Annotated in this window: 101 protein-coding genes, 1 pseudogene and 4 riboswitches (2 of these 106 only partly in view); of the genes and pseudogenes, 62 read left to right on the top strand and 40 right to left on the bottom strand. The window is 70.1% G+C overall.

Features of this window, described 5'->3' with window-relative positions:
- Both AC5Y43_RS08260 and AC5Y43_RS08255 read right to left on the bottom strand, forming a co-directional pair.
- Window positions 1-364, bottom strand: partial view of a DUF6941 family protein gene (locus AC5Y43_RS08260; protein WP_499971273.1) — the 5' portion only. Its footprint begins 74 nt before the window's first position; the window shows 364 of its 438 coding nt (coding positions 1-364); its start codon is at window positions 362-364; its stop codon lies off the left edge, out of view.
- 216 nt (window positions 365-580) lie between these two features.
- Window positions 581-2,239 carry a DUF4407 domain-containing protein gene (locus AC5Y43_RS08255; RefSeq protein ID WP_499971271.1) on the bottom strand — a complete coding sequence of 553 codons (1,659 nt, stop codon included), beginning with the start codon at window positions 2,237-2,239 and terminating at the stop codon, window positions 581-583.
- A gap of 186 nt (window positions 2,240-2,425) precedes the next feature.
- On the opposite strand from AC5Y43_RS08255, the gene AC5Y43_RS08250 reads away from it, so the two are divergent.
- Together AC5Y43_RS08250 and AC5Y43_RS08245 are read left to right on the top strand one after the other, a co-directional pair.
- The gene (locus tag AC5Y43_RS08250; RefSeq protein ID WP_499971268.1) at window positions 2,426-2,983 is read left to right on the top strand and encodes a hypothetical protein; all 558 of its coding nucleotides are present in this window, start codon (window positions 2,426-2,428) and stop codon (window positions 2,981-2,983) included.
- A 55-nt stretch (window positions 2,984-3,038) separates the two neighbouring features.
- Window positions 3,039-3,467, top strand: coding sequence for a type II toxin-antitoxin system Rv0910 family toxin (locus tag AC5Y43_RS08245; RefSeq protein WP_499971266.1), 429 nt, complete (start codon window positions 3,039-3,041; stop codon window positions 3,465-3,467).
- 4 nt (window positions 3,468-3,471) lie between these two features.
- Here AC5Y43_RS08245 and AC5Y43_RS08240 read toward each other — a convergent pair whose 3' ends face one another.
- The 5 genes from AC5Y43_RS08240 to malQ form a co-directional block, all read right to left on the bottom strand.
- Window positions 3,472-3,708, bottom strand: coding sequence for a LapA family protein (locus tag AC5Y43_RS08240; RefSeq protein WP_499971264.1), 237 nt, complete (start codon window positions 3,706-3,708; stop codon window positions 3,472-3,474).
- Between the two features lie 104 nt (window positions 3,709-3,812).
- Window positions 3,813-5,555: a molybdopterin-dependent oxidoreductase gene (locus AC5Y43_RS08235; protein ID WP_499971552.1), complete on the bottom strand. Its 1,743-nt coding sequence runs from the start codon at window positions 5,553-5,555 to the stop codon at window positions 3,813-3,815.
- 296 nt (window positions 5,556-5,851) lie between these two features.
- Window positions 5,852-6,331 carry a nuclear transport factor 2 family protein gene (locus tag AC5Y43_RS08230; RefSeq protein ID WP_499971550.1) on the bottom strand — a complete coding sequence of 160 codons (480 nt, stop codon included), beginning with the start codon at window positions 6,329-6,331 and terminating at the stop codon, window positions 5,852-5,854.
- Window positions 6,332-6,339: 8 nt separating this feature from the next.
- Entirely contained in the window at window positions 6,340-7,233 is an 894-nt protein-coding gene (locus AC5Y43_RS08225) for an LLM class F420-dependent oxidoreductase (RefSeq protein WP_499971262.1), read from the bottom strand.
- 99 nt (window positions 7,234-7,332) lie between these two features.
- Window positions 7,333-9,492, bottom strand: coding sequence for a 4-alpha-glucanotransferase (malQ, locus tag AC5Y43_RS08220; RefSeq protein ID WP_499971260.1), 2,160 nt, complete (start codon window positions 9,490-9,492; stop codon window positions 7,333-7,335).
- A gap of 381 nt (window positions 9,493-9,873) precedes the next feature.
- Here malQ and eccB point away from each other — a divergent pair, with 381 nt between their 5' ends.
- Entirely contained in the window at window positions 9,874-11,394 is a 1,521-nt protein-coding gene (gene eccB / locus AC5Y43_RS08215) for a type VII secretion protein EccB (RefSeq protein WP_499971258.1), read from the top strand.
- Window positions 11,391-15,551 carry a type VII secretion protein EccCa gene (gene eccCa / locus AC5Y43_RS08210; RefSeq protein ID WP_499971256.1) on the top strand — a complete coding sequence of 1,387 codons (4,161 nt, stop codon included), beginning with the start codon at window positions 11,391-11,393 and terminating at the stop codon, window positions 15,549-15,551. The genes eccB and eccCa overlap by 4 nt, the downstream gene beginning before the upstream one ends.
- A gap of 23 nt (window positions 15,552-15,574) precedes the next feature.
- On the opposite strand, the gene AC5Y43_RS08205 is transcribed toward eccCa, so the two are convergent.
- The gene (locus AC5Y43_RS08205; RefSeq protein WP_499971254.1) at window positions 15,575-16,750 is read right to left on the bottom strand and encodes a cytochrome P450; all 1,176 of its coding nucleotides are present in this window, start codon (window positions 16,748-16,750) and stop codon (window positions 15,575-15,577) included.
- 554 nt (window positions 16,751-17,304) lie between these two features.
- Between AC5Y43_RS08205 and fdxE the strand changes: the two genes are divergently transcribed.
- From fdxE to AC5Y43_RS08115, 18 genes are all read left to right on the top strand, one after another.
- A complete protein-coding gene (gene fdxE, locus AC5Y43_RS08200) occupies window positions 17,305-17,499 on the top strand; it encodes a ferredoxin FdxE (RefSeq protein WP_499971252.1) in 195 nt (64 codons plus the stop codon).
- Between the two features lie 418 nt (window positions 17,500-17,917).
- Complete coding sequence (locus AC5Y43_RS08195) at window positions 17,918-19,171, top strand: PPE family protein (RefSeq protein WP_499971250.1); 1,254 nt, start codon at window positions 17,918-17,920, stop codon at window positions 19,169-19,171.
- 49 nt (window positions 19,172-19,220) lie between these two features.
- Entirely contained in the window at window positions 19,221-19,520 is a 300-nt protein-coding gene (locus AC5Y43_RS08190; RefSeq protein ID WP_499971248.1) for a type VII secretion system ESX-5 target PE18, read from the top strand.
- An 11-nt stretch (window positions 19,521-19,531) separates the two neighbouring features.
- The gene (locus AC5Y43_RS08185; protein WP_499971245.1) at window positions 19,532-20,743 is read left to right on the top strand and encodes a PPE family protein; all 1,212 of its coding nucleotides are present in this window, start codon (window positions 19,532-19,534) and stop codon (window positions 20,741-20,743) included.
- Window positions 20,744-21,185: 442 nt separating this feature from the next.
- The gene (locus AC5Y43_RS08180) at window positions 21,186-21,485 is read left to right on the top strand and encodes a PE family protein (protein WP_499971242.1); all 300 of its coding nucleotides are present in this window, start codon (window positions 21,186-21,188) and stop codon (window positions 21,483-21,485) included.
- Between the two features lie 167 nt (window positions 21,486-21,652).
- Window positions 21,653-21,949 (top strand): WXG100 family type VII secretion target, encoded by a 297-nt coding sequence (locus AC5Y43_RS08175; protein ID WP_499971240.1) that lies wholly within the window; start codon window positions 21,653-21,655, stop codon window positions 21,947-21,949.
- 38 nt (window positions 21,950-21,987) lie between these two features.
- Window positions 21,988-22,272: a WXG100 family type VII secretion target gene (locus tag AC5Y43_RS08170; RefSeq protein ID WP_046182844.1), complete on the top strand. Its 285-nt coding sequence runs from the start codon at window positions 21,988-21,990 to the stop codon at window positions 22,270-22,272.
- Between the two features lie 94 nt (window positions 22,273-22,366).
- On the top strand, window positions 22,367-23,269 hold the full coding sequence (locus AC5Y43_RS08165; protein WP_499971237.1) for an ESX secretion-associated protein EspG: 903 nt from the start codon (window positions 22,367-22,369) through the stop codon (window positions 23,267-23,269).
- A 258-nt stretch (window positions 23,270-23,527) separates the two neighbouring features.
- Window positions 23,528-25,045: a type VII secretion integral membrane protein EccD gene (gene eccD, locus AC5Y43_RS08160; RefSeq protein ID WP_499971235.1), complete on the top strand. Its 1,518-nt coding sequence runs from the start codon at window positions 23,528-23,530 to the stop codon at window positions 25,043-25,045.
- The gene (locus AC5Y43_RS08155) at window positions 25,023-26,813 is read left to right on the top strand and encodes a type VII secretion-associated serine protease mycosin (RefSeq protein WP_499971233.1); all 1,791 of its coding nucleotides are present in this window, start codon (window positions 25,023-25,025) and stop codon (window positions 26,811-26,813) included. Before eccD ends, AC5Y43_RS08155 begins: the two co-directional genes overlap by 23 nt.
- 19 nt (window positions 26,814-26,832) lie before the next feature.
- Window positions 26,833-28,035 (top strand): type VII secretion protein EccE, encoded by a 1,203-nt coding sequence (gene eccE, locus AC5Y43_RS08150; protein ID WP_499971231.1) that lies wholly within the window; start codon window positions 26,833-26,835, stop codon window positions 28,033-28,035.
- Entirely contained in the window at window positions 28,032-29,864 is a 1,833-nt protein-coding gene (gene eccA / locus AC5Y43_RS08145; protein ID WP_499971229.1) for a type VII secretion AAA-ATPase EccA, read from the top strand. The genes eccE and eccA overlap by 4 nt, the downstream gene beginning before the upstream one ends.
- 82 nt (window positions 29,865-29,946) lie before the next feature.
- Window positions 29,947-30,124, top strand: a riboswitch (M-box (ykoK) riboswitch).
- Between the two features lie 294 nt (window positions 30,125-30,418).
- Window positions 30,419-30,640 (top strand): PE domain-containing protein, encoded by a 222-nt coding sequence (locus AC5Y43_RS08140; RefSeq protein ID WP_499971227.1) that lies wholly within the window; start codon window positions 30,419-30,421, stop codon window positions 30,638-30,640.
- Window positions 30,641-30,655: 15 nt separating this feature from the next.
- The gene (locus AC5Y43_RS08135; RefSeq protein ID WP_499971225.1) at window positions 30,656-31,861 is read left to right on the top strand and encodes a PPE family protein; all 1,206 of its coding nucleotides are present in this window, start codon (window positions 30,656-30,658) and stop codon (window positions 31,859-31,861) included.
- Window positions 31,862-32,767: 906 nt separating this feature from the next.
- Window positions 32,768-34,009, top strand: coding sequence for a PPE family protein (locus AC5Y43_RS08130; RefSeq protein WP_499971223.1), 1,242 nt, complete (start codon window positions 32,768-32,770; stop codon window positions 34,007-34,009).
- A 78-nt stretch (window positions 34,010-34,087) separates the two neighbouring features.
- Window positions 34,088-35,470 (top strand): PPE family protein, encoded by a 1,383-nt coding sequence (locus AC5Y43_RS08125; protein ID WP_499971221.1) that lies wholly within the window; start codon window positions 34,088-34,090, stop codon window positions 35,468-35,470.
- A gap of 5 nt (window positions 35,471-35,475) precedes the next feature.
- Window positions 35,476-35,793 (top strand): DUF732 domain-containing protein, encoded by a 318-nt coding sequence (locus AC5Y43_RS08120; RefSeq protein ID WP_499971219.1) that lies wholly within the window; start codon window positions 35,476-35,478, stop codon window positions 35,791-35,793.
- A gap of 115 nt (window positions 35,794-35,908) precedes the next feature.
- Entirely contained in the window at window positions 35,909-36,619 is a 711-nt protein-coding gene (locus AC5Y43_RS08115; RefSeq protein ID WP_499971217.1) for an MgtC/SapB family protein, read from the top strand.
- A gap of 12 nt (window positions 36,620-36,631) precedes the next feature.
- Here AC5Y43_RS08115 and AC5Y43_RS08110 read toward each other — a convergent pair whose 3' ends face one another.
- Complete coding sequence (locus tag AC5Y43_RS08110) at window positions 36,632-37,834, bottom strand: NAD(P)/FAD-dependent oxidoreductase (protein ID WP_499971215.1); 1,203 nt, start codon at window positions 37,832-37,834, stop codon at window positions 36,632-36,634.
- A 60-nt stretch (window positions 37,835-37,894) separates the two neighbouring features.
- Here AC5Y43_RS08110 and AC5Y43_RS08105 point away from each other — a divergent pair, with 60 nt between their 5' ends.
- On the top strand, window positions 37,895-38,782 hold the full coding sequence (locus AC5Y43_RS08105; RefSeq protein WP_499971548.1) for a sterol desaturase family protein: 888 nt from the start codon (window positions 37,895-37,897) through the stop codon (window positions 38,780-38,782).
- A gap of 117 nt (window positions 38,783-38,899) precedes the next feature.
- A complete protein-coding gene (locus AC5Y43_RS08100; RefSeq protein ID WP_499971547.1) occupies window positions 38,900-39,568 on the top strand; it encodes an Rv1815 family serine proteinase in 669 nt (222 codons plus the stop codon).
- A gap of 6 nt (window positions 39,569-39,574) precedes the next feature.
- On the opposite strand, the gene AC5Y43_RS08095 is transcribed toward AC5Y43_RS08100, so the two are convergent.
- Window positions 39,575-40,018, bottom strand: a complete 444-nt coding sequence (locus AC5Y43_RS08095; RefSeq protein WP_499971213.1) for a nitroreductase family deazaflavin-dependent oxidoreductase — start codon at window positions 40,016-40,018, stop codon at window positions 39,575-39,577.
- 109 nt (window positions 40,019-40,127) lie between these two features.
- On the opposite strand from AC5Y43_RS08095, the gene AC5Y43_RS08090 reads away from it, so the two are divergent.
- The 3 genes from AC5Y43_RS08090 (at window position 40,128) to AC5Y43_RS08080 (ending at window position 42,895) form a co-directional block, all read left to right on the top strand.
- Window positions 40,128-40,811, top strand: a complete 684-nt coding sequence (locus tag AC5Y43_RS08090) for a TetR/AcrR family transcriptional regulator (protein WP_499971211.1) — start codon at window positions 40,128-40,130, stop codon at window positions 40,809-40,811.
- Window positions 40,812-40,925: 114 nt separating this feature from the next.
- The gene (locus AC5Y43_RS08085; protein ID WP_499971209.1) at window positions 40,926-41,426 is read left to right on the top strand and encodes a VOC family protein; all 501 of its coding nucleotides are present in this window, start codon (window positions 40,926-40,928) and stop codon (window positions 41,424-41,426) included.
- Window positions 41,423-42,895, top strand: coding sequence for an FAD-binding protein (locus AC5Y43_RS08080; RefSeq protein ID WP_499971207.1), 1,473 nt, complete (start codon window positions 41,423-41,425; stop codon window positions 42,893-42,895). The genes AC5Y43_RS08085 and AC5Y43_RS08080 overlap by 4 nt, the downstream gene beginning before the upstream one ends.
- A 29-nt stretch (window positions 42,896-42,924) precedes the next feature.
- Here AC5Y43_RS08080 and AC5Y43_RS08075 read toward each other — a convergent pair.
- A pseudogene (locus AC5Y43_RS08075) lies at window positions 42,925-43,872 on the bottom strand (PE family protein); the annotation flags it as partial.
- 165 nt (window positions 43,873-44,037) lie between these two features.
- Complete coding sequence (gene bacA, locus AC5Y43_RS08070; RefSeq protein WP_499971204.1) at window positions 44,038-45,957, bottom strand: vitamin B12 ABC transporter pemease/ATP-binding protein BacA; 1,920 nt, start codon at window positions 45,955-45,957, stop codon at window positions 44,038-44,040.
- A gap of 68 nt (window positions 45,958-46,025) precedes the next feature.
- Between bacA and AC5Y43_RS08065 the strand changes: the two genes are divergently transcribed.
- The 12 genes from AC5Y43_RS08065 (at window position 46,026) to gcvP (ending at window position 59,439) form a co-directional block, all read left to right on the top strand.
- Window positions 46,026-47,669 (top strand): acetolactate synthase, encoded by a 1,644-nt coding sequence (locus AC5Y43_RS08065; RefSeq protein ID WP_499971201.1) that lies wholly within the window; start codon window positions 46,026-46,028, stop codon window positions 47,667-47,669.
- A 114-nt stretch (window positions 47,670-47,783) separates the two neighbouring features.
- A complete protein-coding gene (secA2, locus tag AC5Y43_RS08060) occupies window positions 47,784-50,117 on the top strand; it encodes an accessory Sec system translocase SecA2 (RefSeq protein ID WP_499971199.1) in 2,334 nt (777 codons plus the stop codon).
- A gap of 94 nt (window positions 50,118-50,211) precedes the next feature.
- The gene (locus AC5Y43_RS08055; protein WP_499971197.1) at window positions 50,212-50,841 is read left to right on the top strand and encodes a CDP-alcohol phosphatidyltransferase family protein; all 630 of its coding nucleotides are present in this window, start codon (window positions 50,212-50,214) and stop codon (window positions 50,839-50,841) included.
- The gene (locus AC5Y43_RS08050; RefSeq protein ID WP_499971195.1) at window positions 50,834-51,757 is read left to right on the top strand and encodes a DUF881 domain-containing protein; all 924 of its coding nucleotides are present in this window, start codon (window positions 50,834-50,836) and stop codon (window positions 51,755-51,757) included. Before AC5Y43_RS08055 ends, AC5Y43_RS08050 begins: the two co-directional genes overlap by 8 nt.
- Before the next feature lie 43 nt (window positions 51,758-51,800).
- Window positions 51,801-52,133 (top strand): small basic family protein, encoded by a 333-nt coding sequence (locus tag AC5Y43_RS08045; protein ID WP_067318747.1) that lies wholly within the window; start codon window positions 51,801-51,803, stop codon window positions 52,131-52,133.
- Window positions 52,134-52,140: 7 nt separating this feature from the next.
- Window positions 52,141-52,971 carry a DUF881 domain-containing protein gene (locus tag AC5Y43_RS08040; RefSeq protein WP_499971192.1) on the top strand — a complete coding sequence of 277 codons (831 nt, stop codon included), beginning with the start codon at window positions 52,141-52,143 and terminating at the stop codon, window positions 52,969-52,971.
- A gap of 37 nt (window positions 52,972-53,008) precedes the next feature.
- Window positions 53,009-53,407 (top strand): glycine cleavage system protein GcvH, encoded by a 399-nt coding sequence (gene gcvH / locus AC5Y43_RS08035; RefSeq protein ID WP_499971190.1) that lies wholly within the window; start codon window positions 53,009-53,011, stop codon window positions 53,405-53,407.
- A 178-nt stretch (window positions 53,408-53,585) separates the two neighbouring features.
- The gene (gene garA, locus AC5Y43_RS08030; RefSeq protein WP_499971546.1) at window positions 53,586-54,059 is read left to right on the top strand and encodes a glycogen accumulation regulator GarA; all 474 of its coding nucleotides are present in this window, start codon (window positions 53,586-53,588) and stop codon (window positions 54,057-54,059) included.
- Between the two features lie 12 nt (window positions 54,060-54,071).
- Complete coding sequence (gene ftsR, locus AC5Y43_RS08025; protein ID WP_499971188.1) at window positions 54,072-54,830, top strand: transcriptional regulator FtsR; 759 nt, start codon at window positions 54,072-54,074, stop codon at window positions 54,828-54,830.
- 61 nt (window positions 54,831-54,891) lie between these two features.
- Window positions 54,892-55,386 (top strand): bifunctional nuclease family protein, encoded by a 495-nt coding sequence (locus AC5Y43_RS08020; RefSeq protein WP_499971186.1) that lies wholly within the window; start codon window positions 54,892-54,894, stop codon window positions 55,384-55,386.
- A 229-nt stretch (window positions 55,387-55,615) separates the two neighbouring features.
- Entirely contained in the window at window positions 55,616-56,245 is a 630-nt protein-coding gene (locus AC5Y43_RS08015) for a MerR family transcriptional regulator (RefSeq protein WP_499971184.1), read from the top strand.
- A gap of 113 nt (window positions 56,246-56,358) precedes the next feature.
- Window positions 56,359-56,456, top strand: a riboswitch (glycine riboswitch).
- A riboswitch (glycine riboswitch) is annotated at window positions 56,457-56,584 on the top strand. It abuts the riboswitch before it with no gap.
- A 32-nt stretch (window positions 56,585-56,616) separates the two neighbouring features.
- Window positions 56,617-59,439 carry an aminomethyl-transferring glycine dehydrogenase gene (gcvP, locus tag AC5Y43_RS08010; RefSeq protein ID WP_499971182.1) on the top strand — a complete coding sequence of 941 codons (2,823 nt, stop codon included), beginning with the start codon at window positions 56,617-56,619 and terminating at the stop codon, window positions 59,437-59,439.
- A gap of 141 nt (window positions 59,440-59,580) precedes the next feature.
- Here gcvP and AC5Y43_RS08005 read toward each other — a convergent pair whose 3' ends face one another.
- From AC5Y43_RS08005 to AC5Y43_RS07960, 10 genes are all read right to left on the bottom strand, one after another.
- Complete coding sequence (locus AC5Y43_RS08005) at window positions 59,581-60,741, bottom strand: serine hydrolase domain-containing protein (RefSeq protein ID WP_499971180.1); 1,161 nt, start codon at window positions 60,739-60,741, stop codon at window positions 59,581-59,583.
- Window positions 60,738-62,216 (bottom strand): biotin carboxylase, encoded by a 1,479-nt coding sequence (locus AC5Y43_RS08000; protein ID WP_499971178.1) that lies wholly within the window; start codon window positions 62,214-62,216, stop codon window positions 60,738-60,740. Before AC5Y43_RS08000 ends, AC5Y43_RS08005 begins: the two co-directional genes overlap by 4 nt.
- A gap of 64 nt (window positions 62,217-62,280) precedes the next feature.
- Complete coding sequence (locus AC5Y43_RS07995) at window positions 62,281-64,254, bottom strand: substrate-binding domain-containing protein (protein ID WP_499971175.1); 1,974 nt, start codon at window positions 64,252-64,254, stop codon at window positions 62,281-62,283.
- Window positions 64,255-64,320: 66 nt separating this feature from the next.
- On the bottom strand, window positions 64,321-66,510 hold the full coding sequence (locus tag AC5Y43_RS07990) for a malate synthase G (RefSeq protein ID WP_499971173.1): 2,190 nt from the start codon (window positions 66,508-66,510) through the stop codon (window positions 64,321-64,323).
- 193 nt (window positions 66,511-66,703) lie between these two features.
- Window positions 66,704-67,753, bottom strand: a complete 1,050-nt coding sequence (locus tag AC5Y43_RS07985; RefSeq protein WP_499971172.1) for a hemolysin family protein — start codon at window positions 67,751-67,753, stop codon at window positions 66,704-66,706.
- Entirely contained in the window at window positions 67,750-69,120 is a 1,371-nt protein-coding gene (locus AC5Y43_RS07980; RefSeq protein ID WP_499971170.1) for a hemolysin family protein, read from the bottom strand. The genes AC5Y43_RS07985 and AC5Y43_RS07980 overlap by 4 nt, the downstream gene beginning before the upstream one ends.
- A 77-nt stretch (window positions 69,121-69,197) precedes the next feature.
- Window positions 69,198-70,634, bottom strand: coding sequence for a GuaB1 family IMP dehydrogenase-related protein (locus tag AC5Y43_RS07975; protein ID WP_499971168.1), 1,437 nt, complete (start codon window positions 70,632-70,634; stop codon window positions 69,198-69,200).
- A gap of 46 nt (window positions 70,635-70,680) precedes the next feature.
- Entirely contained in the window at window positions 70,681-72,135 is a 1,455-nt protein-coding gene (gene gnd, locus AC5Y43_RS07970) for an NADP-dependent phosphogluconate dehydrogenase (protein WP_499971165.1), read from the bottom strand.
- A gap of 79 nt (window positions 72,136-72,214) precedes the next feature.
- Window positions 72,215-73,165: a M56 family metallopeptidase gene (locus AC5Y43_RS07965; protein ID WP_499971163.1), complete on the bottom strand. Its 951-nt coding sequence runs from the start codon at window positions 73,163-73,165 to the stop codon at window positions 72,215-72,217.
- Between the two features lie 14 nt (window positions 73,166-73,179).
- Window positions 73,180-73,599: a BlaI/MecI/CopY family transcriptional regulator gene (locus tag AC5Y43_RS07960; protein WP_499971161.1), complete on the bottom strand. Its 420-nt coding sequence runs from the start codon at window positions 73,597-73,599 to the stop codon at window positions 73,180-73,182.
- Between the two features lie 289 nt (window positions 73,600-73,888).
- Between AC5Y43_RS07960 and AC5Y43_RS07955 the strand changes: the two genes are divergently transcribed.
- From AC5Y43_RS07955 to AC5Y43_RS07905, 11 genes are all read left to right on the top strand, one after another.
- Window positions 73,889-74,278, top strand: coding sequence for a PaaI family thioesterase (locus AC5Y43_RS07955; protein ID WP_499971544.1), 390 nt, complete (start codon window positions 73,889-73,891; stop codon window positions 74,276-74,278).
- Between the two features lie 228 nt (window positions 74,279-74,506).
- A riboswitch (guanidine-III (ykkC-III) riboswitch) is annotated at window positions 74,507-74,569 on the top strand.
- A gap of 113 nt (window positions 74,570-74,682) precedes the next feature.
- Window positions 74,683-75,846 carry an agmatinase family protein gene (locus tag AC5Y43_RS07950; protein WP_499971158.1) on the top strand — a complete coding sequence of 388 codons (1,164 nt, stop codon included), beginning with the start codon at window positions 74,683-74,685 and terminating at the stop codon, window positions 75,844-75,846.
- A gap of 662 nt (window positions 75,847-76,508) precedes the next feature.
- Complete coding sequence (locus AC5Y43_RS07945) at window positions 76,509-77,864, top strand: PPE family protein (RefSeq protein WP_499971156.1); 1,356 nt, start codon at window positions 76,509-76,511, stop codon at window positions 77,862-77,864.
- Between the two features lie 5 nt (window positions 77,865-77,869).
- Entirely contained in the window at window positions 77,870-79,258 is a 1,389-nt protein-coding gene (locus AC5Y43_RS07940) for a PPE family protein (RefSeq protein WP_499971542.1), read from the top strand.
- A gap of 70 nt (window positions 79,259-79,328) precedes the next feature.
- Window positions 79,329-80,918 (top strand): APC family permease, encoded by a 1,590-nt coding sequence (locus AC5Y43_RS07935; RefSeq protein ID WP_499971154.1) that lies wholly within the window; start codon window positions 79,329-79,331, stop codon window positions 80,916-80,918.
- 62 nt (window positions 80,919-80,980) lie between these two features.
- Window positions 80,981-81,283, top strand: a complete 303-nt coding sequence (locus AC5Y43_RS07930; protein ID WP_499971153.1) for an urease subunit gamma — start codon at window positions 80,981-80,983, stop codon at window positions 81,281-81,283.
- A complete protein-coding gene (locus tag AC5Y43_RS07925; protein WP_499971151.1) occupies window positions 81,280-81,594 on the top strand; it encodes an urease subunit beta in 315 nt (104 codons plus the stop codon). Before AC5Y43_RS07930 ends, AC5Y43_RS07925 begins: the two co-directional genes overlap by 4 nt.
- Window positions 81,591-83,312, top strand: coding sequence for an urease subunit alpha (locus AC5Y43_RS07920; RefSeq protein ID WP_499971149.1), 1,722 nt, complete (start codon window positions 81,591-81,593; stop codon window positions 83,310-83,312). The genes AC5Y43_RS07925 and AC5Y43_RS07920 overlap by 4 nt, the downstream gene beginning before the upstream one ends.
- Window positions 83,312-83,953, top strand: a complete 642-nt coding sequence (locus AC5Y43_RS07915; RefSeq protein WP_499971147.1) for an urease accessory protein UreF — start codon at window positions 83,312-83,314, stop codon at window positions 83,951-83,953. Before AC5Y43_RS07920 ends, AC5Y43_RS07915 begins: the two co-directional genes overlap by 1 nt.
- A 10-nt stretch (window positions 83,954-83,963) precedes the next feature.
- Window positions 83,964-84,635, top strand: a complete 672-nt coding sequence (ureG, locus tag AC5Y43_RS07910) for an urease accessory protein UreG (RefSeq protein ID WP_499971145.1) — start codon at window positions 83,964-83,966, stop codon at window positions 84,633-84,635.
- Entirely contained in the window at window positions 84,636-85,289 is a 654-nt protein-coding gene (locus AC5Y43_RS07905; protein ID WP_499971143.1) for an urease accessory protein UreD, read from the top strand.
- Between the two features lie 8 nt (window positions 85,290-85,297).
- Here AC5Y43_RS07905 and AC5Y43_RS07900 read toward each other — a convergent pair whose 3' ends face one another.
- The 3 genes from AC5Y43_RS07900 to AC5Y43_RS07890 form a co-directional block, all read right to left on the bottom strand.
- On the bottom strand, window positions 85,298-86,689 hold the full coding sequence (locus tag AC5Y43_RS07900) for an NAD(P)/FAD-dependent oxidoreductase (RefSeq protein WP_499971141.1): 1,392 nt from the start codon (window positions 86,687-86,689) through the stop codon (window positions 85,298-85,300).
- A 175-nt stretch (window positions 86,690-86,864) separates the two neighbouring features.
- Window positions 86,865-87,782: an LLM class F420-dependent oxidoreductase gene (locus tag AC5Y43_RS07895; RefSeq protein ID WP_499971139.1), complete on the bottom strand. Its 918-nt coding sequence runs from the start codon at window positions 87,780-87,782 to the stop codon at window positions 86,865-86,867.
- A 53-nt stretch (window positions 87,783-87,835) separates the two neighbouring features.
- Entirely contained in the window at window positions 87,836-88,513 is a 678-nt protein-coding gene (locus tag AC5Y43_RS07890) for an SDR family oxidoreductase (RefSeq protein ID WP_499971540.1), read from the bottom strand.
- A gap of 151 nt (window positions 88,514-88,664) precedes the next feature.
- Between AC5Y43_RS07890 and modA the strand changes: the two genes are divergently transcribed.
- From modA to AC5Y43_RS07860, 6 genes are all read left to right on the top strand, one after another.
- Entirely contained in the window at window positions 88,665-89,429 is a 765-nt protein-coding gene (gene modA / locus AC5Y43_RS07885; RefSeq protein WP_499971137.1) for a molybdate ABC transporter substrate-binding protein, read from the top strand.
- A 240-nt stretch (window positions 89,430-89,669) separates the two neighbouring features.
- Entirely contained in the window at window positions 89,670-90,482 is an 813-nt protein-coding gene (locus tag AC5Y43_RS07880; protein ID WP_499971136.1) for an ABC transporter permease, read from the top strand.
- Window positions 90,479-91,570 carry a sulfate/molybdate ABC transporter ATP-binding protein gene (locus AC5Y43_RS07875; protein ID WP_499971132.1) on the top strand — a complete coding sequence of 364 codons (1,092 nt, stop codon included), beginning with the start codon at window positions 90,479-90,481 and terminating at the stop codon, window positions 91,568-91,570. The genes AC5Y43_RS07880 and AC5Y43_RS07875 overlap by 4 nt, the downstream gene beginning before the upstream one ends.
- Window positions 91,571-91,678: 108 nt before the next feature.
- A complete protein-coding gene (locus tag AC5Y43_RS07870) occupies window positions 91,679-92,644 on the top strand; it encodes an alanine and proline-rich secreted protein Apa (protein WP_499971128.1) in 966 nt (321 codons plus the stop codon).
- 154 nt (window positions 92,645-92,798) lie between these two features.
- The gene (locus AC5Y43_RS07865) at window positions 92,799-93,107 is read left to right on the top strand and encodes a GlsB/YeaQ/YmgE family stress response membrane protein (RefSeq protein WP_499971124.1); all 309 of its coding nucleotides are present in this window, start codon (window positions 92,799-92,801) and stop codon (window positions 93,105-93,107) included.
- Window positions 93,108-93,143: 36 nt separating this feature from the next.
- Entirely contained in the window at window positions 93,144-94,172 is a 1,029-nt protein-coding gene (locus AC5Y43_RS07860; protein ID WP_499971538.1) for a zinc-binding alcohol dehydrogenase family protein, read from the top strand.
- Between the two features lie 3 nt (window positions 94,173-94,175).
- Here the strand turns inward: AC5Y43_RS07860 and AC5Y43_RS07855 are convergent, their stop codons facing one another.
- From AC5Y43_RS07855 to AC5Y43_RS07840, 4 genes are read right to left on the bottom strand one after another with little or no spacing between them, the layout of a single operon-like run.
- Window positions 94,176-94,913 (bottom strand): CPBP family intramembrane glutamic endopeptidase, encoded by a 738-nt coding sequence (locus tag AC5Y43_RS07855; protein WP_499971121.1) that lies wholly within the window; start codon window positions 94,911-94,913, stop codon window positions 94,176-94,178.
- A gap of 35 nt (window positions 94,914-94,948) precedes the next feature.
- Entirely contained in the window at window positions 94,949-97,324 is a 2,376-nt protein-coding gene (locus AC5Y43_RS07850; protein ID WP_499971119.1) for a phosphoketolase family protein, read from the bottom strand.
- A 30-nt stretch (window positions 97,325-97,354) separates the two neighbouring features.
- The gene (locus tag AC5Y43_RS07845) at window positions 97,355-98,200 is read right to left on the bottom strand and encodes an SDR family oxidoreductase (RefSeq protein WP_499971117.1); all 846 of its coding nucleotides are present in this window, start codon (window positions 98,198-98,200) and stop codon (window positions 97,355-97,357) included.
- A gap of 52 nt (window positions 98,201-98,252) precedes the next feature.
- On the bottom strand, window positions 98,253-99,155 hold the full coding sequence (locus tag AC5Y43_RS07840; RefSeq protein ID WP_499971113.1) for an undecaprenyl-diphosphate phosphatase: 903 nt from the start codon (window positions 99,153-99,155) through the stop codon (window positions 98,253-98,255).
- Window positions 99,156-99,328: 173 nt separating this feature from the next.
- Here AC5Y43_RS07840 and AC5Y43_RS07835 point away from each other — a divergent pair, with 173 nt between their 5' ends.
- Together AC5Y43_RS07835 and AC5Y43_RS07830 are read left to right on the top strand one after the other, a co-directional pair.
- Window positions 99,329-100,813, top strand: coding sequence for an acetyl-CoA acetyltransferase (locus AC5Y43_RS07835; RefSeq protein WP_499971110.1), 1,485 nt, complete (start codon window positions 99,329-99,331; stop codon window positions 100,811-100,813).
- Between the two features lie 109 nt (window positions 100,814-100,922).
- Entirely contained in the window at window positions 100,923-103,037 is a 2,115-nt protein-coding gene (locus tag AC5Y43_RS07830) for an NAD-dependent epimerase/dehydratase family protein (protein WP_499971108.1), read from the top strand.
- Here the strand turns inward: AC5Y43_RS07830 and AC5Y43_RS07825 are convergent.
- From AC5Y43_RS07825 to lon, 7 genes are all read right to left on the bottom strand, one after another.
- Window positions 103,026-104,270 carry an NAD(P)/FAD-dependent oxidoreductase gene (locus AC5Y43_RS07825; protein ID WP_499971106.1) on the bottom strand — a complete coding sequence of 415 codons (1,245 nt, stop codon included), beginning with the start codon at window positions 104,268-104,270 and terminating at the stop codon, window positions 103,026-103,028. The two genes, AC5Y43_RS07830 and AC5Y43_RS07825, sit on opposite strands and share 12 nt — an antisense overlap.
- A gap of 14 nt (window positions 104,271-104,284) precedes the next feature.
- Window positions 104,285-105,010 (bottom strand): DUF72 domain-containing protein, encoded by a 726-nt coding sequence (locus tag AC5Y43_RS07820; protein WP_499971104.1) that lies wholly within the window; start codon window positions 105,008-105,010, stop codon window positions 104,285-104,287.
- Between the two features lie 7 nt (window positions 105,011-105,017).
- Window positions 105,018-105,653, bottom strand: coding sequence for an endonuclease (locus AC5Y43_RS07815; RefSeq protein WP_499971102.1), 636 nt, complete (start codon window positions 105,651-105,653; stop codon window positions 105,018-105,020).
- Window positions 105,654-105,695: 42 nt separating this feature from the next.
- Entirely contained in the window at window positions 105,696-106,028 is a 333-nt protein-coding gene (locus AC5Y43_RS07810; protein WP_499971100.1) for a TfoX/Sxy family protein, read from the bottom strand.
- A 4-nt stretch (window positions 106,029-106,032) separates the two neighbouring features.
- A complete protein-coding gene (locus AC5Y43_RS07805; RefSeq protein WP_499971098.1) occupies window positions 106,033-106,422 on the bottom strand; it encodes a nitroreductase family deazaflavin-dependent oxidoreductase in 390 nt (129 codons plus the stop codon).
- A gap of 106 nt (window positions 106,423-106,528) precedes the next feature.
- On the bottom strand, window positions 106,529-106,960 hold the full coding sequence (locus tag AC5Y43_RS07800) for a hypothetical protein (protein ID WP_499971096.1): 432 nt from the start codon (window positions 106,958-106,960) through the stop codon (window positions 106,529-106,531).
- A gap of 211 nt (window positions 106,961-107,171) precedes the next feature.
- On the bottom strand, window positions 107,172-109,490 hold the full coding sequence (gene lon / locus AC5Y43_RS07795) for an endopeptidase La (protein ID WP_499971093.1): 2,319 nt from the start codon (window positions 109,488-109,490) through the stop codon (window positions 107,172-107,174).
- A 90-nt stretch (window positions 109,491-109,580) separates the two neighbouring features.
- Here lon and AC5Y43_RS07790 point away from each other — a divergent pair, with 90 nt between their 5' ends.
- From AC5Y43_RS07790 to vapC, 3 genes are read left to right on the top strand one after another with little or no spacing between them, the layout of a single operon-like run.
- Window positions 109,581-110,711, top strand: coding sequence for a phytanoyl-CoA dioxygenase family protein (locus AC5Y43_RS07790; RefSeq protein WP_499971090.1), 1,131 nt, complete (start codon window positions 109,581-109,583; stop codon window positions 110,709-110,711).
- A gap of 40 nt (window positions 110,712-110,751) precedes the next feature.
- A complete protein-coding gene (locus AC5Y43_RS07785) occupies window positions 110,752-110,979 on the top strand; it encodes a type II toxin-antitoxin system VapB family antitoxin (RefSeq protein WP_499971088.1) in 228 nt (75 codons plus the stop codon).
- Window positions 110,980-111,378, top strand: coding sequence for a type II toxin-antitoxin system VapC family toxin (gene vapC, locus AC5Y43_RS07780; RefSeq protein ID WP_499971086.1), 399 nt, complete (start codon window positions 110,980-110,982; stop codon window positions 111,376-111,378).
- Here vapC and AC5Y43_RS07775 read toward each other — a convergent pair.
- Window positions 111,355-112,614: an alpha-hydroxy acid oxidase gene (locus tag AC5Y43_RS07775; RefSeq protein ID WP_499971084.1), complete on the bottom strand. Its 1,260-nt coding sequence runs from the start codon at window positions 112,612-112,614 to the stop codon at window positions 111,355-111,357. The two genes, vapC and AC5Y43_RS07775, sit on opposite strands and share 24 nt — an antisense overlap.
- A 19-nt stretch (window positions 112,615-112,633) precedes the next feature.
- Between AC5Y43_RS07775 and AC5Y43_RS07770 the strand changes: the two genes are divergently transcribed.
- Window positions 112,634-113,062, top strand: coding sequence for a DUF1810 domain-containing protein (locus tag AC5Y43_RS07770; protein WP_499971082.1), 429 nt, complete (start codon window positions 112,634-112,636; stop codon window positions 113,060-113,062).
- Here the strand turns inward: AC5Y43_RS07770 and AC5Y43_RS07765 are convergent.
- The 3 genes in view from AC5Y43_RS07765 to AC5Y43_RS07755 are tightly spaced (at most 5 nt apart) and all read right to left on the bottom strand, a layout consistent with a single transcriptional unit that may run on beyond the window.
- Window positions 113,059-114,333, bottom strand: coding sequence for an alpha-amylase family glycosyl hydrolase (locus AC5Y43_RS07765; protein WP_499971078.1), 1,275 nt, complete (start codon window positions 114,331-114,333; stop codon window positions 113,059-113,061). The genes AC5Y43_RS07770 and AC5Y43_RS07765 overlap by 4 nt on opposite strands.
- 5 nt (window positions 114,334-114,338) lie before the next feature.
- Complete coding sequence (ahpD, locus tag AC5Y43_RS07760; protein ID WP_499971076.1) at window positions 114,339-114,875, bottom strand: alkylhydroperoxidase, AhpD family; 537 nt, start codon at window positions 114,873-114,875, stop codon at window positions 114,339-114,341.
- Window positions 114,872-114,962: the end of a peroxiredoxin gene (locus tag AC5Y43_RS07755; protein WP_499971073.1), read on the bottom strand. Its footprint extends 497 nt past the window's final position; only the last 91 of its 588 coding nucleotides appear in the window; its start codon lies beyond the right edge, outside the window — the gene reads right to left on this strand; the stop codon is at window positions 114,872-114,874. The genes ahpD and AC5Y43_RS07755 overlap by 4 nt, the downstream gene beginning before the upstream one ends.

Below are 114,962 nucleotides of genomic sequence, written 5' to 3'. Positions count from 1 at the left end.
CCCGCCACTCGTAAATCCCCGGCTCCAAAGGGATTCCGCCCGGGATATTGAGGGTCAGCGGCATGCGGACCGCGGTCCCGTGGATCGCGCCGGGCGGGCGACCCGCCTCGGCCGACGCCTCGAAGGAGATCTTCTGGGCACCCTGCGCGCCCATCACCACCACCGGCTCGCCGTCGGTGGTCAACAGCTGGCAGGTCAGCTTGTGCGGTTCGTTGGTCTCGTCCCAGTCGATGTCCAGGAAAAGCACCAAAGCGAAAGGGGGCGTGGGCGTTTGGCATTGTCGCCAGCCGAGCCCGAGCGCGTGGACCTTTCCGGACTGGGCGTCGGCCTGCGCCGCGTCCGCGAGAAACAGGCTGATTTTCATTGCCGTCGCCTCACGACATCCACCGGATCCTTCCCCCGCCTCGTGTCCGGAGGATCATACCTTCGCGCGCCGCGGCCGGCGCGGCGGCCCCGCGTGGGCCAGGTTGGGGCGACGAATAAGCATGTGCGGCAATGCCATTCGCTTCGTCTTTGACTCTGCGCCGATGGCGAGGCCCACTCGGCTTTCGCTGCGTGGGCGCAGAGTCGACGTCCGCGGTCAAGTCCCCGGCGGTAGCTGCCGCGGCCCCTCGGGCGCGCGCAGCTCGGAAGCCGCGTCGGCCCCGGGCAGCTCCGGCTCGCGGTCGCGGCCCGCCACCGCCCGCGCCGACGGGCGATGCCGGTGGCCCGTGATCGGGTGCCGGGTCGCGCGAGCGCGCCCCTCGCGCGCGGCCGTCCCCCGGCCGGCCCCGGGAGTATCGACGCCGGTGCCCTCCGACTCGACGGTCACCCGGCGGGTGCGCCTGAGCGAAAACCTGATCGCGTAGTCCTCTTCGAAGACCTCCTCGAAGACCGACCGCAGCGGCTGGGTCGTGTTGTCGATCACCCGCGCCACGAACGGCGGCACCAGCGGGCGGATCCAGCGGGCCGCCGCCATGGTGGCAGTGGGTATCGAGGGGAGCAGCGGCGTCGCGCGCTCCTCGCGCGGCTGGACCTCGCCCGCCGGCTCGACCGGTGCGGGCAGGTTCGCGGGCGGCTCGGGTTCCGCGACGCCTTCGGGCGCCGCGGCGAGGGCGCGGCTGGCCGCCTCCGCCTCCGCCGCGATCGGCAGGAAAATATCGTCGTCGTCGGCCGGCGGCCGCTGCGACGGGGTGCGCACCGGGGCCTCGAGGGCGTCGGCCACCCGTCGGCGGTGGTGTTCGCGGTCGATCTCGGTCTGCGCCTCGATGGCAAGCCGCGCCTGCGTGAGTTGGTGTTCGGCCCACATGATTTCGGCCTCGCGGCGAACCTCGGCGCGCTTGATCGCGATCGCGGTGTCGGCCTCGAGTTCGGCGCGCTCGCGGTCCGCGCGGGCCGTGGCATGGCGGTCGTGGCTGGTCTCGCCGCGCCAGCGCCGCAGGATCAGTGGCAGCAGGTAGAGCAGGGCGCACAACGCGATCGTCGCCAGCCGCAGCGCCAGCGCGCCCGCGTCGGCGAGCGTGAGGTCGTTCATCGCGACCCAGCGCGCGCCGAGGCCCCGGCCGGCGGCGTCGTCGGCGACCGCGGCCTGGCGCGCCTGGGCCACGGCGCGCTCCTGGCGCGCGACGGCGGCGTCCAACTCGGGCGCCCGGCGGTCCCGCACCGCCAGCGCGTCGTCCAGCTCGTGGCGCGCGTCGGCGAGCAGCTCGTTCGCGGTGCGCGATTCGGGACCGGCGCCGGGTACGCCGGTGATTCTGGTCTGCGGGCAGGGCGGGGTGGGGTGGTACTCGCAGCGCGCGATGACCAACGCCTGGTCCCGGTGCTCGCGGGCCACTTCGACGGCGCGGTCGAGCGCACCGCGCGCGTCCCTGGCCTGCTGCAGGGTCGCCGACGCGTGCGCGACGGCCGGCGCCGAGTCGGCGGTGCGCACGGCCCGTTCGTCGAGGCGGCGCTCGATCGGCCCGGCGAAGATGACGAGCGCGGCGAGCTCACCCACCGCGACGCCGACAGCGACCGCGACGGCCGCGCGGCCGGCGATGGCGGGCCGGCCCCGGTCGGGGTCGCTTGCGGTGCCACGCGTCACCGCGCCCACCAGCAGCCCGACGACGAGCGCCGGCCCGGCGACCGCGAGCAACGGCCACCGATAGGCCTCGTGCACGGCCAGGCCCGCGACCACGCACGCCAGCAGGGCTCCGATCACCACGACCGCCCCGGCGGCGCGGGCGCGCGGACGCGGCTCAGCAGTTTGTTGGGCGGACATCAGTCAAAAACACCTCCCCAATCGTCAAGCCTCCCAGGCCGGCGGCCGACACACCGAATCGAAACGGCCCGCGTGTGGCGTGGTTCACAACGCACTGGTGGCGCGCGCCGGGGCGCGGGGCCGAATTGCCGCGACGCGAGCGGATCAGCGATTGTTCCGGCTGGGGACGTGAGACGGTATAAGCCTATGCAAAACCACGACTACGTCAGCTACGAGGAGTTCGGCCGCCGGTTCTTCGAGGTCGCGGTGACGCCGGAGCGCGTCGCCGCCGCGCTCGCCGACATCGCGGGCAACGAGTTCGCCATGGAGCCCATCGCCCAGGGCCCGGGCGGGATCGCCAAGGTCAGCGCCAACGTCAAGATCCAGGATCCCAAGGTGACCCGGCGGCTGGGCGACGACATCACATTCGTCATCCACATCCCGCTGTCGATCGACCTGCTGCTGGACCTGCGGCTGGACAAGCAGCAATTCGTGGTCTCCGGCGACATCGCGCTGCGCGCGACCGCCCGGGCCGCCGAGCCGCTGCTGCTGATCGTCGACGTCGCCAAGCCGCGGCCGTCGGACATCACCGTCAACGTGTCGTCGAAGTCGTTCCGCGGCGAGGTGCTGCGCATCCTGGCGGGCGTCGACGGCGAGATCCGCCGCTTCATCGCGGCCTACGTCGCCGACGAGATCGACTCCCCGCAGTCGCAGGCCGCGCAGGTCATAGACGTGGCCCACCAGCTGCAGGAGGTTTGGCCCTAGCGGGCCCCACACATCCGGGTTTTACGGTTCGCCGCGGCCGGGTATGCGGTACGCCGTGGCACGAGTAGATGTTTCGATGGCGTCGGATGTGGACCCGGAAACCGCGTGGAAGCTCGCATCCGACCTGCGCCGGTTCGACGAGTGGATGACGATTTTCGGCGGCTGGCGCGGACCGGTCCCGTCGACGATCGAGAAGGGCACCTGCGTCTCGTCGTGCATCAAGGTCAAAGGCTTCCGCAACATCATCCACTGGGAAGTCACCCGCTACGACGAGCCGAAATCGATTGAGCTGCAAGGCCGCGGCCGCGGCGGAATCCGGATCGGAGTCGCGATGACCGTTTCCGGCACCGACTCCGGATCGAATCTTCACCTGACCGCCGACCTGAAGGGCGGCCTGCTCGGCGGGCCGGTCGGGGGGCTGGTCGCCCGGGTCCTGCGCTCCGACGTGCGCAAGTCGGTGAACAACCTCGCGTCGTTGCGCTAGCGAATCACCTAGCGGGCCAACGCCGTTCGGCGTCTCGGATTCGCCTGCGGTCCATCGCAAGCCACGCCAGCCCGCCGCCGAACGCCAGCAGGCCCACGATTGCCGCGGCCACGCCGCCGCCGGCCGCCCCGAGCGCGAAGTTGGCCGCGCACACCACGAACGCCACCACGGCAGCCGCCACCACGACGAGCCCCGGCGACCACGTCGACTCCCGATGGTGATGCGCGATCTGCCGTGCCATGAGCGTCTCCTCAGATCCTCAGGTGTTGCTTTCGGGGTTCGCCGCTCACTGGCGGCTACCCGAAACACCCTCGGCGGAAACGATTTAGGCGCGTTCCCGGGGCGCTACAGTGTCTGGTGCCGCCCGAAATACTTGTGGTCCTCGCTGTAGCCGCCGTAACCGCTGCCGATGTCGCGGTAGTCGGCGACGAACTCGATCCCCTTGATCCACTTCACCAGCTTGAAGCCGTGCTGCAGCTCGTTGCGCAGCCGCAGCGGCCTGCCGTGCATATAGGGCAGTTGTTGGTCGTTCATGTTGTAGGCCAGCATCGTCATGTGGTTGTGCATCTGGCCGATGTGATGGGCGTTGTAGTAAATGCCCCCCGTGGCGCCCAGACCCATCGAATAGAACACCGCCCATTTCGCCTCGGGCAGCGGTTTGACGATGTCCATGATCGTCTGCATCTGCACGCCACCCCATTTGGCGACGCCGGACCAGGCCTGGATGCAGAAATGCTGGCTGATCTGCTCGTGGTAGGGCAGCGCCATCAAATCTTCGAGCGAGAACTCCATCGGATGCTCGACGAGGCCGTAGACCTTCAGCCGCCAGTCCTTGAAGTCGTCGCGCTCGAGTTCCTTATACTCGACGGTCTCCGGCAGGCGCCCGTTGCGCCAGTGGTGCGGCGAGATGTCCTCTTCGGTGAAGGCGCCGGGCTTGGGGTTCAGCTGCTCGAGCAACCGCTGCAACGGACCCACGAGAGCGTATCCGACCCGCTGAATCACCCGCGGGTGCTTGATGGTGAACGGGGTGGCCCACACCCAGGCGATGGCCGTCAGCACCATGGCCAGCGAGAAAATGCCGAAGCCGATCCAGCTGTCGTCGTCCCGGCTGGCGAACATGTGGTTGAGATTCCGCAGCGCCTCGGTCGTGAAAACCATCGTCACGTGCACCACGATGAAGAACAGGAAGTACACGAGCACCAGGAAGTGCAACGAGCGTGCGTGCTGAATGCTCAGGCGCTTGCTCAGCCAGTGGACGCGCTGCGACAGCGCAGGCGACATCCCAAGGCCCGTGATCAGCGCGGCCGGGGCGGCGATGAAAACGGTGGCGAAGTACGCCAGCAGTTGCATCCCGTTGTAGGCGACCCAGCCGTTATCGATCGGCCAGTCCAGTGACATGTACTGGATCGCGACGGACGCGGCATTGGGGAAGACGTCCCAGCTGGTCGGCACGATGTGGCGCCACTGTCCGGTGGCGAACAGCAGGACATAGAACACCGCCCCGTTGAGCAGCCACAACGTATCGATGCCGAGATGCCACCACCGGGCCAGCCCGATGGAGTGCCGGAATCCGGGCAGGCCCAGTTGCGGCGGCAGGGCGACGGTGTCGGCGTTGGCGGTCCAGAGCTCGTCATCGGGCACCGGCGGGCCGACGCGCAGCCACTCGTCCTTACCGGGGGTGGCGTTGCGGCTGAAGTAGAGCCGGGGGTGATCGCAGAGAATCTGGATCCCCGACCTGATGATGAACATCATCATGAAAAGGTTGAAGAAGTGCGTCCAGCCAACCCAGGCCGGCAGGCCCGCGGGGACGCCGGTGCTGTCGGTGCCGGGGTAGCGCTGAATGAACGACTGCACCGCCGGCACACTGTGCAGACCCTTGCCGATCGCCACCGACGCGATCAGCGCGGCGAAGCCGATCGGGATCAACCACAGCAGGTTGAACCAGCGGTCGCGCCCGATGCGCAGCTTCGGGGCGGTCGCCCGCCTGGTGAGATCGAAGCCGCCACCGTAATGCTCGACATCGATGGTGTCGTGGGCGGTATGGATCTCGTCGCGGAACCCCGGATCGGAGGTTAGCGGCGTACCCACCGCCAACGTCGAGATTGAGCTGTTCCCCACCGGATCAACGTGCTTGCTTTCGGCATGCGTCACGGGGTTGAAACTACACGAGGACACGCGGATAAATCCAAGTTTGCTTGGGAAAACACGCTGGTGCGCGTCGTGCCGAGCGATATGGCCCTCGGAAACAATTGCCGGCGGGAAGACTGAACCTCGGCATGAATGGCAGTTTCGCCGCAACTGCCCCGCTAGTGACCGGTTTTCGCCGTAAACACGGTTTCTTGGTGGCCGCTGTGAGTTTCGTTAAAAGCGGCTGACAGCCGCGGCTAGTCCGAGCCGCGCGGCCGCAGTCTGCGGGCCCGCCGGGTCTCAAGGGCGTTGATGGTCAACGCGCGGCGGCTGATCCGCCAGCCCGCGTCGGTCCGTAGGTAGGCGTCGTCGTAGCGCAGATGCCAGACCACGTCGGTCACGTCCTCGGGGTCGCCGCCGCGGCCGCTCCAGTGGTGCGCGATGCACGTGACGCGCCCGGCCGCGGTCCCGGGATGCGGCCCCGGGCCGTAGACCTCGCCGACGATCGCGTGCTCGGTGCGGGTGACCGCGGCGACGGCGGCGACCGCCGCGGCGATGGCCACGGTGCCGCGGTGGCAATGCACGGGCTCCAGCGCGCCCGGCGGCTCGGGCACGTGCAGCTCGGCCGTGGCGATGAAAAGCGTTGCGACCGCGTCGAACTCACGATCGTCGATGCCGGCCGCGTACCGGTGCACCAGGTCGCACAGCGCCATCCGGTCTTCGGCGGAAAGGGTCATCACGGGGCTTACGGGGTCAGCGCCAGCCGTTGCGCACACGCCGACAGCATGTCCTTGGCCTCCTCGAGGTCGGCCGTCGGCGGACTCGACAGCACGATCCGGTCGGCGCCCTGCTCTGCCAGGGCGCCCGCGCGCTCCGCGTCGATCTTGGTGACGGTGTGGCCCAGGGAGACTTCCAGGGCCTCCGGGTCGCGGCCGGCCGCCGTGGCCTCCTCCCGCATCAGCGCGATCAGCGACGCGAGCCGCGGGCCGGCCACGCCCAGCGGCTGCAGGCCGTCGCCCAGCCGCCCGGCGCGGCGCGCCGCGGCCCGGCTGTGCCCGCCGATGTGAATCGGAAGCCGTTGTCCGGCAACCGGTTTGGGGTAGCACGTGACGTCGTCGAAGCCGAAGAACTCGCCGTGGTGCGATACCCCCTGCGGCCGGTCCTCCCAGAGCGCCCGCAGCACGGCCAACTGCTCGTCGGCCCGTCGGCCACGGCTCTCGAAGTCCACCCCGCAGGCCTCGAGTTCCTCCCGCAGCCAGCCCACGCCCACGCACAGCCGCAGCCGTCCGCCCGAGAGCGCGTCGACGGTCGCCGCGCGCTTGGCGAGGACCACCGGGTGGTGGTTGGGCAGCACCAGCACCCCGGTGGCCAGGCCCAGGCGGCTGGTGTGACCGGCCAGGAAGGCCAGCAGGTCCAGCGGGTCGGGAATGGGGCAGTCGGCGGGCAGGCCGACGCGCCCGGAGCTGTCGTAGGGGTAGACGCTGTCGTAGCGGGTGGCCAGGACGGTGTGCTCGACGACGACGATCGACTCGAACCCGCACCGCTCCAGGTGGCCCGCGAAGGCCGCCATGAATTCGGGATCCGCGGTGACGCCGTCGGCGACCGGGGCCAGGACCCCTATCTTCGGGGAAGCCGTCATGGGACCAGAAGCTACAGGTACGCCTGCCTGGCGGCGATCGCGAGCGCGGCGAAGGCGCTGGGGGCGCCCCCGCGGGGCTGGGGGACGGGTCGCCGCCGGCTAGGCAAGCGGCGCGATCGCCGCGCGGACGGCCTCGGCCAGGGTGGCCGCCCGGCGATCGGCGAAGACGTCCTCGAGCAGCACCGGCCGGCCGTCCGGGCCGGTCAGCGGGACCCGCCAGTTGGGGTATTCGTCGGTGGTGCCCGGCTGGTTCTGGGTCCGCCGGTCACCGACCGCGTCGGTCAGGGCCACCCCCAGCAGCCGCGACGGCGTCCGGCCCAGGTACCGGTACAGCGCCAGCACGACGGCTTCCGGGTCGGCTTCGGGATCGTCTCCGCCGTCGGCCAGCAGACCCACCCGGCGCAGCTCGGTCATCCAGGCCGCCAGCTCGGCCCGATCGGATTCGAGCTCGTCCGCCGCGGGCCGGGTCAACAACCCCAGGGACTCCCGCAGCCGCACGTGGTCGCCGGCCAGGTAGCCCGCCGTCGGCGGTAGATCGTGGGTGGTCACCGACGACAGGCAGTACTCGCGCCAGCGCTCGGCGGGCAGCGGCCCGCCGTTCCCGTCGCGGTCGGACTCGAACCAGAGGATGGAGGTGCCCAGCACCCCGCGCAGCAAGAGGTAGTCACGCACCCACGGTTCGACGGTGCCGAGGTCCTCGCCGACGACCAGCGCCCCGGCCCGGTGCGCCTCCAGCGCGACGATGCCGATCATCGCCTCGTGGTCGTAGCGCACATAGGTGCCCTCGGTGGGCGGCGCGCCCTGCGGAATCCACCACAGCCGGAACAACCCGATGATGTGGTCGATGCGGACGCCGCCGGCGTGCCGCAGCACGGCGCGGATCAGCGCGCGAAAGGGCCGGTACTCCTGCTCGTCGAGGCGGTCCGGCCGCCACGGCGGCTGCGACCAGTCCTGGCCGAGTTGGTTGAACTCGTCCGGCGGCGCGCCCGCGGTCACCCCGAGCGCCAGCACCTCCTGCAGGGCCCAGGCGTCGGCACCGTTGGGGTGCACGCCGACGGCCAGGTCCGCCATGATGCCCAACCCCATGCCGGCACGGACCGCCTGCGACTGCGCCGCGGCGAGCTGATCGTCGAGCTGCCACTGCAACCAGCGGTGGAAATCGATTGTGTCCGAATGGGTTTCGGCGAAGTCCCGTACCCCGGCGGCGTCGGGGCGCCGCAGGTCCTCCGGCCAGCGATGCCAGTCGCCGCCGTATTCCTCGGCCAGCGCGCACCAGGTGGCGAAGTCGTCGAGTGGGGTTCCCTCGCGGTCGCGGAACGCGGTATATGCCAGCTCGCGGCCCGCCGAGCGCGGCACCCGGTGCAGCAGCTCGAGCGCCGCGCGCTTGGCCGCCCACGCGCCGTCGCGGTCGATGGCGTCGAGCCGGGCGGCGCGCCGCTGGACGTCGGACCGCAGCCGCCGTACCCGGCCGCGCTTGGTCAGGTCGGCGTACTCGGGGACCGCCTCCACGCGAAGGTAGAGCGGGTTGACGAAGCGGCGCGACGTCGGCAGGTAGGGAGAGGGCTCCATCCGGCCCGTCGGCCCGGCGAACCCGGCGGCGTGCAGGGGGTTGACCAGCACGTAGTCGGCGCCGTGGCACGACGCCGACCACACCGCGAGGTCGGCCAGGTCGGTGAGGTCCCCGACGCCCCACGAGTGCCGCGACCGCACGCTGTAGAGCTGCGCTGCCAGCCCCCACCCGCGGCGCGCCCCGAGCCGCTCGGGCAAACCGAGCCAGTCCGGGGTCACGATCAGCGCGGTGCTGGCTTCGACATCGCCGGAGCGCAGGTGCACGCGGTGATAGCCCAGCGGTAGACCGGTGGGCAGCACGAAGCTGGCCTCACCGATCAACCGGCCGTTGAGGTCGAAGGGTGGGGTGAAGTTGTCCACCTGCCGGATCCCGCCGCGCACCGTGCCGTCCTCGAGCTCCACCCACACCTCGGCGGGGTGGCCGTGGGTCACGTGCACCCAGAATCGGATCTGCTCGCCGGTGCGTCCGACGATGGTCCCCGGCATCCGGCGCTCCCAATACGCCCGCCGTCGGGCGGCCAGCGCGTCGTTGCGCTCCCGTTCCGTGGCCGCGGCCACGCCCAGCGCGGCGAGCACAGCCACCAGCGTGTCGGGGCCGACGGGCACGCGCCGGCCGGTCCAGTCCTCGTAGTCGGTCGCGATGTGAAACCGGCGGGCGAGTTCGACCAGCGAGGGCGCGAGCTCAGTCATGTCGCCCATCTTGCTGGAGATCCGCGCCGTCAGTGTGAGCTGACGGCGTTGAGCGTGCGCTGGCCGCGCGATCGAGGGCGATTTCTCCGCCCCGGAGTCACACCCACCGCCGTGCACCCACATTCGATTGCGAGCGGGATCGCCCGGCGGACCGGCCAGCGGCCGGGGCCAAGTGGCCGTTCAACAGGACTAGTCGGCCGTCCGCGGCTAACATGCCCAGTGAAGACGCGACAAATCCGGCCGGGGGATCAGTGGTAACAGCGAAGGCGCCTGCGCGGCTGCCGGCACCCGATCCTCGCGGGCGGTTGTCGCCGTAATCGTCGAGACGGACAATATCCAGCAATATCCAGGCGTTCTGAGCAGACCGGATGGTGAATCAACGTGGCGGAAGAGAGTCGCGGGCAGCGGGGGTCGGGCTACGGCCTCGGGTTGTCGACCCGGACCCAGGTAACCGGTTACCAGTTCCTGGCCCGCCGCACCGCGATGGCGCTGACCCGCTGGCGCGTCCGCATGGAAATCGAGCCGGGCCGGCGCCAGACCCTGGCGGTCATCGCCTCGGTCTCCGCGTCGCTGGTGATCTGCCTGGGCGCGCTGCTGTGGTCGTTCCTGAGCCCGTCGGGCCAGATCAACGAGTCGCCGATCATCGCCGACCGCGACTCCGGCGCCCTCTACGTCCGCGTGGGGGACAAGCTGTATCCGGCGCTGAACCTGGCCTCGGCCCGGCTGATCACGGGACGCCCGGACAACCCGCACCTGGTGCGGTCCAGCCAGATCGCCAGCCTGCCCCGCGGGCCGCTGGTCGGCATCCCCGGCGCGCCGTCGCATTTCGCCCCCAAGACTCCTGCGGCGTCGTCCTGGCTGGTGTGCGACACGGTGGGCTCGACCGGCGTCGGCGCGCCGTCCGGGGTCACGGTGACGGTGATCGACGGCACCCCCGATCTCAGCGGCCACCGTCAGGTGCTCAACGGCTCGGACGCCGTGGTGCTGCGCTACGGCGACGACACGTGGGTGGTCCGGCAGGGCCGCCGCTCGAAGATCGACGCGACGAACCGCTCGGTGCTGTTGCCGCTGGGCCTGACGCCCGAGCAGGTCAGCATGGCCAAGCCGATGAGCCGCGCCCTGTACGACGCGTTGCCGGTGGGACCCGAGCTGACGGTGCCGGAGATACCGAACGCGGGTTCCCCGGCCGCGTTCGGAGGCGCACCGGGCCCGGTGGGGACGGTGATCGTCACCCCGCAAATCAGTGGGCCGCAACAGTATTCGCTGGTGTTGACCGAGGGTGTCCAGACGCTGCCGCCGCTGGTGGCCCAGATCCTGCAGAACGCCGGCGGCCCGGGTTCCAGTACCAAGCCGGTGACGGTGGAACCGTCGGCGCTGGCGAAGATGCCGGTGGTCAACAAGCTGGACCTGTCGTCGTATCCCGACAACCCGCTGAACGTGATGGATATCCGGGAGAACCCGGCGACCTGCTGGTGGTGGCAGAAGACGTCCGGCGAGAACCGGGCCCGCATCCAGGTTGTGTCCGGGTCGACCCTGCCCGTCGGGCCCAAGGAGTCGAGCAAGGTCGTCTCCCTGGTGAAGGCCGACACCACCGGCCGCGAGGCCGACCAGGTCTACTTCGCTCCCGACCACGCCAACTTCGTGGCCGTCACCGGCAACGACGCCGGCGCCAAGACGACGGAGTCGCTGTGGTGGCTGACGGACGCGGGCGCCCGGTTCGGGGTGGACGACACCCGTGAGGCCCGCGAGGCGCTGGGCCTGAAGACCACGCCGAGCCTGGCACCGTGGGTGGCGCTGCGGCTGCTGCCCCAGGGCCCCACCCTGTCGCGCGCGGACGCCCTGGTGGAGCACGACACCTTACCGATGGACATGTCCCCTGCAGAGTTGGTGGTACCCCGATGAAACGTGGATTCGCCCGGCCCACACCGGAAAAGGCGCCGGTGATCAAGCCGGAGAACATCGTCCTGCCGACCCCGCTGAGCATCCCGCCGCCCGAGGGCAAGCCCTGGTGGATCGTGGTGGTCGGCGTCGTGGTCATCGGCCTGCTGGGCGGGATGGTCGCGATGACCTTCGCCAGCGGCTCGCACGTGTTCGGCGGGATCGGCGCGATCTTCCCGATCTTCATGGTCGGCGGAATGATGATGATGATGATGCGCGGCGTCGGTGGCGGCCAGCAGCAGATGAGCCGGCCGAAGCTGGACGCGATGCGCGCCCAGTTCATGCTGATGCTGGACATGCTGCGCGAGACGGCCCACGAGTCGGCCGACAGCATGGACGCCAACTACCGCTGGTTCCACCCGGAACCGACCACGCTGACGGCCGCGGTCGGATCGCCGCGGATGTGGGAGCGCAAGCCCGACGGCAAGGACCTCAACTTCGGTGTGGTGCGGGTCGGGGTGGGCATGACGCGCCCCGAGGTGACCTGGGGCGAGCCCCAGAACATGCCGACCGACATCGAGCTCGAGCCGGTGACCGGCAAGGCGCTGCAGGAGTTCGGCCGCTACCAGAGCGTCGTCTACAACCTGCCCAAGATGATCTCGCTGCTGGTCGAGCCGTGGTACTCGCTGATCGGGGAGCGCGAGCAGGTGCTGGGACTGATGCGCGCCATCGCCTGCCAGCTGGCGTTCTCCCACGGGCCCGACCACGTGCAGATGATCGTGGTGAGTTCCGATCTGGACCAATGGGATTGGGTCAAGTGGCTGCCGCACTTCGGTGACCCGCGACGCCAGGACGCGGCGGGCAACGCGCGGATGGTCTACAGCTCGGTGCGCGAATTCGCCGCCGAGCAAGCCGAACTGTTCGCCGGCCGTGGGTCTTTCACGCCCCGGCACGCCAGCTCGTCGGCGCAGACCCCGACGCCGCACACCGTGATCATCGCCGACATCACCGACCCGCAGTGGGAGTTCGTCATCAGCGCCGAGGGCATCGACGGCGTGACGTTCTTCGACCTGACCGGCGCGTCGATGTGGTCGGCCGTGCCGGAGCGCACGCTGCGGTTCGACGACCGGGGCGTCATCGAGGCGCTGCCGCGCGACCGCGACACGTGGATGGTCATCGACGAGAAGCCGTGGTTCTTCGCGCTGACCGACCACGTCAGCGTCGCCGAGGCCGAGGAGTTCGCGCAGAAGCTGGCGCGCTGGCGGCTGGCCGAGGCGTACGAAGAGATCGGCCAGCGGGTGGCCCACATCGGCGCCCGGGACATCATGGCCTACTACGGGATCGACGACCCGGCCGACATCGACTTCGACGCGCTGTGGGGCAGCCGCACCGACTCCATGGGCCGGTCGCGGCTGCGGGCGCCGTTCGGAAACCGTTCCGACAACGGCGAGTTGCTGTTCTTGGACATGAAGTCGCTGGACGAGGGCGGCGACGGCCCGCACGGCGTCATGTCGGGCACCACGGGCTCGGGTAAGTCGACGCTGGTGCGCACGGTGATCGAGTCGCTGATGCTCGGCCACCCGCCGGAGGAGTTGCAGTTCGTCCTGGCCGACCTCAAGGGTGGTTCGGCGGTCAAGCCGTTCGCCGGGGTGCCGCACGTGTCGCGCATCATCACCGACCTGGAAGAGGACCAGGCGCTGATGGAGCGCTTCCTGGACGCGCTGTGGGGCGAGATCGCGCGCCGCAAGGCGATCTGCGACAGCGCCGGCGTCGACGACGCCAAGGAGTACAACAGCGTGCGCTCCCGGATGCGGGCCCGCGGCCAGGACATGCCGCCGCTGCCGATGCTGGTGGTCGTCATCGACGAGTTCTACGAGTGGTTCCGCATCATGCCGACGGCGGTCGACGTGCTGGACTCCATCGGGCGTCAGGGCCGGGCGTACTGGATCCACCTGATGATGGCGTCGCAGACGATCGAGAGCCGCGCCGAAAAGCTCATGGAGAACATGGGATACCGGTTGGTGCTGAAGGCCCGCACCGCCGGGGCGGCGCAGGCCGCGGGCGTCCCGAACGCGGTGAACCTGCCGGCCCAGGCCGGCCTGGGCTACTTCCGCCGCAGCCTGGAGGACATCGTCCGGTTCCAGGCGGAGTTCCTGTGGCGCGACTTCGTCTCCCGCGGGTCCTCGATCGACGGTGACGAGGCGCCTGCGCTGGTGCACAGCATCGATTACGTTCGCCCGCAACTGTTCACCAACTCGTTCACCCCGCTGGAGGTCAGCGTCGGCGGGCCGCAGCCGGAGCCGTACACCAACGGTTCCAACGGCGAGGTCCTCGAGGCGCCCGAGGCCGAGGAGGACGAAAGCGTCAGGACCCCCAAGGTCGGCACGGTGATCATCGATCAGCTGCGCAAGATCGATTTCGAGCCATACCGGCTGTGGCAGCCGCCGCTGAGCAAGCCCGTCGCCATCGACGAGCTGGTCAACCGGTTCCTCGGCCACTCCTGGCAGCAGGACTACGGCAGCGCGCAGGACCTGGTCTTCCCGATCGGGATCATCGACCGGCCGTTCAAGCACGACCAGCCGCCGTGGACGGTCGACACCTCCGGCCCCGGCGCCAACGTCCTGATCCTCGGGGCCGGCGGTTCGGGCAAGACCACGGCGCTGCAGACGCTGATCTGCTCGGCGGCGCTGACCCACACGCCCGAGCAGGTCCAGTTCTACTGCCTGGCCTACAGCGGCACCGCCCTGACCACCGTCGCCCAGCTGCCCCACGTGGGCGAGGTGGCGGGCCCGACCGACCCGTACGGTGTGCGCCGCACGGTGGCCGAGCTGCTGGCGCTGGTCCGCGAGCGCAAGCGCAGCTTCCTCGAATACGGCATCGCGTCGATGGAGGTGTTCCGGCGCCGCAAGTTCGCCGGCGAGGCCGGGCCGGTGCCCAACGACGGCTTCGGCGACGTCTACCTGGTGATCGACAACTACCGGGCGCTGGCCGAGGAGAACGAGGTCCTGATCGAGCAGGTGAACCTGATCATCAACCAGGGCCCGTCATTCGGGGTGCACGTGGTCGTCACCGCCGATCGCGAATCCGAGCTGCGGCCGCCGGTGCGCAGCGGCTTCGGGTGCCGCGTCGAGCTGCGCCTGGCCGCAGTGGAAGACGCCAAGCTGGTGCGGTCCCGGTTCGCCAAGGAGGTCCCGGTCAAGCCGGGGCGCGGCATGGTCGCGGTCAACTACGTCCGCCTGGACGCCGACCCGCAGGCCGGCCTGCACACGTTGGTGGCCCGGCCCGCGCTGGGCAGCACGCGCGACAACGTGTTCGCCTCCGACAGCATCGTCGAGGCGGTCAGCCGGCTGGCGAGCGGGCAGGCCCCGCCGATCCGGCGGCTGCCCGCGCGCTTCGGCGTGGACCAGGTGCGCGAACTGGCCGCCCGCGATACCCGCCAGGGCGTCGGTGCCGGCGGAATCACCTGGGCCATCTCGGAATTGGACCTGGCGCCGGTGTACCTCAATTTCGCCGAGAACGCGCACCTGATGGTGACGGGCCGGCGCGAATGTGGGCGTACGACGACGCTGGCGACGATCATGTCCGAGATCGGCCGGCTGTATGCGCCCGGCGCCAGCAGCGCACCGCCCCCACCGCCCGGGCGGCCGTCGGCTCAGGTGTGGCTCGTCGATCCGCGCCGTCAACTGCTGACCGTGATGGGCTCGGAGTACGTCGAGAACTTCGCCTACAACCTCGACGGGGTGCAGGCGATGATGAACGACCTGTCCGCCCTGCTGGCCAGCCGCGAGCCACCGCCCGGCCTGTCGGCGGAGGAGCTGATGTCGCACTCGTGGTGGAGCGGCCCGGAGATCTTCCTGATCGTCGACGACATCCAGCAGATGCCGGCCGGTTTCGATTCGCCGCTGCACAAGGCCGCGGCCTGGGTCACCCGGGCCTCCGACGTGGGCCTGCACGTGATCGTCACCCGCACCTTCGGCGGTTGGTCTTCGGCGGGCAGCGACCCGATGCTGCGGGCGCTGCACCAGGCCAACGCGCCGCTGCTGGTGATGGACGCCGACCCCGACGAGGGCTTCATCCGCGGCAAGATGAAGGGTGGCCCGCTGCCCCGCGGCCGCGGTCTGCTGATGGCCGAGGACACCGGCGTGTTCGTCCAGGTGGCCGCCACCGAGTTCCGCAAGTAGGGCCGGCTGGGCTCAGTCTGGGCTCAGGCCCAGCGCAAGGGTAATTCCTTGAGCGCGAAGGTCTTTGACGGAAACCTGATTTCCGGCGCGTAGCCCGCCGGCAGGTCGAAGTCGGGGATCTGCCTGAGCCATTCGTCCACGACGATGGTCAGCTCGATGCGCGCCAGGTGCGAGCCCAGGCAGCGGTGCGGGCCGCCGCCAAATCCCCAGTGCCGGTGCACCTTACCGTCCAAAAACAGCTCGTCGGTCGACGTCGCGTCGCTGCCGTCGCGGTTGACCGCGGCCATACACAGCCGCACCGGGGTGCCGGCGGGCAGCGTCATGCCGCCGATGGTGACCATCTGCGTCGTCACCCTCGGCGCCACCGGCGCGGAGGGCTCCAGCCGGACGATCTCTTCGATGAAAGGCCTGATCTGCCCCGGGTTGTCGCGCAGCGAGTCGCGCAGCTGCGGCCGGCGCGCGAGTTCGAACAGCGAGAACCCGATGGCCGCGGTCACCGTGTCCAGGCCCGCCAGGATCAACAGGTGGCTCATGCCCAGCAGCTCGAGATCGCTGAAGTCGCCCTCGCCGGTCATCACGCGGGACAGCATGTCCGGGCCCGGGCTCGCCCGGCGCTGTGCGATCGCGTCGGTGAGATACGCCAACAGCTCGCCCGCCTTCTCGAGGTCGGCCCGCGTCGAGTAGGGCCGGTCGCCGACGATGGCGTCCTTCCACTCGATGATGCGGTCCCGGTCTTCGACCGGCAGCCCGTAGAGATCGAGGAAGACCTGGAAGGGGTACAGGTTCGCGAAATCCGCCATCGCGTCGCACTCGCCCTGTGCGGCAAGCGCTGCGATCATCCCGGCGGCGTGACGCGCCAGCACGGGCCTGGACTCGCTCAGCCCCTGTGGACTGAAATACGGCTGCAGGATCTTGCGGTATCGGGTGTGCTCCGGGGGGTCGAACGCCAGCGGCACCACCGGCAGCGGGCTGCCGGGCGGTTGCAGCGCCAACCGTGACGAGAAGACCTCCGGGTTGCGCAGCGCGGCAAGGACGTCCTCGCGCCGGGTGAGGTAGTAGTGGCCGTTCATGAACACCACCGGTCCGGCGTCCCGCAACGCCTTCCACCCGACGCCCCGGTCGGCGGCCATCGGCAACTTGGAGTATTCGAGCCGCGGGAGGTGGAAGGCGCCCGGCTGGCCGGCACCGAGAGTGCTCATGGGTCTGAACTCCGCGTGTCCGTTCGGCTTTCGTGAATTGTCTATCGGTGGCACACCAATATTGCACGCGGGGCACAGGCCGACCACTCGTGTCGCCCACCCCTCGCAGGAGTCCGCGAAAACGGCGCTCAAGAGGGCTTTATCCGCGACGGGATTTTATTGCGCGCGCCGGCCGCGGGCGCCCCGGCCCTGCGCGCCGGCGGGAGCCGCGCGGCGGCGTCGCCGCGGGTCGATCGGTGGGCCGCGGGCCGGTTATCGCAGCTCACGGCCGCCGACATCGCCCTGCCACGCGCGCGCGGGCAGGCGCCGCCGCCGCACCGGCGCCCGGGCCGGGAGGCGGACGGCGCGCGCCCGCCGGCTGACCGCCGAGTTCGTCCGATTGCCGATCGGCCGCCGCGAACTAACGTGACGCACAGTCGGAGGCCGGCGAGATTCGAGGAGGCGACACATGGCGTTGGCGACCACCCAACCGGCGGCCTCGGCCGCGCTCGCGACCGTCCCCGCGTCGGTAGAGTGGACCGGCACAACCCCGAACCGTCGTCGAAGGACCGCGCGTGAAGGTTCGCCTCGAAAAGTCCAGATGTGTCGGCCACGCCCAGTGCTACGCGGTGGATCCCGACCTCTTCCCGATCGACGACTCGGGCTATTCGATCCTCGAGGAGCGCGAGGTGCGGCCGCAAGACGAGCGGCTTACCCGCGACGGCGTGGCCGCCTGTCCGGAGATGGCGCTGCTGATCGACGAGGAGTAGCGGCCGCCCCCGGGCGACTTGTTGGGCAAACTGCGCGTGAACACTGGGCGGCCGCTTGTGAACGGCGGCTGACCTGGAATGAACATTGGTTTGCCAGTTGTAAACACTTGGCGTCGTGGGTCGGCGTGTCAGCCATGACCAGCTAATGTCGCTTGCGAGCGGCAGTTCAGGCACCAAGAGCTGTCGCTCGGTTGCTGACAGCGGGGTAGACGAGGCAAATTGCGCATTTCGTTCCTGGCCAGACGTCCGAGAATCCTGGCAGCACGGGGCCTGTCCCGGCCGACCGAGCCGGGCCGCAAGGTGTTGACGCTCCCCGGAAATGGGTTTGCTGGTCCACAGAGTTGTGACCGCGCCCACCATGCTTTCGCCCCGTCCGACGCGATTGCCCACGCAATCACGGCCAACTGAGGAGGACACGGTGTTCGACTTCGGAGCGCTAGCGCCCGAAATCAATTCCGGTCGTATCTATGCGGGCCCGGGGGCCGAGTCGATCATGGTTGCCGCGACGGCCTGGGACGAGTTGGCGGCGGAGCTGGCGACCGCGGCCGGCAGCTACAACTCGGTGCTCACGGAGCTCATCAGCGCGCCCTGGGTGGGGCCCTCGGCGTCGACGATGCTGGCGGCGATCACGCCCTACGTCGGCTGGCTCGGCGCGGCGGCCGGGCTGGCCGAGGAGAGCGCCGGCCAGGCGCGCGCGGCGGCCGCCGCTTTCGAGACCGCTTTCGCGATGACCGTGCCGCCCCCGGTGATCGCGGCCAACCGGCTGCTGTTGATGACGCTGGTCGCGACCAACTTCTTCGGCCAGAACACGCCGGCGATCATGGCCACCGAGGCCCACTACATGGAGATGTGGGCCCAGGACGCCTCCGCCATGTACGGCTACGCCGCCGCGTCGGCGACGGCCGCGCAGCTGACCCCCTATCAACCGCCGCCGAACACCACCACCCCGGAGGGGATCGCCGGCCAGGGCCTCGCGGTGGCCCAGGCCGTCGCCGAACCGGCCGGCAGCTCCGGCCAGACGGCTGCCGCCGTCACCCAACTCCTCCCGGCCGCCACGGTTCCCCAAGCGCTGCAACAACTTTCGACGGGGATCTCGTCGACGTGGCCGTTTTCGATGTTGGAGAGCCAGCTCAAGGACTTCCTGACCTACGGGTTGCCGACCCCGACCAACAACTGGCTGGGGCTGGCCTCCAGCCAGTACACCCCGATCCTCAAGAACACCCTGCAGGCCTATTTCGGGGTGGGCATGGGCCAGTCCGCCGTGTCCATCAGCCAGCAGCTGACGTTCGGTACCGGTACGACGGCCGGTTCGGGCGGTGCCTGGTACCCGACGCCACAGTTCGCCGGCCTGCACCTGGGCACCGTGGGCGGCGGCGCCGCGGGCGCCCACACCAGCGCGGCGGTGTCGGCGGGCGCGGGGCAGGCCGGCAAGGTCGGGCTGCTGTCGGTCCCGGCGAATTGGACGACGCCGACGTCGGAGGCGGGCGTCACGCTGGCGGCGGCCGAGGAGGCGGCCCCCCTACAGGCCGGCGCCGGGGCCGCGCCGGGCAGCAACGCCGTGCTGCGGGGCATCCCGCCCGGCGGCGTCGCGCGCCGCACCGCGGGCTACGGCTACACCAACAAATACGGGTTCCGCTACAGCGTGCTGGCCCGGCCGCCGTCGGCCGGATGACCAGGAGGCGCGTCCGTCCAAGGGCCATGAAATTCGAGGAGGAGAGCACATGTCGTTCGTGACAACGCAACCCGAGGCGCTGGCAGCCGCGGCGGGCAGCCTGCAGGGCATCGGCTCGGCGCTGAGCGCCCAGAACGCCGCGGCGGCGGCCCCGACGACGGGAGTGGTCCCGGCGGCCGCCGACGAGGTGTCGGCGCTGACGGCGGCGCAGTTCGCCGCGCATGCCCAGATGTATCAGGCCGTCAGCGCCCAGGCTGCGGCAATCCACGAGATGTTCGTCAACACCCTGGGCATCAGTTCGGGGTCGTACGCGGCGACCGAGGCGGCCAACGCGGCCGCGGCCGGCTAGGAGATGAGGACATGACAATCGATTTGGGTGCGCTGCCTCCGGAGGTCACCTCCGCGCAGATCTATGCGGGTCCGGGCTCGACGTCGTTGGTGGCGGCGGCCTCGGCCTGGAATGGCATTGCGGCCGAACTGAATTCGGCGGCCGCAGGCTACGACAAGCTGATCACGTCGCTGTCCAGCGAGGAGTGGCTGGGGCCGGCGTCGGCGTCGATGGCCACGGCGGTGCAGCCGTACGTGACGTGGATGACCACCACCGCCGCGCAGGCCGAGGAGGCCGCCGCCCAGGCGCAGTCGGCCGCGGCGGCCTACGAGACCGTGCTCGCCTCCGTGACGCCGCCGCCGCTCATCGCGGCCAACCGCACGGAGCTCACCCAGGCCACGGCGACCAACGTGCTGGGCCAGAACAACGGCGTCATCGCGCAGTTGGAGGCCCAGTACGCCGAGTTCTGGGCGCAGAACGCGGCGGCGATGTACAGCTACGCCGGCCAGTCGGCGACGGCCGCCAAGGTGACGCCGTATCAAAGCGCCCCGACGATCACCAACCAGGCCGCCTCGGGCACCCAGAGCGCCGCGGTCGCCGCCGCGCAGGCCACCCCGGCCGGCTCGCTGCAGCAGACCCTGCAGGGCTACCTCTCCCAGATCCAAGGCCAGCTGGGCCAGTTGGCCACGCCGACCGCGGCCGCCACATCGTCGTCCAACCCGCTGCTGCAGGAGGTGTGGTTCCTGCTGAGCGGGCAGTCCACGCTGCCCACCAACCTGGGGGCGCTGGCCAACGGCTACACCCCGTTCGCGGGCCTGATCTACAACACCGAGGGCCTGCCGTACTTCAGCATCGGCATGGGCAACAACTTCGTACAGGTCGCCAAGAGCCTCGGGCTCATCAGCGCCCCCGCGGCGGGGGCCGCGGCCGCCGTCCCCAAAGGCCTGCCGGGGCTGGGCGGCCTGCTGGGCGGCGGCGCCGGCGCGGCGGCCCATCTGGGCAGCGCGGCCTCGATCGGCAAGTTGTCGGTACCGGCCGCATGGGCGGGGGCCGCGCCCGCGGTGCCGCACGCCGCCGCCATCCCGGTGAGCAGCATCAGCGCGGCGCCGGAGGCCGCCGCGGGGCCCGGAAACCTGCTGGGCGGCATGCCGCTGGCCGGCGCGGGCGGCGGCGGTTCCCACGGTGCCGGCCCCCGGTACGGGTTCCGCCCGACCGTCATGGCGCGGCCCCCCCTCGGCGGCTAGCGACGGCCCGTGACCGCACCTCGCGGGCCCGCGGGCCTTATCCGCGACCGGATTTTTACCCCGCGCCGGCACCGGGCCGGGTCGGTGCGGAACACCGCGCCGGCCACCGGCACTTGCGGGCGTGCCGATCCGCGCTGCGAGCGACCGTTCTCCTATTTGCTCCCACGCGTTTTGGCCGTGCCGGTGATACCATCCATCCGTGCAGGCCAGCAGGCTTGCCCCGGCCCCTTCCGCGGGTTCGCCCTCACGGTTTGCTGTGACGGTCCTGTGAAGGGCAGCGTCCGGGGCCGGACGCTGTTACTGTGTCGTTACCAAAAGTGAATTTGCCGTGCCATCGAGTGAACATTTGCTAACGGGTGGCCCGGACCCAGCTTGAGACGGACGTTGTCATCTACTCTCGTGCACAGTAGCGGTGCCGGAGGCGATCTAGGAGGGAAAAGTTATGTCGTTCGTGACCACACAGCCGGAGGCGCTGGCCGCGGCAGCCGGGAGCCTGCAGGGGATCGGTTCGGCGCTGAGCGCCCAGAACGCCGCCGCAGCCGCGCCTACCACCGGGGTCGTGCCCGCCGCCGCCGACGAGGTGTCGGCGCTGACCGCCGCCCAGTTCGCCGCGCACGCGCAGATGTATCAGGCCGTCAGCGCCCAGGCCGCCGCGATTCACGAGCAATTCGTGAACACCCTGGGCATCAGTTCGGGTTCCTACGCCGCGACCGAAGCCGCCAACGCGGCCGCCGCCCACTGATCGGTCGGGCGATCCCGGCCTGGGACGGACATTCACTCGGCCGCCGTCCGGCGGCAGGGGGGACCAAATCTTTGCTCATTCGGCTCGGCGCGCCAGCGCAGGGCCGAGCTCGACACAACTGAAAACAGATCACCGAGAATTACCGACAAGCAAGGAGACAAGCCAACATGGCAACTCGTTTTATGACTGACCCGCATGAGATGCGGGCGATGGCGGGTCGTTTCGAGGTCCACGCGCAGACCGTGGAGGACGAGGCCCGCAAGATGTGGGCGTCGTCGATGAACATCGCCGGTGCCGGCTGGAGTGGTACGGCGCAGGCGACGTCCTACGACACGATGGGTCAGATGAATCAGGCGTTTCGCAACATCGTGAACATGCTGCACGGGGTGCGTGATGGCCTGGTGCGCGACGCGAACAACTACGAGCAGCAAGAGCAGACTTCGCAGCAAATCCTCGGCAGCTAGCGCCGGGTCTCACTCTTTTATTTCAGGAGGACGCAAACATGACAATCAATTATCAGTTTGGCGATGTGGATGCCCACGGCGCGTTGATTCGTGCGCAGGCCGCGTCGTTGGAGGCCGAGCACCAGGCCATCGTGCGCGATGTGCTGGCTGCCGGTGACTTTTGGGGTGGCGCCGGTTCGGTGGCCTGCCAGGAGTTCATCACCCAGTTGGGTCGTAACTTCCAGGTGATCTACGAGCAGGCCAACGCCCACGGCCAGAAGGTGCAAAGCGCCGGCAGCAACATGGCCAGCACCGACAGCGCCGTCGGGTCCAGCTGGGCCTAACTCCCAACTTCAGGCGCGGCAGCACACGTCGGTGTGCTGCCGCGTCCTGCAGTTTCCGACCGACTCCGAACCACTTTCGATTACTGAGGTATTGATGGACCCGCAGAGCACCCGCACCGACATCACCGTCAACGTCGACGGCTTCTGGATGCTTCAGGCGCTGCTCGACATTCGGCACGTCGCACCGGAGTTGCGCTGCCGGCCGTTCGTCTCGACGGACTCGAACGACTGGCTCAACGAACACCCCGGGATGGCGGTGATGCGCGAGCAGGGCATCGTCGTCGGCGACGAGGTGCAGGAGCAGGTCGCCGCGCGGATGAGGGTCCTCGCCGCGCCCGACCTCGAGGTCGTGGCGCTGCTCTCCCGCGGCAAGCTGCTCTACGGCGTCGTCGAGGAGGAAAACCAGCCGCCCGGTTCGCGCGACATCCCCGAGAACGAGTTCCGGGTGGTCCTGGCCCGCCGCGGCCAGCACTGGGTGTCGGCCGTGCGCGTCGGCAGCGACATCACCGTCGACGACGTCGCCGTCGCCGACAGCGCCTCGATCGCATCCCTGGTGATCGACGGTCTGGAGTCGATTCACCACGCGGAGCCCGCCGCGATCAACGCGGTCAACGTGCCGCTGGAGGAGATGCTGGAGGCGACGAAGTCCTGGCAGGAGTCCGGTTTCAACGTATTCTCCGGCGGCGACCTGCGGCGGATGGGCATCAGCGCCTCCACCGTCGCCGCGCTCGGACAGGCCCTGTCCGACCCGGCGGCCGAGGTCGCCGTGTACGCCCGTCAGTACCGCGACGACGCCAAGGGCCCGAGCGCCTCGGTGCTGTCGCTCAAGGACGGTTCGGGCGGCCGCATCGCGCTCTACCAGCAGGCGCGCACCGCGGGTTCGGGGGAGGCGTGGCTGGCGATCTGCCCGGCGACACCGCAACTGGTGCAGGTGGGCGTCAAGACCGTGCTGGACACGCTGCCCTACGGCGAATGGAAAACGCACAGCAGGGTTTGACATACGCGTGAAACATAAACTTCACCAACGCTTTTGCAGACCGCATGCGGCCGGGATGCGAAGACGGCATACTTCTCTAGAATCATCAGCAAATATTCACAGCAGTGTCACCACAACTCCGTAGCGCAAGGCGAGGCAGATGAAAACCGAACTAGTGCTGCACCTGACGGGGGCCCGCGGCGCCCCGGCGCGTGCAGCGACCGGGACCGCCGCCCGCCTGGCAACGCGGAATAACACCAGGGCAGGGGGTGCAGGGCGATGACCGCGGTAGGTGTAGCTGACGCCCTACAGGCAGACATCGAGGGGATCTCGCAGCCCCGGGCGGTGGTGGTCGGCGTGATGGCCGGCGAGGGGGTCCAGGTCGGCGTCCTGCTGGACGCCAACGCCCCGGTTTCGGTGATGACCGAGCCCCTGTTGAAAGTGGTCAACAGCCGGCTGCGGGAACTCGGCGAGACCCCGCTGGAGGCCACCGGCCGCGGCCGGTGGGCGCTCTGCCTGGTCGACGGCACGCCGCTGCGCGCCACCCAGTCCCTGACCGAGCAGGACGTCTACGACGGCGACCGGCTGTGGATCCGGTTCCTGCCCGACACCGAGCACCGGTCCCAGGTCATCGAGCACATCTCGACCGCGGTCTCGGCAAACTTGAGCAAGCGGTTCGCCGCGATCGACCCGACCGTCGCGGTCCAGGTGGGCGCCTCGATGGTCGCGGTGGGGGTCGTCGCGGCGTCGGCGCTGCTGGCGTGGTGGCGGTGGCACCACAACTCCTGGCTGCCCACGGTCTACACCGCAATCATCGCCGCGATCGTCCTGGCGGTGGCGATCATGATGGCCATGCGGGCGAAGACGCAGTCGGAGCGCCTCGTCGCCGACACCATCCTGCTGAGCGGCCTCGCGCCGCTCACCGTGGCCGCGGCCTCGGCGCCGCCGGGCGGCGTCGGCTCCCCCCAGGCGGTGCTGGGCTTCGGCGTCCTGACCATCGCCGCGGCGCTGGCGCTGCGCTTCACCGGCCGCCGGCTGGGCATCTACACCGCGATCATCACGATCAGCGTGGTCACCGCGATCGCCAGCCTGTCGCGCATGGTCGCGATGACCAGCGCGGTCACCAACTTCACCTGTGTCGTGCTGGTCTGCGTGCTGGCCTACCACGCCGCACCGGCGCTGTCGCGCCGGCTGGCCGGCATCCGGCTGCCCGTCTTCCCGTCGGCCACCAGCCGGTGGGTGTTCGAGGCGCGACCCGACCTGCCCACCACGGTGGTGCGCCCCGACGGCGGCGCCCCCGTCCTGGAGGGACCCGCGTCGGTGCGCGACGTGGTGCTGCAGGCCGAACGGGCCCGCTCGTTCCTGACCGGCCTGCTGTTCGGACTCGGCGTGCTGGTGGTGGTCTCGCTGACCGCGCTGTCGAACCCGCACACCGGCGAGCGCTGGCTACCGCTGCTGCTGGCCGGCTTCACTGCCGGGTTCCTGATGCTGCGCGGCCGCTCCTACGTGGACCGCTGGCAGGCGATCACGCTGGCCGCGACGTCGGTGATCATCGTCGCCGCGGTGGTGGTGCGGTACGCGGTGGGGCTGCACTCGCCGCTGGCGGTGTCGATCTGCGTGGCCATCCTGGTCCTGCTGCCCGCGGCGGGCATGACGGCCGCGGCGGTCGTGCCCAACACCATCTACAGCCCGCTGTTCCGCAAATTCGTGGAATGGATCGAATACCTCTGCCTGATGCCGATCTTCCCGCTGGCGTTGTGGCTGATGAACGTCTATGCGGCGATCCGTTACCGCTAGCGGCACGGTGCGGCGTTCGCGCGCAGCCCGGGCCGCCGTCGCCGCGCTCCTGTTGACCTCGGGTGCGTTGGCCGGGCTGCCGCCGGCGTCCGCGATTTCACCCCCGCCGATTGATCCTGCCGCAGTGCCGCCCGACGGCACGCCCGCGCCGCCGGCGCCGATGAAGCAGAACTCCTACTGCACCGAGGTCGGCGTGATACCGGGCACCGACTTCCGGTTGCCGCCGAAGTACATGGACATGCTGAACCTGCAGGAGGCATGGCAGTTCGGGCGCGGCGCCGGGCAGAAGGTAGCCGTCATCGACACCGGCGTGACCCCGCACCCCAGGTTTCCGCACCTGATCCCCGGTGGCGACTACATCATGTCGGGGGACGGGCTGTCGGACTGCGACGCGCACGGGACCATCGTGGCGTCGATGATCGGCGCAGCCCCGGCCAACGGGGCGGCCGCACCGCCGGCGGCGCCGCGCAAGCCGGTCACCATCCCCACCACCGAGCCGCCCCCGAAAGCCCCGCCGCCGCAGACGGTGACGTTGTCGCCGTTGCCGCAGACGGTGACGATGGTGCCCCCGACGGAACCGCCACCGCCCGGGCCCGCCGGGCCGTTCGGGGCACCGCCCGCGGCGCCTGCGCCGCCTGCACCCCCGCCCGCGCAGGCCCCGTCGGCCAACCACGGCGGGCCGGGCACGGTGACGATCCCCAGCTACGTTGGCGGCCGCCAGATCGTGGGCATTGACAACCCCGCTCATCCGGCCGTCCCGCTCGACCCGCCCAAGCCGCCGCCGCCGCCCGACGCCTACAGCGGCATCGCCCCGGACGTCGACATCATCTCGATCCGCCAGTCCAGCCAGGCCTTCGGCCTCAAGGACGCCTACACCGGCGACGAGGACCCGCAGACCCGGGCCAAGATCGACGACGTCGAGACCATGGCGCGGGCGATCGTGCACGCCGCCAACATGGGCGCGACCGTCATCAACATCTCCGACGTGAACTGCATGAGCGCGCGCAACGTCGTCGACCAGCGCTCGCTGGGCGCCGCGGTGCGCTACGCGGCCGTCGACAAGAACGTCGTCATCGTCGCCGCGGCCGGCGACACCAGCAAGAAGGACTGCAAGCAGAACCCGGCCTACGATCCCATGCAGCCCAAGGATCCCCGCGGCTGGAGCGGTGTCACCACCGTGGTGACGCCGTCCTGGTTCAGCGACTACGTCCTGACGGTCGGCGCGGTCGACACCGAGGGTCGGCCGCTCACCCAGAACGGCGGGCAGGGCTCGTCGAGCGTGGCCGGCCCTTGGCTGGGCATCGCCGCGCCCGGCAGCGACGTCATCGGGCTGTCGCCCCGCGACGACGGCCTGATCAATGCGATCGACGGCCCGGACAACACCCTGCTGGTCCCGGCCGGCACCAGCTTCTCGACCGCGATCGTGTCCGGGGTGGCAGCCCTGGTCCGCGCCAAGTATCCGCAGCTATCGGCGTACCAGATCATCAACCGGCTGGAACGCACCGCCAGGGCGCCGGCGCGCGGGGTGGACAACCAGGTCGGCCACGGCGTCATCGACCCGGTCGCGGCCCTGACCTGGGACGTACCCGACGGGCCGGCCAAGCCTCCGCAGCAACTGTCGGCGCCGCTGAACCTCCCGAAAGCGGCCCCGCCCCGCGATATGGTGCCAGTATGGGTGGCAGCCGGAGGGTTGACCGCAGCTCTGCTGATCGGTGGCGCCGTGTTCGGTATAGCGATGTTCATCAAGCGGACACGTAAGCAGCAATGAGGTCGGAGCAGCGAAACCAATGAAGGCTCAGCGCAGTTTTGGATTGTCCTTGTCGTGGCCGCGGGTCACCGCGGTGTTCCTGATCGACGTCCTGATCATGCTGGTGGCCAGCCACTGCCCGGCGTCGTGGCAGGGCGAGCACCGCATCGCGTTCTGGGTGGGTGTCGGCCTGGCGACATTGGTGACGCTGTTGTCGCTGGTCACCCACCACGGGCTGACCGTGACCTCGGGCCTGGCCACCTGGCTGTGGGACTGGTCGGCCGACCCGGGCACCGCGCTGACGGCGGGCTGCACGCCCGCTATCGACCACCAGCGCCGCTTCGGGCGCGACACGGTCGGCGTGCGCCAGTATGAGGGTCACCTGGTGACGGTGATCGCCGTGGACGGCGGGGACGACGACGCCGGACGCCACCGGCACCGGACCAAGGCGGGCGTCCTGTCGGTCGACGCGGTCGCGGATGGCTTGCGCCAGTTCGACATTCACCTCGACGGCATCGACATCGTGTCGATGAAGGTGCGCCGCGGCGGCCCGGACGTCAGAGCCGCCGAGAAATCCAAGTTGGACGACTGGGGGCCCGAGGAGTGGGGCCTGGTCAGTGACGAACCCGCCACCTACGTGCGCCGCACCTGGCTGGTGCTGCGGATGAACCCCCAGCGCAACGTCGCGGCCGTCGCGGCCCGCGATTCGCTCGCCTCGACGCTGGCGGCGGCCACCGAGCGGCTCGCCCAGGATCTCGACGGCCACAACTGCTCGGCCAGGCCGCTGACCGCCGACGAGCTCGCCGAGGTCGACAGCGCCGTGCTGGCCGATCTGGAACCGACCTGGAGCCGCCCCGGCTGGCGGCACCTCAAGCACTTCAACGGGTTCGCCGCCAGCTTCTGGCTGACGCCCACCGACATCACCACCGAGACCCTCGAGGACCTGCTCGCACCCGACGTGGGTGCCGCGGTGATCACGATCAGGCTCGTCACCCGGGGCGGCCGGCCCCAGCTGTCCGCCTGGGTGCGCTACCACAGCGAGCGCCGGCTGCCCAGAAGCGTCTGGTCGGGACTCAACCGGCTCACCGGCCGCCAACTGGCGGCGGTTCGCGCCAGCCTGCCCGCCCCGGCGGCCCGCGTGCTGTTGACCGTGCCCAGCCGTCCGTTGCTCGGCGACGACGATCTCGTGCTGTCGGTCGGTCAGCTTCGCGAGAGCGCGGCAAGCGCGCCCGCAGCGCAATGACGCGCTCCCAATCCACCGCCGAAGACGCCCGCAACGCCATGGTCGCCGGCCTACTGGCGTCGGGCATCTCGGTGAACGGGCTGCAGCCCAGCCACAACCCGCAGGTGGCCGCGCAGATGTTCACCACGGCGACCACGCTCGATCCGGGGATGTGCGACGGCTGGCTGGCCCGGATCCTGGCCGGCGACCAAAGTATCGACGTGCTCGCCGGCGCGTGGGCGGCGGTCCGGACGTTCGGCTGGGAAACCCGCCGCCTCGGCGTCACCGATCTGCAGTTTCGGCCCGAGGTCTCCGACGGTCTGTTCCTGCGCCTGGCCGTCACCAGCGTGGAGTCGCTGGCGTGTGCGTACGCCGCGGTGCTGGCCGAGGCGAAGCGCTACGAGGAAGCGGCCCGCCTGCTCGACGGCGTGGAGCCCCGGCACCCGTTCGACGAGGAAGTGGTCAGCTACGTGCGGGGCGTGCTGTATTTCCGCACCGGGCGCTGGCCGGACGTGCTGCTCGCGTTCCCCGAGGGAAAGACCTGGCGGCATCCCGAATTGAAGGCCGCCGGCGCGGCGATGGCCACGACGGCGCTGGCGTCACTGGGGGTCTTCGAGGAGGCCTTTCGGCGCGGCGAGGCCGCCGTCGAGGGCGACCGGGTTCCCGGCGCCGCCAACATCGCGCTGTACACCCAGGGCATGTGCCTGCGCCACGTCGGCCGCGAGGAGGAGGCCGTGGAGTTGTTGCGGCGGGTGTACTCGCGGGATCCGAAGTTCGGCCCGGCCAGGGAAGCCCTGGACAACCCCAACTACCGGCTGGTGCTGACCGACCCGGAGACCATCGAGGCCCGCACCAATCCGTGGGACCCCGACAGCGCGCCCAGCCGCGCGCAGACCGAGGCCGCCCGCCACGCGCAGGAGGCCGCCAAGTACCTGGCCGAAGGGGACGCCGAGCTCAACGCGATGCTGGGCATGGAACGGGCCAAACGGGAAATCAAGCTCATCAAGTCGACCACCAAGGTGAACCTTGCCCGCGCCAAGATGGGCCTCCCGGTGCCGGTGACGTCGCGCCACACCCTGTTGCTGGGGCCGCCCGGGACCGGCAAGACGTCGGTGGCGCGGGCGTTCTCCAAGCAGCTGTGCGGGCTCACGGTGTTACGCAAGCCCGTGGTGGTGGAGACCAGCCGCACCAAGCTGCTGGGCCGGTACATGGCCGACGCCGAGAAGAACACCGAGGAGATGCTCGAGGGCGCGCTGGGTGGGGCGGTGTTCTTCGACGAGATGCACACCCTGCACGAGACGGGCTACCACCAGGGTGACCCGTACGGCAACGCGATCATCAACACGCTGCTGCTGTACATGGAGAACCATCGCGACGAGCTGGTGGTCTTCGGCGCGGGCTACGCCAAGGCCATGGACAAGATGCTCGAGGTGAATCAGGGTCTGCGACGGCGCTTTTCGACCGTTATCGAGTTCTTCAGCTACACGCCCGACGAGCTTGTCGCGCTGACCAAGCTGATGGGCCGGGAGAACGAGGACGTCATCGCCGACGACGCCGCCGAGGCGTTGCTGCCGTCGTACACCAGGTTCTACGTCGACGAGAGCTACTCCGAAGACGGGGACCTGATCCGCGGCATCGACACCCTGGGCAATGCCGGCTTCGTGCGCAACGTGGTGGAAAAGGCGCGCGATCACCGCAGTTTCCGCCTGGACGACGAGGACCTGGACGCGGTGTTGGCCAGCGATCTCAGCGATTTCAGCGAGGCCCAGCTGTTGCGGTTCAAGGAACTGACGGCCGAGGATCTCGCCGAGGGCCTCGGCGCGGCGGTGGCCGAGAAAAAGACCACCTGACCGGTCCGGCTCAGCCAAATCTGTTGCAAGCGTGTGGCAGCGAGCTTGACTGGCTTGCGCTTCGATGCCACGATGGCCTGTGCAAGCACCTCGGTAGGTGAGGCGTCTGCACGGATACAGGCCACTGACCTCGAACGTCGAAAGACGCCCAGGGTCAGGACAGCTCTTCCCGGCTTAAGGGTTGAGCCCAAGTGGCTTCCGGCTCTTCAGCGAGCGGGATACGCCGTGTGGTGCCAAAGCTCTGACGAGAGGGGTGTCGCGTCCGGGCTTTTTCCGGACCCTTCTCCCCGTGTGCACGTAGACCGGCATCCCCGTATGCCCAGGCCGCGAGGAGGTGAGAGCGAAATGAGTCTCGACGACAGTCCGTATTCCAGATCGACCATTTCGTCTCGATCCGAACCCGGCCCCTTTCTGAGCGTCTGAACGGTTTCTCCCGACAGGCATCCGTTCGCTCGTGCCCGCCTCGCGGGCTGCGCCCCTGAAGTGCGCGGAAAGTAGCCAGAACTCCCCGCGAGTCCCGGGTTCGGTCCCCCTGTTCGCGTGAGGAGAATCCGATGTCGTTTGTCACTGCGCGCCCAGCTGTGCTGGCCCGCGCTACCGGTCGCGCCGCCGAGGTATCAGCCTCGACGGCAACACAATTCAGCGCCCCCGCCGCGGTCTGTCCGGCCGCGGGCGCACCAGCGATGGCCGCTCACGAGCTGTTCACCGCGACCTTGTGCGCGGTTGCCGGCTCGTATGCGGCCACCGAAGCAGCCAACACCATCGTGGTGAGCTAGACGAGGAGGCCGACGATGACCGTCGTACTGGACTTCGCAATGCTTCCGCCCGAAGTCAACTCCGGCCGGATGTATTCGGGGGCGGGCTCGGGCCCGATGATGGCCGCCGCGTCCGCATGGCACGGGCTGGCCGCCGAATTGCGTTCCACCGCAATGTCGTACGGATCGGTGCTGTCGGCGCTGACCGGCGAAGAATGGCACGGGCCGGCGTCGGCGTCCATGTCGGCCGCGGCCGCGCCGTACGTGGCGTGGCTGGGCACGACGGCCGAGCAGGCCCAGCAGGCCGCTACGCAGGCCGAGGCCGCCGCGGCGGCCTACGACGCCGCGTTCGCCGCCACGGTGCCCCCGCCGGTGATCGCGGCCAACCGCGCTCAGCTGATGGCGCTGATCGCCACCAACATTCTGGGTCAAAACACTCCGGCCATCGCTGCAACCGAGGCGCAGTACGCCGAGATGTGGGCCCAGGACGCCGCCGCGATGTACGGCTATGCCGCCTCCTCGGCGGTCGCGACCCAACTGAGCGAGTTCACCGGTCCGCAGCAGACCACCAGCCCCTCCGGACTGGCTGGGCAGTCGGCGGCGGTCACCCAGGCGCTCGCCACCCCGGCAAGCGCCCAGCAGTCGACGCTGTCCCAGGTGATGTCCGCGATACCGACCACGCTGCAAGGGCTCTCGTCGTCGACGCAAGCCGCGTCGTCCGTTCCCGGATCGTCCGGAATTCTCGGCTCGCTTGGGTCGCAATCCATGGGCAACGACATCTGGTCCGTGTTGCAGCCCAACTCGAATTTCTGGAACACCATCTCGTCGACCGGGCTCGGCATGGCACCAGTCACCGCGCTCGCGCCCTTGATGGGGTTGAGCGGCAGTGGGGCAACAGCGGGTGTGTCCGGCGGCGCCCTCGGGCAGGCCGTAACCGGCACGCTGGCCGGCCCGCTCGGCGGCGCGGGTGGGCTCGGAGGACTCGGCGGCACCGTGTCGGCGGGTTTCGGCAAGGCAGCCTCCATCGGCACGTTGTCGGCGCCGCCGAGCTGGACCGCCGCCGCACCGCTGCACAGCCCTCTGGCTTCCGCGATGGGGGGCACGCCCATGATCGCTCCGCAAGGCGCGGCCGGCATGCCCGGGATGCCGGTGGGTGGGATCGGCGGCCAAGGGTCGGGCCGCGCCGTGCCCCAATATGGCTTCCGGCCCACCTTCGTCACGCGCCCGCCGGCCGCCGGCTAAAAGAGTTGCCTCCCAAAGGATTCGAAGTACGATCATCCATCCGGCGGCGGGGGCGCTCGATGACGGCGGGACCGACTGCCCGGTGAGGGATCGGCCTACCAGGCCGAAATCGTGCCTGCCGCAACGTCGTTGGGCTCCTGCGGCAGCATCAGCACTGGATGTGTTGCCGAACAAGGCGGCGGCGCGGAACGATCGTCTGCACCCGCAATTCTTCGCCCATGAGGTGTGCGACGAGTCATCCGCGCCGGAGCTAAATTCGAGTCTCAGACAATGTCGAATAACACAGTTGACAACGTGGTTATTAGCACATGTCAACATTTACCCGGGGCGTCGATCGCGGGATTTACCTCCGTATCGCGTTTGCCGAAAAGCCTACTAACTGGCTAAACACCGGTGTTCCAGTTCCCTGAGAAGCCGGGTTTGCCATCGGCGGGACGGCCGCGAAATGCAATTTGTTGCATTTCGGCTATTCGCCCGGGAACGCGCCACCGTATGAGTTTTCAATGTGATGCCGGCGCATTGGGACGCCATTGCCCGATACCGGCCCGAATCAGAGGTCGATCTGATGGGTTTCATATGAACCGCACACAGTTGACAGCCGGCCCCCGGGGCCGTGGATAGCATGGCGGACATCTAAGGAACCAAAGGGAATACGAGGGCCACACCATCGTAGGTTCCTAACCGCATGGACCACATGGTCTTTCAGGGAGGAAATCCATGTCTTTTGTGATCGCGCAGCCTGTCACCGGTAGCCGCTGCCGGTGCGCACAGCGCGACTGCAACCGCTTCGCCGACACGGAGCGGATCGCGTTGCCGCCTAGGCGGTTTGGTTGCTACCCGCCGCACAGCCCGAGACTGCTAACCCGCTCGCGGAGTCATAGGTAACCGGAGGCAACGGTTGTGTTTGTGGATTTCGGAGCGCTTCCGCCCGAGATCAACTCGGGGCGGATGTACGTCGGCGCGGGCTCGGGACCGATGTTGGCCGCCGCGGCGGCCTGGGACACGTTGGCAGCCGAATTGCATTCCAGCGCAGCGTCATACGGTTCGATCATCGAGGGGATGAGCGTCGGACCCTGGCAGGGTCCGGCATCGGCGGCGATGGTGGGCGCGGTCACCCCGTATGTGGCGTGGATGACAGCGACGGCGGCGCAGGCGGAGCGGGCGGCCATGCAGGCCAAACTCGCCGCGGCCGCATACGAAGCCGCGTTCGCGGCGACGGTGCCCCCGCCGGTGATCGAGGCCAACCGCAGCCTGCTGATGGCGCTGGTCGCCACAAACATTTTCGGGCAGAATGCCCCGGCGATCGCCGCCACCGAAGCGCACTACGCCGAAATGTGGGCCCAGGATGCCGTGGCGATGTATGCCTACGCCGGCTCGTCGGCGGAGGCCACGCAGCTGGCGCCGTTCGCCGAGCCGCCGCAGACCGTCGATCCGTCGGGGGTGGCCCGCCAGTCCGCGGTCGTCGCGCAAGCCGCCGCCGCGCCCGTAACGGACATCCAGACACAGCTCTCTCAGCTGATCAACCTGGTGCCCAATGTGCTGCAAGGCCTGGGCGCGACCCCCATGGCGGCGACGCCCGTGGGATCGATCATCGACGCCATCTATCCCGCCATATCGAATATCAGGCCGCTTTTCACGGTGCTCACCGGGCCCTACAGCCCCGTCGGCGGAATCATCCTCCCCGGCGGCTGGTGGCTGTTCGCGCTGCAGGGGCTGGGCCTGTCGCAAAACGCGCCGGGTGTCGCCGAACTGCTCAGCGGCGGCAAGGGCATCTCCGGCGCGTTGGCGCCGCTCCGGACGGGATACATCTCCCAGTTGACGCCGGCCCCGGGAAGCGGGGCGGCGGGGTCCATGGGTCACTCCACCCTGGTCGGGTCGCTGTCGGTTCCGCAAGGCTGGGTCACGGCCGCCCCGGTGATGAGGACACTCGCGTCGGTCCTGCCCGGCCCGAGTTCGGCTGCGGCCCCGGCGGTTTCCGCGGCGCCGGAGGGTGCTCTGTTCGGCGAAATGGCCGCGGCGAGCCTGGCCGGACGCGCCCTGGCGGGCGCCGCCGTGCGCACCGCCAGCGGTGGCGGCCGGGCCGCGGTTGGCGCGGTGGCGGACGACGTCGCGGCCACGGCCACCATCATCGTGATCCCGGCGGACTAGACGGGCGATTCGACACGTGGAACTGGGAGGCGCAATGGTCAATGACCCGCTAGGGCCGGTGAAAGGGAAGGTGCCGCAATGAGTTCCGCACTCCAGCCGCCCGAGATCATCTCGGCCGCGATATATGCCGGTCCGGGTTCGGGCCCGATGCTGACGGCAGCCGCCGCCTGGGATGCGTTGGCAGCTGAACTGCAGTCCACGGCCGCCTCCTACGGCGCGGTCGTCGAAGGCCTGGCCAACGAGGCGTGGACGGGGCCGTCGTCCGTCGCCATGGCGACCGCGGCGGCGCCGTACGTGGCGTGGATGTCGGCCACCTCGGCGCAGGCCAAGGCGGCGGCCGACCAAGCCACCGCGGCCGCGAGCGCCTACGAGACCGCTTTCGCGGCGGTGGTGCCGCCGCCGGAGATCGCGGCGAACCGCGCCCAACTCGCGATGCTGGTCACAACGAACATCTTCGGGCAGAACACCGCCGCGATCGCCGCGAACGAGGCCCAGTACGGGGAGATGTGGGCACAGGACACCACCGCGATGTTGGGCTACGGCGCCTCCTCGGCGGCCGCCTCCCGGCTGACCCCGTTCACCGAGCCGCCGCCGACCACCGATGCGGCGGGGCTCGGCGGCCAGGCGGCCAGCGGTCTGGCCGGCGGCAGCAGCGCCGCGACGAATGCCGTGCCGAGCGCCGCGGCCGCGGCCTTCCCGTCCGACATCGTCACGCAGTTGCTGGAGGCCATCGGGAACGGGTCGCGAGGCTACCTGGCATTCTGGGACCAGGTGCTCAATACCGTCACGGGTTCACCGGTGGCCGGGGCGACGTGGCAGAACACCTTCGGGATACTCGCCGACATGGGCCGGTTCAGCACGGTGGCCAACGACAGCATGAGCCCGGTCAACCTGGGCATGACCGAGTTCAAGATGTTCTGGAAGCCACCGCCGGGCGCCCTCGACCTCCCGAAGTCGTCGCTGGGGGCGGGGCTGGGCCTGCAACCGGCGGGCCTGTCCAGGGCGGTATCGGCCGGGATGGCCGACGCGAACGTGGTGGGCAAGTTGTCCGTCCCGCCCAGCTGGGCGTCGGCGACCCCGACGATCAGGATGGCCGCCAACGTGTTGGCGGAGACCAGCCTGGCCGCGGCCCCCGGCGCCGGCATCCCGGGCGCTCTGGTCGGCCAGATGGCATTGGGGGCCATGACCGGAGGTGCGCTGGGAGGCGCGTACCCCCAGGTTCTCAGCGGGAGTGGTGCCCGCGCCCGCGCCACCGGTGACAAGGCGGCCGTCGAGCCGGTCAAACTCGACCATGTCATCGCGAAGCTGCAGAAGGAACCGGATGCGGTGCAGCACTGGAACGTCGAGAAGGCCGGACTCGACGCCCTGCTCGAACGGCTTTCGAAGAAGCCCGGCATCCACGCGGTGCATGTGTCCGGCGACAAGCCGAGGGTCACAGTGCCCGGCGCGCAATCGGGTTGAGTGCCATGAAACGGCTGCTAACACTGGTCAGCGTTATCGCCGCGATCGGCCTCGCGCCACCGGCCTACGGCGAGCCGGAAGGCGACGACGGCGCCTTTCTGGCCGCGTTGGGAAACGCCGGGTTCACCTACAGCAGCCCGGGCCAAGTCATCGCGTCCGCCAGGGCCGTGTGCGGGTTCATGAGCAAGGGCGCAACGGGCCTGCAGGTGGTCCACGACGTCAAGGACCAAAATCCCGGGATGACGATGGACGCCGCGGCCCGGTTCGCCGCGATCGCATCGAGCAGCTACTGCCCCCAGCACTTGACGCCGAAGTCGGGCTAGCCGAACACTCGCAGAGGCGTCACGGCACCGCCGGTTCGTCTCGGCTCCAGGTGCGGTTAACCCGGATCTGCTTTGCTGCCGTCGCCGTCGTGCGATCGGAGGGAAGACCGGCGCCATGCACACCATGACCATCGCGGATTTCGCGCTGCGGCTGGCCGTCGGAATGGGCTGCGGCGCGCTGATCGGCCTCGAGCGGCAGTGGCGGGCACGGATGGCCGGCCTGCGCACCAACGCCCTGGTGGCCACCGGCGCCACGCTGTTCGTGCTGTACTCCGTCGTCACCGACGACAGCAGCCCCACCCGCGTCGCGTCCTACGTCGTGTCCGGGGTCGGGTTTCTCGGCGGCGGGGTGATCCTGCGCGAGGGCTTCAACGTCCGCGGCCTCAACACCGCCGCCACCCTGTGGTGCTCGGCCGCCGTCGGCGTGCTGGCCGCCTCCGGGCATCTGCTGTTCGCGCTGATCGCCACCGGCGCCGTCGTCGTCATCCATCTGTTCGGGCGCCCGCTGGGCCGGCTGATCGACCACGACAGCACCGTCGAGGAGGACGAGGGCCTGCAGCCCTACCGGGTCCAGGTGGTCTGCCGGCCCAAGTCCGCCAAATACGCCCGCGCCCAGATCGTGCAGCACACCGCCAGCAACGACATCACGCTGCGCGGCGTCCACACCGGCCAACCCGGCGACGACGGCAACATCACGCTGACCGCGCACCTGCTCATGGGCGGGCACACACCGGCCCGCCTCGAGCGGCTGGTCGCCGAGCTGTCGCTGCAGCCGGGCATCTACGCGGTGCACTGGTACGCGGGTGAGCAGGCGCAGGCGGACTAGCGGCCGGGGTCGTCAGGGCCGGGCCTGCAGCTCCGGTGCGGCCGCGGCGAGCAGGTCTTCCCGGTTCCCGGTCAGCGGGGGATAGATGCGGCGGGTGTTGATGGTCCGCTTGGTGGCCTTGGCCCGGGCGCCCGTCGCGGCCACCGCCCGCTCCCACCCCTCGGTGTAGACCGCGCCGGCCGGCCCGAGGTCGAGAACCGTGACGTACCAGGGGATCCGAAGCGCCAGCAGCGGGCGGCCGAGCAGGTCGCTGACGACGTTGTAGCCCGCGTAGCGGCCCATCGGGCGGCCGTGCTGGCACGACATCACCGACAGGTGCTCGTCGTCCATGCGGGCGGCGGCCACGTCGCCCGCGGCGAAAACCGCGGGCACGCCGACCACCCGCAAGCAGTCGTCGACCTCCACCCGGCCCAGCCGGTCGCGCGGCACGGGAAGCTGCTCGGTCAGCGGGCTGGCCCGCATGCCCGCGCACCACACCACGGTCGCCGCCGCCAGGTGCTCGCCCGTCGTCAGCGCCACGCCGCGCTCGGTGATCTCGGCGACGCCGGCCGCCGTCCTGGTCTCGACGCCGTCGTCGGCCAACGCCCGCTCGATCACCGGCCGCGCGGCGGCGCCCATGTCGGAGCCCACCGCCGGGTTGCGGTCGATCAGGATCACCCGTGGGCGCACGCCGGGGAAGAGGGCGCGCAGCCGCTCCGGTAGCTCGCAGGCGGTCTCGATCCCGGTCAGCCCGGCGCCGACCACCACGACCGTGGCCGCCGCCGGCGACGGCGCCGCTCCGGCCAGGGCGTGCAGGTGGCGCTGCAGCGCCACGGCACCGTCGTAGGTGTCGACGTCGAAACCGAACTCGCGCAACCCCGGCACGGCGGGCCTGACCAGCTGGCTGCCCGCGGCCAGCACCAGCCGGTCGTAGTGGTAGCGGCCGCCGTCGGCCGAGGTGACCGCGCGTGCCACGGTGTCGATGCCGGTCACCTCGGTGGCGACGTGCGCGACGCCGACGGGATCGAGCAGGCCGGCCAGCGGGATGCGACAGTCGCCCAGGTCGGCTTCGTAGTTGCGCACCCGGATGTCGTGGCAGGGTTGGGCGCTCAGCACCGTGATGTCGATCGTGCCCGCCGGCACCCCCAGCTCGTCGCGGCGCCGCGCGGCGCCGAGCGCCGCCCACAAGCCCGCGAAGCCGGAGCCGATCACCACCACGCGCTCCGGGCCGCTCACACGTCGTAATCTATCGGTGTGACCACCCCGGCCGGGTTCTTCTCCGCACTGCCACCACCGATGCGGGACCCCGTGCTGTTCGCCATCCCGTTTTTCCTGCTGCTACTGGCCCTGGAGTGGACGGCCGCGCGCAAACTGGAGCAGCTCGAGGGCGCCCGGCCCGCCTCCGGGTCCCACTTCACCCGCGACTCGATGGCCAGCATCTCGATGGGGCTGGTTTCGGTGGCCACCACGGCCGGCTGGAAAGCCCTGGCCCTGTTCGGCTACGCCGCGATCTACGCCTACCTGGCGCCGTGGCACCTCTCGCCGGCCCGCTGGTACACGTGGGTCATCGCGATCCTGGGCGTCGACCTGCTGTACTACGCCTATCACCGCCTCGCGCACCGGGTGCGGCTGATCTGGGCGACGCACCAGGCCCACCATTCCAGCGAGTACTACAACTTCGCCACCGCGCTGCGCCAGAAGTGGAACAACAGCGGCGAGATCCTGATGTGGATCCCGTTACCGCTGTTGGGGATTCCGCCGTGGATGGTGTTCTTCGCGTTCTCGGTGAACCTGATCTACCAGTTCTGGATCCACACCGAGCGCATCGACAAGCTGCCCCGCCCGTTCGAGTTCGTCTTCAACACCCCGTCGCACCACCGCGTGCACCACGGGATGGACCAGCTGTACCTGGACAAGAACTACGGCGGCATCCTGATCATCTGGGACCGGCTGTTCGGCAGCTTCCAGGCCGAGGCGTTCCGCCCGCACTACGGGCTCACCAAGCGGGTCGACACGTTCAACATCTGGAACCTGCAGACCCGCGAATACGTCGCGATCGCCCGCGACTGGCGATCGGCGAGCCGGCTGCGCGACCGGTTGGCCTACGTCTTCGGGCCGCCCGGCTGGGCGCCGCGGCCGGCCGGCCAACCCGCCGAAGCGGCCCCGCTGGCCGCGTCGGGGTAACGCCGGGCCGTCCGATAACGAAATGATCAACGCGGGGTGACGGTTAAGACATAGCCTCAACCCCGCGGGTCGGTATGTTCCCCGGACGGATCGGAGCTCATCGTGGACCGCCTGGCAATGCGCGCCCTGGCCGCGTCGGCTTCTGTGGCTTGCGTCGCGGCACTCGCATCCTGGTTGTCGCCCGCGGCGGCCAAGGCGGACGGCCCGGTGGTGTTTCCGGGCATGGAAATCCGCCAGGACAACCGCGTCTGCACGCTCGGCTATGTCGACCCCGCGCTGAAGATCGCCTTCACCGCGGGCCACTGCCGGGGCAATGGAACCGTCTTCGACCGGGACCACAACGTCATCGGCCGGCTGGCCACGTTCCGCGACAACACCCCCAGCGGCACCACGGTGGCCACCGACCAGGTGATCTCCGACTACGAGGCGATCGTGCTGGACAGCGGCGTCACGGCCAACAACATCCTGCCGGGCGGGCGGCCGCTCGAATCGAACCCGGCCACCGCGCTGCAGCCCGGCGAGGCCGTCTGCCACTTCGGCGTCGTCACGGGTGAGACGTGCGGGACCGTGGAGAGCGTCAACAACGGGTGGTTCACCATGTCGCACGGCGTGCAGAGCCAGCGGGGCGATTCCGGGGGACCGGTGTACCTGGCGCCCAACGGCGGCCCCGGGCAGATCGTCGGGATTTTCAACAGCGTCTGGGGGGACCTGCCCGCGGCGGTGTCGTGGCGGGCGACCTCCGACCAGGTCCGCCAGGACCTGGGGGCGGGCACCAATCTCGGCTGATCCCGTTCACCCGGCCGGCGCGAGCGCGAACACCGGGATCCGCGCAGCCCCGGCGAGCAGCTGCTCCTCGGTGGAGTCCGGCGTCAGGCCGCCGACGTAGTCCTTGACCTGCCAGTACCACCGGTCCAGGTAGCGCCGCAGCAGCTCGGGCTTGGCCGCGTCGTCGAGCTCGCCCGCCCGGGCCGGCCGGCGGCGCCAGCGCGGGCCGACCTCGACGACGCCGGCCGCGCGCACGTTGCGCGCCCACTGGGTGTTCCCGCGCGGCGAGACGAGATAGTCCACGCCGTCGACGGTCAGCAGGTTGACCACCACCGCGCGGGGCTTGCCGCTCTTTCGTCCGCGGACGCGCAGCGCGCGGGTTCCGGCGATGCTGATGCCCAGCTCCGCGAGCCAGCGGATCACCGTGTTGGCGGCGCGGGCCGCCCGGTTCGGTTCCTCATACGTGGCCATGGTGGTCCTCCCGACGGGTTTTGAGAGCGGTGCTCTCTATGACGGACACGCTGCCACACCGCCGCAGGAAAAGCAAGAGCAGTGATCTCGGTTGTGTCAGACTGGGCGCGTGGGCAAACGCCAGCAATCGCGGGAGCAGATCGAGGCGCGCATCATCGACCTCGGCCGCCGCCAGCTGGTGGAGCGCGGGGCCGGCGGGCTGTCCGTCCGCGCGATAGCCCGCGACCTGGGCATGGTGTCCTCGGCGGTGTACCGCTACGTCGCCAGCCGCGACGAGCTGCTCACCCTGCTACTGGTGGACGCCTATTCGGACCTGGCCGACGCGGTGGATCGGGCCCGCGAGACCGCGGGCGAGCTGTGGAGCGACGACGTCGTCGTCATCGCGCGCGCGGCGCGCCGCTGGGCGGTCGCCCACCCGGCCCGCTGGGCCCTGCTGTACGGCAGCCCCGTGCCGGGATATCACGCACCGGCCGACCGCACGGTCGCCGCGGGCACCCGGGTGGTGGGGGCGTTGTTCGACGCGGTGGCGGCCGGGATCACCACCGGCGACATCCGGCTTACGAATGACCTTGCGCCACAACCGATGTCGTCGGACTTCGAACGCATCCGCCACGAATTCGGGTTTCCCGGCGACGACCGGGTCATCGCGAAGTGCTTCCTGCTGTGGGCCGGGGTGCTGGGCGCCATCAGCCTCGAGGTGTTCGGGCAATACGGCGCCGACACCCTGACCGACCCCGCGGCCGTGTTCGACACCCAGCTTCGGTTGCTGGTGGACGTGCTGAGCCAGCACTGATCGCGGCGAACTAGAACGTGTTCATTGCGCGTTTCCGGTTCCCGAGGACCCGCTGGCGGCAAAGTCCGTCGGGCCCCTTCTGGCCGGCGATGGGCTGGGATATCCTGCGTTGCGATGCCCCTTCCCGTTCAATCGCCGACGCAGATCGCGTGGGTCACCCAGGACCTTGATGCCACCGAAACGGCCCTCACCGGCCTCTTAGGCGTCCGGAAATGGGTGCGCATACCAGACGTGCACTTTGCTCCGGACGCGTGCAGCTACCACGGCAAGCCGGCGGATTTCGTCGCCGGCATCTCGCTGAGCTACCTCGGCGACATGCAGCTGGAACTGATCTCACCGGTGCGCGGGGAGAACATCTATAGTGACTTTCTGCGGGAATCGGGGCCCGGTCTGCACCACGTCTGCATGGAGGTCGAGAGCCCCGGGCAATTCGATGCCGCACTGACCGAGGCCACCGAGCAGGGTGCGGCGGTGGTGCAGCAGGGCGTGATGCCCGGCGGCATCCAATTCGCCTATTTGTCGGCGCCGCAGGCGGGAGTGCCGTTTCTCGAAATCGCCTACGTCTCACCCGAGATGCGGGCGTTCTACGACTACATCAAAGGGGAGCAGCGGTGAGCACCTCGATTCCCGACACCATCGACGCGGACGCCGTGACGTCGTGGTCGGATGACGTCGACGTTGTGGTGATCGGCTTCGGTATCGGCGGCGGGTGCGCGGCCGTGAGCGCGGCGGCCGCCGGCGCGCGGGTGCTGGTGCTCGAGCGTGCGGCCGCCGCCGGCGGCACGACTTCGCTTGCGGGAGGCCACTTTTACCTCGGGGGCGGGACCGCGGTGCAACAGGCGACCGGCCACCCCGACTCGCCCGGGGAAATGTACAAGTACCTGGTCGCCGTGTCGCGGGACCCGGACCACAAAAAGATTCGCGCCTACTGCGACGGCAGCGTCGAGCACTTCGACTGGCTGGAGGCGCTGGGCTTTCAATTCGAGCGCAGCTACTTCCCGGGCAAGGCGGTGATCCAGCCCAACACCGAGGGGCTGATGTTCACCGGCAACGAGAAGGTGTGGCCGTTTTTGGAGCAGGCGGTGCCGGCGCCGCGCGGGCACAAGGTGCCCGTGCCCGGCGACACCGGCGGCGCCAGCATGGTGATCGAGCTGCTGCTCAAGCGGGCCGCGAGCCTGGGCGTGCAGGTCCGGTACGAGACCGGCGCCACCCAGCTCGTCGTCGACGGCGACGGGGCCGTCACCGGCGTGCTGTGGAAGCAGTTCTCCGAAACCGGTGCGATCAGGGCAAAGTCGGTGATCATCGCTGCCGGGGGATTCGTGATGAACCCGGAGATGGTTGCCGAGTACACGCCGAAGCTGGCCGAGAAGCCGTTCGTCCTCGGCAACACCTACGACGACGGGCTGGGCATCCGGATGGGCGTGTCCGCCGGCGGCGCCACCCAGCACATGGACCAGATCTTCATCACCGCCCCGCCGTACCCGCCGTCGATCCTGTTGACCGGGATCGTGGTGAACAAACTCGGCCAGCGGTTCGTCGCCGAGGACTCCTACCACTCCCGCACCGCCGGGTTCATCATGGATCAGCCGGACAGCGCGGCGTTCCTGATCGTCGACGAGGCGCACCTCGAGCACCCCAAGATGCCGCTGGTGCCGCTGATCGACGGCTGGGAGACCGTCGCGGAGATGGAAGCCGCGCTCGGCATCCCGGCCGGCAACCTGGAGGCGACGCTGGACCGCTACAACAGCCACGCCGCGCGCGGCGAGGACCCCGACTTCCACAAGCAGCCGGAATTCCTTGCGCCGCAAGACAAAGGACCCTGGGGTGCGTTCGACATGTCGCTGGGCAAGGCGATGTACGCCGGCTTCACGGTGGGGGGACTGGCCACGTCGGTGGACGGGGAGGTGCTGCGCGACGACGGCTCGGCGGTGCCCGGCCTGTACGCGGTCGGCGCGTGCGCGTCCAACATCGCACAGGATGGCAAGGGATACGCCAGCGGCACGCAACTGGGTGAGGGGTCGTTCTTCGGGCGCCGCGCGGGTGCGCACGCGGCCCGAGGGGCCGGGGGCGCGGCGGCGCGTTGAGACCCGGCGCCGGCTTACTCCGGCTTGAATCCATCGTGTCCGTCGGTCCCCAGCAGCCCGCCCGCACCGCCGGCGCCGATGCGGCCGGCGTTTCCGCCTAGCCCGTGCTTGCCCCCGTTACCGCCGTTGCCGGTCAGGACGGCGTTACCGCCGTGTCCGCCGTTGCCGCCCGGATGCATCCCGCCGCCGTGTCCGCCGGCGCCGCCGTCACCCCCGTCGCCGAACAGCCCACCGGTCCCGCCCGCGCCGCCGTCACCGCCGGCACCGGACAGCGTCCCGCCATTGGCGGAGACGCCTGTGACGCTGGAGCCGCCGGTTCCGCCGTCGCCACCGGCGCCGAACAACAAGCCGGCATTGCCACCGATCCCACCGGCACCGCCCGCGCCGCCGGCGCCGAACAGCAGCCCACCCGCGCCGCCGGCGCCGCCTGCGCCGGCGTGGCCCGCGCCGGTGTCCCCACCCGCGCCGCCGGCTCCACCCGTCCCGAACAGCACTCCGCCCGCGCCGCCGTGGCCGCCTGCTGCGCCGGCGCTACCCGAGCCACCGGCCCCGCCGTTGCCGATCAACATTCCGCCGTCCCCGCCGTTTGCCCCGGTCCCTGGCGCCCCGTTGATGCCGTTGCCGATCAGGGGTCGCCCCGTCAACGCCAGCGTGGGCGCGTTCACCAGGTCCAGCAGTCCCTGTAGCGGGTTGACGCCGGTGGCCTCGGTGGCCGCATACGAGCCCGCCGCAGCGGCGAGGACCCGCACGAACTGCTCATGAAACGCCGCCGCCTCGGCGCCGAGTTGCTGACCGGCCCGCGCGTGTCCGGAAAAGACCGCGGCGACGGCTGCCGACACCTCGTCACCACCGGCGGCCGCCAGCTCCGTCGTCGCGGCGGCAGCAGCCGTATGAGCAGTCATGACCGCCGAACCGAGACGTGCCAAATCCGTCGCCGCCGCCTCCAAAATCGGCGGGACCGCGATCACGAACGACATGTGAGACCTCCGGGCAGCGATGACTACGTGCCGCGACGATATGAGGCGGGTCACGCCGGCGTCATGACCACAACGAGGCATTTCGGCCGTGCTGCTGGATAGTCAGATCTGGCTATCGAGCCGGGCTGCGCAGGGGGTCGCGCCCCCAGGCCGCCCCGAAAAGCGTTAGACCTGAGCGGGTTCCGCGCCCACCGGGCACAGCCGCCACTTGCCGCCGCCGAGCAGCTGCAGCTCCTGTTCGTGATGCTGCTCGACGGTGTGGCGGTGGCTGACGCTGACCACGACGCACTCGGGTAGCTCGGCGCGCAACAGCTGATACAGCGCGAACTCCAGGCCCTCGTCGAGCGCCGAGGTGGCCTCGTCGAGGAACACCGCCTTGGGCTTGGTGAGCAGGATCCTCGCGAAGGCGACCCGCTGCTGCTCGCCGGGGGAGAGCACCTTGGCCCAGTCCTCCTCCTCGTCCAGCCGGTCATACAGCGGTGTGAGAGCCACCTTGGTCAACACGTCGCGCAGTTCGTCGTCGGAGACGTTGTCCGGCGGACTCGGGTAGCACACCACCCCGCGCAGGCTGCCCAGCGGCACATACGGCAACTGCGACAAGAACATCGTCGCGTTGTCGCCCGCGGGGCGGCACAGCGTCCCCGAGGCATACGGCCACAATTCGGCCAGGCTGCGCAGCAGGGTGGTCTTGCCGGCGCCCGAGCGCCCGGTGATCACCAGCGTGTCGCCGGTGTCCAGTTGGATGTCCAGCGAGTCGATCAGCTGATCGCCTTCGGGCGTGCGCACCTCGACGTGGGCGAGTTCGACGGCGGTGTCCTCGCTGGGCTTGACCAGCAGCGCCGGCAGCGCGCGGCCGCGGGCGTTGGCGTCGACGAGGCCGTGCAACCGGATGATTGCCGCCCGGAACGCCGCGAACGCGTCGTAGTTGTTGCGGAAGAACGACAGCGAGTCGTTGATGCTGCCGAAGGCCTGCGCGGTCTGGGTGACATCGCCGAACTGGATCTCCCCGGCGAACAGGCGCGGCGCCTGAATCGCCAAGGGCAGCGGGATGATGGTCTGCGTCGCCGACCAGTTCCACCCGTGGAAGATGATGCTCCGGCGGACGAACCTGCGGTAGTTGTCGATGATCGGCGTGAAGCGCCGCCACAGCTGGGACCGCTCGACGCGCTCGCCGCGGTAAAAGCCCACCGCCTCCGCGGCATCGCGCAACCGCACCAGGGCATAACGGAAGGCGGCGTTGAGTTTCTCGTTGTTGAAGCTGAGCCAAATCAGCGGGCGCCCAAGCCAAACCGCGACCACCGTCACGATCAAGACATAGACCAGGACCGTCCAGAACATCGCCCGCGGCACGTTCACGCCGAAGAAATCGAAGCCCCCGGACAAATTCCACAGGATCGCGGCGAACGAGATCACCGATGCCACCGCGTTGACGGCGCCGAACAGCAGCGTGTTGGTCGTCCCGTTGGACGGGGCGTTCGGGGTGCCGCCGACCCCCGCGGTGAAGATGTCGACATCCTGCTGGATGCGCTGGTCGGGGTTGTCGATCGTGTTGTCGATGAACAGGTCTCGGTAATACGCGCGGCCGGCCAGCCAGTCGTCGGTGAGGTGGCCGGTCAGCCACATTCGCCAGGCGATGATGTACCGCTGCGTCAGGTAGATGTCGAGGATCACCCGGGCGATGAAGATCGCCGCCAGCAGGATGAAAATCCCGAGCGAGACCCAAAAGTTGTGGATCCCAGACTGTTTGACCTCGTCGTTATTCATGGCCAGCCCCTTGAGGGCCAACTGCAACGCCGTGTACATGTCGTTGCTCTGATAGCTGAACAGCACGGCGAGCCGGACCGAGAACAGCACCAGCAGCAGCAGCACGCCGAGCCCCAGCCACGCCTTGACGCTGGTCGGCCCGACGAAGTAGCCGCGGGTGATCCGCCAGAATTGGCGGCCCCAGGGAGTGAGGTACCTGGCGGCGACCAGCACGGCCAGCAGGCAGACGGCGGCGATCACCCAGGCGATGGCCAACCACCGCAGCGAATGCTGCAATTCCGATGACCAATCGATGGACGGTCTGAACAGCTTCGGGTCCAACTTCGGCGTCTCCTTCTGCGCTCGGCTTCCCCGCAAGCTACCCGAGCGATTCTCGATAGGCTGCGCAGATGAGCATCGACGCTCCGTCCAGCCAGACCGTACATGCCGGCCGGCTCATCGCACGCCGCCTCAAAGCCAGTGGCGTCGACACCGTCTTCACGTTGTCGGGCGGCCACCTCTTCTCCGTCTACGACGGCTGCCGTGACGAGGGCATCCGGCTGATCGACGCCCGCCACGAGCAGACCGCCACCTTCGCCGCGGAAGGGTGGTCGAAGGTCACGCGGGTGCCCGGCGTGGCCGCGCTGACCGCCGGGCCGGGTGTCACCAACGGGATGAGCGCGATGGCCGCCGCTCAGCAGAACCAGTCGCCGCTGGTGGTTTTGGGCGGCCGGGCCCCCGCGCTGCGCTGGGGCATGGGCTCGCTGCAGGAGATCGACCACGTGCCGTTCGTCGCCCCGCTGACCCGCTTCGCGGCCACCGCGCAGTCCGCCGACGACGCCGGCCGCCTGGTCGACGAGGCGCTGCGGGCGGCCGTCGGCGCCCCGTCGGGCGTGGCTTTCGTCGACTTCCCGATGGACCACGCCTTCTCGATGTCCGAGGACGACAACAGTCCCGGCGCGCTGGCCACGCCGCCGCCCGGTCCCGCCCCGGACGGCCACGCGCTCGACCGCGCCACCGCCCTGCTGTCGGCGGCGCGCCGGCCGGTGATCATGGCCGGCACCAACGTGTGGTGGGGCCGCGGCGAGGCGGCGCTGCTGCGCCTGGCCGAGGAGCACCACATCCCGGTGCTGATGAACGGCATGGCCCGCGGCGTCGTGCCCGCCGACCACCCGATGGCGTTCTCGCGCGTCCGCGGCAAGGCGCTGGGCGAGGCCGACGTGGCCCTGATCGTCGGCGTCCCAATGGATTTCCGGCTGGGGTTCGGCAAGGTGTTCGGGCCCGACACCCAGCTCGTCGTCGCCGATCGCGCCGAGCCGGCGCGCGAGCATCCGCGCCCCATCGCGGCCGGCCTGTACGGCGACCTCACCGCGACCCTGACCGCCCTCGCGGGAACGGGCGGCACCGACCGTCACGACTGGGTCGACGCGCTGCGGGCGGCAGAGACCGCGGCGCGTGGTCAGGAGGCGGCCGAGCTCGCCGACGACCGGGTCCCGCTGCACCCGATGCGGGTGTACGCCGAGCTGGCGCCGCTGCTGGACCGCGACGCCATCGTGGTGATCGACGCCGGGGACTTCGGGTCGTACGCCGGGCGGGTGATCGACAGCTACCAGCCCGGCTGCTGGCTGGACAGCGGCCCCTTCGGCTGCCTCGGCTCGGGTCCCGGCTACGCCCTGGCCGCCAAGCTGGCCCGTCCCGACCGCCAGGTGGTGCTGCTGCAGGGCGACGGCGCGTTCGGCTTCAGCGGCATGGAGTGGGACACCCTGGTCCGGCACGAGGTGCCGGTGGTGTCGGTGATCGGCAACAACGGGATCTGGGGTCTCGAAAAGCACCCCATGGAGGCGCTGTACGGCTATTCGGTGGTCGCGGACTTGCGCCCCGGGACGCGCTACGACGAGGTGGTGCGCGCCCTGGGCGGCCACGGCGAGCTGGTGTCCGCGCCCGCCGAGCTGCGGCCGGCGCTGCAGCGGGCCTTCGCCAGCGGGCTGCCGGCCGTCGTCAACGTGCTCACCGACCCGACGGTCGCTTACCCGCGCCGATCCAACCTGGCCTGAGGCTCCCGACCCGCCGCGAGCGTCCGCATTTGTACGTAAAACCCCGGCGTGTCGCGCACAAACACGGGCGCTCGCGGTGCCGGACGGGTCGGCGGGGTCGCGTACCGTTGACCTGTGCCGAAGACCACCCGGACCCAACCCGGCCGCCTCAGTAGCCGATTCTGGCGGCTGCTGGGCGCCAGCACGGAAAAGAACCGCAGCCGCTCCCTCGCGGACGTCGCCGCCTCGGCGGACTACGACAAGGAAGCCGCCGACCTGTCCGACGAGAAGCTGCGCAAGGCGGCCGGACTGCTCAAGCTCGACGACCTCGCGGAGTCCGCGGACATCCCGCAGTTCCTCGCGATCGCGCGGGAAGCCGCCGAGCGGGCGACGGGGTTGCGTCCCTTTGACGTGCAGCTGCTCGGGGCCCTGCGCATGCTGGACGGCGACGTGATCGAGATGGCCACGGGGGAGGGCAAGACGCTGGCCGGCGCGATCGCGGCCGCCGGATATGCCATCGGCGGGCGGCACGTGCACGTCGTGACCATCAACGACTACCTGGCCCGCCGCGACGCCGAGTGGATGGGGCCGCTGCTGCAGGCCATGGGGCTGACGGTCGGCTGGATCACCGCCGAGTCGACCAGCGGGGAACGCCGGGACGCCTACGGCTGCGACGTCACCTACGCCTCGGTCAACGAGATCGGCTTCGACGTGCTGCGCGATCAGCTGGTGACCGACGTCGACGACCTGGTGTCGCCCAACCCCGACGTGGCCCTCATCGACGAGGCCGACTCGGTGCTCGTCGACGAGGCGCTGGTGCCGCTGGTGCTGGCCGGCACCACCCACCGCGAGACGCCGCGGCTGGAGATCATCAAGCTCGTCGGTGAGCTGTCCGCCGACACCGATTACGAGACCGACGCCGACAGCCGCAACGTGCACCTGACCGATGTGGGGGCGCGCAAGGTCGAAAAGGGGCTCGGCGGGATCGATCTGTACTCCGAGGAGCACGTCGGCACCACCCTGACCGAGGTCAACGTGGCGCTGCACGCGCACGTGCTGCTGCAGCGCGACGTGCACTACATCGTGCGCGACGACGCCGTGCACCTGATCAACGCCTCGCGCGGCCGCATCGCGCAGCTGCAGCGCTGGCCCGACGGCTTGCAGGCCGCCGTCGAGGCCAAGGAGGGCATCGAGACCACCGAGACCGGCGAGGTGCTCGACACCATCACCGTGCAGGCGCTGATCAACCGCTACGCCACGGTGTGCGGCATGACCGGGACCGCGCTGGCCGCCGGCGAGCAGCTGCGCCAGTTCTACAAACTCGGCGTGTCCCCAATTCCGCCGAATACTCCCAACATTCGCGAGGACGAGCCCGACCGCGTCTACATCAGCGCCGCCGCCAAGAACGACGCGGTCGTCGCGCACATCGCCGACGTGCACGAGACCGGGCAGCCGGTGCTGGTGGGCACCCGCGACGTCGCCGAGTCCGAGGAGCTGCACGAGCGGCTGCTGCGCCGCGGCGTGCCCGCGGTGGTGCTCAACGCGAAGAACGACGCCGAGGAGGCCAAGGTGATCGCCGAGGCCGGCGAGTTCGGCACGGTGACGGTGTCCACGCAGATGGCCGGGCGCGGCACCGACATCCGCCTCGGCGGGTCCGACGAGGCCGACCACGACCGCGTCGCCGAACTCGGCGGGCTGCACGTCGTCGGCACCGGCCGCCACCACACCGAGCGCCTCGACAACCAGCTGCGCGGCCGCGCCGGGCGCCAGGGCGACCCGGGATCGTCGGTGTTCTTCTCCAGCTGGGAAGACGACGTCGTCGCGGCCAACCTCGACCACAACAAGCTGCCGATGCAGACCGACCAGGACGACGACGTCGGGCGCATCGTCAGCCCCAAGGCGGCCGGGATGCTCGATCATGCCCAGCGCGTCGCCGAGGGCCGGATGCTGGACGTGCACGCCAACACCTGGCGCTACAACCAGCTGACCGCCCAGCAGCGCGCCATCATCGTCGATCGGCGAGACACGTTGCTGCGCACCGCAACCGCGCGTGAGGAGCTCGCCGAACTGGCGCCGCAGCGGTACGAGGAGCTCGCCGCGCAGATCTCCGAGGAGCGCCTGGAGAAGATCTGCCGGCAGATCATGCTGTATCACCTCGACCGGGGCTGGGCCGATCATCTGGCGTATCTGGCCGACATCCGCGAGAGCATCCACCTGCGCGCGCTGGGCCGGCAGAACCCGCTCGACGAATTCCACCGGCTGGGGGTCGACGCGTTCGCGTCGCTGGCCGCCGACGCCATCGAGGCGGCCCAGCAGACGTTCGAGACCGCCAACGTGCTCGAGGAAGAGCCGGGCCTGGACCTGTCCAAGCTGGCGCGACCGACGTCGACGTGGACCTACATGGTCAACGACAACCCGCTGTCGGACGACACGTTGTCGACGCTGAGCCTGCCCGGGGTCTTCCGCTGAACTGAGCCGCCGAGCGTGCGGCCTCCCGCACGCTGGCGCTCGAGCGTGCGGCCAGCCTCACGCTCGCGGCGTTGGCGAGCTAATGTCACGGCTCATGGAGCCCGTGCTTCCGCCCGATCGGGTGCTGACGGTGCCCAACGCGCTGAGCGCCGTCCGCCTGCTGCTCATCCCGGTATTCGTCTACGTCCTGCTGTTCGCCCACGCCAACGGCTGGGCGGTGGCGATCCTGATGTTCAGCGGGGCCTCCGACTGGGCCGACGGCAAGATCGCCCGGACGCTGAACCAGTCCTCGCGGCTGGGCGTGCTGCTGGACCCGGCGGTGGATCGCCTCTACATGGTCGCCGTGCCGATCGTCCTGGCGATCGGCGGGATCGTGCCGTGGTGGTTCGTCATCACCCTGCTGGCGCGCGACGGGCTGCTGGCCGCGACGCTGCCGGTGCTGCGCAGCCGCGGGCTGTCGGCGCTGCCGGTGACCTACGTCGGCAAGGCCGCCACGTTCGCGTTGATGTCCGGCTTTCCGTTGGTCCTGCTGGGCACCGGCGGCGCGGCGTGGAGCCGGGTGCTGCATGCCGTCGGCTGGGGCTTTTTGGGCTGGGGCCTCTACACCTACCTGTGGGCGTTCGTGCTGTACGGGGTGCAGATGGCGTTGGTCATCCGCCGGATGCCCAAGCTGAAACAGCCTGTGCGCCAGGCAATCACGCCGAAAGCGGGTGAGCATGGCTGACGCCGACCGGCTGCTCGGCGGCTACAACCCCGATGCGGGCCGCAGCGCCCACGAGGCGCAGCGGCCCCGGCTGATCCCGGTGCCGTCCCTGCTGCGCGCCCTGCTCTCCGAGCATCTGGACCCCGGCTACGCCGCGGCCGCCGCCAAACGCGCCGACACCGGCGGCACCGGCGCGCCGCCGCGCGCCTTCGGCTGGCTCTGGCAGGCGGTGGCGGCGCTGCTGATCGCCGCGGTGTTCGCCGCCGCGGTCGCGCAGGCCCGCTCGGTCGCCCCCGGCGTGCGCAGCGCCCAGCAGCTGCTGTTGCAAAGCGTGCGCGAATCCGAAGCCACCGCGGCCACGCTGGGCCGCGAGCGCGGCGCCCTGTCCACGCGCGTCGACGACGTGCAGCGGCGGGCGCTGGCGGACAACGCTCAGGGGCAGCTGCTGCTGAACCGGCTCGACGCGCTCGGCCTGGCCGCGGCCAGCACGGCGGTCATCGGCCCCGGTCTGTCGGTGACGGTGACGGATCCCGGTGCCGGGCCGAACCTTTCCGACGTGTCCAAGCAGCGCGTCAGCGGCAGCCGGCAGATCATCCTGGACCGCGATCTGCAGCTGGTCGTCAACTCGCTGTGGGCCAGCGGGGCCGAAGCCATCGCCGTCGGGGGTATCCGGATCGGGCCCGACGTCACCATCCGGCAGGCCGGCGGGGCGATCCTGGTCGACAACAACCCCACCGCCAGCCCGTACCAGATCCTCGCGGTCGGGCCCCCGAACGGGATGCGCGACGTCTTCGACAACAGCCCCGGCCTGCAGCGCCTGCGGCTGCTGGAAACCTCCTACGGCGTCACCGCCACCGTCAACGTCGCCGACGGCCTGTCGCTGCCCGCCGGATCGATCCGGGACGTCAAGTTCGCCAAACAGATTGGGCCCTCGTGAGACAAGTCCTCCGCAGACGTAACCTCCTGAGACGGAACCGGGCATGATCGGCATCGCGGCGCTCGCGGTCGGCATCGTGCTGGGCCTGGTTTTCCACCCCGCCGTCCCCGAGGTCATCCAGCCCTACCTGCCGATCGCGGTGGTGGCCGCGCTCGACGCGGTGTTCGGCGGGTTGCGCGCCTATCTCGAGCGGATCTTCGACCCCAAGGTCTTCGTCGTGTCGTTCGTGTTCAACGTCTTCGTGGCCGCCCTGATCGTCTACGTCGGCGATCAGCTGGGCGTCGGCACGCAGCTGTCCACGGCCATCATCGTCGTGCTCGGGATCCGCATCTTCGGCAACGCCGCCGCGCTGCGGCGCCGGCTGTTCGGGGCGTGAGGTCACCGTGAACCCGCCCGAGGGCGCCGGCCCGCACGAATCCGACGGCGGTGCGCACCGGGGCCGCCACGAGCTGCCCGCGCACAGCCCGCGCCCCGAGATCGGGGCGGTGCACCGCCGCGGCTGGGCGGGTGTGCTGGGCGGCGGGCGCTCCCGGCTGGTATTCGGGGCGCTGGCCGCCCTGCTGTGCCTGGTGCTGGGGATCGCGATCGTCACCCAGGTCCGTCAGACCAAGTCGGGCGACTCGCTGGACACCGCCCGCCCGGCCGACCTGTTGGTACTGCTGGACTCGCTGCGGCAACGCGAGGCCACCCTGAACACCGAAGTCGGCGAACTGCAGAACACGCTGAATTCGCTGCAGGCCTCCGGCAACAACGACCAGGCCGCCATCAACAGCGCGCGGGCCCGGCTGGCCGCCCTGTCCATCTTGGTCGGCGCGGTGGGCGCCACCGGGCCGGGCGTCACGATCACGATCGAGGATCCTGGGCCCGGGGTGTCGCCGGACACGCTGCTCGACGTGCTCAACGAGTTGCGCGCCGCCGGCGCCGAGGCGATCGAAATCAACGACGGGCATCAGTCCGTGCGGGTAGGTGTCGACACCTGGATTGTGGGTACGCCTGGCTCGTTGAGCATCGACACCAAGAACCTGTCACCGCCGTATTCGATTCTGGCGATTGGCGATCCGCCGACTCTGGCGGCGGCGATGAACATTCCCGGCGGCGCCGGCGACAGCGTCAAGCGCGTCGGCGCGCGGATGTCGGTGCAGCAGGGGGACCGCGTGGACGTGACCACCTTGCGACAACCAAAACCGCACCAATACGCTCAGCCCGTCAAATGAACGTGCCGAGCCAAAAGCGACCAGAACAGGATCACCCGTGAGCGACATCCCCCCCGATCTGCACTACACCGCCGACCACGAGTGGGTCCGACGAAGCGGTGACGACACCGTGCGGGTCGGGATCACCGACTTTGCGCAGTCGGCGTTGGGCGATGTCGTTTTCGTCCAGCTGCCCGACGTGGGCGCGCAGCTGACCGCGGGCGAATCCTTCGGCGAGGTGGAGTCGACGAAATCGGTGTCCGACCTGTTCGCGCCGGTCTCGGGCACGGTGTCGGCGGTCAATGGCGAGCTGGAGCGCAGCCCGCAGCTGGTCAACTCCGACCCGTACGGGGCCGGCTGGCTGGTGGACGTCCGGGTCTCCGATGCCGCCGAGCTGGAATCGGCCATTCCGACGCTGCTCGACGCCGAGGCCTACCGCGGGACCCTGACCGAATGACGCGCGCTCGCGAGGGGTGGGGACATGGCGCAGCGGTGCGCGGTACGGTCGACAGATCGACACTTGATAGACATTCGACAGCACCAGGCAGTCACCTCGAAAAACCCAGGGGAGAGCCGGGCCGGCGGCCCGGTCGGATAACGCCACAGCGGCCAGTGAGGAGCAGCGCGTGACGGACATGGACTCAGGAAGTCAGCAGGACCAGACCTCTGACGAAGTCACGGTGGAGACGACTTCCGTCTTCCGTGCCGACTTCCTCAACGAATTGGACGCACCCGCCCAGGCGGGCACCGACAGCGCGGTGTCGGGGGTCGAGGGACTGCCGGCCGGCTCGGCGTTGCTCGTCGTCAAGCGGGGACCCAACGCCGGATCCCGCTTCCTGCTCGACCAGGCCATCACGTCGGCCGGCCGGCATCCCGACAGCGACATCTTCCTCGACGACGTCACCGTCAGCCGTCGCCATGCCGAATTCAGGTTGGAAAACAACGAGTTTCACGTCGTCGATGTCGGTAGCCTGAATGGCACCTACGTCAACCGTGAGCCCGTCGACTCGGCGGTGCTCGCCAACGGCGACGAGGTGCAGATCGGCAAGTTCCGGTTGGTTTTCCTGACCGGACCCAAGCAGGGCGACGACGGGGATTCCGGAGGGTAGTGAGGGAGGGTTGTGAGCGCACCCGATAGCCCGGCTCTGGCCGGGATGTCGATTGGGGCGGTCCTGGACCTGTTGAGGCCGGATTTCCCCGATGTCACGATCTCCAAGATCCGCTTCCTGGAGGCCGAGGGACTGGTGACGCCGCAGCGCGCCGCGTCGGGCTATCGGAGGTTCACCGCCTACGACTGCGCGCGGCTGCGCTTCATCCTCACCGCCCAGCGCGATCACTACCTGCCGCTGAAGGTGATCCGGGCGCAGCTCGATGCCCAGCCCGACGGTGAGTTGCCCGCGATCGGATCGCCTTACGGGGTACCGCGATTGGTGTCGGTACCTGACGTCGCGGAGGCGGCCGCCACCGCCGCCGAGTCCGAACCCGACGCCGCGGCGGTGGGCCCGACCCGCGTCCGGCTCAGCCGCGAAGACCTGCTGCAACGCTCGGGCGTGGGCGATGACCTGCTGACCGGGCTGCTCAAGGCCGGGGTCATCACCACCGGGCCCGGCGGTTTCTTCGACGAACACGCCGTGGTCATCCTGCAGTGCGCGCGGGCGCTGGCCGAGTACGGCGTCGAGCCGCGGCATCTGCGGGCCTTCCGCTCCGCGGCCGATCGGCAGTCCGACCTGATCGCCCAAATCGCCGGGCCGGTAGTCAAAGCCGGCAAGGCCGGCGCCCGCGACCGCGCCGACGACCTGGCGCGTGAGGTCGCCGCGCTCGCTATCACACTGCACACCTCGCTGATCAAGTCTGCCGTTCGCGACGTTCTGCATCGCTGAGGATTAGACTTCGTTGGACAGCTAGGTGTTCGGCAGCGGCACGTGCGGAGGGCAGACACAGATGGGTGAAGTTCGTGTTGTCGGCATTCGCGTCGAGCAGCCGCAGAACCAGCCGGTCCTGTTGCTGCGGGAGGCCAACGGCGACCGGTACCTGCCGATCTGGATCGGTCAGTCCGAGGCCGCCGCGATCGCGCTGGAGCAGCAGGGCGTCGAACCGCCGCGGCCGTTGACCCACGATCTGATCAGGGATCTCATTGCCGCGCTTGGGCATTCGCTGAAAGAGGTACGCATCGTCGACCTGCAGGAGGGCACCTTTTACGCCGACCTGATTTTCGACCGGAACATCACCGTGTCGGCGCGGCCCTCGGACTCGGTTGCGATCGCGTTGCGGGTCGGGGTCCCGATCTATGTCGAGGAGGCCGTGCTGGCGCAGGCCGGTCTGCTCATCCCCGACGAGAGCGACGAGGAGCCCAACACCGCCGTCCGGGAGGACGAGGTGGAGAAATTCAAGGAGTTCCTCGACAGCGTCTCTCCCGACGATTTCAAGGCGACGTAACCGGCTGAGCGGACATCACGGATGTGTCTCATCTAACACCGCGATCTCGACACGCTGGCGGATAGCGCGCCCACTTCGCCCCGCGCCCGCCATACTTTGATCACGACTCAACGGCGCGGCGGCTATCGGAAAGCGTAAGCTCTCTAGCACTCGGGCCTGAGCAAACGCAGCTGCGGTGCAGCCAGGGACGCAGCTACCTACGAGAGCGCGATCGGCGAGAGGAACCACCGTGAGCGAGCAGCCACGTCAGGAGCAGCTGGACCTAGCTGACAACGCGAACGCCGCGAACGGTGATCCGGCCGGCACCGCGCCGAGCGCGCCGGTGCAACCCGGGCTGTTCCCCGACGATTCCGTGCCCGACGAGCTCGTGGGCTACCGCGGGCCGAGCGCCTGCCAGATCGCCGGGATCACCTACCGGCAGCTGGACTACTGGGCGCGGACGTCGCTGGTGGTGCCGTCGATCCGCAGCGCGGCGGGCTCCGGCAGTCAGCGGCTCTACTCGTTCAAGGACATCCTGGTTCTCAAGATCGTCAAGCGGTTGCTCGACACCGGGATCTCGCTGCACAACATCCGGGTCGCCGTCGACCACCTGCGCCAGCGCGGCGTCCAGGATCTGGCCAACATCACCTTGTTCTCCGACGGCACCACGGTCTACGAGTGCACGTCGGCCGAAGAGGTCGTCGACCTGTTGCAGGGCGGGCAGGGCGTGTTCGGCATCGCGGTGTCCGGGGCCATGCGCGAACTGACCGGCGTCATCGCGGACTTCCACGGCGAGCGCGCCGACGGCGGCGAGTCCATCGCGGCCCCCGAAGACGAGCTGGCCTCGCGGCGCAAGACCCGCGACCGCAAGATCGGCTGACCCTCCTTTTTCCTGCGCGAGCGTGCGCAGTTGTACGCGCTTTGCGGCGTGTCGGCGTACAGACACGCACGCTCGCGGCGGCTGGGACACCCCGGGTAAGCTGGGTCGCGCATCGCACTCGAGCGGGAGAGTTCCGTGATCGCCAGTCACGGACGCCGAAGGAGCAACACCTCTCCGTCAACCTCTCAGGCACCCGGACCGCGCAAGTTGACGATGCCTCTGGAAAGCGGTGTTGGCCCGCAAGCGGTCCACACCCGCCGATGGGGAAAGGCGCCCGGACAGCATCCGGCGCCGAATCTCTCAGGCGCCCGGTGAACGGGTGAGGACAGAGGGGGAGGGCCGCTCGTCCTCTACCCCAGGAGACTTCGTCAGTGCCCGATCAAACAACCTTCGCAGCCCGGCACATCGGCCCGGACGGCCAGGCCGTCGCGGCCATGCTGTCCGTCATTGGCGTCGACTCGTTAGACGAACTGGCCTCGAAGGCGGTTCCGGCCGGCATCTTCGACACCCCTACCGGTGGCGCCGCCCCGGGTCTGGACGCGTTGCCGCCACCCGCCAGCGAGGCCGAGGCGCTGGTCGAGCTGCGGCGGCTGGCCGACGCCAACACCGTGGCGGTGTCGATGATCGGGCAGGGCTACTACGACACGCTCACGCCGCCGGTCTTGCTGCGCAACATCATGGAAAACCCGGCCTGGTACACCGCGTACACGCCGTATCAGCCGGAGATCAGCCAGGGCCGGCTGGAGGCGCTGCTGAACTTCCAGACGATGGTGGCCGACCTGACCGGCCTCGAGGTCGCCAACGCGTCGATGCTCGACGAGGGCACCGCGGCGGCCGAGGCCATGACGCTGATGCACCGCGCGGCCCGGGGCGGCGCGAACCGGCTCGCCGTCGACGCCGACGTGTTCGCCCAGACCGCGGCGGTCCTGGCCACCCGCGCCCAGCCGCTGGGCATCGAGATCGTCACCGCCGACCTGCGGGACGGCCTGCCCGACGGCGACTTCTTCGGGGTCGTCACCCAGCTGCCCGGCGCCACCGGGCGGATCACCGACTGGTCGGCGTTGGTGGCGCAGGCGCACGACCGCGAGGCGCTGGTCGCCGTCGGCGCCGACCTGCTGGCGTGCACGCTGATCACGCCGCCGGGGGAGACCGGCGCCGACGTCGCATTCGGTACCACCCAAAGATTTGGTGTCCCAATGGGATTCGGGGGCCCGCACGCCGGCTATCTGGCGGTCCACTCCAAGCACGCCCGGCAGCTGCCGGGACGGCTGGTCGGCGTGTCGGTAAATGCCGACGGGTCGCCGGCCTACCGGCTGGCGCTGCAGACCCGCGAGCAGCACATCCGCCGCGACAAGGCGACGTCCAACATCTGCACCGCGCAGGTGCTGCTGGCGGTGATGGCCGCGATGTACGCCAGCTACCACGGCGCCGGCGGGCTGACCGGGATCGCCCGCCGCGTGCACGGTCATGCCGAGAAGATCGCGGCGGCGCTCGGTGACGCGTTGGTGCACGGCGAGTACTTCGACACCGTGCTCGCCCGGGTGCCCGGCCGCGCCGACGAGGTGCTCGCCGCGGCCAAAGCCCGCGGCATCAACCTGTGGCGGGTGGACGACGACCACGTGTCGGTGGCCTGCGACGAGGTCACCACCGACGAGCACGTCGCCGCGGTGCTCGACGCGTTCGGGGTGAAAGCTGCCGAGCCGGCGTGTGCCGGCATCATCACCCGCACCTCGGAGTTTTTGACCCATCCCGCGTTCACGCAATACCGCACCGAGACGGCGATGATGCGGTACCTGCGCACGCTGGCGGACAAGGATGTTGCGTTGGACCGCAGCATGATTCCGCTCGGCTCGTGCACCATGAAGCTCAACGCCGCCGCCGAGATGGAGCCGATCACCTGGCCCGAATTCTCCCGGCTGCACCCGTTCGCGCCGGCGTCGGACAGCGCGGGGATCCGCCGGCTCATCGCCGACCTGGAGACCTGGCTGGTAGCCATCACCGGCTACGACGCCGTCTCGCTGCAACCCAACGCCGGATCGCAGGGTGAGTACGCGGGGCTGCTGGCCATCCACGACTACCACGCCAGCCGGGGCGAACCGCATCGCGACGTCTGCCTGATCCCGTCCAGCGCGCACGGCACCAACGCCGCGTCGGCCGCGCTGGCCGGCATGCGGGTGGCGGTGGTGGCCTGCCGGGAGAACGGCGACGTCGACCTCGACGACCTGCGGGCCAAGGTCGCCGAGCACGCCGACCGGCTGGCGGCGCTGATGGTCACCTATCCCTCCACGCACGGTGTCTACGAGCACGACATCGCCGAGATCTGCGCGGCGGTGCACGATGCCGGCGGCCAGGTCTACATCGACGGCGCCAACCTCAACGCGCTGGTCGGCCTGGCCCGGCCGGGGAAGTTCGGCGGCGACGTCAGCCACCTGAACCTGCACAAGACGTTCTGCATCCCGCACGGGGGCGGCGGGCCGGGCGTCGGTCCGGTGGCGGTGCGCTCGCACCTGGCGCCGTTCCTGCCCGGCCATTCGTACGCGCCCGAGTTGCCCGGGGGCCCGCCGGTGTCGTCGGCGCCGTACGGGTCGGCCTCGATCCTGCCGATCAGCTGGGCCTACATCCGGATGATGGGCGCCGAAGGGCTGCGGGCGGCGTCGCTGACCGCGATCGCCTCGGCCAACTACATCGCCCGGCGGCTCGACGAATACTTCCCGGTGCTCTACGCGGGCGAGAACGGCATGGTCGCCCACGAGTGCATCCTGGACTTGCGCGGCATCACCAAGACGACCGGGGTCACCGTTGACGACGTCGCAAAACGGTTGGCGGACTACGGGTTCCACGCGCCCACCATGAGCTTCCCGGTGGTCGGCACGCTGATGGTGGAGCCGACCGAGAGCGAGAGCCTGACCGAGGTCGACGCCTTCTGCGAGGCGATGATCGCCATCCGCGGCGAGATCGACCGCGTCGGTGCCGGGGAGTGGCCGGTGGACGACAACCCGTTGCGCGGCGCGCCGCACACCGCCGAGTGCCTGCTGGTTGCCGACTGGGATCACCCGTACACGCGCGAACAGGCGGCCTACCCGCTGGGCAAAAACTTCCGGCCCAAGGTGTGGCCGCCGGTGCGCCGCATCGACGGCGCCTACGGCGACCGCAACCTGGTCTGCTCGTGCCCGCCGGTGGAGGCGTTCGCGTAGGCCGGATGCCGGTGCGGCTTTTGTGTGTGAGCCCGCGGCTTTGATTGTGCGCGGCGGGCGAGATCCGGGCGATTTCCTCGCCCCGGATTCACGGCCAAAGCCGAGGATTCACAGTCAAAGTCGGATCAATTCGCCTGTCAGTCAAGCGAATTCGCGTGCCACCGCATCGAAGGCGCGCAGCGTGTCCAACATGTGCGGCTCGTGCGAGTGCGGCTGGGTGGAGACCTTGGCGGCGACGACATCCGCGGCGCGGTTGACGTAGATCATCTGACCGCACATGCCCAGGCACAACACCACGTCGCTGCCGTCGTAGGGAAACCACATCTGGTTGCGGTACATCCCGCCGGGCAGTTCGGTGTCGTCGGGGCTTTCGGCGAACGCCCGGCGCGAGTCGGGACCACCGGAGAGGGTGTCGGCGATCCACGCCGGCGGCAGCACCGGCTGCCCGGTCAGCGAGACACCGTCGCGCGAGAACAGCGCGCCGAACCGGATCATGTCGGTAAGGCACGCGCTGAGGCCGCCGTCGAAGAATCCGGTGCCGGCCGCGTCGACGCCGATGGTGGCGTCGCTATAAGCGCCGACGCGGCCCCACACCAGCTCCGACATCAGCTCGGGCATCCGCCGGCCGGCGGCGGCCTCGCAGACCCAGCCGAGCGCGTCGGTGTCACACGAGCGGTATTCGAACGGGCCGCCGTGGGCCGACTTGCGCCGCAGGCTCAGCAGGAAGTCGTACAGCGTGGCGGGAGCCCCCGGACGCCGCGGCGCCCACCCGATCGCCTGGTCGAGGGCGTGGATCTCGGCGGCCGGGTCGAGGTAGTTCTCACAGAACGCGATGCCCGAGCGCATGTCCAGCAGGTGGCGCACCGTGGCTCCGGCGTAGCCGCAATCCGCCAGGGCGGGAACGTATTTCGTCACCGGTGCGTCGACGTCGATCGCGCCGGTTCCGTGCAGCGCGCCGACGACGGCGCCCACCAGTGACTTGCTCACCGAGAACAGCAGATGCCGGGTCTCGGGCCCCATGCCGCCGAGGTACTCCCCGGCCACCAGCGAGCCGCGGTGGGCGACGGCCCAGCCGTCGGTGGCGGTGGCGGCCATCACCTCGCCGACGGTGGTGGCCGCCCCGCCGGTCACCCTCACCTCAACCCCGCCCAGCGGGACGCCGGCCGTGGGCAACACGGCGACCGGCCCGGTCCCGCGCGAGATCACCGCGGCCGGCACGAAGTCCTCGACATGCTGAAACGACCAGTGCGCGTACGGCGGTGAGAGCCAATTGTCCAGCGAGATACCGGCCGGGCGGCTCACGCTCGTGCGACGAGGCGCGAGACGATCGGCGCGGCCGGTGTCAGGGGCGTGGAGGTGAATTTCGCCTTCATGCCCTTCACCCAGCGCTGGCAGCGCTCGCTGAGCTTGTAGTCGTCGGTCTGCAGGTGGGAGCGAGTGACGAGCACACCGAGTTGCGCTCCCTCGGAACGTAAGTCGCCGGGCGCCGCGACGCGCATGTAAAAGGCCTCGGAACCGTCGAGCAGCGTGGCCCAGTCGTTGGCGGTCCGCGAAAAGGAGACGCGACCGTCGTCGTCGATGCGCCATACCCCGGTGCGTGGCGTCGCGGTGAAGATCTCGATGTCCGGCGACGTCTCGGTGATGATCACCTGGCCCCAGACCTCGTCCTCGCCATAGCCGCGCTCCCAGCGCGAATTGATTTCATCGATGTCGAGCTCGTAGTCCACGTCCATGTACTCGAGCAGGTGAAAGAGGAACAACGGCATGTCGGCGTAGGCCTCGGCGGTCAGGTTCGTCATCGGGCTGGCGCCGGACAGGCGTGGGTTCACCTCACCGAGGTAGAGCTCGTCGGAGTCGAGGTCGTGCAGCAGGTCCACCTCGAAATAGCCGAGGTAGCCCTCCCGGCGCATGACGTCGCCCAGCTTCGCCACCATTTCGCGCGCGGCGCGGGTCTGTGCGGGCGGCAGCACCTCGCGCCAGATGTCGTTGCCACACCAGCTGCCCCGGCTCGGAGTCAGCTCCGAATAACCGACGAGGCTCGTCATCGCGGGGCCGACGACGGTGCCGTGGCGGGTCACGGCACCCTCGAGGCACACCTCGACATTGCGAATCCGCTTCATGACCTTGACTTCTGGCTGCGGGGTCAGCTCACCGGCGTGCCGGTCCCAGTCGCGCTGACCGTGCACAAAGAACGTCCCGCTACCGGCGTTGCCGTAAGCGGCGTTGATGACGAGGTCATCGCCTAATCCGGCATTCTGCGCGAGCGCCAGCAGTTCGTCGTATGAACCGGCCCGCCCGATCGTGTGCGGCACGCTGGGTACGCCCGCCTCGTTGGCCAGGCGCGTCATGACGATCTTGGAGCCCAGACGCTGGCGCAGTTCGATCGGCGGATGCATCACCTCGAGGCCCGCCGACCGCGCGAGGGCCTGGATTTCCTCGTTCAGCATCACAAAGCAGCACTTGCCGCCGGGGCCCTTGCCCGCGACGAACTCGAGCGTCTCGGGATCGGACAAGAGGTGGCTGCATACCTCGTCCATGGAGTCGAAATCGCGGCGGTCGCGTCGCCGGGGCACGAACACCCGCGAGTGAGTGCCCTCGAAAGAGTCGAAGTAGGTCAGGTAGAAGAAGTTTCGTATCCAGCGGTCGACGCCCAGCAGGTTGAACGGGGTCGGCGAGATGAAGTACAGCGGCACCTTGTTCGTGTGAAAGAACGCGCGTATGTCGGAGAGGCCGCGCAGCGTGCGGCGCGGCCCGGGCTGCGACTCACCAACCTGCATTGCACAAGTGTGGACCCGACCGCGGCCGTGCGAAAGTGCGCGGTGCCCGAACCCGGCCGGGCGGTCAGCTCAAAAAGCCGTTGATGGCGGCGGCGAGGTCGGGGGAGGCCGACGTGCCGAGGTTCTGGTAGCCCCCGCCGCTGAGCTGGGCGACGGCCTCCCAGGTGGCCCGGTCGGGGTCGGCGCCGAAATCGATGACGTTGACCGCGATCGGTTTGGCCGGATCGGCGCTGCGGCGGATGAAGTCCTGCAGCCCGGCGCCGTCCAGGGTTTGGTCGGTGTGCGGCCCGGCGGTGATCACCAGGATCGAATTCGTTTGCCCGGCACGGTAACCCGCCTGCATCTCCTGGTAGATCATGCGCAGCGTGGTGAACGACACCGCGCCGCCGGCCGAGGAGTACTGCTTGTCCAGCGCGGCCGCCAGCGCCGCCGAGCGCGGCTGGCCGTTCACCGGGTCGCCCAGCGGCCCGCCCGCCACCTCGGGGCGGCCCTCGTGGCCGTCGAAGGTCCACAACCCCACCGCCGCGCTGGGCGGCAGCGATTTGATCTTGTCCTGCAGCGCCGCCACCACGTTGGCCAGCCGCGTCTTTCCGCCTTCGTCGGTCGGCAGCGACTGGTCGAGCATGATGGTCGTGGCCAGCCCGCTCGACGGGGCGGCCATGGCTTCGGCCAGCGTCGCGCGCATCGCGTCGTCGCCGACGGACAGGGTCGACGGCAGCCCCGGGAAGCCGGTGACCGGGCTGCTCGGCGGTTGTACCCCGTTGACCCGGAACCCGGCCTTGGCCAGCTTGGCGAGCTGCTCGGGCTTCTGCAGGTAGCGGGCGAACCCGCTGGCCGCGGAGGTCTGCTCCTGGGTCAGCCAGGAGCCGCTGAGCAGCACGGCGGGATAGTCGGCGACCGGCGCGGCGCCGGGCGGCAGCCAGGCCGCCAGCAGGTTCTTGGCCCCGGGCAACGACTGGCCGCGGGCGAACACCTGCTGCTCGGTGGTGACCACCGCGTGCACGGGCGCGCTCGCCGCGTCAGTGGAGCCGATCAACGCGTTCATCGCCTCGGTCAGCGATTTGTCCGCCGGCTTGGGCTGGGCGCTCAGCAACGAGCGAACGGCGCCGATGCCCTGCGTCGGTGGCGCGCCGGCCGGAGCCGAGCCCGCGGCCACCGCCTCGCCGGCCAAATACGGCGCGTCGCCGTTGCCGTTCGTCGGCAGCGCCAGTCGCAGCGATCCCCACCCCGGCAGGTTCAGCCCCGCCAGGGTGTTCGGGCCGGTTTGCAGGCCGGGCAGCGCCGCCCAGTTCTTGTTGGCCAGGGCCTGTCCGAGCTCCGGCCGGACGGCGAGCACCACCGGCGACGTCACCAGCGAATGGCTTTCGGTGATCGTCTTCTGGCCCGCGCCCGCGGCGAGCCGGGCCGCGGAGATCGAGCTGCCCGGGATCCACAGGGCCGGCTGCCCGCCCAGGTCGCCCGGCCACTTGCCGGCCAGACCGGTGAGCACGGCGTCGGATGCGGCCGGCTTGACGCTCACCACCATGCAGTGGTCACCGACCGGGCCGGCCGAGGAGGTGTAGCTGTCGGCGAGCTGCTGCAGGGGATCGGCGATCGACGGGTCGGCGACGACGGCAACGGTCTCTTTGCCACCCACGCACCGCGCGGCGGCGCTGTGCGAACGGTTGGACAGCGCGTCGCCGAAGAAGCTCCACAGGATCACGGTGCCGACCACGACGACGACCGCGACGAGCGCGACGATCACGCCGATGCTGACGCCCCGGCGCCCGCCCTCGCTGCGGTGGCCGCCCCGCCAGTCCGACAGCCCGCGGTGCCCGCCGCGGAACCGCGCCGTCAGCGACGGCTGTTCGACCGGCGACGCCGGCTCGTCGCTCGCGCGCGCCGGGAAATCCGGGTAGTCGGGGTACTCGCCGTCCGGGAACCCGGGCTCGCCGGGGTTCTCGTCGACCAATTCGTCGACAGGATGCGCGTGCTCGTCTGAGGGCTCGGCCTGCGCGTCAGCGGCATCCTCGGGGTCGGGCATGCTGTGCCTACCCATACCGGTACCCGCCGCCTTTCCGTCGACCCATCATGCGACCTGTTGTGGACCCGGCGCAGAGTCTAGTCACTCACCGGCGGCGCGGGCTTTGAACTCGCGCCGCCGACGGTGCAGGATCGGCTCGGTGTAGCCGTTGGGCTGCTGCGTTCCGGCGAGGATCAGCTCCTCGGCGGCGAGGAAGGCGATGCTGTCGTCGAAGTTGGGCGCCATCGGCAGGTACTTCGAGTCGCCGGCGTTCTGCTGGTCGACCATCGGGGCCATCCGCTCCAGGCTGGCCCGGACGTCCTCGCTGGTGATGACGCCGTGGTGCAGCCAGTTGGCCAGCAGCTGGCTGGAGATGCGCAGCGTGGCCCGGTCCTCCATCAGCGCCACGTTGTGGATGTCGGGCACCTTGGAGGACCCGACGCCCTGGTCGATCCAGCGCACCACGTAGCCCAGGATGGACTGGCAGTTGTTGTCGACCTCCTCGCGGATCTCCTCGGAGGCCCAGGCCAACTCCTTGGCCAGCGGAATGGTCAGCAGCTGCTCGATGCCGGCCCGCTTCTTGCCGGCCAGTACCCGCTGCACCTCGATCACGTCGACCTTGTGGTAATGCATTGCGTGCAGCGTCGCGGCCGTCGGCGAGGGCACCCAGGCGGTGCTGGCGCCCGCCCGCGGCTGGCCGATCTTCTGCTCGACCATGTCGGCCATCAGCTCGGTCATGGTCCACATGCCCTTGCCGATCTGGGCGTGCCCGGCGAAGCCCGCCGCCAGGCCGGTGTCGACGTTGTTGTCCTCGTAGCCCAGGATCCACGGCTGGCTCTTCATGGTGCCCTTGCGCACCATCGGCCCGGCCTCCATCGAGGTGTGGATCTCGTCGCCGGTGCGGTCCAGGAAGCCGGTGTTGATGAAGACGATCCGGTCGGCGGCGGCCTTGATGCAGGCCTTCAGGTTGAGCGTGGTGCGCCGCTCCTCGTCCATGACGCCGACCTTGAGGGTGGTCTGCGGCAGGCCGAGCACGTCCTCGACCCGGCTGAACAGCTCGGCGGTGTAGGCGACCTCGTCGGGGCCGTGCATCTTGGGCTTGACGATGTAGATCGACCCGGTGCGGCTGTTGGCCAGCGGGCCGTTCGCGTCGCTCTCCCTGAGCCCGTGCACCGCGCACAGGCCGGTGAACAGGGCGTCCTGGATGCCCTCGAAAATCTGGTTGCCATCCGCGTCGACGATGGCGTCGTTGGTCATCAGGTGCCCGACGTTGCGGACGAACAGCAGCGCGCGCCCGGGCAGCACCAGCTCGCCGCCGTCCGGGGTGGTGTAGGTCCGGTCCTGGTTGAGCACCCGCGTGAACGTCTTGCCGTCCTTGTCGACCTCCGCGGCCAGGTCGCCCCGCATCAGGCCGAGCCAGTTGCGGTAGGCGGCGGTCTTGTCGTCGGCGTCGACGGCGGCCACCGCGTCCTCGAAGTCGATGATCGTAGTGACCGCGGACTCCAGCACGACGTCCTTGATGCCGGCGCGGTCGGTCTTGCCGATCGGCGACTCGGGGTCGATCAGGATCTCGATGTGCAGGCCGTGGTTGACCAGCAGCACCGACCAGGAGGGGGAGCCGAGTTCGCCGCTGTAGCCGACGAACTTGTCGGGCTCGGCCAGCGCGACGGATTCGTCGCCCAGGGCGATTTGCAGCCGTGCGTCGTCGATGCTCAGGCCCGTCGCGTCGGCCCACGAGCCCGATGCGAGCGGCACCGCCTCGTCGAGGAATTCGCGGGCGTAGGCGATCACCTTGTCGCCGCGGACCTTGTTGTAGCTCGTGCCCTGCTCGGCGCCGTCGGTCTCCGGGATGACGTCGGTGCCGTACAGCGCGTCGTAGAGCGAGCCCCAGCGAGCGTTGGCCGCGTTGAGGGCGAACCGGGCGTTGGTCACCGGCACCACCAGCTGGGGGCCGGCCGTCGTGGTGATCTCGGCGTCGACGCCGGAGGTGGTGATGCTGAAGTCCGGCGGCTCGGGCTGCAGATAGCCGATCTCGGTCAGGAACGCGTGGTAGGCCTCGGCGTCGATGGGCTCGATCACCCGGTGCCGGTGCCACTTGTCGATCTGGGCCTGCAGCTCGTCGCGACGATTCAGCAGCTCCTGGTTGCGCGGGGTCAGGTCGGCGACGACCTTGTCCACGCCCGACCAGAAGCTGTCCGGGTCGATGTCGGTGCCGGGCAGGGCCTCGTTGTTCACGAAGTCGTAGAGCACTCGGGCGACGCGCAGGTTCCCCACCGACACGCGATCAGTCATGTTTCTCCTCCATAAAGGGCCAGGTGAGAGGTCACCGGCCGCTACAGGCACTTTTGTCAGCCTACCGACCGGCGGCCCGACGAACGCCATCCGGGCGACCGCAACACCAGGTCAGGCCCGCGAGAGCCGGTAGCCCTGGGAGATCATACGGGCGACGCGCGCGTGATCCGCGTCATCTACGCCCTTTGAGCCGTCACGCCTCGCGCATTGTGCCGACCAGGTCCTCCACCACGTCTTCCATCGCCACCATGGCGACCACCCCGCCCCCGCCGCCGGCTCCGTCGGTCACCAGCGCCAGGTGGCTGTTGTTGCGGCGCATCCGCGACAGGGCGTCGGCCAGCGGCAGTGACTTGGGCACCCGCGGCAGCGGCCGCACCACCGCCAGGTCGATAACGGCCTGCGGGTCGGCGCCCAGCGCCAGCACGTCCTTGATGTGCACGTAGCCGATGAACGTCCCGTCCGCGTCCGCGACGGGAAAGCGGGAGTAGCCGGTGCGGGCCACCGCCTCCTCGACCGCGCCGACGGTCGGCCCGGAGCCCGCAGCGGCCACCGGAACCGCCTGGATCTCGCTGAGCGGCCGCGCCACCTCGCCGACCATCCGGTAGCGCAGCTGCAGCGCCCGGGTGAGCCGGACGTGCTCCTCGGCATCGAGCAGGCCTTCGGACACCGATTCGGTGATCATCACCCTCAGCTCGGTGGTGGAGACCGCGACGTTGAGTTGCGTCTTGGGCTCGACGCGCAGCGCGCGCAGCACCACGTTGGCGCACTTGTCGTAGAACGCGATGAACGGCCGCGCCGCGCGTACGTAGGCCAGGTACGGCGGGACCAGCAGCATCGCGGCGCGCTCCGGGCCGGCCAGCGCGATGTTCTTGGGAACCATCTCGCCCAGCAGCACGTGCAGCGTCACCACGATCGCCAGCGCGATCACCAGCGACAGCGTGTGCAGCAGCGCCGCGTTCATCCCGGTCAGCCCGAGCCCGCTGCGCAGCAGGCCGGCGACGGCGGACTCGCCGATCCGCCCGAGCAGCAGCGAGGCGACCGTCACCCCCAGCTGCACGCCGGCCAGCATGGACGACAATTGCTGGCCGGCGCGGATCACGGTGACGGCCCGGGACTTGCCCTGCTCGGCCAGCGCTTCGAGGCGGTCGCGCCGGGCCGAGATCAGCGCGAACTCCGCGCCGACGAAGAACGCGTTCACCCCGACCAGCAGGATCGCCAGCACCAGCGCGAGGGTCTCGTTCATCGCCGGCCCCGCCCGCCGGGCACCTCGGCGTGACCGCCCAGATCTTTCAGCTCGAGCACGTCGATGCGCCGGCCGTCCATCGCGACCACGATCGCCTGCCAGCGCGCCGCGGAGTCCAGCAGCCCGTCGGCGTCCAACGCGGTGAGCTCGACCGTTTCCCCGGCCGCCGGGATGTGGCCGAGTTCGCGCAGCACCAGCCCGCCGATCGTCTCGTACGGACCCTCGGGCGCGCGGAATCCGGTGGCGGCGGCGACCTCGTCGATGCGCAGCAGCCCGTTCACCCGCCAGGCGCCGCCGGCCGCGACCACGTCGGGGGTGGCGTCGTCGTGTTCGTCGCGGACGTCGCCGACGATCTCCTCGACCAGGTCCTCGAGGGTCACCATGCCCGCGGTGCCGCCGTACTCGTCGACGACCAGCACGGTTTGCAGGTCGTTGTCGCGGATCTCGGCCATCACCGCATCGCCGTCCAGCGTCGACGGCACCACCGGGACGTCCTGGGCGAGCGCGGTCAGCGGGGTGGTTGCGCGGTCGGCCGGGGGCACCGCGAACACCTGCTTGACGTGCACGATGCCGACGGTCTCGTCGAGGTCGCCGTCCACGATGGGGAAGCGGGAGAAGCCCGACTGTGCCGTCGCGGCGACCAGGTCGGCGACGGTGTCGTCGGTTTGCAGCGCCATGATCTTCGAGCGCGGCGTCATCAGCTCCTCGGCGGTCAGGTCGCCGAATTGCAACGAGCGCCGCACCAGCGCGGCGGTGGCCGCGTCCATGGTTCCGCTGCGGGCCGAGTTGCGCACCAAAGACGCCAACTCCTGCGGTGAGCGGGCCGAGCGCAGCTCCTCGGCCGGCTCGACGCCCAATTCGCGCACGATCCAGTTGGCCGCGCCGTTGGTCAGCCGGATGGCCGGGGTGAACACGAGCGAGAACAGCAGCTGGAAGCCCACGACGGCGCGGGCGCTGGACAGCGGGCGCGCCACCGCGAGGTATTTCGGCACGAGCTCGCCGAACACCATCGAGATCGATGTGACGATCACCAGCACCAGAAACGCGAGGATCCCGTCGGCCAGCCGGTCGGGAATCCCCAGCGAGCCCAACGCCGGGTGTGGCAGGTGCTCGACCATCGGCTCGGTCAGGTAGCCGGTTGCCAGCGTGGTGATCGAGATGCCCAGTTGGGCACCCGACAGCTGAAACGACAGCCGCCGTTGGGCGCTCAGGATGTAGCGGTCGCGGCGGCCGCCGGCGCGGGCGTTGGCCTCCACGACGCTGCGATCAAGCGCGGTCAGCGAGAATTCCGCCGCGACGAACACCGCGTTGCCGAAGATCAGCGTCGCGATGGCCAGCACGCTGGCGAGGGTGACGGTGACGTTCACGTCATCCCTTCCTCGCCTTCTTCGGTGCGGCCCGCCGCGAATTCACATGTTAGCCAAGGCGTCCAGCCGGCGGGCGCTCACCAACCCAGGGGGAGGGGGTGGCCCTCGGCGAACCCGGCGGCCGACTGCACCCCGACGACGGCCCGCTCGTGCAGCTCGGCCAGCGTCGCGGCGCCGACGTAGGTGCAGGTGCTGCGCAGCCCGGAGGTGATGTGGTCGAGCAGGTCTTCGACGCCACCGCGGTCGGGGTCCAGCCCCATCCGCGCCGTCGAGATGCCCTCCTCGAACAGCGCCTTGCGGGCCCGGTCGAAGGCGGTTTCGGCGCCGCTGCGGGCGACCACCGCGCGTTTGGACGCCATGCCGTAGCTCTCCTTGTACGGCTGGTCCTCCCGGTCGCGCATCAGGTCGCCGGGCGACTCGTAGGTGCCGGCGAACCACGACCCGATCATCACGTTCGACGCCCCGGCCGCCAGCGCCAGCGCTACGTCGCGCGGATGCCGGACACCGCCGTCGGCCCACACCCGTCCACCGAGTTCGGTTGCCGCAGAAGCGCATTCGAGGACAGCGGAGAATTGCGGGCGGCCGACTCCGGTCATCATCCGGGTGGTGCACATCGCGCCCGGCCCGACGCCGACCTTGACGATGCTTGCCCCGGCGCCCAGCAGGTCGCGGGTGCCCTCGGCCGACACCACGTTGCCCGCCGCCAGTGGCAGTCCCAGGTCCAGGGACGCGACCGTGGTGATCGCCTCGAGCGTCTTGACCTGATGCCCGTGGGCGGTGTCGATGACCAAAACGTCCACCCCGGCCTCGGCGAGCGCGCGGGCCTTGGCCCCCACGTCGCCGTTGATGCCGACGGCCGCGCCGACGCGCAGCCGCCCCCGTGCGTCGGTGGCCGGGGTGTAGAGGCCGGCCCGCACGGCCCCGGTGCGGGTGAGCACCCCGGCCAACGTGCCGTCGGCGTGAGTGACCACGGCGACGCCGATCGGGGCGTGCTCGAGCAGGTCGAAGATCTTGCGCGGCTCGGTGCCCGCCGGGGCGGTCACGAAGTCGGTGACGGCGACGTCGCGCACCCGGGTGAAGCGGTCCACGCCCAGGCACGACGCCTCGGTGACCAGTCCGATCGGACGTCCCTCGAAGGCCACCACGGCGACCCCGTGCGCGCGCTTGTGGATCAGGGCCATCGCGTCGGACACCGAGCCGTCGGGCTCCAGCACCACCGGGGTGTCCAGCACCAGGTCGCGGCTCTTGACGAATCCCACCGTCTGCTGCACCGCCGGGATGGGCAGGTCCTGGGGCAGGATCACGATGCCGCCCCGGCGCGCCACCGTCTCGGCCATCCGCCGCCCCGCCACCGCGGTCATGTTGGCCACCACCACCGGGATGGTGGTGCCCGAGCCGTCGGCGCTGGACAGGTCGACGTCGAAGCGCGACGCCACCTCCGAGCGGTTCGGCACGATGAAGACGTCGTTGTAGGTCAGGTCGTACCCGGGCCGGTGCCCGTCGAGAAACCTCATCTGATCCGGCTTGCCCCCTTTGTGCCCTCTTACCCGCGACCCGTCGTCATGCGGGCACTTCGCTGCGGTCCCCGCTCCACAGGGTGTGGAAGCGCTTGTCGGGGTCTTCGTCGATGCGGCCGTAGGTGTGCGCGCCGAAGAGGTCGCGCAGCCCCTGGGTGAGCGCCGCGGGCAGCCGCTCGGTGCGCAGCGCGTCGTAGTAGGACAGTGCCGAGGCGAAGCCCGGGATCGGGATGCCCAGCTGCGTGGCGGTCACCACGACGCGGCGCCAGCCGTCGATCGCCGCCTCGATCGCGCTGCGGAAGTACGGGGCGACGATCAGCGTCGGCAGGTCGGGGCTTTCGTCGAACGCCTCCTTGATCCGGTTGAGGAACTTCGCCCGGATGATGCAGCCGCCGCGCCAGATGGTGGCCAGGTCGCCCGGCGTGATGCCCCAGTCGTATTCGGCGCTGCCGGCCTGTATCTGGTTGAACCCCTGCGCGTAGGCGATGATCTTCGATGCGTACAGGGCCTGCCGGACGTCGTCGACGAATTGTTGTGCGTCGGTTGGCTTTTGACCGAGCTGTCCCGAGGCCAGCCCGGTGGTGGCCTTGCGCTGGGCCACCGATCCCGACAGCGCGCGGGCGAACACCGCCTCGGCGATGCCGGTGACCGGGACGCCGAGGTCCAGGGCGGACTTGACCGTCCAGCGGCCGGTGCCCTTCTGTTCGGCCTCGTCGAGGATGATGTCGACGAGCGGTTTGCCGGTCTTGGCGTCGTTCTGGCGCAGCACCTGGGCGGTGATCTCGATGAGGAAGCTGTCCAGGTCGCCCTCGTTCCATTCGGCGAACACGTCGGCGATCTCACCGGCGGTCTTGCCGAGGCCGTCGCGCAACAGCTGGTAGGCCTCGCCGATCAGCTGCATGTCGGAATACTCGATGCCGTTGTGCACCATCTTGACGAAGTGGCCGGCGCCGTCGGGGCCGATGTGGGTGCAGCACGGCGTCCCGTCGACGTGCGCTGAGATCTCCTCGAGCAGCGGGCCCAGCGACTTGTAGGACTCGGCCGGCCCGCCCGGCATGATCGACGGCCCGTTGAGCGCGCCCTCCTCGCCACCGGAGATGCCGGCACCGACGAAGTGCAGCCCCCGCTCGCGCATCGCCTTCTCGCGCCGGATGGTGTCGGTATAGAGGGCGTTGCCGCCGTCGATGATGATGTCGCCGTCCTCCATGGCGTCGGCGAGCTCGTTGATCACCGCGTCCGTCGGGTCGCCGGCCTTGACCATGATCAGCACCCGCCGCGGCTTTTCCAGCGCGGCGAGAAACTCCTCGATGGTTTCCGAGCGCACGAAGTTGCCCTCGTCGCCGTGCTGCTCGAGCAACGCGTCGGTCTTGGCGACGGACCGGTTGTGCAGCGCCACGGTGTAGCCGTGGCGGGCGAAGTTGCGGGCGATGTTGGAACCCATGACGGCGAGGCCGGTGACACCGATCTGCGCGGTACCAGCCTTGTCCGACGAACTCATGTCTTGGCCTCTCGCGTTGAACCACGTCAATTCCGGAAAGCTGTCGCCACACACTGTGACACAGAGCCTTTCGGTGGCTTTAGAGGGTGAACAGCCGCTCCAGCTCGATCAGCCACGGTACGACCAGCGCGACGGTGGGGACCACCAGGATTGCCGCCGCGGTCAGGTAGGCCACCGCCGACAGCGCCGCGCTGTTGCCGCGCCCGGACAGCCGGCGCACCCGCAGCACCGTGCTGGTGCCGCCCACGGCCAGCGCCCCCAACGGCGCGCGCCCGGACGCGCAGGCGACCAGCGCCCGGGCCAGGGGAGCGCGGCCGGCGGCGCGCACCGCGGCGTCGTCGGCCAGCAGCTCGACGAGCAGTTGCACCGCGCGCAGCGCGTTGGTGCTGCGGACGAGCCGCGGGAACGCCGCGCGCACCGCGCTGAACGCCTCCAGCACCAGGTCGTGGCGGGCCCGCAGGTGGGCGCGCTCGTGGGTGAGGATGGCCGCGACCTCGTCGCCGCTGAGCGCGCTCAACGTGCCCTCGCTGACCACGACCCGGCTGCGCACGCCCGGCAGGCAGTAGGCCAGGGGTTGCGCAACGTCCAGGACCCGAAGATCGCGCGTGCGCGCGCACGACGTGGTCAGCGCGGCGCCGCGATCCACCCCGACGAGGTCGACCACCATGCGGTGATGGGCGCGGCGGCGCCGGTTGGCGATGGCCACCCGCACGACCGCGACCATCAGCCGGATGCCGACCAGCACGGTCAGCGCGAAAACCGCGATGTAGGCGGCCCACAGCGGCCAGCCGAGCCGGCCGGCGGCGCCGACGATGCTGGCGGTCGGCCGCCCGTCGGGGCCGGGCATGAGGATCCGGCTGGCGATGGCGATGCCCGCGCTGAACGCCGAGAGCACGGCGGCCAGCGCGACGGCCTGCCACAGCACCATCGCGGCGCGCGGGGCGCGCAGCGGCCACGTCGCTCGTGCCAGTAGAGCCGGCGCCGGACCGACCAACAGCACCGCGAGGAGGGTGAAGGCCAGCGCGGACACGCTGCCAGTCTCCCTCAGTCCTCCGCCGGCGCGCCAGCAGGCCGGGAGTTATTGCGTTGATTGGCTTCCAGTTCGGCCAGCGCGCGCCGCAGCGCCTGCGCCTCGTCGGCCCCGACGCGTTCGACGAAGTGCACCAGGGCCGCCTCCCGGCTGCCCGAATCCTCGGCCTGGGCCAGCGCGTCCACCATCAGCCCGGCGACCAGCTCGTCGCGGCCGTGCACCGGGGCGTACCGGTGGGCGCGGTCGTCGCGGATCTGGGAGACCAGGTTCTTCTTCGCCAACCGCTGCAGCACGGTCATGATCGTCGTGTAGGCGAGGTCGCGCCGCGCCGACAACGCCTCGTGGACCTGGCGAACGGTCTGGGGATCCGGCGTGGACCACAGATGGTCCATCACCGCGCGTTCCAGATCCCCCAGCCGGGTCAGCTTGGCCATAGTTCGTTCATCTCCTAGGCGTTGGGGTAAGCGTACTCCGACTTACTACTCACTGTCGTACCGAGGCGATCACAGTTGGCTTCGAATCACCCGGGATCCTACCTTGCTAATTAGGGCAGCCTTGCCTATGCTGATGGCGGTCGAGCGTCAACGACCGCGGCGAGTCCTGAGGGCTGCAGTGACCCCCGGTCTACTCGATCGGCGAGCCCCGCGCCCAGCGCGGGGCTCGCCCGCTTTCGCGATGGTGTAGACACTCAACGTGTCTCCGAACGAGTCTCAGCCCGACGCGATCCCGCCGTTCTCCGCGCCGTTCGACAGCGAGCTGGGTTTGCGGTTCACCGAGCTCAGCCCCGATCGCGCCCGCGCCCAGCTCGAGGTCACGCCCAAGCTCCTGCAGCCGATGGGCCTCGTGCACGGCGGTGTCTACTGCTCGATGATCGAGAGCATGGCCAGCGTGGCCGCCTACACCTGGCTGAACACCAACGGCGGGGGCGGCAACGTGGTGGGCGTCAACAACAACACGGACTTCCTGCGCTCGATCGGCTCCGGGACCGTGAACGGCACCGCCGAGCCGATTCACCGCGGCCGGCGCCAGCAGCTGTGGCTGGTCACCGTCACCGACGACGACGAGCGAGTGGTGGCCCGGGGCCAGGTGCGGCTGCAGAACCTCGAGACGTAGCCCGACTAAACGCCGAGCGTCCGCAAATTGCCGGCCCAGCCGGCGGGTCCCTGTACAAACACGGGCACTCGCGGGGGGCCGGGGGCCGAATTCCCAGCACTTCTCGCCGCTGCAGCGGCCCGATCCGCGGCCTGGGCCCGGGGCGCGGACCGGCCCGGCCGCTCGTCGTGGCGGGACACGACCACCGCCTGAGTTGCGGCCGGCAAGCGACCCGGTACCTTCTATACCGGCGCGCCGCAGCGGCCGCCCGGACGACTTCGCCGTACCCGGAAAGCGACAAGACGGCGACCGCGGGATGCCTGGCGCGCCAGTCACCGAATACGGACTCTGGTCCTGCCTTCCGCTCAGACACCGGTCGCCGGGGCATCCTCGCCGTCATTGGATTCGTGACGAGAGGACACATCATGATCAATCCGTTCGCCGGGCAGGCCGACATTCCCAACCGGGAAGGCGCGTGGGCCCAGCAGGCCGAAGCCGAGCTCTCCACCCGCCGCCACCGCGAAGAGATCGACCGGTGCATCAGCCACGGTCTGGAGGCCGCCCCCACCATCAACGACCGCACGCTGTCGACCTTCGCCCGAGGCGAGCTGCCACACTTCGCCGGGGAGCGCGGGACGTTCCTGAAGTGCCCGTTCATGGAGGACGTGCACGACGTGGGCGACGCCGAGGTGGCGGTCTTCGGCGCGCCGCTGGACGCGGGCACCACCTACCGCCCCGGCACCCGGTTCGGCCCGATGGGAATCCGCCGCTCCACCAACCTGTTCGGCACCTACTGCTACGAGCTGGGTGTCGACCTGCGCGAGCAGCTCAACATCGTCGACATCGGCGACGTGGTCACCATCCCCGCCAACATCGAGAAGTCGTTCGACCAGATCAGCACGGCCATGTCCCACGTGGTCTCCCAGGGCGTGTTCCCGGTGATCCTGGGCGGCGACCATTCGATCGGGTTCCCCACCGTGCGCGGCCTGGCCCCGCACATGGACGGCAACGTCGGCATCATCCACTTCGACCGCCACGTCGACACCCAGGAATCCGACCTCGACGAGCGGATGCACACCACGCCGTGGTTCCACGCGACCAACATCAAGAACGCGCCGGCCACCAACCTGGTGCAGATCGGCATCGGCGGCTGGCAGGCCCCGCGCGCGGGCGTCCAGGTCGGCCGCCAGCGCGGGAGCACGGTCATCACCGTCGGGGACGTCGAGCGCGTCGGGATCGAAAAGGTCGCCGAGATCGCGCTGGAAACGGCGTGGAAGGACGCCAAGGCGGTGTACCTGTCGTTCGACATCGACGTGATCGACGCCGGCTTCGTGCCGGGCACCGGCTGGCCCGAGCCCGGCGGGCTGCTGCCGCGCGAGGCCCTCAACCTCATCCGGCTGATCTCCGAACCCGGCCTCAACGGCATCGAGGTGGTGGAGTGCTCCCCGCCCTACGACTGGGCCGAGCAGACCGCCCTGATGAGCAGCCGCGTAATCCTGGACAGCCTGGCCGTCATGGTGCGGGCCGGCAAGCTCGGGAAGAAGCCGGCCGCCAAGGACCGCGTCGCCTGGGGGCCCTACGGCGACTAGGGCCGTCCCGCGGGATCCCGCCAGCGCCGCCGGGCAGGCTGCGGTGGTTGCTCGACGGACCTACGGCAAAGCCGACGCTGCGGGCTGTTATCGGGCATTCGAGGCGCAGTAGCGGGTGTATCGGCGTCGCCGCGCGGCCGCCAATCGGCGGCCGGGCGGTGCGGGCGGGCCGGTTAGCCCGCGGGAGACAGTCGCGATCGCGTCCGGTGCCGGCGCGCGCGCTTCGTGACGGATTTAACCGGTTGCCGGACAAGAGCTTTGCCTGTCCGACGGCGCACGCCGGCCGCGTCCCCCGGCGGCATCCGGGTCCCAACGGGAGGCGTTGCGGATGTGGCCGCCGTCACCCGTAGGGCGGTACCGCCTGACCGCGTCTCACCAAGTTCGCCGAAGCGGCCCGGCGGGATCCGTGACCAAGCCACTCCCAGCTAATTCCCAGGAATTAACCAGGACCACTACAGGGTCCCCTGTCACTATTAAGCACTTGTGCGGCAACCTCGGCGCCGGTATGGCGATGGGCACCTCGGTGCGATGGCACGCACATTGAGACGGACACGATACCGCGTGCAACGCCTTGAATTCAAAAGCGAGCGCCAAACCACCAATCGGGACGTGGTGGCGGCCGCGAAGTTTGCGCCCGGTGCGCTTGCCAGGGGGGGTTAGCGGTGGATTTCGCGTTGTTTCCACCCGAGTTCAATTCCGGACGCATGTATGCGGGCCCGGGCTCGGGCCCGATGGTCGCGGCCGCCGCCGCCTGGGACGGGCTGGCGGCCGAGCTGAGTTTCGCGACCGGCTCGTACCGCTCGGCGGTGTCCGAGCTCACCGGGGGGCCGTGGATCGGCCCGTCGTCGATCCTGATGACGGCCGCGGTGACCCCCTACATGTCGTGGATGAACGCGACGGCCGCGCAGGCCGAGCAGACCGCCATGCAGCTCAAGTCGGCCGTGGCGGCCTACGAGGCGGCGTTCGCGGCCACGGTGCCTCCGGTGGAGATCGAGGTCAACCGGGCGTTGTTGGCGTCGTTGGTGGCCACCAACATTCTCGGGCAGAACACCCCGGCGATCGCGGCCACCGAGGCCCACTACGCCGAGATGTGGGCCCAGGACGCGGCGGCCATGTACGGCTACGCCGGCGCCACGGCCGCGGCGACCAGGCTGACCCCGTTCGCCTCGCCGCCGCAGACCACCGACCCGGCCGGGACCGCCGCCCAGGCCGCCGCGGTCACCCAGGCCGCGAATTCCGCGACCGCCCCGGGCGCGGTGTCCGGGCTGACGCAGGCGATGGACTTGGTGCCCGGCGCGCTGCAAACCCTCGGCTCCGGGGGAGCGTTCGACCCGTTCTCGTTCGTGGAAGAGGTGCTGGGCACGACGACGGGCCAGGCCCTCAATGTCTTCACCACCGACGCGGGCAACTGGGCCCTGACCATCAGTGGGCCTTTGTTCACCGCTTCGGGTATCACGCCCCTGCTGGGCGGCCTGTACGGTCTCGCGGTGCCGACGGCCGCGGCCGTGGCCAGCGACGTGGCACCGGACGCCGGACTGGGTGCCCTGGTGAATTCGACGGGCTCCGGCGCACCCGTCTCGGCGAGCCTGGGCGGGGCCGACTCGATCGGCAAGCTGTCGGTGCCGCAGTCGTGGACGTCACCGCAGATCCGGCTCGCCGGCAGCGCATCCCCGTTGCCGGCCGCCGGACTGGGCGCCGTGCCGCAAGCCGAAGGAACCGGAGGCTTCTTCGGCGGTATCCCCCCGATCGGCAGTGTGGTCAACGCGCCCCGGGGCGAGCAGGGCCGCGCACGATCGGGGACGGGCCAGAAGGTCGTCCCGACGATGCCCGGGGAGCAGGGCGCCGAGGGCAAGGGCGTGGCCGCCCCGGCCACGCAGCCGCAGCGGACGATCCGCCATGTCGCCAGCGCGTTGAGCGACCACGAACGCGCAGAACTCGACAAGCTGCGCAAGGACATCGCCGAAGCCGCGACCGAACGCGATGCGGCGGCCCGCCTGATCAAGGAGGCCATGCTGTGATCGGCCTGGATTTCGCGGGTCTGCCGCCGGAGGTCAACTCCGCCCGGATGTATGCGGGACCGGGGCCCGAGTCGCTGACGGCGGCCGCGGCGGTCTGGAGCACCTTGGCGACGGAGTTGAATTCGACCGCGAGCTCGTACCGAGCCGTGGTGGCCGCGCTTACGGGCGGGCCCTGGGTGGGCCCGTCATCCGGGGGGATGGCCGCGGCGGTGACCCCGTATCTGTCGTGGATGAACGCGACCGCCGCGCAGGCCGGGCAGACCGCCAGCCAGCTCGGGGCGGCCGTGGCGGCCTACGAGGCGGCTTTCGCGGCCACGGTGCCTCCAGTGGAGATCGAGGTCAACAGGGCGTTGCTGGCGTCGTTGGTGGCCACCAACACCTTCGGGCAGAACACCCCGGCGATCGCGACCACCGAAGCGCAGTACGCCGAGATGTGGGCCCAGGATGCCGCGGCGATGTACGGGTATGCCGGGGCTTCGGCGGCCGCGACGAGGCTGACGTCGTTCAGCACACCGCCGCCGACCACCAACCAGTCCGGGACGACGACGCAAAACACCGCGGTCAGCAACGCCGCCAACGTGGCCGGGTCGAGCGCTCAATCGACCGTGCCGAACCTGCTGCAAGGTCTCTCGTCGGGGTCGCCGACACCGGCTGCCGCGTCTAACCCGCTCATCGACTACCTCAATGGTCCGAACCCGATCCTGAATACGCTGAACAGCGCTCCGTTCCAGACGTTCCACACGCTGAGCGCGGCGACCATCGGTTACCAGCTGCTCTCCGAGGGCCTGAACTTCGACGCGTCCGGCGCCATGCTGACCCTCGCGCCGCCCGTGGCGGCGGCCTGGAACCCGGTCGTCAGCGCCCTGTCGGCGCCGGCGGCCGCGGCGTCCGACGTGTCGGGGGCGGGCGGCGTCGGGTCGAGCCTGGTGGGATCCTCCGGGCCGGGCGCCACGGCGGGCATGGGTGACGCGGCGACGGTGGGCAAGTTGTCGGTGCCGCCGTCCTGGGGCAGCACCTCCCCGGGGATCCGGCTGGCCGCCACCGCGTTGCCGGCGGCCGGGCTGGACGGCCTGCCCCAGGCCGGGCTGGGGAGCTTTTATGGCATGCCGCCGCTGGGCGGCCCGGTGGCCAGCGTCGTCAACGCGCCGCGGGGCGACCAGCCCCGAGGCAAGTCCCGGCAGCGGGTGGTCGCGGCGCTGCCCGGCGAATCGGGCATGGACGACGACGCCGCGGCCCGTTGGGTCAAGGCGGACGCGGTCGGAGACGGTGACGGCGCGGTGAGCGAACGCGACGAACTCAACCAGCTGCGCAAGGCGATGGCCGATGTGACCAGACAACGCGATGTGCTCAAGCGCACGGCCGCGACCTTGATCAAGGAGGCCGCAGAAAAGTGATGAAAAGTAGTAGCGAAAACGCCAGTGCCACACTGTATTTCGGAGATTGGGGTCGGTTCAATTGTTTTTCATGAAGTACGCCGGGACTGATAGCGGTCTGGAGAGCGACGTGGCCGTGGATATCACGGCCGATACGCCCGCGCACGACGGCGCGGACCACGCGCGGTTGCAGACAGGTACCAAAGAATCGGTGCCCGCCACCACCACCGCCGACGACGAGGACCTCGCGCAGCTGAAGGCGCTGGGCTTCTCCTCGGAGTTCAAGCGGGACATGAGCCCGTGGGCGAACTTCTCGCTGGGCTTCACCTACCTGTCGCCCGTGGTCGGCATCTACACGGTGTTCGCGTTCGCCCTGGCCACCGCGGGCCCGCCGATGATCTGGAGCCTGCTGATCGTCGGCGCGGGCCAGTTCCTGGTGGCGCTCGTGTTCAGCGAGGTCGTCGCGCAGTTCCCGGTGGCCGGTGGCGTGTACCCGTGGGCCCGACGGCTGTGGGGACGCAAGTGGGCGTGGATGACCGGGTGGATCTATATGTTCTGCCTGCTGGCGCTCATCGCCGACGCCGCCTTCGGCGCCGGCCCGTACGTGGCCGCGATGTTCGGCTTCGCGCCCACCGTGCCGGCCAAGGTCTGTTGCGGGCTGGCTGTGCTGGCCGTGGCCACCCTGATCAACCTGACCGGGACCAAGGTCCTGGGTTACTTCGCGATCTTCGGCTTCACCGCCGAGCTGATCGGCGCCCTGGTGGTCGGCGTGTGGCTGCTCGTGTCACACCGGTTCCACGGGCTCGGCGTGCTGTTCCACAGCTTCGGCGCCGAAGGCCACCACAGCTTCCTGTCGGCCTTCTTCGCCGCCGGCCTGATCGGTCTCTACCAGTTCTTCGGGTTCGAGGCGTGCGGCGACGTCGCCGAGGAGGTGCGCAACCCCGGCATCCAGATCCCGAAGGCGATGCGCCGCACCATCTACATCGGCGGGGCGGCATCGACATTCGTCTGCCTGAGCCTGATCCTGTCGGTCACCGACTTCGGCGCGGTGATCCGCGGCGAGGACACCAACCCGATCGACACCATCCTGGCGAGCGCGTTCGGCGACATGGGATCGCGGATCGTGCTGGGCATCGTGTTGATCTCGTTCGTGTCGTGCGCGCTGAGCCTGCAGGCCGCCGCGAGCCGGCTGATCTTCTCCTACGGCCGCGACGGCATGATCATCGGCTCCCGGCTGCTGGCGCACTTCAACCACAAGCGCCACGTGCCGCCGTACTCCCTGCTGGCCGCGGTCATCATCCCGGGCGGGCTGATCATCGCCGCCCTGCTGTCCGCGCACCCGCTCAACAAGCTGGTCAGCTTCGGCACGGTCGGGGTCTACCTCGGCTTCCAGATGGTGGTGCTGGCCGCCCTGCGCGCCCGGATCAAGGGCTGGAAGCCGACCGGCAAATACCAGCTGGGCCGGTGGGGGATGGTCGTCAACGTGGGCGCCCTGATCTACGGCGCGTCGGCCATCGTCAACGTCTGCTGGCCGCGCACCCCCGAGGCCCCGTGGTACGACAACTGGGTCGTGCTGCTGATGTCGGGGCTGATCATCGGCTTCGGCGTGGTGTACATGGCGTTCTCCCGCTCCTACGCCAAGAGCGACGCCCCCTACGCCGACGCCATTCCGGCGCGGTAACGATCGGCGTGCGGCGTGGGCCCTTCGGGCCCCTAGGACCCTGACTGGCAGGATCTGAGGACATGCTTCTCACGCCGCACGAGCAAGAGCGACTGATGCTGTCCTACGCCGCCGAGCTGGCCCGGCGGCGTAGGGCACGCGGCCTCCGGCTGAATTTCCCTGAGGCCGTCGCCGTCATCACCGACCACATCCTCGAGGGCGCGCGGGACGGCCGTAGCGTCGCCGAATTGATGGCCAGCGGGTGCGACGTGCTGAGCCGCGACGACGTGATGGAGGGAGTGCCGGAGATGATCGACGACGTGCAGGTGGAAGCGACGTTCCCGGACGGCACCAAGTTGGTCACCGTCCATCACCCGATCCCATGATTCCCGGCGAAATCCTCTACGGCACCGGCGATATCGAGATCAACGCGGGCGCGCAGCGCCTCGAGATGCGGATCGTCAACACCGGCGACCGTCCGGTGCAGGTCGGCAGCCACGTCCACCTCCCGCAGGCCAACGCGGCGCTGTCGTTCGACCGCGCGGCCGCCCGCGGCTGCCGGCTGGACGTCCCGGCGGCCACCGCGGTGCGTTTCGAGCCCGGCATCGCCCAGACCGTGCGGCTCGTCCCGCTGCGGGGACGACGTGAGGTGCACGGCCTGACCCTGAACCCGCCCGGACGGCTCGACCCCGCATGACGCGGCTGTCCAGGGAGCGTTACGCCGACCTGTTCGGCCCGACGACGGGGGACCGGATCCGGCTGGCCGACACCGACCTGCTGGTGGAGATCACCGAAGACCGCAGCGGGGGACCGGGTCTGGCCGGCGACGAGGCGGTGTTCGGCGGCGGCAAGGTGCTGCGCGAGTCGATGGGCCAGGGGCGCGCGAGCCGCGCCGACGGCGCGCCCGACACCGTGATCACCGGCGCGGTGATCCTCGACCATTGGGGAATCATCAAGGCCGACATCGGGATTCGGGACGGCCGGATCGTCGCCATCGGCAAGGCCGGCAACCCCGACATCATGTCGGGCGTGCACCCGGATTTGGTCGTGGGCCCGTCCACCGAGATCATCGGCGGCAACGGGCGGATCCTGACCGCCGGCGCAATCGACTGCCACGTCCACCTGATCTGCCCACAGCTGATGCCCGAGGCGCTCGGTTCCGGCATCACCACGATCATCGGCGGCGGCACCGGGCCCGCCGAGGGCACCAAGGCCACCACCGTCACGCCCGGCGAATGGCACCTGGCCCGGATGCTCGAGGCGCTGGACTGCTGGCCGCTGAACTTCGCGCTGCTGGGCAAGGGCAACACCGTCAGCGCCGATGGCCTGTGGGAGCAGTTGCGCGGCGGCGCTTCGGGTTTCAAGCTGCACGAGGACTGGGGATCGACGCCCGCGGCCATCGACGCCTGCCTGAGCGTCTCCGACGATGCGGGCGTGCAGGTCGCGCTGCACACCGACACCCTCAACGAGATGGGGTTCGTCGAGGACACCCTCGCCGCCATCGCCGGCCGCTCGATCCACACCTATCACACCGAGGGCGCCGGCGGCGGGCACGCGCCCGACATCATGCGGGTCGCCGCCGAGCCCAACGTGTTGCCCAGTTCCACCAACCCGACGCGCCCGCACACCGTGAACACGCTCGACGAGCACCTGGACATGCTGATGGTGTGCCATCACCTCAACCCCGCGGTGCCCGAGGATCTGGCCTTCGCCGAGAGCCGCATCAGGCCCTCGACGATGGCCGCCGAGGACCTGCTGCACGACATGGGCGCCATCTCGATGATCGGCAGCGACTCGCAGGCGATGGGCCGCATCGGCGAGGTGGTGATGCGCACCTGGCAGACCGCGCACGTGATGAAACGCCGCCGCGGCGCGCTGCCGGGCGACGGTGCCGCAGACAACCACCGCGCGCGGCGCTACGTCGCGAAATACACCATCTGCCCGGCGCTCACGCACGGCCTCGACCGTGAGGTCGGGTCGGTGGAGGTGGGCAAGCTGGCCGATTTGGTGTTGTGGGAGCCCAAGTTCTTCGGGGTGCGCCCGCACCTGGTCCTCAAGGGCGGCATGATCGCGTGGGCGGCGATGGGCGACGCCAACGCCTCGATCCCGACGCCGCAGCCGGTGCTGCCGCGCCCGATGTTCGGCGCCGCGCCGGCACCCGCGGCCGCCACCTCCGTGCACTTCGTCGCGCCGCAGGCCATCGAGGCGGGCCTGGCCGAAAAGCTCGCCGTCAACCGGCAATTGGTTCCCGTCCGGGACGTCGGCCACATCGGCAAGGCCGATCTGCCGCTCAACGACGCGATGCCGAGGATCGACATCGATCCCGACACGTTCACCGTGCGCATCGACGGCGAGGTCTGGCCCGAACAGCCGGCCACCGAACTTCCCATGGCGCAACGATATTTTCTGTTCTGATGGTTGAACCCGCACTGGCCACCCTGCTCACGCTGGCGGACTCGCGACTGCCCGCCGGCGGCCACGTGCACTCCGGCGGCGTCGAAGAGGCGGTCGCCGGCGGCGTGGTGACCGATCTGGTCACGCTGCGCGCGTTTTTGGTGCGCAGGATTCGCACGCAGGGCCTGGTGTCCGGATCGGTGGCGGCCGCGGTGCACCGCGGCGACATCTCCGTCGAGGACGCCGACCGCGAAACCGACGCCCGCACACCGGCGCCCGCGGCGCGGCACGCGTCGCGCAGCCAGGGGCGCGGCCTGGCTCGGCTGGCGCGCCGGATCTGGCCGGACGCCGACCTCGACGATCTCGGTGCGCGCCCGCATCTCGCCGTGGCCGCCGGGCGCGTGGGGGCGCTGAGCGGCCTGCTGCCCGAACACAGTGCGCTGCACGTCGTGTACACCACGATGACCGGCTCGGCCACCGCCGCCCAGCGGCTGCTGGCTCTCGACCCCGCCGCCGTCGCCGCAATCACCTTCGAGTTGTCCGGCCTGTGCGAGCGCACCGCCGCCGAAGCCACCGCGGGCCTGGCCGACCTGTCCGATCCCTTGCTCGACACGCTCGCCCAGCGTCACGCCGAGCGCGAGCGGCCCCTGTTCGCATCCTGAAAGGCCAACCATGCCAACGCATTCCCACACCCACTCGCACCCCGCCCACGACCGGCCGAAGCGCGTCCGGCAACCGGGGGAGCCGCTGCGCATCGGTGTCGGGGGACCGGTCGGCTCCGGTAAGACGGCGCTGGTGGCCGCGCTGTGCCGGCAGTTGCGCGACGAGCTGTCGCTGGCGGTGCTGACCAATGACATCTACACCACCGAGGACGCCGACTTCCTGCGCCGCAACGCGGTGCTGCCCGACGACCGGATCGCGGCGGTGCAGACCGGGGGGTGCCCGCACACCGCGATCCGCGACGACATCACCGCCAACCTGGACGCGATCGACGACTTGATCGCCGCGCACGACGCGCTCGACCTGATCCTGGTCGAGTCCGGCGGCGACAACCTGACGGCCACCTTCTCGTCGGGCTTGGTGGACGTGCAGATCTTCGTCATCGACGTCGCCGGCGGGGACAAGGTTCCCCGCAAGGGCGGGCCGGGGGTGACCTACTCGGATCTGTTGGTGGTCAACAAGGTTGACCTGGCACCGCTGGTGGGTGCCGACCTGGAGGTGATGGCGCGCGACGCCGACGTCGTGCGCGGGGGCCGGCCGACCGTCATGCAGTCGCTGACGAAGGACCCGGGCGCCACCGACGCGCTGGCCTGGGTGCGCTCCCAGTTGGCCGCGTCGCCCTAGATGTACTCCGAGGTCGTGCTGGTCGCCTCCGGCAACCGGGTGCCGCGCATCGAATGCCGGGGCGGCGGCGTGCAGGCGCGGTGCACCGCGCCCGACACCGTGCACCTGGTGTCGGCGGCCGCCACGCCGCTGGGCGGCGACACCATCGACATCCGCGTCGTCGTCGAACGCGGCTCCCGGTTGCTTCTGCGCAGCGCCGCCGCCACCATGGCCCTGCCCGGGGCGAGCACCCCGACGTCGCACTCGCGCTGGGCAATCGAGGTCAGCGGGTGCCTCGATGTCGACCTCGAGCCGACCGTGGTGGCCGGCGCTGCGCGGCACCTGTCCAGCGTGGCCCTGTTCCTGCACGACGACGCTCGCGTCCGCTTTCGCGAGCGGGTACAGATCGGCAGATGCCATGAGCGCGAAGGGTTTTGGTCGGGATCGCTGCACGCCGACCACGACGGCCACCCGCTGCTGCGCCACCGGGTGGAGCTGGGCGCGGGATCGGTGGCCGACGATGCCATCGCCGCGCCGCGGGCTGCGGTCAACGAATTCTGCTATCCCACCGCAGCTTTCGGCGCTGTTGCAGGAAACGGGGAAACGACCGTCCTGGCGCTGGCGGGCGGCGGGACGCTGAGCACCTGGCAGGCCGACCGGCTGGCTCCACCGTAGCCGGGGCGCTAGCTGGCGACCCGGGCCACGGCCGCCGGACCGCGGGCCTCGGCCGCAAGCTCGGCCAGTTGCTCGAGGCGCGTTCGCGCAAAGGCCTGCTGGTCGGTGATGGTCAGCTGGCCTCGCCGCGTGCTCAGGAACGTCACCGTCCACGACAGCAGTGTGGTGATCTTGGTCTTGAACCCGATCAGGTAGACCAGGTGCAGCACCAGCCACATCAGCCAGGCGATGAAGCCGCTGAATTCCAGCGGTCCGATCTTGGCGACCGCGGAAAACCGCGACACCGTGGCCATCGAGCCCTTGTCGAAGTACTGGAAGGGCTCGCGCTCGGCCGGGTCGGCCCCGCCGAGTTCGGCCTTGATCGTGCCGGCGACGTGCTTGGCGCCCTGGATGGCGCCCTGCGCCACCCCCGGCACGCCCTCGACCGCGGCCATGTCGCCGACGACGAACACGTTCGGATGCCCCGGAATCGACAGGTCGGGAAGGACTTTGACGCGGCCGGCCCGGTCGAGCTCGACCGCCGACTGCTCGGCAAGATTTCGGCCCAGCCCGCTGGCCTGCACGCCGGCCGACCACACCTTGCACGCCGACTCGATGCGCCGGGTGGTGCCGTCGGAGTCGCGCACGGTGATGCCGTTGCGGTCGACGTCGGTGACCATCGCGCCCAGCTGGATCTCGACGCCCATCTTCTCCAGCCGCGCGCGGGCCCGCTCGCCGAGCTTTTCGCCCATCGGCGGCAACACCGCCGGGGCGGCGTCGAGCAGGATCACCCGGGCCCGCGTCGAGTCGATGTGGCGGAACGCGCCTTTCAAGGTGTGCTCGGCCAATTCGGCGATCTGCCCGGCCATTTCGACGCCGGTGGGGCCGGCGCCGACGACGGTGAAGGTCAGCAATTTCTTGCGGCGCTCCGGGTCGCTGGACCGTTCGGCCTGCTCGAAGGCACTCAAAATTCGGCCCCGTAGCTCCAGCGCGTCGTCGATCGACTTCATGCCCGGCGCGAATTCGGCGAAGTGGTCGTTGCCGAAGTACGACTGCCCGGCGCCGGCGGCGACAATCAGGCTGTCGTAAGGGGTTTCGTAGCTGTGACCGAGCAAGTCGGACACCACGGTCTGGTTGGCCAGGTCGATGTGGGTGACGTTGCCAAGCAGCACCTGCACGTTGCGCTGCTTGCGCAGCACGACGCGGGTGGGCGGGGCGATCTCGCCCTCGGAGATGATGCCCGTGGCCACCTGGTACAGCAGCGGCTGGAACAGGTGGTGGGTGGTGCGGGCGATCAGCTTGATGTCGACGTCGGCGTGCTTGAGCTTCTTTGCCGCGTTGAGTCCGCCGAATCCCGAACCGATGATGACTACCTGGTGACGGCGCTTGGGTGCAGCAGTGATCTCTGGCTGCGGGCTCATGTGTGGGTTGCTCCTGACGGGGGCTGCGGGATGCGCAAGATCAGTTAGCCATCACGCTAGTGAGCCGACGTCGCGAAACCCAGATCATTAGCGTGTGCAATGAACCACATCGCTGTATCTCGGCTGGTCGGGCCGACGTGATGCTCGTCATGCCGGGGCCCGGATGCGACGTACGTTACAGGCCGATCACCGGGCGCAGGGCTTCGCCGGCCGCGGCGATGACACCCGGGGTGTAGAACGGCATGTTGATGATCACGCCGCTGATCCCGGCGTCGAGGACCTTGGTTTTGATCTGCTCGGCGACCGACTCGGCGCTGCCGACCACCATGCGCTGATCCATCCCCGGGGGAATCTGGTCGGCCTGGAAGTTCTCGTCGACGACCACTGTGGTCAGGTGACTGGTTTCCAGCGTCGCCGGATCGCGCCCGACCTCCTCGCAGCGCTCCCGCACCACCTTGAGCTTGGCCGGCAGCTCGTCGAACCCGGCGATCACGTTGAGGTGGTCGAAGTGGCGGGCCGCCAGCGGGATCGTCTTCTTCTCGCCGCTGCCGCCGATCATCAACGGAATGTGGTCGCGGAAGCGGGGATTGGCCATCGCCTGCTCGGCGCGGTACCACTTGCCGGAGAAGGTCGGCCGTTCCCCTTTGATCATCGGCAGGATGATCTCCAGCGCCTCGCCGAGCCGGTTGAACCGGTCGGTGAAGGTGCCGAACTCGAAGCCCAACTGATCGTGCTCGAGCTCGAACCAGCCCGTCCCGAGACCCAGGATCGCCCGGCCCTGGCTCACCACGTCCAGCGTCGTGATGACCTTGGCCAGCAGCGTGGGGTTGCGGTAGGTGTTGCCGGTCACCAGGGTGCCCAACTGCACCCGCTCGGTCCCGGTGGCCAGCGCGCCCAGCGCGGTGTAGGCCTCCAGCATCGGCTGGTCGGGGTCACCCAGCATGGGCAGTTGGTAGAAGTGGTCCATCACGAACACCGAGTCGAAGCCGGCCGATTCGGCCTCGCGGGCCTGCGCCAGCACGGTGGGGAAGAGCTGCTCCACCCCGGTGCCGTAGGAGAAGTTGGGGATCTGCAGACCGAGTCGAATAGCCACGCTAGTTACCGTAGTGCGGCGCGGCGCGACCGGATACGGCCGAAATTACGCTGTCAGGCGAACTGGGCGAGCGCCCCGTGGCTGACGTGCAGGGTCTGGCCGGTGATGTGGCGGGCCGCCGGGGTGGTGAGGAACAGCGCCAGCCGGGCGACCTCCGCCGCGACCGACGGCGGCGTGCGGGACAGCCCGTCGTAGCCGGGCTGGGCGCTGCGCCCGCTGGCCACGACGTTCACCGTGATTCCGCGGGTGCCGAAAGCGCTTGCCTGCCCGGCGGTCCAATTCGCCAGGGCCGCTTTGATTGCGGCGTCGACGCTGCCCGCGGCCGGGTTCTCGGCGACCACGCCGATGATGGAGCCGCCGGAGCGCAGGTGATCGCCGACGGCCTGCACGGTCAGCGCCACCGACAGCACCGCCGCGTCCAGCGCGTTGTGCCAGGCCTTGGCCGTGTCGGACAGCGAATACGTGCGGGGGTCGCCCGCGTCCCAGGCCGGCGCCGGCACGTGCACGATCGTGTCGAGGTGGTGGGGGAACAACCCGCGCGCCTCAGCGAGGCTGGCCGGGTCGGTGGTGTCGCAGACGATGGCGTCGACGTCGAGTTCCTTGGCGGCGATCTCCACATCGCTGCGGCGCGCGCCGACGAGGGTCACCTTGTGACCGTCGTCGCGGAAGCCTTCGGCCACCGTGCGTCCCAGCTCGGTGTCTCCGCCGGTGACCAGCACCTCCACGGGCAGACCTCCTCGTGTTCGACGTTGAACGCTTATGTTCCTGCCAATGTTACTGGACAGTAGCTACTTGGCGAAATCCCCGGCCCCGCGACGCGCGGACAAGTTTTCGTAACTATTCGGCCGTCGCCCGTTCGCGGCCACGCTTTAGGGTTCTGCCATGCGGCGGATCGGGTTGGTTTGGGTGGCGTTGGCGGTGGCCCTGGCCGGGTGCGGTTCGACGCCCCCCGCGGCGCAGCCGTCCCAGGCCGACGGCAAGGTCGTGGTGTTCGCCGCGGCCTCCCTGAAGCCGGCGTTCACCCGGATCCGTCAGCAGTTCGTCACCGAAAACCCCGGCAGCAGCGTCGATTTCGAGTTCGCGGGCTCCTCGGAGCTGGCCACGCAGCTGACGCAGGGCGCGACGGCCGACGTGTTCGCGTCGGCGGACACCGCGCAGATGCAGACGGTCGCCAAGGCGGGTCTGCTGGCCGGCGACCCGGCGAACTTCGCGTCCAACACGCTCGTCATCGTCACCGCGCCGGGCAACCCGAAGAACGTCGGCTCGCTGGCCGACCTCACCCGGCCCGGGCTGGGCGTGGTGATCTGCCAGAAACCGGTCCCGTGCGGCGCGGCGACCCAGCGCATCGAGGACGCCAGCGGGGTGCGGCTGAACCCGGTCAGTGAGGAACTCAGCGTCACCGACGTCCTCAACAAGGTCACCACCGGCCAGGCCGACGCCGGACTGGTGTACGTCACCGACGCCCGAGCCGCGGGAAACAAGGTCACCACCGTCGCCTTCCCGCAGGCCCCCGAGGCGGCGAACGTCTATCCGATCGCGGTGCTGAAGAAGGCCTCGCACCAAACGCTGGCGCAGAAGTTCGTGGCGCTGGTGACCGGCGGCGCCGGTCAGGACGTCCTGGCCCGGTACGGCTTCGCCAAGCCTTGAGCCGTGCACGGCCGCCGTTGCCGGCGTGTTCGAGTTCTGTTCGGGCCTGGTCGATTTGGTCCTAAACATAGGCCACCATCGCGGCGGTCGTCATCGTCTCACCTGTCCGGGCGAGCTATTCGTAGGTCCGGTCGCCGAGGACATCGCGCAGATAGGTGATGACGGTGACACGAGACGCCAGCCCACTTGCAACACTGCCGGCGCTAGGTTGAGGCCGGTGGTAGGTCTGATCTCCCGGCCATGGTGAGGGGTGTCCGTATCAGCGAGCGTCGCAGTGAGCTACCGCGCTGGGTCTATGTTCCCGCCGCGGTGGGGATCGTCTTCGTGGCGCTGCCGCTGCTGGCCATCGCGGTCAAGGTGGACTGGCCGAACTTCTGGTCGCTGATCGCCAGCGCCTCGTCGCGGACGGCGCTGCTTTTGAGCCTCAAGACCGCCGCCGCCAGCACCGCGCTGTGTGTGCTGTTCGGCGTGCCGATGGCGCTGGTGCTGGCCCGCAGCACGGCCCGCGCGGTGCGGCTGCTGCGACCGCTGATCCTGCTGCCGCTGGTGCTGCCACCCGTCGTGGGCGGCATCGCGCTGCTCTACGCGTTCGGCCGGCTGGGGCTGCTCGGGCACTACTTGGAAGCCGCCGGGCTCAGCATCGCCTTCAGCACGACGGCGGTGGTGCTGGCGCAGACGTTCGTCTCGCTGCCGTTCCTGGTGATCTCGCTCGAGGGTGCCGCGCGCACCGCGGGCGCCGACTACGAGGTGGTGGCCGCGACGCTCGGGGCGCGACCGAGCACCGTCTGGTGGCGGGTGACCCTGCCGCTGCTGGCGCCGGGGATGGCGTCGGGGGCGGTGCTGGCGTTCGCCCGCGCGCTGGGGGAGTTCGGCGCCACGCTGACGTTCGCCGGCTCGCGCCAGGGCGTCACCCGGACCCTGCCGCTGGAGATCTATCTGCAGCGGGTGAACGACGCGAACGCGGCCGTCGCGCTGTCGATCCTGCTGGTCGCGGTGGCCGCCGTGGTCGTGCTGGGGTTGGGCGCTCGCCGGCTCACCGGGAGCGCACCATGAGCGAGTTGCAGCTGCGCGCCGTCGTCGCCGAGCGCCACCTGGATGTGGAGTTCTCGGTTTCCGCGGGCGAGGTGCTCGCCGTGCTGGGGCCCAACGGCGCCGGCAAGTCGACCGCCCTGCACGTCATCGCCGGCCTCCTCCGGCCCGACGAGGGCGTGGTGCGCTTGGGGGACCGGGTGCTGACCGACACCGCCGCCGGGGTGAACGTGGCGACGCATGACCGCCGGGTGGGACTGCTGCTGCAGGACCCGCTGCTGTTCCCGCACCTGAGCGCCGCCGCCAACGTGGCCTTCGGGCCGCACAGCCGTCGGCGCCCGTTGCGCGCGCGGACGGCCGAAAAGGCGACGGCGCGGCGCTGGCTGCGTGAGGTGGGCGCCGAGCAGTTCGCCGAGCGCAGGCCGCGGCAGCTCTCCGGCGGTCAGGCGCAGCGGGTCGCGATCGCCCGCGCGCTGGCCGCCGAGCCCGAGGTGTTGCTGCTCGACGAGCCGCTGGCCGGGCTCGACGTCGCCGCGGCCGCGGCCATCCGCGCGGTGCTGCGCGACGTGGTCACCCGGACCGGGTGCGCGGTCATCCTGATCACCCACGAGCTGCTCGACGTGTTCACGCTGGCCGATCGGGTGCTGGTGCTCGAATCGGGCAAGGTCGCCGAGGTCGGGCCGGTGGCCGAGGTGCTCACCGCGCCACGCAGCCATTTCGGCGCCCGCATCGCGGGGGTGAACCTGGTCAACGGGACCGTCGGCCCGGACGGCTCGCTGCACGCGGTTGACGGCACGCACTGGCATGCGGCGCCGGCCGACCACCTGGCCGCCGGCGGCAGCGCCGTCGCGGTGTTCCCGCCGACGGCGGTGGCCGTGTATCGGGACCGGCCGCACGGCAGCCCCCGCAACACCGTCGAGGTGACCGTGGGTGAGCTCGATCTGCGCGGGTCCGCGGTTTTGGTGCGGGCCCGTGAGCAGCCCGACGGCGCCCCCGGGCTGGCCGCCGAGATCACCGCCGACGCCGCCGCCGAGTTGCGGCTGACGCCCGGGGAGCCGGTGTGGTTCTCCGTCAAGGCGCACGAGGTGACGCTCTACCCGGCGTCGGGATGACCTGCGCGGGGACACGGGAAACGGCGGGAATATTGCACATCGGCAACATTGGCCGAACCGCTGCAAAGCATCCTTGCGTCACAGCGGTAACACGGTAGGTTCGTCGCCATGGATCAGGTGGACGCGAACTCGACCCGTCGCAAAGGACTCTGGGCGACGCTGGCGATCGCCGCGGCGACCAGTGCCAGCGCCGTCGCCATCGCCTTGCCGGCGACCTCGACGGCCGATCCGGAGCCCGCGCCAGCGCCGCCGTCGAACACCGCGGCGCCCGCGCCGGGGGCACCGCAGGCTCAGCCGGGTGACCCCAACGCCGCGCCGCCGCCTGCGGCCGACCCCAACGCGCCCCCGCCGCCGCCCGCGGATCCGAACGCGCCCCCGCCCCCGCCCACCGACCCGAACGCGGGCCGGATCGGCAACGCCGCCGGCGGGTTCAGCTTCGTGCTTCCGCCGGGCTGGGTCGAGTCTGACGCGACCCACCTCGACTACGGGTCGGAGTTGCTCAGCAAGATCACCGGCCCGCCGCCGATGCCGGGGCAGGCGCCCCCGGTTGCCAACGACACCCGCATCGTGATGGGCCGCCTGGACCAAAAGCTTTATGCCAGCGCCGAATCCACCAACGCCAAGGCCGCCGTGCGGCTGGGCTCGGACATGGGTGAGTTCTTCATGCCATATCCCGGCACCCGGATGAACCAGGACGCCACCCCGCTCACCGCCGCGAACGAGATCACCGGAAACGCGTCGTACTACGAGGTGAAGTTCAGCGACCCGTCCAAGCCGACCGGCCAAATCTGGACCGGCGTAGTGGGTTCGCCCTCGGCCGGCAACGGACCGCCGCAACGCTGGTTCGTGGTGTGGCTCGGCACCTCGAACAACCCGGTGGACCGGGGCGCGGCCAAGGCGCTGGCCGAGTCGATCCAGCCGTGGGCTCCGCCGCCTGCCGCGCCGGCTCCCGGCGCCCCGGGTGCTCCGGCCCCGGCTCCGGGCGCCCCGGCGCCCGCCCCTGCACCGGGCGCTCCCGCTCCTGCCCCCGCGCCGTCTCCGGCTCCTGCGCCCGCGGCGGGCGCGCCGGCCTAGCCGCCACCCGTCCTCCGCGAGACTGCAACTGGCAACGCATCGCCCGAGAGCCGGTGTCGGTAGTTGCGGTTTCGCGGCGCAAAGCGGGTATACGGGCTCCACGGTCCGGCAGCCGAGCCGGGCCCGCTTTGCCAGCGATTACAAGGAGACCCCTATGGACGTCATCGCAGCAACGGAATTTCTCGCGCGATCGAGCACGTTGACCAGCGTCGGCTGGATCGGCTACATCATCATCGGTGGCCTGGCCGGCGCGCTCGCCAGCAAAATCATCCGGGGCAGCGGGGCCGGCATCCTGATGGACATCGTGATCGGCATCGTCGGCGCATTGATCGGCGGCTTCATCCTGAGCTTCTTCGTCGACACCGCCAGCGGCGGCTACTTCTTCACCTTCTTGACCGCGCTGTTCGGAGCCCTGATCCTGCTTTGGATCGTCGGCATGGTGCGCGGCGGCGATCGCCGGTAACGACGTTGCCGCCGTGGCCGATAGCGGCATGATGGGCTGATGGCCCCGGCGGCGACCACGACGATGCGCGCGTGGCGGGTGCGCCGGCCCGGGCCGATGGACACCGGACCGCTCGAGCAAGTGGACGCCGAGGTGCCGCGGCCCGGCCCGTCGGAGTTGCTGGTCGCGGTCAAAGCCTGCGGGGTGTGCCGCACCGATCTGCACGTCACCGAGGGCGACCTTCCGGTGCACCGCGACGGAGTGACTCCCGGCCACGAGGTGGTCGGCCAGGTCATCGAGGTGGGCGCCGAGGCCGGTGGCGAGTTCAGGCCGGGGGACCGGGTGGGCATCGCCTGGCTGCGCCACACCTGCGGGGTGTGCACCTACTGCCGGCGCGGCGCCGAGAACCTGTGCCCGCGGTCGCGCTACACCGGCTGGGACGCCGACGGCGGCTACGCCGAATTCACCACAGTCCCAGCGGCTTTCGCGCATCACCTGCCCGACGGCTACAGCGACAGCGAGCTGGCGCCCCTGTTGTGCGCCGGCATCATCGGCTACCGCTCCCTGCTGCGCGCCGACCTGCCGCCGGGCGGACGGCTGGGCCTCTACGGATTCGGCGGCAGTGCGCACATCACCGCCCAAGTCGCACTGGCGCAGGGTGCCGAGGTGCACGTGATGACACGCGGGGCCGAGGCGCAGAGGCTGGCGCTGGGGCTCGGCGCCGCGTCCGCGCAGGGCGCTGCCGACCCGCCGCCGGTGCCCCTGGACGCCGCGATCCTGTTCGCGCCCGTCGGAGAGTTGGTGCTGCCGGCGCTTCAGGCGCTCGACCGCGGCGGCACCCTGGCCATCGCGGGCATTCACCTGTCGGACATCCCGCCGCTGAACTACCAGCGTCACCTGTTCCAGGAGCGCCAGGTCCGGTCGGTCACGTCCAACACCCGGGCCGACGCGCGGGCGTTCCTCGACTTCGCGGGCCGGCATCGCATCGCGGTGACCACGCCGGAATATCCGCTCGACCGGGCCGACGAGGCCCTGGCCGACCTGGCTGCCGGCCGGATCGCCGGGGCCGCGGTGCTGCTCGTCTGAGGCTCAGGTCGACAGGTGCCACACGAACGCGGCAGCCAGGGCGCCGAGGCCGTTGAGCGACCAGTGCAGAGCGATCGGGGCGATCAGGCTGCCGCTGCGCCGCCGCAGCCAGCTGAACACGAAGCCGGCCACCCCGGTGGCCAGGACCGCCAGCGTCACCCCGGCCAGCATCCCGGCGACCCCGCCGCCGAACAGCCTCGTGAAGCCGACGTTGCTGCTGGTCAGCCCCAGCGACGTGGCGACGTGCCACAGCCCGAACAGCAGCGACCCCGCCAGCGCCACCCCGCGGAACCCCCAGGCCCGGTTCAGCGCGCCGTGCAGCACCCCGCGAAACGCCAGCTCCTCGGGGATCACGGTCTGCAACGGGATGACGACCATCGAGGCGATCAGGGCGCCCGAGATCGTGGCGTAGTGGTTGTTCAAGAACATCGGCCGGGTCGTCGGCAACGCGATTCCCAGCGCGATGACCGACGCCACCACGGCCACCGCGGCCAGCGCATAGCCCAGCCCGGATCGCCAGTGCGCGCGGCCCAGGCCGAGATCCGCCCAGTCCAGGCCTCGGGCGCGCATCAGGATCGCCAGGCCGACGGCCGCGGCCGGGACGGTGGCGATGCTCGCCCACGGCGTGGTGAAGTGCGCGATCAGGTTCGTCGACACCAGCACCACGACGACCACGGCGATGTCGAGGTGGACGCGGAACCGAGGCAGCGCAGGCGTGTCGGCGAGCGTCGCGTCGGGCATGGGGCAAGTTTACCGGCGAAACCCGCGTGCCCAGCTCAGTCCGAGCCCCACGTCCACCCGGCGATCGCGGGGTCGTCCTCGCCGTGCTCGCGGGTGTACATCCGCGCGGCCAGGCGGGCGTCGACCATGCGCTGACGCATTACCGCGGCGCGGTTGCCCAGCCCGTCGACCCGGTCGATCACGTCCATCACCAGGTGGAACCTGTCGAGGTCGTTGAGCATCACCATGTCGAACGGCGTGGTAGTGGTGCCGCGCTCCTTGAATCCGCGCACATGCATGTGGCCGTGATTGGTACGCCGATAGGTGAGCCGGTGAATCAGCCACGGGTAGCCGTGGTAGGCGAAGATCACCGGCGTATCGACACCGAAAAGCGCGTCGAATTCCTTGTCGGGCAACCCATGTGGGTGTTCGGAGTCCGGCTGCAGCCGCATCAGGTCCACGATGTTGATCACGCGCACGGCCAGATCGGGCAACTCGCGGCGCAGGATGTCGGCCGCCGCCAACGTCTCCAGCGTCGGGATGTCACCGGCACAGGCCAGCACCACATCCGGTTCGGCGCCTATGGATCGAGCGGTGCTCGCCCAGTGCCAGATGCCGAGCCCGCGCGTGCAGTGGGCGATCGCCTCGTCCATGTCCAGGTAGGCCAGCGCGGGCTGCTTGCCGGCGACGACGACGTTGATGTAGTCGCGGCTGCGCAGGCAGTGGTCGGCCACCGACAGCAGCGTGTTGCCGTCCGGCGGCAAATACACCCGGGTCAGCTCGGGCCGCTTGTTGGCGACGAGATCGATGAAGCCGGGATCCTGATGGGACGCGCCGTTGTGATCCTGACGCCACACATGCGAGCTCAGCAGGTAATTCAGCGACGCGATCGGCCGCCGCCAGGGCAGCTCCCGGCTGGTGGCGAGCCATTTCGCGTGCTGGTTCATCATCGAGTCGACGATGTGGACGAACGCCTCGTAGCAGTTGAACAACCCGTGCCGCCCGGTCAGCAGGTAGCCCTCCAGCCAGCCCTGGCACAGGTGCTCGGAGAGCACCTCCATCACGCGGCCGTCCGGCGCGAGGTGCTCGTCGTCGGGCTCGACCTCCGACAGCCACACCTTGGCCGTCGACCCGTACACCGCGTCGAGCCGGTTGGAGGCGGTCTCGTCGGGACCCATCAGGCGGAACCGGTCGCCGTTGCGGGCGATCACGTCGCGCAGGAAGGCGCCCAGGACCCGGGTCGCCTCGTGCACCTCCGCCCCCGGCCGCGTCACCGCCACGGCGTAGTCGCGGAAGTCGGGCATGTCCAGGTCGTGCAGCAGCAACCCGCCGTTGGCGTGCGGGTTGGCGCTCATCCGGCGATCCCCGCGCGGGGCCAGCGCCCGCAGCTCGGGGCGCAGCGCGCCGTCGGCGTCGAAGAGTTCCTCGGGCCCGTAGCTGCGCAGCCATTGGTCGAGCTGGGCACGGTGTTCGGGGTTGTCGTGAGTTTCGGCGAGCGGGACCTGGTGCGCCCGCCAGGTGCCCTCGACTTTCTTGCCGTCGACCACCTTCGGGCCCGTCCAGCCCTTGGGGGTGCGCAGCACGATCATCGGCCATACGGGCCGCTCGGCCTGCTTGGCTCGCTCCTGGGAGCGCGCCGCCCCTCGGATGGCCGCGATGTCGTCGAAGGCGTCGTCGAGCGCGGCGGCCAGCTGCCGGTGCACGTCGGCGGGGTCGTCACCGGCCACGGTGATCGGCCGGTAGCCGTAGCCGCGCAGCAGCGATTCCAGCTCGGCGTGGGGGATGCGGGCCAGCACGGTCGGGTTGGCGATCTTGTAGCCGTTGAGCTGCAGGATCGGTAGCACCGCGCCGTCGGTGACCGGGTTGAGGAACTTGTTGGAATGCCATCCGGCGGCCAGCGGCCCGGTCTCGGCCTCGCCGTCGCCGACCACGCAGGCCACCACCAGGTCGGGGTTGTCGAACGCGGCGCCGAACGCGTGCACCAGCGCATAGCCCAGCTCGCCGCCCTCGTGGATGGAGCCCGGGGTCTGGGCCGCGACGTGGCTGGGGATGCCGCCGGGAAAGCTGAACTGCCGGAACAGCTTTCGCAATCCCTCGGTGTCCTCCTCGATGCCGGTGTACACCTCGCTGTAGGTGCCCTCGAGGTAGGCGTTGGCAACCAGCCCGGGCCCGCCGTGGCCGGGGCCGGTGACGTAGATGACGTTGGCGTCGCGGTTGCGGATGACCCGGTTCAGGTGTGCATAGATCAGGTTGAGCCCGGGCGTGGTGCCCCAGTGCCCCAGCAGCCGGGGTTTGACGTGCTCGGGCGACAGCGGCTCGGCCAGCAGCGGGTTGTCGAGCAGGTAGATCTGGCCGACCGACAGGTAATTGGCGGCGCGCCAGTATTTGTCGATGCCGGCGAGTTCGTCGTCGGAAAGAGCTTGGGGGTTCACGATTCCGCGTGTTCCCGTCTATCCCGCTCCCTACTCCTCGCCACGGGCGCGGGCCTCGTACGCGCGGCGCTTCTCGACGTCGACGTCGTCGGTGAAGACGTGCTCGCCGCCCAGGATGCGGTTGAAACCCTCGGCCACGCGGCGCGGCCAGAACTTCTGCGCCGCGACCATCGCGCCGGCCGCGCGCGTCACCCGCACCCTGGGCTTGGGGTGGGCGACGAGCTTGACGATCGCGTCGGCGATGTCGGCCGGCTCGGCGTTCTTGAACCCCTTGGCCCCGTGGGTCCCCGCGGTGAGCTCGGTGTTGACGAACGTCGGCGACACCATGGAGAACTTCACGCCGGCGTCGCGGTACTCCAGCCGGGCCGAGTCGGTGAACGCCGCCACCGCGTGCTTGCTGGCGCAGTAGGTGGCCAGGCCGACGAGGTAGAGCTCGCCGGCCAGCGAGGCGACGTTGATGACGTGCCCGGACCCGCGGGGGACCATGCGCTGCGCGGCCAGCTTGCTGCCCAGGATCACGCCGTAGACATTGATGTCCAGGATGCGGCGGGTGACGGCGTCCGGCTCGTCGATGATCCGGCCGACCGGCATGATGCCGGCGTTGTTGATCAGCACGTCGATCGGGCCGAGCTGCCGCTCGACCTCGTCGAGGAAGTCGGCGAACGAATGCGCGTCGGTGACGTCGAGCTTGCCGTAGACGTCGAGGCCCAGCGCGGCGCCCGACTCCTTGACCCGCACCTCGTCGATGTCGCCGATCGCGACCCTGGCGCCCAGGTTGTGCAGCGCGGTCGCGGCGGCCAGGCCGATTCCCCGTGCCCCGCCGGTGATCACGATAACTTTGTCGCGGACCTTGACGCCCATTGCGATGTCTGCCATGCGGTAAGCACAGCACCGCGCTTCCTGCCGCGCAAACGCCGGCGCCCGTCGCTCAGTGGGCGAGGAGCCAGACCAGGCTGGCGCCGCCGGCCAGCGCGCAGTAGACCGCGAACGGGGTGAGCGTGCGGGTCTGGAAATAGCGGGTCAGAAACCGCACGGCCAGGTACGCGCAGACGAACGACGCGACGCTGCCGGCCAGCACCTGGCCGTGAATGCCCGCCCCCCGCGGCCCGAACAGGTCGGGGATCTTGTAGACGCCGGCGGCCAGGATGATCGGCGTGGCCAGCAGGAAGGAGAAGCGGGCGGCGTCCTCGTGCGACAGCCCGCGCCATAGCCCGGCCACGATCGCGATGCCCGAGCGGCTGATGCCGGGAAACAGGGCCAGGATCTGCGAGGCGCCGATCAGCAGCCCGCGCCGCATCGGCAGTTCGGCCAGCCGGTTGTCGATGGCCGCCCCGGTGTGGTCGGCGTGCTCCTCGTCCCCGGTCGGTGACACCCGACGGCGCAACACCTCGCCGACGTACATGAAGACGCCGTTCGCCAGCAGGAACGCCGCCGCCGGAATGGGTTTGCCCAGCGTGCTCCGGAAAGCATGTTCGAGCGCGAGCCCCGCCAGACCCACCGGGATGGTGGCGACCACGATCAGCCAGGCCAGCCGCTCGTCGGGCGTCCGGATCCCGCGGTAGCGCAGCGAGGTGAAAAAGCCGGCCACGATGCGCAGCCAGTCGCGCCAGAAGAACACCAGCAGTGCGACGGCAGTGGCGACGTGCAGGCCGACGATGAACGCCAGGTACGGCGAATCGGGCGTAGACACGTTGAGGTCGCGGCCCCATTGCCCGCCGACGAGCGCCGGTACCAGCACCGCGTGCCCGAGGCTGGAGACGGGGAAGAGCTCGGTGACGCCCTGAAACGCGCCGACGACGACGGCCTCGACGTAGCTCAAGTGGGCGCTCATCGGTTGGTCCCTCCCTGGATGGTCTCGCGGCCTGCGACGATAGCCGACGCGGTCCAAGCGGTGCCGAACGTCACGCTGGCGTGCCCAACCTCGCCCGCGAGCGTGCGGCCAGGCGCACGCCCGAGCGCGGCTGTGCGGCCAGCCGCACGGTCGGCGTCCGATAGGTTCGGTCTATGCCCGTCGATCCCAGAACACCGGTGCTGATCGGCCACGGCCAGGTCAACCACCGCGACGAGATCGACCCGGCGGCCCGCTCGGTCGAACCCGTCGACCTGATGGTCGCCGCGGCGCGGCAGGCCGCGGACGCCCGGGTGATCGAGGCCGTCGACTCCATCCGGGTGGTGAACATCCTGTCGGCGACCTACCGCGACCCCGGCCTACTGCTGGGCGAGCGCCTCGGCGCGACCAGCTTCAGCACCCTGTACAGCCCCGTCGGGGGCAACGTCCCGCAGTCCCTGGTCAACCAGGCCTGCCTGGACATCCAGGCCGGCCGCGCGGGCGTCGTGCTGCTGGCCGGGGCCGAGACCTGGCGCACCCGGCGGGGGCTGAAGGCCCAGGGCGGCCGGCTCGAGTGGACCGCACAGGACCAGTCCGTCCCGATGGCCGAGGTCAGCGGCGACGACGTCGAGATGGCCGGCGAGGCCGAGATCAGGATTCGGCTCGACCGGCCCGCCTACGTCTATCCGCTGTTCGAGCAGGCGCTGCGCATCGCCAACGGCGAGTCGACCGAGGACCACATCAGGCGCATCGGCGAACTGTGGGCCCGGTTCAACGCCGTCGCCGTCGACAACCCCAACGCCTGGATCCGCAAACCCGTTACCGCCGAGGAGATATCGCGGCCCGGACCGCAGAACCGGATGATCAGCTGGCCCTACACCAAGCTGATGAACTCCAACAACATGGTCGACCAGGGCGCCGCGCTGATCCTGACCTCGGTCGAGCAGGCCAGACGCCTGCAGATCCCCGCCGAACGGTGGGTTTTCCCGCACGCGGGCACCGACGCGCACGACACCGCCTCGATCGCCGAGCGCGACGAGTTGCACAGCTCGGCGGCCATCCGCATCGCCGGCGCGCGGGCGCTGGAACTGGCCGGCCTGGGCATCGATGACGTGGACTACGTCGACCTGTACTCCTGCTTCCCGTCGGCCGTGCAGGTCGCCGCCGCCGAACTCCGGCTCAGCGCCGACGACCCGGCGCGCCCGCTGACCGTCACCGGCGGGCTGACGTTCGCCGGCGGCCCGTGGAGCAACTACGTGATGCACTCCATCGCCACCGCGGCCGAGTTGCTGGTGGCCAACCCCGGGCGCCGCGCCCTCATCACCGCCAACGGCGGCTTCCTGACCAAACACAGCTTCGGCGTCTACAGCACCGAGCCGCCGGCCCAATTCCGTTGGGAGGACGCGCAACCGGCGGTCGACCGCGAGCCCACCCGCGACGGCCTGGCCGAATGGGAGGGTGTCGGAACCGTCGAGGCGTGGACGACACCGTTCGACCGCGAGGGCCAACCCGAGAAGGCCTTCGTGGCGGTGCGCACCCCCGACGGGTCGCGCGCCCTGGCCGTCATCACCGATCCGGCCGGCGCCGAAGCGACCGTGCGGGAAGATATCGGGGGTGCCAAGGTTGCCGTCGCCGCCGACGGCAGCGCGGCGCTGCAGTAACCACCGGCGCGGATCAGCACAGGCCAGGGCGGTACCGGTCGCGTAAGCAACCCCGAGGTGCCTATTGTCGGTTTGGACGTTCAGGGCAGGTGGGGGGAGGTGAGGCGAGGTGCGGGTCCTGGTTACCGGCGCCACCGGCGCGGTCGGGAGGCTGCTCACGCGCCAGTTGACCGCCGCCGGGCACACGGTCACCGGGATTGCTGAGCACCCGCACCCCTACCTCGATCCCGGCGTCGAACTAGTTTGCGCGCCGGTCAGCCACCCCGTCCTGCAAGACCTCGCCGACGACGCCGACGCGGTGGTCCACCTGGCGCCGATCGACACCGCCGCGCCCGGCAGCGCGGGCGTCGACGGCCTGGCCCACGTGAGCCACGCGGCCGCCCGCGCCGGCGCGCGGCTGCTGTTCGTGTCCCAGGCCGCGGGCCGGCCCGAGCTGTATCGACCGGCCGAGGAACTGGTCTCGGGCAGCTGGGCACCGAACCTGGTCGTGCGGATCGCGCCGCCGGTCGGCCGCCAGCTCGACTGGATGGTGTGCCGCACCGTGGCCACCCTGCTGCGCGCCAAGCCCTCCAACAGGCCGATCCGGGTCCTGCACGTCGACGACCTCGCGCGCTTCCTGACGTTTGCGCTGAACACCGACCGCACCGGGGTCGTCGACCTCGCCACCCCCGACACCACCAACGTCGTCACGGCGTGGCGGCTGCTGCGGGCCGTCGACCCGCGCGCGCCGCTGCGCGGGGTACGCAGCTGGTCGCGGTTGATCCCGTCGATGGATATCGCTGCGGCACAAGAGGATTGGGGATTCGAATTCGGTTGGCAGGCGCTCGACGCCTTCGCCGACACCGCCCGCGGGCTCGCCGGTCGCCGCTTGGATCCCGCGGGCGCGGTCAGCCACGACCGCCGGCTGGCGCTGCCCGTCGAGGTGCTCCCACGCCCGCGCCCCTCCGACGAGGTGCACAGCGCGGCCCCCGACGGCATGGAAGGGGAGTTCGACGACCGGATCGATCCCCGGTTCCCGGTCTTCAGCGCGGCCCGGCTGGCCGAGGCGCTGCCCGGCCCGCTGACCCCGATGACGCTCGACGTCCAGCTCAGCGGGCTGCGCGCGGCCAGCCGGATGCTGGGTCAGGTCCTGGCGCTGGGCGGCGTCGTCGACCAGGAGTGGGCCAGCCGGGCCATCGCGGTGTTCGGCCATCGCGCCTACGTCGGGGTGTCGGCCAACGTCGTCGCCGCCACCCAGCTGCCCGGCTGGGACCAGGACGCCGTCGCGCGCCACGCCCTGTCCGACCAGCCGCAAGTCGGGGACGTCCTGCCGTTCGGCGAGCCGCAGCTGGCCGACGGCGCGCTGGGGTCGATGGCCAAGGCCCTCGTCGCGGCGCGGTCGCTGACGCTGATGCGCCGCCTCAAGCCGGACACCCGCGCGTTCGGCGCGGCCGCCGACGCTGAGTGCCTGGACGCTGCGCTGCTGGCGCAACTGCCCGCGGCGGCGCTGGAGGTCAGGGTGCCGCTGCTGCGCGACCGCATCCACCAGGGCTGGATCCTCACGGCGCTGTGGCTGATCGACTCCGGGGTCACCGCCGCGGCGCTCGAGCGCAACCGCGCAGCGTCGAAGGTGTCCGGACTGGGCATGGTCATGGAGAGCACCCGCGTCGCGGCCGAGACCGCCGACCTGGCGGCGGCGTTGCGCGCCGACCCGCCGTTGGCCGCGCTGGCCGCCGAGGGCAACGTCGGCAGCGTGCGCGCGCTGTCTCCCGACGCCGCCGCGGCCCTCGACGCCGCCATCGGCAGGATCGGTCACCGCGGCCCGGGGGAGGCCGAGCTCGCCAGCGTGGTATTCGGCGACGACCCGGCGATGCTGCTCACGGCGGCGGCCGAGGTGGCGGCCGCCGACACCGCCCCCGCCGAGACGCCCACGCCACCGACGCTGGCCCGGCGCATCGCCGCCAATGCGCGCGGGTCGCGCGAGCTGGCCCACGACACCGCGATGCGCTTCACCCACCAGCTGCGGATGACGCTGCGCGAGCTGGGATCCCGGCGGCTCGCGGCGGACCTGATCGACGCCGTCGACGACGTCTATTACCTGACCTGTGACGAGCTGGTCAGCATGCCGGCCGACGCCCGGCTGCGCATCAAGCGCCGCCGCGCCGAACGGGAGCGGTTGCAGGTCCAGCGCCCGCCCGACGTCATCGACGGACGCTGGACTCCGGTCGAGCCGTCAGGTCAGTAGCCCGCCCAGCGGCGATTGCGGGTCGGTCAGCTTGTCGACGTCCACCGGGGCCTTCGAGCGAATCAGGGCTTTGACGTCGTCGAGCACGTCCCAGACGTTGACGTTCATCCCGGCCAGCACCCGGTTGTCCCCGTCGAGCCAGAACGCGACGAATTCCCGGCCGGCCAGGTCGCCGCGGAACACCACCCGCTCGAAGTCCGGTGCGTGCCCGGCGTATTCCATCCCGAGGTCGTATTGGTCGGTGAAGAAGTAGGGCAGCTCGGCGTATTCGCCTGGATTGCCTTGCATTCCGGCCACCGCGACCGCGGGCTGCTTCAGCGCATTGGCCCAGTGCTCGGTGCGGATGCGGGTGGCGAACAGCGGGTGCTCGGCCGCGGCGATGTCGCCGACGGCGTAGATGTCGGGATCGCTGGTGCGCAGCGACGCGTCGACGAGCACGCCGCCGTCGCCCATGTCCAGCCCGGCGCCCTCGGCGAGTTCGACGTTGGGCTTGGCGCCGACGGCCACCAGCACGGCGTCGGCGGAGACCGTCGACCCGTCGCGCAGCCGCAGACCGGCGGCAACTCGGCCGTCTTTTTCAGAGGCCCGAGTGATCTCCTCGACGTGCGCCTGCAGGCGGAGGTCGACCCCGTGCTCGCGGTGCAGGTCGGCGAACACCGCCCCCACGGTTTCGCCGAGCGCGGCCTGCAGGGGCTGGGCGGCCGCCTCGACGACGGTCACGTCGACGCCGCGCTGGCGGGCCGACGCGGTCACCTCCAGGCCGATCCACCCCGCGCCCACCACGGCCAGCGAAGAGCCTTCGGTGAGAACGGAATTCAGCGCCTCGGCGTCGTCGTAGGTCCGCAGGTAGTGGACTCCGGCGGCGTCGGCTCCCGGGATCGGCGGGCGCCGAGAGTCCGATCCCGTCGCCAATAGCAGCTTGTCGTAGCTCACCGTGGTGCCGTCGGCGAGCCCGACGGTGTGACCCTTGGCGTCCACCGACGTCGCCGGCGCGCCCAGCCGCAAATCGACGCGGTTGTCGCGGTACCAGTCGGCGTCCTGCACCGTGAAGTCGGCCAGGGACTTCTTGCCGGCCAGAAACTCCTTGGAGAGCGGAGGACGCTCATAGGGCAGCCGGTCCTCGGCGCCTATCAGGACAATCTGACCGTCAAAACCGTTGCTGCGCAACGCTTCCGACGCCTTAGCTCCGGCGAGTCCGCCGCCGACGATGACGAATGTGGTTGAGCTGGCCATAGTGACCAGCCTACTTAGCGCAGGAGTTCCCGCAAGGCCAGCGCATTGCGCACCGCGTGGCCGCCCAGGTCGTTGTTGAAGTACATCCACACGTCGCGGCCCTCGTCGGCCCATTCGGTGATGCGCTCGGCCCACCAGCGCAGGTCGTCGGGGGTGTAGGAGCCGGTGTACATCGAGGCCGGCTCGGGACCGTGCATGCGGACGTACACCAGGTCGGTGGTGGCGCGAGGCACGCACGCCAACTCGGCGCCGCTCATCACCACGTACGCGGCGCGGCGGCGTTGCAGGATCTCGTAGACCGCGGGGTCGTTCCAGGACGGGTGCCGCAGCTCGACGGCCACCCGGACCGACTCGGGCACGGCGCACAAAAAATCGTCCAGCCGCGCGTCATCGCGCTGCTGCTCAGGGTGCAGCTGCACCAGCAGCACCCCGCGGCGGTCGCCGAGCAGCTGCCAACAGCGCTCGAACCGCTCGATCCACGGCTCTGGCGAGGACAGCCGGCGGTAGTGGGTCAGCCCGCGGTGCGCCTTGACCGACATCTTGAACCCTTCGGGCAGCTGATCGCGCCAGCCGGCGAACGTCGAATCCTTGGGCCAGCGGTAAAAACTCGCGTTGAGCTCGACGGTGTCGAACACCTCGACGTACCGCGCCAGCCGGCGCGCCGAGGGCAGCCCGGGCGGATATAGCACGTCGGCCCAATGGTTGTAGGACCAGCCGGACGTGCCGATCCGTGTCGTCACCGCCGGATCATCCGGCCGCCCGCCGGCGCACGTCGTCATCGAGCGACGCCCGGACGAGGGCGGCGGCCAGCCGCGCATTAGCGCGCGGCGCCAGCGCGGCCAGCTTCGCCGGTTGGGCCGGCAAACCCAGTTGCCTGGCCGCGGCGGTGGCGCGGTCGTCGAAGTGCGGCCGCACCCAGGTCCATACGTCTTGCACCTCGCGCAGGTAGATGTCGGCGCCGGTATCACCAATTCCCTTGAACATCTTGAGCATTCGCTTCGCCTCGGCGACGTCGTGGTGGCTGCGGTCGGCGATCGCGCGCAGGTCGCCGGTGTAGTCGTCGCGGACCCGCTCGGCGATGTCGGCGAGGCGGGTGGCCGAGCTTTCGTCGTAGCGCACGTAGTGCGCGCGCCCGAACGCGCGGATCATGGTCTGCCGCTCCGCTGCCAGCACCGCCTTCGGCGTCCGCAGGCCCGCCTTGAACAGTTCCCGAGCGGCGCTCATGGCGATCGCGGCGTCGATCGGCTTGCTGGCGAGCATGCACAGCACCAGCAGCTGAAACAACGGCATCGGCTTGTCGTCGACCTTGATCCCGGCCTCAGCCGCGTAGGTGGTGCCGGCGACATCGAGCAGCCGCCGCACCACCTGCTTCGGCTTGTCCATACCGCATCCCGTACCCGAACCGCGTTCCAGCAAACCCGGCCGTCACTTCGCGGGCAGGCTCCGGGCGTAGCCGATACCGCGCGCGACCCAGCCCTGCAGCTGGCGTTTGGTACGCACGCCGACGGCGTCGACGCGCAACCAGCCGCGGGTCTCCCGGCCCGCCATCACCATCGGGCTGACGTGGGCGCGCTGCAGCAGCGCGTCGGTCTCGTCGGGCGGCACCCGCACCAACAGCCCGCCCTGGCCGCTGGCGGCCACGGACATGTTGCCGTTGATCAGGAACGCCAGCCCGCCGAACATGCGCTTCTCCTCGACGCCCCGCTCGGAGCCGAGCAGCTCGCGGATCCGGTTGGCCAGGTCCTCGTCGTAGGCCATCGGCTCAGTCCAGGTCGACCCGGATGGTGAGCAGTTCGCTGCCCATCAGGCGCACCACCGCGCTGTTCAGTCGCGGCAGTTCGCCCAGTCGCCGCACCGCGTCATCGTCGGGCAGGAGGTGGGCGGTGCCGTTGCGCCACTTTCCGCCGACGCGCACCCGCACAGCCGGATTGGCTTTGATGTTGCGCACGTAGTCCGAATGTTCGCCGTGTTCGGAGACCATCCAGAACGCGTTGTCGATGACGCTGCCGCCGACCGCCGTCAGCCGCGGCTGCCCGCTCTTGCGTCCGGTGGTTTCGAGCATGGTCACCGGCAGCTGCCGGCCCACGGGATTGACGACGAGCCGTTGGATGCGGTGGACCATTTGTCGTTTCAGATCCCGCCTGGCGGTCATACCGCCGATTCTGCAATAAGTCGGCCGCAACCGCAGCGGCGCGGCACCCTATCGCCGCGCGCAGACAGCCGCCCCCAAGCCTGGAGGCGGCTGTCTGATGGTGCCCCTAGGTGGCGTAGGCGATGAACTGGCCACCGGGCAGGAAAACGCCCCACTGATTCACGGCCGGGTTGAAGACGACCGGATATTGGATCGGTTGACCGGGCGGCATCCACTGGGCGGGATACCCGTAACCGATGGGGTCGTTGTACTGCCCCGGTGGCGGGAATCCGCGCTGCCCGGGCGGCAGCGGGGTGCCCGGCCCGTTGCAGTTGACGCCGGGTCCACCGTTGCAGATCGGCTGCCCCGGCACCGGGCCCGGCACCTGCCCGGGTCCTGGCACCTGCCCCGGTCCTGGAACGTTCGGGCCCGGCACGTTCGGGCCCGGCACGTTCGGGCCGTTCGGGTCGGCTTGCGCCAGACCGGCGCCAATTCCGAAGGCCGCGGACCCGAGGGCACCGGCCATCGCCGCGGTGGCGGCGAGCTTGTTGAGCTTCATGGTGAAATCCTCCAGCAAATACTGCGTTGACCTGTTGTTCGGTTAGCCCTCAGCTCCATCTCGGGACTGTAGGGTTGACCCCCTCGACCCCAGATACCCTCGCTCCGGAAAACGAAAACCCCGTCACCGCGACCCGCCGGCGGCGATCAGCAGAGCATTCGCCACACGCGTAACAGACGGGCGGGGCACGTGGCAGGCCGCCCGGCCGGTCTCAGGCCGCGACCGTGTCCGTCTCGATCACCGGTTCGAGCGCCTGCGCGACGATCTCGGCGACGTCGGTCATCGGCCGCACGTCCAGCGCGTCGAGCACTTCGGCGGGCACGTCATCCAGGTCCGGCTCGTTGCGGGCCGGAATGAAAACCGTTGACAGCCCGGCGCGTTGGGCGGCGAGCAGCTTCTGCTTGACACCGCCGATCGGCAGCACCCGGCCGTTCAGCGTCACCTCGCCGGTCATGCCGACGTCGGAGCGGACATGACGCCCGGTGGCCATCGACACCAGCGCGGTCACCATCGTCACCCCGGCCGACGGGCCGTCCTTGGGCACCGCGCCCGCGGGCACGTGCACGTGGATGCGCCGGTCCAGCGTCGCGGGGTCGACACCCAGTTCGGCGGCGTGCGAGCGCACGTAGGACAGCGCGATCTGCGCCGACTCCTTCATCACGTCGCCCAGCTGGCCCGTCAGTTGCAAACCGGGCTCACCCTCGGTTGATCCCGCCTCGATGTAGAGCACATCGCCGCCGAGGCCGGTGACGGCCAGGCCGGTGGCCACGCCGGGCACCGCGGTGCGTTCGGCCGACTCGGGCGTAAACCGCGGCCTGCCAAGGTAATCGACCAGATCGAGCTCGTCGATGGTCACCGATTCGTCGACCTCGGCCAGCTTCGTCGTTACCTTTCGCAGCGCCTTGGCCAGCAGCCGTTCGAACTGCCGCACCCCCGGCTCGCGGGTGTAGTCGGCGGCCATCTTGCGCAACGCAGCGTCGGTGACGGCGACCTCGTCGTCGCTCAGCGCCGCCCGCTCCCGCTGCCTCGGCAGCAGGTAGTCGCGCGCGATGGCGACCTTGTCGTCCTCGGTGTAGCCGTCGATCGTCACCAGCTCCATGCGGTCCAGCAGGGCCGAGGGGATGTTCTCGATCACGTTGGCGGTGGCCAGGAACACCACATCGGAAAGGTCCAGGTCCAGATCCAGGTAGTGGTCGCGGAAGGTGTGGTTCTGCGCGGGGTCGAGCACCTCCAGCAGCGCCGCGCTCGGGTCGCCGCGATAGTCGGAACCGACCTTGTCGATTTCGTCAAGCAGCACAACGGGATTCATCGATCCCGCCTCGCCGATCGCGCGCACGATCCGGCCCGGCAGCGCACCCACGTAGGTGCGTCGGTGCCCGCGGATCTCGGCCTCGTCGCGCACACCGCCCAGCGCGACCCGCACGAACTTGCGGCCCAGCGCCCGGGCCACGCTCTCACCCAGCGACGTCTTGCCGACGCCGGGCGGCCCGGCCAGCACCATCACCGCCCCGGAGCCACGGCCGCCGACGACCTGCAGCCCACGCCGCGCGCGCCGGGCGCGCACCGCCAGGTATTCGACGATGCGGTCCTTGACGTCGTCCAGGCCGTGGTGGTCGGCGTCCAGGATTTCCCGCGCCGCCGTCAAGTCCGTCGAGTCCTCGGTCCGCTCGTTCCACGGCAAATCGAGCACGGTGTCCAGCCAGGTGCGGATCCAGCCGCTTTCCGGGCTCTGGTCGCTGGCGCCTTCGAGCTTGCCGACCTCACGCAGCGCGGCCTCGCGCACCTTCTCGGGCAGCTCGGCAGCCTCCACACGGGCCCGGTAGTCGTCCGAACCGTCGGGTTCACCCTCGCCGAGTTCCTTGCGGATCGCCGCCAGTTGCTGGCGCAGCAGGAACTCCTTCTGCGTCTTCTCCATGCCCTCGCGGACGTCCTCGGCGATCTTGTCGTTGACCTCGACCTCGGCGAGATGCCCACTGGTCCAGTCGATCAGCAAACGCAGCCGCTCACCGACGTCCACGGTCTCCAGCAGCTGCCGCTTCTGCACGTCGGTCAGGTACGACGCGTAGCCGGACGTGTCCGCCAGCGCCGACGGGTCGGTCAGGCTGTTGACGTGGTCGACGATCTGCCAGGCCTCGCGCCGCTGCAGCATCGCCAGCAGCAGCTGCTTGTACTCGGCGGCCAGCGCCTTGACGTCGTCGGTGGCCTCGGTCTCGGGCGCCTCGGTCACCTCGACCCACAGCGCCGCACCGGGCCCGGAGGCCCCCGCGCCGATGTGTGCCCTGCGCTCGCCGCGCACGACGGCCGCGGTGCCGCCGCCGGCGATCCGCCCGACCTGCAGGATCTTCGCGATCACGCCGTGGGTGGGGTAGCGGTCATCGAGCCGGGGCGCGATCAGCAGCTGCCCGGAATCGCTGGCCTGGGCGGCGTCGATCGCCGCGCGTGCGGCGTCATCCAGCGCGATCGGCACCACCATTCCGGGCAGCACGATCGTGGCGGTGAACAACACGGGCACTGATTTGGCTTCAGCCATCAATCCTCCAAGAGTTGAGTCTGATGCGCTTAACCCAGCCCGCACCGAATTTGTTCCTCGAACCGGCCCGCGCGCGGTCATAATCACTCCATGCCGCTGCCACGGCCCGACATGCGTTCCCTCGACCCGGACATCCTCGAATCCGCGGCCACGGACCTCGCGAAAACCGGCGCACTGACCTTCCTCGTCGACGACGACGCGCGCACCTATTCCGTCGAAGGGCCGACGATCCGCGTCACCGACGGCCGCAACGACGGCGACACCGTCGTGCGCCTCTCCCACCAAGCCTGGGACGACATGATCGGCCAGGTCCGCACGATCATCAACCTGCTGCTCAGCGACGACCTCAACTTTGAGCGCGGCGGGTTCGAGCAACTGGCCGACTGGGACCCCGTCCTGAGGTACCTGCACGCCGGCATCCCGCCGTACGACCCGGCCAGGGCCGACCTGCACGGCCGCGACGCGCGCGCGGCGTTCACCCTCGACACGGACGACCCCGAGCTGGCGGCGCAGCTGCAGACGATGGGCTACCTGCACGTCCAGGGCGTGTTCGGCGCCGACGAGATGGAACTCGCCAACCGCGAGGTCGATCGCCTTGCGGCGCAAGCCAATCCGGGCGACGACCGGTCCTGGTGGGTCACCGGCGAGGACGGCGCCAACGCGCTGTGCCGCCTGGTCTACGCGACGCTGCACTCACCGGTGCTCACCGCGCTGGAGGACGATCCGCGGGTGCGCCGCCTCGGCGCCCTGCTCGACCCGGCGCTGCGCCCGGCGCCTGACCGGATGGAAGGCGCCGCGGTGCTGCTCAAGGTGCCGGGAGAAACCAGCGGGCTGTCCAACATCCCGTGGCATCAGGACTGCGGGATGGGCGGGCACGCGATCATGTGCCCCGCGGTCAGCGTCGGCATCCAGCTCACCGGGTCGGACGCCACGACCGGCAACCTGCGGGTCGTGCCCGGCAGCCACGGCCAGGCCATCCACTACCGGTGGGAACACCGGCTGCAACACGTGCCGATCGTCAGCATCGACACCGCCCCCGGCGACGTCACCGTGCACATCCAGGACTTGATGCACGCCTCGCCCCAGCCGACCGGCGCCGGCGGCCGCCGCACCATGTACGTCACGCACTATCCGCCGCAGCTGTGGCAACACATCGGCCCCGGCGAGGCCTTCAACGACCTGGTGCGCAACCGCACCGAACAGGTCGCGCGCCTGCAGTAGTGGGCCAACCTGGATACACATACAGGTGTATAGTAGTGTCATGTCGCGGACAAATATCGACATCGATGACGACCTTGTCGCCGCGGCGCAGCGAATGTACCGGTTGGATTCGAAGCGAAGCGCGGTCGACTTCGCGCTGCGCAGGCTCGTGGGCGAACCGTTAGGCCGCGACGACGCATTGGCGCTCCAGGGCAGTGGTTTCGATTTCACCAATGATGAGGTCGAATCGTTCTCGGACGCGAACGCGGGACTTGCAGACCAGTCCTAGATGATCGTCGACACTTCCGTCTGGATCGAATTCCTTTCCACCTCGGAGTCTTTCGCCAGCCGCTGGCTAGCGGATCGCATTGCCACCAATGCGGCGGTAATGGTGCCCGAGGTGGTGATGATGGAGCTGCTGATCGGCACGACCGACGAAGCCAACGCGGCGCTGCGAAGGCGGCTTCTGCAGCGTTTCGACATCGAGCCGGTCGCGCCCCTGCGCGACGCGGAAGATGCAGCCGCCATCCACCGGCGTTGTCGTCGCGGCGGCGACACCGTGCGCAGCCTGATCGATTGCCAGGTGGCCGCGATGGCGTTGCGGCTCGGAGTTGCTGTTGCGCATCGCGATCGCGACTACGAGGTGATTCGCAACCATTGCGGCCTACAAACCGAGCCCCTGTTCTGAGTCGGGATACGGCCCCAGCCGCCGCAATTGCGTGACGTGCTGGGGCGACAGCTCCTCCAGGCAGGTGACGCCGAGCAGCGCCATCGTGCGGGTGACACCGAGCGCCAAAATGTCGATCGCACGCGCCACCCCGGCCTCGCCGCCGGCCATCAGCCCGTACAGGTAGGCGCGGCCGACCAGCGTGCACCGGGCCCCCAGCGCGATCGCCGCCACGATGTCGGCGCCCGACATGATGCCGGTGTCGAGCAGGATCTCGGTGTGCTTGCCGAGCTCGCGGGAAACGACCGGCAGCAGGTGGAACGGCACCGGCGCCCGATCCAGTTGGCGCCCACCGTGATTGGACAACACGAGCCCGTCGACGCCGCGGTCGACGACGGCGCGGGCGTCCTCGAGCGTCTGGATCCCCTTGACCACGAGCTTGCCCGGCCATCGGGCCTTGATCCACTCCAGGTCGTCGAACGTGAGGCTGGGGTCGAACATGGTGCTGAGATATTCGCCGACGGTGCCCGGCCAGCGATCCAGCGACGCGAACGCCAGCGGCTCGGTGGTCAACAGGTCGAACCACCACTTCGGGTGCGCCGCCGCGTCTGCCACGGTGCGCAGCGTCAGCGTCGGCGGGATCGTCATCCCGTTGCGGTTGTCGCGCAGCCGCGCGCCTGCCACGGGAACGTCGACGGTGACCAGCAGCGTGTCGAAGCCCGCGTCGGCCGCGCGCCGCGCCAGCGCCATCGAACGCTCCCGATCCCGCCACATGTAGAGCTGAAACCACTTGCGGCCCTGGGGGACCGCGGTCACCAGGTCCTCGATCGCGCAAGTGCCCAGCGTGGACAGCGAGAACGGGATCCCGGCCCGCGCCGCCGCCCGCGCGCCCGCGACCTCGCCCTCGGTGTGCATCAGTCTGGTGAACCCGGTCGGCGCGATCGCGAACGGCAGCACCACCGGCTGGCCCAGCACGTTCCACCCGGCGGTGACGTTGCTGACGTCGCGCAGGATGGTCGGGTGAAACTCGATGTCGCGGAAGGCTTGTCGGGCCCGCGCGAGGGACAGCTCGTCCTCGGCCGCGCCATCGGTGTAGTCGAACGCCGCCTTCGGGGTGCGGCGCCGGGCGATGCGGCGCAGGTCCTCGATGGTGAACGCGGCGTCCAGGCGGCGCCCGACCCCGTCGAACCGCGGCCGCTTGAACCGGATCAGCGGCGCCAGGTCGCGCGCCCTGGGCACTCGCCGCTCGACCGCCATGTGTGCAACCGTAAAGCCCATGGCATCGACAGGCGACCCCTTCGATCTGAACCGTTTCGTGGACGCGCAGGACCGCGTCTACGACGACGTCGTCGCGGAGCTGCGCGAGGGTCGAAAGCGCAGCCATTGGATGTGGTTCGTCTTCCCGCAATTGCGCGGCCTGGGCGGCAGCCCGACCGCGGTGCACTTCGGCATCTCCTCGCTCGACGAGGCCCGTGCGTATCTGCGCCACGGACTGCTCGGACCGCGGCTGCGCGAGTGCACCCAATTGGTCAACGCGCTGCGGGGCCGCTCGACCTCGGAGATCTTCGGCTCGCCCGACGACCTCAAGCTGCGCTCGTCGATGACGCTGTTCGCCCGCGCCACCGCCGACAACCGGAAGTTCCTGGCGCTGCTCGACAAGTGCTACGACGGCCAGCAGGACCCGCTGACCTTAAAGCGGCTCTAAGCCGGCCCGACTATCCGCCAGCCATGCGGTTCCACGACGAGGGTGTCCACGACCTCCTGCGGCGGGGCGGACGAACCGCCGAGCACCTGCCCGCGCGGCGCGCCCACCTCCGACAGCGCCACGCGCAGCGGTTCGTCGTCGATGTTGAGCGCGACCAGCAGCGCGTCGTCGCCGCTGCGGGTCTCGTAGACGTAGTGGCGGTTGGCCAGCCGCAACGCGGTCGTCGACGCCCGATGCAGCCAGGGGTGGCGGCGGCGCAGCCCGATCAGGAACTGGTGCAGCGCCCACATCTCGGTGCCGAAATCATCCAATTGCATTGGGGGATGGCTGAACTCGGGGCGCACCGCGTCGTCCCCGCCGTAGCGCTCCTCCTTGACGCCGCGGAACCCGAGCTCGTCGCCCGCGTACACGCTGGGCAGGCCGCCGACGGTCAGCTGGACCACCAGCGCGTGCGCCACGTGCTCGGGCCGCTCCAGCCGGCTGGCGAGGCGGGTGACGTCGTGGTTGCCGACGAACGTCAGCGGGGCGAAGCTGGCCACAAATGCGTTGTGCCGCTGCAGCGCCCAGTCCAGCTCGAAGAAGTTGCCGTCGTTGAGGCCGCTCCAGATCGCCTTCCACAGCTCGTACTGGGTCGCCGAGTCGAACTTCGCCGCCTCGACCATCGCGGCGTAGTCGCCGTGGATGAGCTCGCCGACGAACCAGGCGTCCGGGAACTGCTCGCGCACCCGCGGCAGCGCGGCCGCCCAAAAGTGTTGCGGCACAATGTAGGCCGCGTCCAGCCGCCAGCCGTCGGCGCCGCGGCCCAGCCAGTGCGCCATCACGTCGACGGTGTAGTCGACGACCTCGGGGTTGTCGTGGTTGAGGGTAAGCAGCTCCGAATGGCCCTCGAAGGTGTCGCCGCTGAACCAATTCGGCGCGTCAGAAAGGCGCGCGAAGTCCACGCCGACGTGGTTGAACACGCCGTCGAGCAGCACGCGCAGCCCGCGGCGGTGGGCCTCGGCGACCAGGTAGTCGAAGTCGGCGTCGTCGCCGAGGCGAGGATCGATGCGGTAGTGGTCGGTGGTGTCGTAACCGTGTGTGCGCGAGGCGAATATCGGCCCCAGCGCGATCCCCGACGCCCCCAGCGCGATTGCGTGATCGAACCAGTCGACGAGCCGCCGCAGCCGGTGTTGCTCCGGCCGCGACGGCTCAGAAGCGGGAAACGCGCCGACGAATCCCAGCGGATAGACCTGCCACCAGATGGCGTGTTCTACCCAGGACGGCGCGCTCACAGGGCTCAGCCGACGACGGCCGGCGCCTGGGCGGCGACGATCGCTTGTGCCACACCGGAAACGATCGCGGCGGCCTTCAGCGCCTCGAGGATGGTCTCCCGGCTCACGTCGGCCTCACGCAGCGTGTGCTCGTGGGCGGCCACGCAGTCCGGGCAGCCGTTGATCGACGACACCGCGAAGCACCACAGCTCGAAATTCGCCTTCTGCACACCCGGGTTGGCGATGATGTTCATCCGCAACCCGGCCCGCAGGTCGTCGTAGGCGCCGTTGAGGAAGCCGCGGGCCCGGTAGAACACATTGTTCATCGCCATGATGGACGCGGCGCCCAGCGCCGCCTGGTACGCCTCGGCGGACAGGTAGTCGGCCGCCTCTGCCCCAATCTCGGCCAGCACCTGCGCGTTCCGGGTGGCCGCGGCGCTGGCCAGCAGGGTGCCCCACAGCTGTTCCTCGTCCAGCACCGTGGTCCGGGTGATCGAACCCAGGTTCAGCTTGAGGTCCTTGGCGTACTCCGGCAGCGCCTCCTTGAGGTTGTCGATACTCATGCCGAGGCCTTGAGCAGTTCGCCGGCGTCGATGGTCGGGTCGCCCTTGCGCCAGTTGCAGGCGCAAAGTTCGTCGGATTGCAAAGCG

It is taken from the genome of Mycobacterium sp. NGS57 (genome assembly GCF_059812405.1).
This window is presented reverse-complemented; position numbering and strand designations above follow the sequence as displayed.

What these genes read in the sequence shown, in the direction of transcription:
- AC5Y43_RS08240 (WP_499971264.1), bottom strand. Translation starts at nt 3,708, where the DNA reads ATGGCACGGCAGATCGCGCATCACCATCGGGAGTCGACGTGGTCGCCG.
- AC5Y43_RS08225 (WP_499971262.1), bottom strand. Translation starts at nt 7,233, where the DNA reads ATGACGGCTTCCCCGAAGATAGGGGTCCTGGCCCCGGTCGCCGACGGC.
- AC5Y43_RS07785 (WP_499971088.1), top strand. Translation starts at nt 110,752, where the DNA reads ATGTCGCGGACAAATATCGACATCGATGACGACCTTGTCGCCGCGGCG.
- AC5Y43_RS07900 (WP_499971141.1), bottom strand. Translation starts at nt 86,689, where the DNA reads ATGAGCCCGCAGCCAGAGATCACTGCTGCACCCAAGCGCCGTCACCAG.
- lon (WP_499971093.1), bottom strand. Translation starts at nt 109,490, where the DNA reads ATGGCTGAAGCCAAATCAGTGCCCGTGTTGTTCACCGCCACGATCGTG.
- AC5Y43_RS07875 (WP_499971132.1), top strand. Translation starts at nt 90,479, where the DNA reads ATGAGCGAGTTGCAGCTGCGCGCCGTCGTCGCCGAGCGCCACCTGGAT.
- ahpD (WP_499971076.1), bottom strand. Translation starts at nt 114,875, where the DNA reads ATGAGTATCGACAACCTCAAGGAGGCGCTGCCGGAGTACGCCAAGGAC.
- AC5Y43_RS07920 (WP_499971149.1), top strand. Translation starts at nt 81,591, where the DNA reads ATGACGCGGCTGTCCAGGGAGCGTTACGCCGACCTGTTCGGCCCGACG.
- AC5Y43_RS07810 (WP_499971100.1), bottom strand. Translation starts at nt 106,028, where the DNA reads ATGGCCTACGACGAGGACCTGGCCAACCGGATCCGCGAGCTGCTCGGC.
- AC5Y43_RS07975 (WP_499971168.1), bottom strand. Translation starts at nt 70,634, where the DNA reads ATGAGGTTTCTCGACGGGCACCGGCCCGGGTACGACCTGACCTACAAC.
- eccA (WP_499971229.1), top strand. Translation starts at nt 28,032, where the DNA reads ATGACGCGCTCCCAATCCACCGCCGAAGACGCCCGCAACGCCATGGTC.
- AC5Y43_RS08000 (WP_499971178.1), bottom strand. Translation starts at nt 62,216, where the DNA reads ATGCAGGTTGGTGAGTCGCAGCCCGGGCCGCGCCGCACGCTGCGCGGC.
- AC5Y43_RS07790 (WP_499971090.1), top strand. Translation starts at nt 109,581, where the DNA reads ATGCCGCTGCCACGGCCCGACATGCGTTCCCTCGACCCGGACATCCTC.
- AC5Y43_RS07775 (WP_499971084.1), bottom strand. Translation starts at nt 112,614, where the DNA reads ATGGCGGTCGAGCGGCGAGTGCCCAGGGCGCGCGACCTGGCGCCGCTG.
- AC5Y43_RS07865 (WP_499971124.1), top strand. Translation starts at nt 92,799, where the DNA reads ATGGACGTCATCGCAGCAACGGAATTTCTCGCGCGATCGAGCACGTTG.
- AC5Y43_RS07840 (WP_499971113.1), bottom strand. Translation starts at nt 99,155, where the DNA reads ATGAGCGCCCACTTGAGCTACGTCGAGGCCGTCGTCGTCGGCGCGTTT.
- garA (WP_499971546.1), top strand. Translation starts at nt 53,586, where the DNA reads ATGGACTCAGGAAGTCAGCAGGACCAGACCTCTGACGAAGTCACGGTG.
- AC5Y43_RS07925 (WP_499971151.1), top strand. Translation starts at nt 81,280, where the DNA reads ATGATTCCCGGCGAAATCCTCTACGGCACCGGCGATATCGAGATCAAC.
- AC5Y43_RS08165 (WP_499971237.1), top strand. Translation starts at nt 22,367, where the DNA reads ATGGACCCGCAGAGCACCCGCACCGACATCACCGTCAACGTCGACGGC.
- AC5Y43_RS08100 (WP_499971547.1), top strand. Translation starts at nt 38,900, where the DNA reads ATGCGCGCCCTGGCCGCGTCGGCTTCTGTGGCTTGCGTCGCGGCACTC.
- vapC (WP_499971086.1), top strand. Translation starts at nt 110,980, where the DNA reads ATGATCGTCGACACTTCCGTCTGGATCGAATTCCTTTCCACCTCGGAG.
- AC5Y43_RS08255 (WP_499971271.1), bottom strand. Translation starts at nt 2,239, where the DNA reads ATGTCCGCCCAACAAACTGCTGAGCCGCGTCCGCGCGCCCGCGCCGCC.
- eccE (WP_499971231.1), top strand. Translation starts at nt 26,833, where the DNA reads ATGAAGGCTCAGCGCAGTTTTGGATTGTCCTTGTCGTGGCCGCGGGTC.
- ureG (WP_499971145.1), top strand. Translation starts at nt 83,964, where the DNA reads ATGCCAACGCATTCCCACACCCACTCGCACCCCGCCCACGACCGGCCG.
- AC5Y43_RS08055 (WP_499971197.1), top strand. Translation starts at nt 50,212, where the DNA reads ATGGAGCCCGTGCTTCCGCCCGATCGGGTGCTGACGGTGCCCAACGCG.
- AC5Y43_RS07935 (WP_499971154.1), top strand. Translation starts at nt 79,329, where the DNA reads ATGAAGTACGCCGGGACTGATAGCGGTCTGGAGAGCGACGTGGCCGTG.
- gnd (WP_499971165.1), bottom strand. Translation starts at nt 72,135, where the DNA reads ATGAGTTCGTCGGACAAGGCTGGTACCGCGCAGATCGGTGTCACCGGC.
- AC5Y43_RS07805 (WP_499971098.1), bottom strand. Translation starts at nt 106,422, where the DNA reads ATGACCGCCAGGCGGGATCTGAAACGACAAATGGTCCACCGCATCCAA.
- AC5Y43_RS07800 (WP_499971096.1), bottom strand. Translation starts at nt 106,960, where the DNA reads ATGAAGCTCAACAAGCTCGCCGCCACCGCGGCGATGGCCGGTGCCCTC.
- AC5Y43_RS07835 (WP_499971110.1), top strand. Translation starts at nt 99,329, where the DNA reads ATGCCCGTCGATCCCAGAACACCGGTGCTGATCGGCCACGGCCAGGTC.
- AC5Y43_RS08095 (WP_499971213.1), bottom strand. Translation starts at nt 40,018, where the DNA reads ATGGCCACGTATGAGGAACCGAACCGGGCGGCCCGCGCCGCCAACACG.
- modA (WP_499971137.1), top strand. Translation starts at nt 88,665, where the DNA reads ATGCGGCGGATCGGGTTGGTTTGGGTGGCGTTGGCGGTGGCCCTGGCC.
- AC5Y43_RS08125 (WP_499971221.1), top strand. Translation starts at nt 34,088, where the DNA reads ATGAGTTCCGCACTCCAGCCGCCCGAGATCATCTCGGCCGCGATATAT.
- AC5Y43_RS07815 (WP_499971102.1), bottom strand. Translation starts at nt 105,653, where the DNA reads ATGGACAAGCCGAAGCAGGTGGTGCGGCGGCTGCTCGATGTCGCCGGC.
- AC5Y43_RS07770 (WP_499971082.1), top strand. Translation starts at nt 112,634, where the DNA reads ATGGCATCGACAGGCGACCCCTTCGATCTGAACCGTTTCGTGGACGCG.
- AC5Y43_RS08085 (WP_499971209.1), top strand. Translation starts at nt 40,926, where the DNA reads ATGCCCCTTCCCGTTCAATCGCCGACGCAGATCGCGTGGGTCACCCAG.
- AC5Y43_RS08140 (WP_499971227.1), top strand. Translation starts at nt 30,419, where the DNA reads ATGTCGTTTGTCACTGCGCGCCCAGCTGTGCTGGCCCGCGCTACCGGT.
- eccCa (WP_499971256.1), top strand. Translation starts at nt 11,391, where the DNA reads ATGAAACGTGGATTCGCCCGGCCCACACCGGAAAAGGCGCCGGTGATC.
- AC5Y43_RS07870 (WP_499971128.1), top strand. Translation starts at nt 91,679, where the DNA reads ATGGATCAGGTGGACGCGAACTCGACCCGTCGCAAAGGACTCTGGGCG.
- AC5Y43_RS08045 (WP_067318747.1), top strand. Translation starts at nt 51,801, where the DNA reads ATGATCGGCATCGCGGCGCTCGCGGTCGGCATCGTGCTGGGCCTGGTT.
- AC5Y43_RS08135 (WP_499971225.1), top strand. Translation starts at nt 30,656, where the DNA reads ATGACCGTCGTACTGGACTTCGCAATGCTTCCGCCCGAAGTCAACTCC.
- AC5Y43_RS08190 (WP_499971248.1), top strand. Translation starts at nt 19,221, where the DNA reads ATGTCGTTCGTGACAACGCAACCCGAGGCGCTGGCAGCCGCGGCGGGC.
- AC5Y43_RS08250 (WP_499971268.1), top strand. Translation starts at nt 2,426, where the DNA reads ATGCAAAACCACGACTACGTCAGCTACGAGGAGTTCGGCCGCCGGTTC.
- AC5Y43_RS08175 (WP_499971240.1), top strand. Translation starts at nt 21,653, where the DNA reads ATGGCAACTCGTTTTATGACTGACCCGCATGAGATGCGGGCGATGGCG.
- AC5Y43_RS07905 (WP_499971143.1), top strand. Translation starts at nt 84,636, where the DNA reads ATGTACTCCGAGGTCGTGCTGGTCGCCTCCGGCAACCGGGTGCCGCGC.
- AC5Y43_RS07990 (WP_499971173.1), bottom strand. Translation starts at nt 66,510, where the DNA reads ATGACTGATCGCGTGTCGGTGGGGAACCTGCGCGTCGCCCGAGTGCTC.
- AC5Y43_RS07985 (WP_499971172.1), bottom strand. Translation starts at nt 67,753, where the DNA reads ATGAACGAGACCCTCGCGCTGGTGCTGGCGATCCTGCTGGTCGGGGTG.
- AC5Y43_RS07880 (WP_499971136.1), top strand. Translation starts at nt 89,670, where the DNA reads ATGGTGAGGGGTGTCCGTATCAGCGAGCGTCGCAGTGAGCTACCGCGC.
- AC5Y43_RS08180 (WP_499971242.1), top strand. Translation starts at nt 21,186, where the DNA reads ATGTCGTTCGTGACCACACAGCCGGAGGCGCTGGCCGCGGCAGCCGGG.
- eccD (WP_499971235.1), top strand. Translation starts at nt 23,528, where the DNA reads ATGACCGCGGTAGGTGTAGCTGACGCCCTACAGGCAGACATCGAGGGG.
- AC5Y43_RS08065 (WP_499971201.1), top strand. Translation starts at nt 46,026, where the DNA reads ATGAGCATCGACGCTCCGTCCAGCCAGACCGTACATGCCGGCCGGCTC.
- AC5Y43_RS08185 (WP_499971245.1), top strand. Translation starts at nt 19,532, where the DNA reads ATGACAATCGATTTGGGTGCGCTGCCTCCGGAGGTCACCTCCGCGCAG.
- AC5Y43_RS08170 (WP_046182844.1), top strand. Translation starts at nt 21,988, where the DNA reads ATGACAATCAATTATCAGTTTGGCGATGTGGATGCCCACGGCGCGTTG.
- AC5Y43_RS08050 (WP_499971195.1), top strand. Translation starts at nt 50,834, where the DNA reads ATGGCTGACGCCGACCGGCTGCTCGGCGGCTACAACCCCGATGCGGGC.
- AC5Y43_RS07915 (WP_499971147.1), top strand. Translation starts at nt 83,312, where the DNA reads ATGGTTGAACCCGCACTGGCCACCCTGCTCACGCTGGCGGACTCGCGA.
- AC5Y43_RS08105 (WP_499971548.1), top strand. Translation starts at nt 37,895, where the DNA reads ATGCGGGACCCCGTGCTGTTCGCCATCCCGTTTTTCCTGCTGCTACTG.
- AC5Y43_RS07855 (WP_499971121.1), bottom strand. Translation starts at nt 94,913, where the DNA reads ATGCCCGACGCGACGCTCGCCGACACGCCTGCGCTGCCTCGGTTCCGC.
- AC5Y43_RS08205 (WP_499971254.1), bottom strand. Translation starts at nt 16,750, where the DNA reads ATGAGCACTCTCGGTGCCGGCCAGCCGGGCGCCTTCCACCTCCCGCGG.
- AC5Y43_RS07960 (WP_499971161.1), bottom strand. Translation starts at nt 73,599, where the DNA reads ATGGCCAAGCTGACCCGGCTGGGGGATCTGGAACGCGCGGTGATGGAC.
- AC5Y43_RS08120 (WP_499971219.1), top strand. Translation starts at nt 35,476, where the DNA reads ATGAAACGGCTGCTAACACTGGTCAGCGTTATCGCCGCGATCGGCCTC.
- AC5Y43_RS08115 (WP_499971217.1), top strand. Translation starts at nt 35,909, where the DNA reads ATGCACACCATGACCATCGCGGATTTCGCGCTGCGGCTGGCCGTCGGA.
- AC5Y43_RS07845 (WP_499971117.1), bottom strand. Translation starts at nt 98,200, where the DNA reads ATGGCAGACATCGCAATGGGCGTCAAGGTCCGCGACAAAGTTATCGTG.
- AC5Y43_RS07995 (WP_499971175.1), bottom strand. Translation starts at nt 64,254, where the DNA reads ATGGGTAGGCACAGCATGCCCGACCCCGAGGATGCCGCTGACGCGCAG.
- AC5Y43_RS07825 (WP_499971106.1), bottom strand. Translation starts at nt 104,270, where the DNA reads ATGGCCAGCTCAACCACATTCGTCATCGTCGGCGGCGGACTCGCCGGA.
- AC5Y43_RS08230 (WP_499971550.1), bottom strand. Translation starts at nt 6,331, where the DNA reads ATGACCCTTTCCGCCGAAGACCGGATGGCGCTGTGCGACCTGGTGCAC.
- malQ (WP_499971260.1), bottom strand. Translation starts at nt 9,492, where the DNA reads ATGACTGAGCTCGCGCCCTCGCTGGTCGAACTCGCCCGCCGGTTTCAC.
- AC5Y43_RS07950 (WP_499971158.1), top strand. Translation starts at nt 74,683, where the DNA reads ATGATCAATCCGTTCGCCGGGCAGGCCGACATTCCCAACCGGGAAGGC.
- AC5Y43_RS07930 (WP_499971153.1), top strand. Translation starts at nt 80,981, where the DNA reads ATGCTTCTCACGCCGCACGAGCAAGAGCGACTGATGCTGTCCTACGCC.
- AC5Y43_RS08020 (WP_499971186.1), top strand. Translation starts at nt 54,892, where the DNA reads ATGGGTGAAGTTCGTGTTGTCGGCATTCGCGTCGAGCAGCCGCAGAAC.
- AC5Y43_RS08155 (WP_499971233.1), top strand. Translation starts at nt 25,023, where the DNA reads ATGCGGCGATCCGTTACCGCTAGCGGCACGGTGCGGCGTTCGCGCGCA.